Annotated in this window: 87 protein-coding genes, 1 tRNA gene and 2 pseudogenes; 32 read left to right on the forward strand and 58 right to left on the reverse strand. The window is 65.3% G+C overall.

Annotation, left to right across the window (positions count from 1 at the left end; all coding sequences use genetic code 11):
- Positions 1–222: 222 nt before the first annotated feature.
- Positions 223–645, reverse strand: a complete 423-nt coding sequence (arfB, locus tag E3T33_RS03520) for an alternative ribosome rescue aminoacyl-tRNA hydrolase ArfB (protein WP_092324465.1) — start codon at positions 643–645, stop codon at positions 223–225.
- Between the two features lie 232 nt (positions 646–877).
- On the opposite strand from arfB, the pseudogene E3T33_RS15505 reads away from it, so the two are divergent.
- A pseudogene (locus E3T33_RS15505) lies at positions 878–1,303 on the forward strand (alpha/beta family hydrolase); the annotation flags it as partial.
- Between the two features lie 37 nt (positions 1,304–1,340).
- Here E3T33_RS15505 and E3T33_RS03535 read toward each other — a convergent pair.
- The 5 genes from E3T33_RS03535 to E3T33_RS03550 all read right to left on the reverse strand — a co-directional run bounded on the left by E3T33_RS03535 (position 1,341) and on the right by E3T33_RS03550 (position 4,215).
- Positions 1,341–1,685 (reverse strand): low affinity iron permease family protein, encoded by a 345-nt coding sequence (locus E3T33_RS03535; protein WP_166784377.1) that lies wholly within the window; start codon positions 1,683–1,685, stop codon positions 1,341–1,343.
- A gap of 167 nt (positions 1,686–1,852) precedes the next feature.
- The gene (locus E3T33_RS15140) at positions 1,853–2,020 is read right to left on the reverse strand and encodes a hypothetical protein (protein ID WP_166784378.1); all 168 of its coding nucleotides are present in this window, start codon (positions 2,018–2,020) and stop codon (positions 1,853–1,855) included.
- Positions 2,017–3,372 (reverse strand): hypothetical protein, encoded by a 1,356-nt coding sequence (locus E3T33_RS03540; RefSeq protein ID WP_134574761.1) that lies wholly within the window; start codon positions 3,370–3,372, stop codon positions 2,017–2,019. Before E3T33_RS03540 ends, E3T33_RS15140 begins: the two co-directional genes overlap by 4 nt.
- On the reverse strand, positions 3,369–3,866 hold the full coding sequence (locus E3T33_RS03545; RefSeq protein ID WP_092324459.1) for a hypothetical protein: 498 nt from the start codon (positions 3,864–3,866) through the stop codon (positions 3,369–3,371). The genes E3T33_RS03540 and E3T33_RS03545 overlap by 4 nt, the downstream gene beginning before the upstream one ends.
- 121 nt (positions 3,867–3,987) lie before the next feature.
- Positions 3,988–4,215 (reverse strand): hypothetical protein, encoded by a 228-nt coding sequence (locus E3T33_RS03550; protein ID WP_092324457.1) that lies wholly within the window; start codon positions 4,213–4,215, stop codon positions 3,988–3,990.
- A 263-nt stretch (positions 4,216–4,478) separates the two neighbouring features.
- Here E3T33_RS03550 and E3T33_RS15430 point away from each other — a divergent pair, with 263 nt between their 5' ends.
- Positions 4,479–4,979, forward strand: coding sequence for a Mut7-C RNAse domain-containing protein (locus tag E3T33_RS15430; protein ID WP_277870625.1), 501 nt, complete (start codon positions 4,479–4,481; stop codon positions 4,977–4,979).
- Here the strand turns inward: E3T33_RS15430 and E3T33_RS03560 are convergent.
- The 8 genes from E3T33_RS03560 to E3T33_RS03595 all read right to left on the reverse strand — a co-directional run bounded on the left by E3T33_RS03560 (position 4,976) and on the right by E3T33_RS03595 (position 10,467).
- A complete protein-coding gene (locus E3T33_RS03560) occupies positions 4,976–6,685 on the reverse strand; it encodes an AarF/UbiB family protein (protein ID WP_092324456.1) in 1,710 nt (569 codons plus the stop codon). The genes E3T33_RS15430 and E3T33_RS03560 overlap by 4 nt on opposite strands.
- A 37-nt stretch (positions 6,686–6,722) precedes the next feature.
- Positions 6,723–7,292 (reverse strand): PadR family transcriptional regulator, encoded by a 570-nt coding sequence (locus E3T33_RS03565; RefSeq protein ID WP_092324454.1) that lies wholly within the window; start codon positions 7,290–7,292, stop codon positions 6,723–6,725.
- Positions 7,293–7,494: 202 nt separating this feature from the next.
- The gene (locus E3T33_RS03570; RefSeq protein WP_338419105.1) at positions 7,495–8,019 is read right to left on the reverse strand and encodes a family 16 glycosylhydrolase; all 525 of its coding nucleotides are present in this window, start codon (positions 8,017–8,019) and stop codon (positions 7,495–7,497) included.
- A 286-nt stretch (positions 8,020–8,305) separates the two neighbouring features.
- Positions 8,306–8,911, reverse strand: coding sequence for a hypothetical protein (locus E3T33_RS03575; protein WP_092324451.1), 606 nt, complete (start codon positions 8,909–8,911; stop codon positions 8,306–8,308).
- Positions 8,908–9,489: a DUF6286 domain-containing protein gene (locus E3T33_RS03580; RefSeq protein WP_134574762.1), complete on the reverse strand. Its 582-nt coding sequence runs from the start codon at positions 9,487–9,489 to the stop codon at positions 8,908–8,910. The genes E3T33_RS03575 and E3T33_RS03580 overlap by 4 nt, the downstream gene beginning before the upstream one ends.
- The gene (locus tag E3T33_RS03585) at positions 9,486–9,863 is read right to left on the reverse strand and encodes a hypothetical protein (RefSeq protein WP_092324448.1); all 378 of its coding nucleotides are present in this window, start codon (positions 9,861–9,863) and stop codon (positions 9,486–9,488) included. Before E3T33_RS03585 ends, E3T33_RS03580 begins: the two co-directional genes overlap by 4 nt.
- The gene (locus tag E3T33_RS03590; RefSeq protein ID WP_092324447.1) at positions 9,860–10,051 is read right to left on the reverse strand and encodes a hypothetical protein; all 192 of its coding nucleotides are present in this window, start codon (positions 10,049–10,051) and stop codon (positions 9,860–9,862) included. Before E3T33_RS03590 ends, E3T33_RS03585 begins: the two co-directional genes overlap by 4 nt.
- Positions 10,048–10,467, reverse strand: coding sequence for an Asp23/Gls24 family envelope stress response protein (locus tag E3T33_RS03595; protein WP_092324519.1), 420 nt, complete (start codon positions 10,465–10,467; stop codon positions 10,048–10,050). Before E3T33_RS03595 ends, E3T33_RS03590 begins: the two co-directional genes overlap by 4 nt.
- Positions 10,468–10,806: 339 nt before the next feature.
- Between E3T33_RS03595 and E3T33_RS03600 the strand changes: the two genes are divergently transcribed.
- Positions 10,807–11,361 carry a hypothetical protein gene (locus E3T33_RS03600; RefSeq protein ID WP_092324445.1) on the forward strand — a complete coding sequence of 185 codons (555 nt, stop codon included), beginning with the start codon at positions 10,807–10,809 and terminating at the stop codon, positions 11,359–11,361.
- A gap of 394 nt (positions 11,362–11,755) precedes the next feature.
- Here the strand turns inward: E3T33_RS03600 and E3T33_RS03605 are convergent, their stop codons facing one another.
- Together E3T33_RS03605 and E3T33_RS03610 are read right to left on the reverse strand one after the other, a co-directional pair.
- On the reverse strand, positions 11,756–12,769 hold the full coding sequence (locus tag E3T33_RS03605) for an adenosine deaminase (RefSeq protein WP_134574763.1): 1,014 nt from the start codon (positions 12,767–12,769) through the stop codon (positions 11,756–11,758).
- Between the two features lie 47 nt (positions 12,770–12,816).
- Positions 12,817–13,847: pseudogene (locus E3T33_RS03610) on the reverse strand (aldo/keto reductase).
- 248 nt (positions 13,848–14,095) lie between these two features.
- Here E3T33_RS03610 and E3T33_RS03615 point away from each other — a divergent pair.
- Complete coding sequence (locus tag E3T33_RS03615; RefSeq protein WP_134475993.1) at positions 14,096–14,395, forward strand: DUF6457 domain-containing protein; 300 nt, start codon at positions 14,096–14,098, stop codon at positions 14,393–14,395.
- A gap of 72 nt (positions 14,396–14,467) precedes the next feature.
- Here E3T33_RS03615 and E3T33_RS03620 read toward each other — a convergent pair whose 3' ends face one another.
- A complete protein-coding gene (locus E3T33_RS03620) occupies positions 14,468–16,822 on the reverse strand; it encodes an FdhF/YdeP family oxidoreductase (protein WP_134574803.1) in 2,355 nt (784 codons plus the stop codon).
- A 150-nt stretch (positions 16,823–16,972) separates the two neighbouring features.
- A complete protein-coding gene (locus tag E3T33_RS15145; RefSeq protein ID WP_166784379.1) occupies positions 16,973–17,419 on the reverse strand; it encodes a MarR family transcriptional regulator in 447 nt (148 codons plus the stop codon).
- 31 nt (positions 17,420–17,450) lie between these two features.
- Here E3T33_RS15145 and E3T33_RS15150 point away from each other — a divergent pair, with 31 nt between their 5' ends.
- From E3T33_RS15150 to E3T33_RS15435, 3 genes are all read left to right on the forward strand, one after another.
- Positions 17,451–17,834: a hypothetical protein gene (locus E3T33_RS15150; RefSeq protein ID WP_166784380.1), complete on the forward strand. Its 384-nt coding sequence runs from the start codon at positions 17,451–17,453 to the stop codon at positions 17,832–17,834.
- Between the two features lie 76 nt (positions 17,835–17,910).
- Positions 17,911–18,783: a TM2 domain-containing protein gene (locus E3T33_RS03630; protein ID WP_198417238.1), complete on the forward strand. Its 873-nt coding sequence runs from the start codon at positions 17,911–17,913 to the stop codon at positions 18,781–18,783.
- A 54-nt stretch (positions 18,784–18,837) separates the two neighbouring features.
- Positions 18,838–18,981, forward strand: coding sequence for a hypothetical protein (locus E3T33_RS15435; RefSeq protein ID WP_198417239.1), 144 nt, complete (start codon positions 18,838–18,840; stop codon positions 18,979–18,981).
- A gap of 596 nt (positions 18,982–19,577) precedes the next feature.
- Here E3T33_RS15435 and E3T33_RS03635 read toward each other — a convergent pair.
- The 9 genes from E3T33_RS03635 to E3T33_RS03680 all read right to left on the reverse strand — a co-directional run bounded on the left by E3T33_RS03635 (position 19,578) and on the right by E3T33_RS03680 (position 29,074).
- Positions 19,578–21,266, reverse strand: a complete 1,689-nt coding sequence (locus E3T33_RS03635) for an amidohydrolase (protein WP_134574765.1) — start codon at positions 21,264–21,266, stop codon at positions 19,578–19,580.
- A 136-nt stretch (positions 21,267–21,402) separates the two neighbouring features.
- Complete coding sequence (locus E3T33_RS15510) at positions 21,403–22,494, reverse strand: NAD(P)/FAD-dependent oxidoreductase (RefSeq protein WP_277870624.1); 1,092 nt, start codon at positions 22,492–22,494, stop codon at positions 21,403–21,405.
- Between the two features lie 16 nt (positions 22,495–22,510).
- Complete coding sequence (locus E3T33_RS03650) at positions 22,511–22,933, reverse strand: cupin domain-containing protein (RefSeq protein WP_241982811.1); 423 nt, start codon at positions 22,931–22,933, stop codon at positions 22,511–22,513.
- 41 nt (positions 22,934–22,974) lie between these two features.
- Positions 22,975–24,393: an FAD-binding oxidoreductase gene (locus E3T33_RS03655; protein ID WP_092324423.1), complete on the reverse strand. Its 1,419-nt coding sequence runs from the start codon at positions 24,391–24,393 to the stop codon at positions 22,975–22,977.
- Positions 24,394–24,419: 26 nt separating this feature from the next.
- The gene (locus E3T33_RS03660) at positions 24,420–25,571 is read right to left on the reverse strand and encodes an ABC transporter ATP-binding protein (protein WP_092324421.1); all 1,152 of its coding nucleotides are present in this window, start codon (positions 25,569–25,571) and stop codon (positions 24,420–24,422) included.
- Entirely contained in the window at positions 25,561–26,361 is an 801-nt protein-coding gene (locus E3T33_RS03665; protein ID WP_134574767.1) for an ABC transporter permease, read from the reverse strand. The genes E3T33_RS03660 and E3T33_RS03665 overlap by 11 nt, the downstream gene beginning before the upstream one ends.
- Positions 26,361–27,257, reverse strand: coding sequence for an ABC transporter permease (locus E3T33_RS03670; RefSeq protein WP_134574768.1), 897 nt, complete (start codon positions 27,255–27,257; stop codon positions 26,361–26,363). Before E3T33_RS03670 ends, E3T33_RS03665 begins: the two co-directional genes overlap by 1 nt.
- Positions 27,258–27,265: 8 nt before the next feature.
- Positions 27,266–28,402: an ABC transporter substrate-binding protein gene (locus E3T33_RS03675; RefSeq protein WP_092324417.1), complete on the reverse strand. Its 1,137-nt coding sequence runs from the start codon at positions 28,400–28,402 to the stop codon at positions 27,266–27,268.
- A gap of 81 nt (positions 28,403–28,483) precedes the next feature.
- Entirely contained in the window at positions 28,484–29,074 is a 591-nt protein-coding gene (locus E3T33_RS03680; RefSeq protein ID WP_092324415.1) for an XRE family transcriptional regulator, read from the reverse strand.
- 117 nt (positions 29,075–29,191) lie between these two features.
- On the opposite strand from E3T33_RS03680, the gene E3T33_RS03685 reads away from it, so the two are divergent.
- The 5 genes from E3T33_RS03685 to E3T33_RS03705 all read left to right on the forward strand — a co-directional run bounded on the left by E3T33_RS03685 (position 29,192) and on the right by E3T33_RS03705 (position 34,549).
- Positions 29,192–30,781 carry an APC family permease gene (locus tag E3T33_RS03685; RefSeq protein WP_134574769.1) on the forward strand — a complete coding sequence of 530 codons (1,590 nt, stop codon included), beginning with the start codon at positions 29,192–29,194 and terminating at the stop codon, positions 30,779–30,781.
- An 8-nt stretch (positions 30,782–30,789) separates the two neighbouring features.
- Positions 30,790–31,233: a heme-binding protein gene (locus E3T33_RS03690; RefSeq protein ID WP_198417078.1), complete on the forward strand. Its 444-nt coding sequence runs from the start codon at positions 30,790–30,792 to the stop codon at positions 31,231–31,233.
- Positions 31,234–31,462: 229 nt separating this feature from the next.
- The gene (locus E3T33_RS03695; RefSeq protein ID WP_092324411.1) at positions 31,463–32,308 is read left to right on the forward strand and encodes a carbon-nitrogen hydrolase family protein; all 846 of its coding nucleotides are present in this window, start codon (positions 31,463–31,465) and stop codon (positions 32,306–32,308) included.
- Positions 32,305–33,780 (forward strand): APC family permease, encoded by a 1,476-nt coding sequence (locus tag E3T33_RS03700; RefSeq protein WP_134574770.1) that lies wholly within the window; start codon positions 32,305–32,307, stop codon positions 33,778–33,780. Before E3T33_RS03695 ends, E3T33_RS03700 begins: the two co-directional genes overlap by 4 nt.
- A gap of 46 nt (positions 33,781–33,826) precedes the next feature.
- Positions 33,827–34,549 (forward strand): FCD domain-containing protein, encoded by a 723-nt coding sequence (locus E3T33_RS03705; RefSeq protein ID WP_134475915.1) that lies wholly within the window; start codon positions 33,827–33,829, stop codon positions 34,547–34,549.
- 84 nt (positions 34,550–34,633) lie between these two features.
- On the opposite strand, the gene E3T33_RS03710 is transcribed toward E3T33_RS03705, so the two are convergent.
- Positions 34,634–35,533 (reverse strand): proline iminopeptidase-family hydrolase, encoded by a 900-nt coding sequence (locus E3T33_RS03710; protein WP_092324406.1) that lies wholly within the window; start codon positions 35,531–35,533, stop codon positions 34,634–34,636.
- A gap of 253 nt (positions 35,534–35,786) precedes the next feature.
- Between E3T33_RS03710 and E3T33_RS15165 the strand changes: the two genes are divergently transcribed.
- On the forward strand, positions 35,787–35,930 hold the full coding sequence (locus E3T33_RS15165; RefSeq protein WP_166784382.1) for a hypothetical protein: 144 nt from the start codon (positions 35,787–35,789) through the stop codon (positions 35,928–35,930).
- Positions 35,931–36,265: 335 nt separating this feature from the next.
- Positions 36,266–37,075, forward strand: a complete 810-nt coding sequence (locus E3T33_RS03715; RefSeq protein ID WP_134574771.1) for a hypothetical protein — start codon at positions 36,266–36,268, stop codon at positions 37,073–37,075.
- On the opposite strand, the gene E3T33_RS03720 is transcribed toward E3T33_RS03715, so the two are convergent.
- A complete protein-coding gene (locus E3T33_RS03720; protein ID WP_092324402.1) occupies positions 37,072–37,734 on the reverse strand; it encodes a hypothetical protein in 663 nt (220 codons plus the stop codon). The genes E3T33_RS03715 and E3T33_RS03720 overlap by 4 nt on opposite strands.
- Before the next feature lie 744 nt (positions 37,735–38,478).
- On the opposite strand from E3T33_RS03720, the gene E3T33_RS03730 reads away from it, so the two are divergent.
- Together E3T33_RS03730 and E3T33_RS03735 are read left to right on the forward strand one after the other, a co-directional pair.
- Entirely contained in the window at positions 38,479–40,380 is a 1,902-nt protein-coding gene (locus E3T33_RS03730) for an ABC transporter ATP-binding protein (RefSeq protein ID WP_134574772.1), read from the forward strand.
- A gap of 237 nt (positions 40,381–40,617) precedes the next feature.
- The gene (locus E3T33_RS03735; RefSeq protein ID WP_198417240.1) at positions 40,618–42,342 is read left to right on the forward strand and encodes a formate--tetrahydrofolate ligase; all 1,725 of its coding nucleotides are present in this window, start codon (positions 40,618–40,620) and stop codon (positions 42,340–42,342) included.
- Positions 42,343–42,791: 449 nt separating this feature from the next.
- On the opposite strand, the gene E3T33_RS03740 is transcribed toward E3T33_RS03735, so the two are convergent.
- Positions 42,792–43,094: a hypothetical protein gene (locus E3T33_RS03740; protein ID WP_134574773.1), complete on the reverse strand. Its 303-nt coding sequence runs from the start codon at positions 43,092–43,094 to the stop codon at positions 42,792–42,794.
- 34 nt (positions 43,095–43,128) lie between these two features.
- Here E3T33_RS03740 and E3T33_RS03745 point away from each other — a divergent pair, with 34 nt between their 5' ends.
- On the forward strand, positions 43,129–43,581 hold the full coding sequence (locus tag E3T33_RS03745; protein WP_134574774.1) for a hypothetical protein: 453 nt from the start codon (positions 43,129–43,131) through the stop codon (positions 43,579–43,581).
- Between the two features lie 223 nt (positions 43,582–43,804).
- Here E3T33_RS03745 and E3T33_RS03750 read toward each other — a convergent pair whose 3' ends face one another.
- Positions 43,805–45,346 (reverse strand): hypothetical protein, encoded by a 1,542-nt coding sequence (locus tag E3T33_RS03750; protein ID WP_134574775.1) that lies wholly within the window; start codon positions 45,344–45,346, stop codon positions 43,805–43,807.
- 621 nt (positions 45,347–45,967) lie between these two features.
- Between E3T33_RS03750 and E3T33_RS03760 the strand changes: the two genes are divergently transcribed.
- From E3T33_RS03760 to E3T33_RS03770, 3 genes are all read left to right on the forward strand, one after another.
- A complete protein-coding gene (locus E3T33_RS03760) occupies positions 45,968–47,779 on the forward strand; it encodes an alpha/beta hydrolase (RefSeq protein ID WP_134574776.1) in 1,812 nt (603 codons plus the stop codon).
- A 519-nt stretch (positions 47,780–48,298) separates the two neighbouring features.
- Positions 48,299–52,405: a hypothetical protein gene (locus E3T33_RS03765; RefSeq protein ID WP_134574777.1), complete on the forward strand. Its 4,107-nt coding sequence runs from the start codon at positions 48,299–48,301 to the stop codon at positions 52,403–52,405.
- A gap of 237 nt (positions 52,406–52,642) precedes the next feature.
- Positions 52,643–53,362, forward strand: a complete 720-nt coding sequence (locus E3T33_RS03770) for a hypothetical protein (protein ID WP_134574778.1) — start codon at positions 52,643–52,645, stop codon at positions 53,360–53,362.
- 147 nt (positions 53,363–53,509) lie between these two features.
- Here E3T33_RS03770 and E3T33_RS03775 read toward each other — a convergent pair whose 3' ends face one another.
- Positions 53,510–53,881, reverse strand: a complete 372-nt coding sequence (locus E3T33_RS03775; RefSeq protein ID WP_134574779.1) for a hypothetical protein — start codon at positions 53,879–53,881, stop codon at positions 53,510–53,512.
- 278 nt (positions 53,882–54,159) lie between these two features.
- Here E3T33_RS03775 and E3T33_RS03780 point away from each other — a divergent pair, with 278 nt between their 5' ends.
- From E3T33_RS03780 to E3T33_RS15515, 4 genes are all read left to right on the forward strand, one after another.
- Complete coding sequence (locus tag E3T33_RS03780) at positions 54,160–56,262, forward strand: DUF262 and DUF1524 domain-containing protein (protein ID WP_134574780.1); 2,103 nt, start codon at positions 54,160–54,162, stop codon at positions 56,260–56,262.
- Positions 56,263–56,662: 400 nt separating this feature from the next.
- Positions 56,663–56,986, forward strand: a complete 324-nt coding sequence (locus E3T33_RS03785) for a hypothetical protein (protein ID WP_134574781.1) — start codon at positions 56,663–56,665, stop codon at positions 56,984–56,986.
- A gap of 172 nt (positions 56,987–57,158) precedes the next feature.
- On the forward strand, positions 57,159–57,698 hold the full coding sequence (locus E3T33_RS03790) for a hypothetical protein (protein WP_134574782.1): 540 nt from the start codon (positions 57,159–57,161) through the stop codon (positions 57,696–57,698).
- Positions 57,699–58,530: 832 nt separating this feature from the next.
- Positions 58,531–58,800 (forward strand): hypothetical protein, encoded by a 270-nt coding sequence (locus E3T33_RS15515; protein WP_241982812.1) that lies wholly within the window; start codon positions 58,531–58,533, stop codon positions 58,798–58,800.
- A gap of 83 nt (positions 58,801–58,883) precedes the next feature.
- Here the strand turns inward: E3T33_RS15515 and E3T33_RS03800 are convergent, their stop codons facing one another.
- The 5 genes from E3T33_RS03800 to E3T33_RS03820 all read right to left on the reverse strand — a co-directional run bounded on the left by E3T33_RS03800 (position 58,884) and on the right by E3T33_RS03820 (position 67,420).
- Complete coding sequence (locus E3T33_RS03800; RefSeq protein WP_134574784.1) at positions 58,884–59,330, reverse strand: hypothetical protein; 447 nt, start codon at positions 59,328–59,330, stop codon at positions 58,884–58,886.
- Positions 59,331–59,431: 101 nt separating this feature from the next.
- Complete coding sequence (locus E3T33_RS03805; protein ID WP_134574785.1) at positions 59,432–62,620, reverse strand: type I restriction endonuclease subunit R; 3,189 nt, start codon at positions 62,618–62,620, stop codon at positions 59,432–59,434.
- Positions 62,620–63,720: a restriction endonuclease subunit S gene (locus E3T33_RS03810; protein ID WP_134574786.1), complete on the reverse strand. Its 1,101-nt coding sequence runs from the start codon at positions 63,718–63,720 to the stop codon at positions 62,620–62,622. Before E3T33_RS03810 ends, E3T33_RS03805 begins: the two co-directional genes overlap by 1 nt.
- The gene (locus tag E3T33_RS03815) at positions 63,717–65,333 is read right to left on the reverse strand and encodes a class I SAM-dependent DNA methyltransferase (protein WP_134574787.1); all 1,617 of its coding nucleotides are present in this window, start codon (positions 65,331–65,333) and stop codon (positions 63,717–63,719) included. Before E3T33_RS03815 ends, E3T33_RS03810 begins: the two co-directional genes overlap by 4 nt.
- Positions 65,333–67,420, reverse strand: coding sequence for a hypothetical protein (locus tag E3T33_RS03820; RefSeq protein ID WP_134574788.1), 2,088 nt, complete (start codon positions 67,418–67,420; stop codon positions 65,333–65,335). Before E3T33_RS03820 ends, E3T33_RS03815 begins: the two co-directional genes overlap by 1 nt.
- 251 nt (positions 67,421–67,671) lie before the next feature.
- Between E3T33_RS03820 and E3T33_RS03825 the strand changes: the two genes are divergently transcribed.
- From E3T33_RS03825 to E3T33_RS03835, 3 genes are all read left to right on the forward strand, one after another.
- Entirely contained in the window at positions 67,672–68,205 is a 534-nt protein-coding gene (locus tag E3T33_RS03825; RefSeq protein ID WP_134574789.1) for a hypothetical protein, read from the forward strand.
- A 68-nt stretch (positions 68,206–68,273) separates the two neighbouring features.
- Positions 68,274–69,347: a TM2 domain-containing protein gene (locus E3T33_RS03830; protein WP_134574790.1), complete on the forward strand. Its 1,074-nt coding sequence runs from the start codon at positions 68,274–68,276 to the stop codon at positions 69,345–69,347.
- Between the two features lie 104 nt (positions 69,348–69,451).
- A tRNA-Pro gene (locus tag E3T33_RS03835) sits at positions 69,452–69,528 on the forward strand.
- Between the two features lie 312 nt (positions 69,529–69,840).
- On the opposite strand, the gene E3T33_RS15170 is transcribed toward E3T33_RS03835, so the two are convergent.
- From E3T33_RS15170 to E3T33_RS03865, 5 genes are all read right to left on the reverse strand, one after another.
- Complete coding sequence (locus tag E3T33_RS15170) at positions 69,841–70,449, reverse strand: hypothetical protein (protein WP_166784384.1); 609 nt, start codon at positions 70,447–70,449, stop codon at positions 69,841–69,843.
- Positions 70,436–71,005, reverse strand: coding sequence for a sigma-70 family RNA polymerase sigma factor (locus tag E3T33_RS03850; protein WP_134574793.1), 570 nt, complete (start codon positions 71,003–71,005; stop codon positions 70,436–70,438). Before E3T33_RS03850 ends, E3T33_RS15170 begins: the two co-directional genes overlap by 14 nt.
- A gap of 208 nt (positions 71,006–71,213) precedes the next feature.
- Positions 71,214–73,202: an acetate--CoA ligase gene (acs, locus tag E3T33_RS03855; RefSeq protein ID WP_134574806.1), complete on the reverse strand. Its 1,989-nt coding sequence runs from the start codon at positions 73,200–73,202 to the stop codon at positions 71,214–71,216.
- 14 nt (positions 73,203–73,216) lie between these two features.
- Positions 73,217–74,830 carry a cation acetate symporter gene (locus E3T33_RS03860; RefSeq protein WP_134574794.1) on the reverse strand — a complete coding sequence of 538 codons (1,614 nt, stop codon included), beginning with the start codon at positions 74,828–74,830 and terminating at the stop codon, positions 73,217–73,219.
- Positions 74,827–75,198 carry a DUF485 domain-containing protein gene (locus E3T33_RS03865; protein WP_134574795.1) on the reverse strand — a complete coding sequence of 124 codons (372 nt, stop codon included), beginning with the start codon at positions 75,196–75,198 and terminating at the stop codon, positions 74,827–74,829. Before E3T33_RS03865 ends, E3T33_RS03860 begins: the two co-directional genes overlap by 4 nt.
- Positions 75,199–75,375: 177 nt before the next feature.
- Here E3T33_RS03865 and E3T33_RS03870 point away from each other — a divergent pair, with 177 nt between their 5' ends.
- Genes E3T33_RS03870 through E3T33_RS03885 form a run of 4 tightly spaced genes read left to right on the forward strand, consistent with a single transcriptional unit; the run spans position 75,376 to position 79,223 of the window.
- The gene (locus E3T33_RS03870; RefSeq protein WP_134574796.1) at positions 75,376–76,590 is read left to right on the forward strand and encodes a histidine kinase; all 1,215 of its coding nucleotides are present in this window, start codon (positions 75,376–75,378) and stop codon (positions 76,588–76,590) included.
- On the forward strand, positions 76,587–77,309 hold the full coding sequence (locus tag E3T33_RS03875; RefSeq protein WP_134574797.1) for a LytTR family DNA-binding domain-containing protein: 723 nt from the start codon (positions 76,587–76,589) through the stop codon (positions 77,307–77,309). The genes E3T33_RS03870 and E3T33_RS03875 overlap by 4 nt, the downstream gene beginning before the upstream one ends.
- A 37-nt stretch (positions 77,310–77,346) precedes the next feature.
- Positions 77,347–77,742, forward strand: coding sequence for a DUF485 domain-containing protein (locus E3T33_RS03880; protein WP_092324385.1), 396 nt, complete (start codon positions 77,347–77,349; stop codon positions 77,740–77,742).
- On the forward strand, positions 77,739–79,223 hold the full coding sequence (locus E3T33_RS03885) for a cation acetate symporter (protein ID WP_241982813.1): 1,485 nt from the start codon (positions 77,739–77,741) through the stop codon (positions 79,221–79,223). The genes E3T33_RS03880 and E3T33_RS03885 overlap by 4 nt, the downstream gene beginning before the upstream one ends.
- Positions 79,224–79,434: 211 nt before the next feature.
- Here the strand turns inward: E3T33_RS03885 and der are convergent, their stop codons facing one another.
- From der to E3T33_RS03960, 16 genes are all read right to left on the reverse strand, one after another.
- On the reverse strand, positions 79,435–80,946 hold the full coding sequence (der, locus tag E3T33_RS03890) for a ribosome biogenesis GTPase Der (protein ID WP_092324384.1): 1,512 nt from the start codon (positions 80,944–80,946) through the stop codon (positions 79,435–79,437).
- Positions 80,939–81,631 carry a (d)CMP kinase gene (gene cmk, locus E3T33_RS03895; protein WP_134574798.1) on the reverse strand — a complete coding sequence of 231 codons (693 nt, stop codon included), beginning with the start codon at positions 81,629–81,631 and terminating at the stop codon, positions 80,939–80,941. Before cmk ends, der begins: the two co-directional genes overlap by 8 nt.
- Positions 81,632–81,636: 5 nt before the next feature.
- On the reverse strand, positions 81,637–82,719 hold the full coding sequence (locus E3T33_RS03900) for a prephenate dehydrogenase (protein WP_092324381.1): 1,083 nt from the start codon (positions 82,717–82,719) through the stop codon (positions 81,637–81,639).
- A gap of 86 nt (positions 82,720–82,805) precedes the next feature.
- Positions 82,806–83,618 (reverse strand): pseudouridine synthase, encoded by an 813-nt coding sequence (locus tag E3T33_RS03905; RefSeq protein WP_134574799.1) that lies wholly within the window; start codon positions 83,616–83,618, stop codon positions 82,806–82,808.
- On the reverse strand, positions 83,615–84,217 hold the full coding sequence (locus E3T33_RS03910) for an SMC-Scp complex subunit ScpB (RefSeq protein ID WP_092324378.1): 603 nt from the start codon (positions 84,215–84,217) through the stop codon (positions 83,615–83,617). Before E3T33_RS03910 ends, E3T33_RS03905 begins: the two co-directional genes overlap by 4 nt.
- On the reverse strand, positions 84,207–85,031 hold the full coding sequence (locus E3T33_RS03915) for a ScpA family protein (protein ID WP_092324437.1): 825 nt from the start codon (positions 85,029–85,031) through the stop codon (positions 84,207–84,209). Before E3T33_RS03915 ends, E3T33_RS03910 begins: the two co-directional genes overlap by 11 nt.
- A 158-nt stretch (positions 85,032–85,189) precedes the next feature.
- On the reverse strand, positions 85,190–86,077 hold the full coding sequence (locus E3T33_RS03920; RefSeq protein WP_092324377.1) for a ParA family protein: 888 nt from the start codon (positions 86,075–86,077) through the stop codon (positions 85,190–85,192).
- 177 nt (positions 86,078–86,254) lie between these two features.
- Complete coding sequence (gene xerD, locus E3T33_RS03925; protein WP_134574800.1) at positions 86,255–87,160, reverse strand: site-specific tyrosine recombinase XerD; 906 nt, start codon at positions 87,158–87,160, stop codon at positions 86,255–86,257.
- Positions 87,157–87,819 (reverse strand): NUDIX hydrolase, encoded by a 663-nt coding sequence (locus E3T33_RS03930; RefSeq protein WP_092324374.1) that lies wholly within the window; start codon positions 87,817–87,819, stop codon positions 87,157–87,159. The genes xerD and E3T33_RS03930 overlap by 4 nt, the downstream gene beginning before the upstream one ends.
- Positions 87,820–87,825: 6 nt before the next feature.
- Positions 87,826–89,505, reverse strand: a complete 1,680-nt coding sequence (locus E3T33_RS03935; protein WP_134574807.1) for a CTP synthase — start codon at positions 89,503–89,505, stop codon at positions 87,826–87,828.
- A gap of 34 nt (positions 89,506–89,539) precedes the next feature.
- A complete protein-coding gene (gene recN / locus E3T33_RS03940) occupies positions 89,540–91,234 on the reverse strand; it encodes a DNA repair protein RecN (protein ID WP_134574801.1) in 1,695 nt (564 codons plus the stop codon).
- Between the two features lie 9 nt (positions 91,235–91,243).
- Positions 91,244–92,206, reverse strand: coding sequence for an NAD kinase (locus E3T33_RS03945; RefSeq protein ID WP_174775328.1), 963 nt, complete (start codon positions 92,204–92,206; stop codon positions 91,244–91,246).
- Entirely contained in the window at positions 92,170–92,970 is an 801-nt protein-coding gene (locus E3T33_RS03950; protein WP_134476201.1) for a TlyA family RNA methyltransferase, read from the reverse strand. Before E3T33_RS03950 ends, E3T33_RS03945 begins: the two co-directional genes overlap by 37 nt.
- Positions 92,967–93,131, reverse strand: coding sequence for a hypothetical protein (locus E3T33_RS15175; RefSeq protein WP_166784385.1), 165 nt, complete (start codon positions 93,129–93,131; stop codon positions 92,967–92,969). Before E3T33_RS15175 ends, E3T33_RS03950 begins: the two co-directional genes overlap by 4 nt.
- Before the next feature lie 10 nt (positions 93,132–93,141).
- A complete protein-coding gene (locus E3T33_RS03955; RefSeq protein ID WP_092324369.1) occupies positions 93,142–94,173 on the reverse strand; it encodes an HAD-IIA family hydrolase in 1,032 nt (343 codons plus the stop codon).
- Complete coding sequence (locus E3T33_RS03960; protein WP_241982814.1) at positions 94,148–95,029, reverse strand: hypothetical protein; 882 nt, start codon at positions 95,027–95,029, stop codon at positions 94,148–94,150. The genes E3T33_RS03955 and E3T33_RS03960 overlap by 26 nt, the downstream gene beginning before the upstream one ends.
- Here E3T33_RS03960 and E3T33_RS03965 point away from each other — a divergent pair.
- A complete protein-coding gene (locus E3T33_RS03965; protein ID WP_134574802.1) occupies positions 94,976–95,905 on the forward strand; it encodes a hypothetical protein in 930 nt (309 codons plus the stop codon). The two genes, E3T33_RS03960 and E3T33_RS03965, sit on opposite strands and share 54 nt — an antisense overlap.
- Positions 95,906–96,237 lie beyond the last annotated feature (332 nt).

Consider the following 96,237-nt stretch of genomic DNA (forward strand, 5'->3'; position numbering starts at 1 on the left):
TCGCCACTCGCTACGACAAACTCGCCCTCACCTACCGCGGAGGAGTCGTCCTCCGCGCCATCACCATCTGGTTACACGAATTAGGAGACACGCCCTAGTTCCGCGGGGCAACGGCGCTTCTTCGACGCGCTCGACGCGCTTCCACAGCAGGCGTATGACTGTTCGCCGGCCGTCCTCACCTATGCGAGGGACCAAAGGCTGGAGCCTGCAGGCTGGACGGTGCTACTCGGCGGACGGCCGCTGCCGCTGCCGTTTCGTCGCCGAGCGCTGTTGCTTGGCGGCGAGGTGCCGCCGGCCCGAGCCCCGGGTGGGTTTGGTCGGGCGGCGGGGAGCCGCATCGGGGGCAAGGCCCGCGGCCACGAGGTCGGCGAGCTTGGCCAGGGCGATCTCGCGGTTGCGCAGCTGCGAGCGCCGCTCGGAGGCGGCCACGGTGATCACCCCGGCGACGAGGCGACGCCCGAGTCGCGTGAGCAGCAGCATCCGCTGGTCATCGTCGAGTGCCGCCGAGTCGGCGACGTTCCAGAAGAGCTCGACGCGACTGTCGGAGGTGTTGACGTGCTGGCCGCCGGGCCCGGACGAACGCGAGAACCGCCAGCCGAGTTCCGACGCGGGAATCGTGAGCGCGGGCGACACCTCCAGATCCATGCCACCAGCGTTGCACGATGCAGGTGCGATTGAAGCATCAATGCCGCGCGGAAGCTGATGAAGTCGGGCCAGCTCAACCCGCCGATGAACCTGATCACCCAGGCCGAGATCCCCGAGGCGATCGACAAGCTGCGCGCCGGCGGCGTGGTCGGCCGCTTCATCGCCATGTATAAGTAGGCCTGCACCGCGGGAAGCTGCGGGAGGGCATCATGTACGCATGGAGTCCTCAGAGAGGGCGGCCATGGATGTCGCGATCTCCCGTTCCCCAGGCGAACCCGTCTGGGCGGGAGGCAAGTCCTTCGGCGGGCGCATGGCCTCGATGGCGGTGGCCGCCGGCATGGCGGCAGCAGGCCTGGTCCTGCTCGGCTACCCGTTGCATCCGCCCGGCAAGCCGGAGACGATGCGCGACGAGCACCGGTACGGAATCGACCTGCCGACGCTGTTCCTGCAGGGCACGCGCGACCCGTTCGCCACCCGAGACGAGCTCGACCAGGTCGTCGAATGAATCGGCGCAACGGCCACGCTTCAGTGGCTGACCGACGCGAACCATTCGTTCGAGATCAGTGGAACCAAGCGCACCCCAGCCGAGGCGGGGGCATCGCTCGCTCCGGCCGTCGCCGGGTTCATTCGGGGAAACGGTCCGGCCGTCGCCGGATGAACAGTGGGTCGTTGACACGACGGGTTCATGCTCACACTTATTGCTGGGTTTCGGTTTCTGCTTGCTTGCGGTGATCGAGATTGCTGTCCGCCAGGTTCTCTAGTTCCACGTCGGAGGCGGCCTCCTCAACGGCAATGAGCCGATTGTTCGCGGCCGGAAGGGCTCGCACCATCTCGTCGAGTTTGCGCTGTGTCGCGGCCTGCTGTCGGGCCTGGGTGTGCTGGATCACGAACACCATGACGAGCGTGATCGAGGACGTCACGCTGTACAGCACATTGTTCCACCAGGACGGAAAGGCAAAGAAGAAGCCCACCGCCAGCCACAGCGCCGTGAGAGATGCGACCGCCAGCCCCACCGTCGCGAGCGAGGTGGCATCGCCCACCTGATGAAGCAGTCGACTCCTCCACCGGCGCTCCCGCCGCTCTGGACCGCGGTCGCTTTCGTCTGCCGGCGGTCGTGACCGCGAGGCCGACGGTGATCCCGGATCCTGCTCCTCGTTCTGACCAGACATAGGCACCACAGTAACCGCTCTGTTGAGGGCGCGACCGCTCAGCGCCAGTCGATCGAAACGACCGTTGTTGGCACTGAGATGCCCTTCAGTTCGAGTGTGCGACGTCCGGTCTCGCCGAACGAGCGCCGGCTGCCCGCAAGGCTCGTTTCACTGACCAGGATCTCGGACCCGGAGGCTGCTGCCGCGATCCGGGCGGCGATGTTCACGCCCGTGCCCGAATAGTCCGAGGCGAGCCGCGTCGCCTCGGCGGCGTGGATGCCGACCCGGATTGACGGGGCGAAACCCTGGGTGTCACGTTGCTGGGCCAGGCGGCGCTGGAGGGCGATCTCGCCTCGATCGCGCGGTCCGTGTCGTCGAAGGCGAGGAAGAAACCGTCTCCGATCTTCTTGAGTTCCTCCCCGCCGTGCTCCGCTACGGCCGATCGCACCGCCTGATCGTGCCAGCGCATGAGCTTCCCCCAGGCCTCGTCGCCGAGCAGCTCGCCCAGCTTTGTCGAGTCGACGATGTCGGTGAAGACGAACGCCTTCAGCTGCCGGGCGTCGGTGTGCCTCGGTGCGCCGCCTCCCTCGTCGCCGAGGGAGGCGAGGAGCTCTCGGGCCCTCGACAGGTCGATGAGGGCACCGAGGTGCTCGAATGTGTCGGCGGCGGCCCGCAGTTCGACCGCGGCTCGGTCCGCGTTGTCGTTCGCCGCGCACGCCTGGGCCAGCCCCATCCGCGCCCGCGCTGCCTCGTGCGGCGCCTCCAGTCTCGTCCACGCCTCGACGGCGGTGCGGAGGGCGACCTCGGCGACCGGCGCGCCACCCGAGGCCAGCTGGAACATGCCGCGCGCGCTTGCGACGCCGGCCCCGATCGCCTGGCTGCCGAACCGGCCCGCGAGCGCCTCGAGCTCATCGACGGCCGCGCGCGCAGTCGCGAGATCTTTCGCCGCCAGGGCGATCTCGATCTGGGCCCGCAGCAGGGGCATCCGCATCAGCGGCGTGTCCGGCGGCGCGTCCCAGGACGTCGTTCTCGGCGGGTCCTCGAGGGCGCGCCGAATGGACGCCGCTGCAACTTCAGTGCGTCCCTGCGCGAGGCACAGCAGCGAGAACGCCGGCTCGGTCTTCGTCCCGCGGGCGTGCGCCTGCGTCAGGACCTCCTCGGCAGCCTCCAGGTCGCCACGCTGGAGGCGAATCGCACCGATCCGGTAGAGCGCCAGGGCGGCCGCGGCCGAAATGAAGTTCTCGAGTTCGATCGATGCCCGGCGCGCCTCGGCCTCCGCTTCCAGCCACTGGCCGCGCAGCTGCTTGATCTCGGATCGATAGAGGCGACACATGCCCGGGAACCCGTTGATGCCCTCCCGTTTGCACCAGCGATCCTGCGCCTCGGTCCACTCGGCCGCGCGTCGCCACTCACCCAGACTCGCGCACGTGCCGATGGTCGTGCAGCAGATTCCGCCTGCCGTGCCCGGCTCGAGCTCACCGGCGACCGCCGCCACGCTGGACTCGTCGACCAGGGCAAGCCCTTCGTCGACATGACCCCGGTTGACCAGCGCGAACCCGCGTTCCGCCTGGGCCATCACCGCAACATCCCGATCCTCCAATCGCCGCCCGATCTCCTCGGCCAGGGTCGCCGCCGCGAGCGCGGTATCGATATCGCCGACATGGCGGCGCGGAACGAACGCACGATCGCGAGCCAGCCATGCGCGGCGTTTTCAGGCACATTTTCCAGCGATCGCTCGGCGCGGCGGGCCCAGGCGGCCGACATGGAATCGGCAGCCCGGTAGACGTTGTCACGCGCCAGGCTGACCGCCGCCATGACGGCCGCCTCGAGCCGGTTGGCCTTCATCGCAGCGGCATAGCTGCGTTCGCGGACCTCGATGGCCTGGGGCAGCTGACCCGTCCACCACGCCGCTGTCGCCAGGAGCTCGAGGTCGCCCCCATCAAGCTGACCCTGGGCGTCGGCCTTGGTCAGCTGTTCGAATGCCTCCCCCCACGCATGGCGGGCAAGGGCGGCGCGACCCTGCTCAACCGGGGTGGGCGGCGCAGGCGCCGGTAAAGATGAATTCGTCGCCATGCGGTCATTCTGCACCCGATCGGTGCGCCGGTCACTCGCGGGAGCGCACCGTACGACCCCACGCAGCATCCGAAATTCTTCCATGACCGGGCCGCCCGCTCAGAGACGGCCCGGTCAATCGCTATCCGATGTGGAAGCCATCCGTGGCGATGTACATCAGGTCAACGGGCCGCTGCGTGATCTGACGGCGAATCTGCCAGTAGTTGTCGATCCAAATCGGCGTCTCAGGGTCCGGGAGCTCCTCGAGCATCTCGAGGAGCTCCCATTTCGTGAAGGGCTGGTGTCCAGCGGGCAGCTTGTTCTTCAGCGGCCAGGGGTGTTCGACCGTGGTGTGGTCCTTCCGGTACAACTCCCGCCCGGCGGGCAGGGTTGAATCGGGAGCCAGGTCATGAAGCGAGCATAGCGGTCGTACGCCCAACTGGAATCGCGACCGGTGTCTTGCTCCCGGAGTGAGCTGCAGGCACGATGTCGACGTGCCGTTCGTCATTGTCGAGGTCGATCCCTCACTCCGGTCCCTGCTGCCCAGGCGAGACCGGGGAGACCGCGTCGTGCGTGATGCAGCTCCCACAGAAACGGTGGCACACCTCCTTCAGGTCCTGGGCGTGCCGCTGACTGAGGTCGGGGCCGCATCCGTCGACGGCCGGAGGATCGGCCGCGAGGCACTTCGCACGACGCACATCGGACACGCGTCAGCGCACGCTGGCGCGACGGATGCGCCTACTCGGCATCGACGCGGCCTATGAGCCCGATGGCGATGACTCCAGCCTTGCCACCCGTTCCGCGACCGAGCAGCGGGAGTTGCTCACCCGGGACCGCGGACTGCTCTTCCGCAGAAACGTGCACGACGGTGCGCTCATCCGCACAGACGACGTGGACGCGCAACTCGACGACATCCTCAGTCGCTTCGCCCCGCGACTCGCACCGTGGACGCGATGCCTGCGCTGCGGGGCACTCCTCGAAGAGGTGTCCGCCACAGAGGTCGCGGCCCAGCTCGAGCCAGGCACCGCTCGCACCTATCGCTCGTTTTCGCGGTACACCGGTTGTGGTCGGGTGTACTGGCGCGGCGCGCACAGCCGGCGCCTTGAGGCTCTGGTGCGCCGGGCCACCAGCTAGGGCAGAGGGCCGCGCCGCGCCAGGATCCGGGCGAAGAGGGCGTGGAGCAGCGGGAGCGCAGAAACGGCGATGAGCACCGTTCCGATCACGGCATCCTCGGCGCGCAGCAGGATGCCGCCGATCAGCAGGGCGGCGAAGAGGATTGCCGAGACGATCCGCCGTCCCGTTCGCTCGAGGTCGGCCAGGCGACGCTCGAGCCGCGGGGTCTGCACCGAGACCGTACCCTCTTCGATCCGCGTGGTGAGGTTGTCAAGCCGCTGGGGCAGCCGCGCGATGATGCCCGCGGCCGACATCGCTTCCTTTGCCACCGTCTGCACCAGGTTCCCGCCCTCGGCCCGGATCAGTTGGGCGGAATACGGCTCGACGGAATTCCAGATATTGAAGGCGGGGTCGAGCGAACTGCACATCCCCGAGGTCAGCGACATCGCGCGCACGATGAGCAGGAAGTTCTCCGGAAGCTGAAACGGCAGCGAGCGCACCACATCACCGAACTCGAGGGCGAAGGCGCGGAACTCGCGCGGGTCGACATCCTGCAACTCGGCGAAACCCATCCCGCCGAACCGGGCGAACAGCTTCGTCATCGCCCGCTCGAGTTCCGCGGTGTCAGCGGAGGGCAGGAGCACACCCACCTCGCGGATGCCGTCCACCATCCCCTTGCCGTTGCGTGACGCGGCGGCGATGAGCAGCTTCCGAAGACCCTCCCGCAGGGCATCGGGCACGTCGCCCATCATCCCGAAGTCGATGAAGGTGAACTTCCAGCCCCGGCTGCCGCCCGCTCCGGGCACACCGGCGTCGCGAAGGGGCGTGACGAAGATGTTGCCGGGGTGCGGGTCGGCGTGGAAGTAGCCGTGCACGAAAAGCTGGTCGAACATGACGGCCGCGAACTCGGTGGCCACTTCGGCCGGGTCGATGCCGGCCGCCCTCAGCCCGTCCACATCGTTGATCTTGATGGCGGTCACATCCTGCAGGGTCAGCACCCGCCTGGTGGTGCGCTCCCACACCAGGTCGGGAACGCCGACCCGGGCGTCGCCTGCGAAGGACTGAGCGAACCGCTCGGCGTTCGCCGCCTCGTGCAGGTAGTCGATCTCCTCGAGACTCGTGACCGCGAACTCCTCGACGAGGGCGGGCACGTCGACGCGATCCGAGACCAGGCGAATGTGGCTGAGCCAGCGGGCGACACGGCGCAGAGCGCTGAGGTCGACATCGACGATCGTGCGGATGCCCGGCCGTTGAATCTTGACGACCACGTCGAGCAGGCCGGTGTCGGCGGCATCCGTTTCCGAGAGCCGAGCGCGGTGCACCTGACCGAGGGATGCCGCGGCCACCGGCGTTGGATCGATGAACGAGAACGCTCGCTCGAGCGTCACACCCAGCTCGGCTTCCGCGAGGGTTCGGATCTCCGGGAACGGCACCGGCGGAACCTCGTCCTGCAGACCCTCGAGCTCCTTCGTGATCTCCGGCGGCAGCACGTCGAGGCGCGACGACATGAACTGGCCGACCTTGATCATCAGGCCGCCGAGGTCGACAGCGAGCACGTGGAAGCGCTGCGCAATGCGCTGCAGGCGCGCCGACCTGTTTCGCGCTGCGACCCGCGCGAGCCCGACCCGCGGCAGAAACAGTTCGTACCACCACGTCTGCGCCAGATGGCGGGCGGCGAACCACAGGATCCTGCGGGTGCGGGCGCGCATGTTCCCGACGTCGGTCATCTGATCTCCTTGATGCCGACGTGCTGTGAGCACTCGGTCAGTCCTGGGCGAGGATGGAATAGAGCTTACGACGTGCCTCTTCCAGAACGGCAACAGCCTGTTTCACCTGCTCCGGGCTGCCGGAGCGCCCGACCTGTGCGGCTGCCTGGGCCAGGTCGATGCCGGCCTTGGGCAGCGCGCTCGCCCGCCCGCTGTCCCGAGCACTCGGCGCCTCCCACGGCGCAGGCTGATCTGCCGCGGCATCCGCCATCTGTCGCCCCTCGTCGGTGAGCGAGTAGGTCTTGCGACCGTTGGACTCCTCGGCGGCGATGACGCCCTCGTCCGCCAGCAGCTGAAGCGTGGGATACACCGAGCCGGGACTCGGCTTCCACGCACCATTGCTGCGTTCCTCGATCTCCTGGATGATCTGATAGCCGTGCATCGGCTTCTCGGCGAGCAGCGCAAGCACCGCCGCGCGCACGTCGCCGCGGCCCATCCTCGGGCCGGCCTTGCGGTCGAACTGGCCGCGCAGCTGCTCCATCGCGTCCCACACCACGGAACCCGGCCAGCCTTCTCCGCCGCCGCCGCGGCGTCCCCCGAACCCATCCCCCATGAATGAATTGCTCATGATCTTCCTCCTCAGCGCCACAGCCATCCAGGCTCGGCGATACTTAACGATATATCGGTCAACCTCGTGAAGCGAGACTGCATTCCCGTATTCGCAGGGAGTCCGGGCGCCTCGGTGCGGTGCGGCCCCCGAGGGGGAAGGTCGATCCGGTGCGGCGGCGAGCGGCCCGCACATACGGACCGCCCGCCTCGTGCCGAAGAGCCTAAATGCTCTTATATACCGAAACGTAGTCAACGAGCATGGGTATCCCCGACTTTGTCAGCCCACTGGGGCGACCCGGCCAGCTGCCGCCAATGGCCACATTGAGGATGATGAAGAAGCCGTGGCCGGTGGCATTGGCCCACGTCGTGGCGTCTACATCGCCCTGATTGACGATGTGGTAGACGACGCCGTCCACGGACCAACGGAGCTGTTCGCTCGCGCCCCTGCGGTCCCACTCAATTCGGTAGACATGGAACGCCGACTGGCACGGGGCACCTGGGCACGTCGTGCTGCCGCCGAGACCCGTGGGCACGTTGCACGGACCGCCGGGGCTCGTGCCGCAGTGCAACGTCGCCCAGACCGTGTTCACGCCGTTGACGTTTTCCATGATGTCCATCTCGCCCACCGACGGCCAGTTCGTGTAGTTACCGCGGAATGGAGCGCCGAGCATCCAGAACGCCGGCCAGTAGCCCTGCGCCGCTGTGCCGGTGACGTTCGGCATCTGGATGCGGGCCTCGACTGCCATCTTCTTGCCAGGGTCGGGCTGGAAGTCTGTGCGCTGGGTTTCGATACGACCTGAGGTCCAGTTCTTCTGGGTGTCGCGGATGGGTTTGATGTTGAGGTTGCCCTTGCCGCGCCAACAGCCGCGCGGCGGTTAACCCAGAGACGCCCGCACCGATGACAACGGTGTCAAAGTTCTTCATTGGGTCAGAGTAACAACCCGCCCCGGATGCGACAAAGCCCTGATGAGAGGCCCCGACGACACGCGGCGTTCTCCCCTCCCCCGCACTCGGTCCCGGCCGCGCCTCGATCTATTGCAGCCGGGTGGATTTGGTCATGCGAGCGCGGAACCCGCCGCTGATCTGCACGAACGTGGACAGGTGCTGGCCCAGGAGGTGATCCAGTGATGCGAGGGAGGAATCGATAACGTCCCCGACGTCTTTGGGAGAAACTCCCCGCCGGCATGTGACGACGACTTTCAGTACGGGTGTGTTCCGAACCTGGTAGGTCGAGACATGGGAGGCGACCAGCTCGGACTTGGTGTCGAGAAAGTTCTGCAGCGACTGCTCGGCGAACGCGGCGTCGATGGCGACCCCGCCGTGCTCGCCGGGTTCGCTGCGGAGCAGGTGCCTGGTGCGCCCGTTGCCTTGTCGCAGGATGAATACGATCAGCAGCACGACCAACACGATCAGCACAGCCACGCCCGCCACCGAGAGCCAGCTGCTCGAGGTTCCGGGAATCGTCGCGGCCGCGAACGTGTCCGCGATCTGCTGAGACACATCCGGGGCAGCGCGTCGCCACCCGGATCGCACCGGGCCGGCGATCCCGAGGAGAATGCTCCCGGCACCGACGGCCAGGGTGATCATGCCGATGACGAGGATGAGGATCCGGTTCGTGGCACGGTTGGTGTCGTTCACGCGCCAACCTTCGCTTCGTTCTGCACCGACACCCGTGCGTGCAACGCCGGGGCGGTCTGATAGCGCTCCAGCATCTCAGTGACCGCGTGTTCGATTGCATCTTTGTCCACGGACTGCCCCGAGGTGGGCCGGATGCGCACCGACGCCGACCGTCGGGAAACACGGACCTCGACATCATCCGGATCAATATTGCCGGCGTAGGAAGCCTGCCGTGCCAGCGCTGAAGCGATGACCTCGTCATCGACGACGATCGCGCTGCGCTGCGACGGAAGCACATGGCGGGCACGCCGACCGGCCGAGACAGACACGACCACCAAAATCAACCCGATGATTGCCACGATCACACCGGCGATGATGACGGGCACGGTCGGATACCGACCGATCGCGACGACCCCGCGGCCCATGTCGACAGGGGCAACCAGCAGGGCAGGCCGCCCCAGCAGGGCGAGCACGATTTCGGTGCCCAGCCACGCGCAGACCAGGATGAGGATGACCGCGAGGACGATGGCCAATCCCGACCGGGGCGAATGCGTTTCACGACGAATCACCCGGGCGTAGGTAGCTTGCTCGGATGTCATTTCACTCTCCTCTGCGGGGTGACGTCCGCACCGGTGATCTCCACCATCACCCGTGCCACCGCGGATCCGGTGATCCTTTGAACGTGCTCTCGGATGTTCTCCTGCGCCCGATTCGCCCGCTCCAAGACCGGGCCGCCACCGTCTGCGACTCGGGCTGGATCTTCGCGGATCTCCTCCAATGACGGGACCGGCAACGGTGTCTTGACCCACAGACTCAGCTCGCCGCGCGCATCCTCAATCTGCAGCGACACCCGCTTCTGCTCAACACCGAACGCATCCGCAGCGACCGCAGACACAATCTTCTCCAGAGCACGCGCGGTGATCCTCGTGCGCCCCCGCTGGACGGCACGGGACGAGAACTCTGCATCGCTCATGACGAGGAGCGCCTACCTCGGACGGCATCCACAACACCCGGGAGGTCGAGCTTGCCGTCAACGATTCGGCCGACGATCCCGCCCACGATCATCCCCACCAGGACGAGCACGAACGCGCCAAAGCCCAACGTGATCCACACGATCACGAGTATGGCCCCGATCAGGATCCCGGCCGTGGTGGCGTTCACTGGACACGCTTCTCGGTGTCGTCGTCATCATCGGCGGGAATGTGCACGTCGTTGATGGTCACGTTCACCTCGGTGACCTCCATGCCCACGATTGTCTCAATCGCGCGGATCACCGACTGTCGGACACGCTCGGCCAGATCCTGCAATGGCAGCGGGTACTCGGCAACCATGGTCACATCCACTGCGACCTGCGTCTCGCCAACTTCAACGCTGATGCCCTGCGACTGCGATTCCGCACCGGCCAGCCCGCGGATGGCACCGACCACCCGCTGCGCCCCGCCACCGAGCGCATAAACGCCTGCGACGTCTTTCGCGGCGATCCCGGCGACCTTCGCGACCACGCTATTTTCAATCGTCGTCTTACCGGTGCCGCTGTCCTGAGTGTGGGACGCGCTTGATGTTGTTGTGTCAGACATGTCAAGCTCCTTCGTCTTATCGAACGCGAACTGCGCCCGAGCATGTGTTTTCACCAGTAGCGCGCGACCAACCAGACATGTCAAGCCCCCGGATTCTGTTGCCCTACATCTCCCACAACTCCGGCCTCCGCGCGAACCGTGCGCACAACCAACGCCGACTCGCGTGACACCCCACAACTCCACGTACACGATCACGAGGCACACCGTTTCGCGAGCGATGATTCATCACCCGGATCCTGTCTTGCCAGCCGTGATCGTGGTACTGTCCACCCTGAAAAATCGATCTACGTATGACTGTGAGCGAAGTGTCGTTTTCATTTCACAACGAAGGAGGCCCCCATGAGTGGTCGCAACACATTCGTCAGAAGCTTGCACGATCTCGGACTAGCCGCATGGTTTGGCGGTTCCCTGATGGGTGCCGTCGGCCTGAACGGTGCGACAGCCGAGGCATCGTCACCCCGCGAGCGGCTCCGGCTTTCGTCGCTCGGCTGGGCCAAATGGGCGCCGGTACAGATAGCTGCGCTCCTCGCCCACGGTATCGGCGGCATCGGGCTCATCAGAGCCAACAAGACCCGCCTCTCCGCGCAGGAGGAAAGCCGAACCAACACGACCTGGAAGATCATCGTGACCGTCCTCGCCGGTGCGACCACCGCATACTCCGGAATTCTCGGCCGGACCATCAACGACCACCAAGGCGAACCGACCGAGGGCGTCACCGAACCCGCGCACGGTAGCTCCGACCGCCTCGCGTCGGCGCAGCGTCAGCAGCGCATCCTGCAATGGGCCACCCCCGCACTCACACTCGTCATCATCGTGCTTGCCGCACAGCAGGGAGAGCAGCAGAGACCGATCGCAGGACTCTTGCAGACCACCATCAAGAACTTCCGGAAATAAGGCGTCGGCTGAACCCCTCTCCGGCAGCAGCGTCACGCCCGCCTCCCCTCGGGCGAGCCTACCGACGCCGAATCACCAGCTCTCTTCGCCGGCCCCGCCCACCGGCGGGGCCGGCGTCCACCCCCAAACCGGAAGGACACCGTGTTCCGCTTCCTTCGCTACCTCCCCGCAATCCTGCCGATCGTGTTGCGCGTCCTCCGCAACCGGAAAGCCCGAGAAAACACCCCAGCGACCGCGCACACAACCCGACCGAAACCACGACCCTGACCGTCACCATCACACTCGGCAACAGCTACAGATCACGAACTGCACACAAAAGCCTCATCGACCGGCTGGATCCGCTCGCGCGCCTCGGCCTCGTGGGCCAGGCCCCTGCGGCCACACAGCGGCGGGTTCAGAGCTGGGCGGAGAGCCACTCGTTGATCTCCATCAACAGGGGGGCCTGGGCATCCGCTGTCAGGAAGGATGCCCGCACCGCGTTGCGGGCGAGGGTTGCGACCTCCTCGGCACCGAAACTGAGGGTGTCGGTGAGGGCCGTGAAGTTGTCGTCGAGGTAACCGCCGAAGTACGCCGGGTCATCGGAGTTAACGGTGACGGCCAGTCCGCGGGCCAGCATCGCCGGCAGCGGGTGGTCGGCGAGCGTGTCGACCACGCGCAGCCGCACGTTCGAGAATGGGCACACGGTGAGCGGGATCTGGTGCTTGACCAGGTGTTCCACGAGCACGTCATCTTCGAGGCTGCGGATGCCGTGGTCGATACGCGACACCTGCAACAGCTCGAGCGCCTGCCACACATACGCCGGCGGGCCCTCCTCACCGGCGTGCGCCACACACTGCAGACCGTGCTCGCGGGCAAGCGCGAAGACCTCGACAAAGTCGATCGGCGGATGCCCGACCTCGGCCGAGTCCAGCCCGATGCCCACGATCGGCGCCCGCATCTCGATGAGGTCGTGCATCATCGTGAGGGCCTCGGCGGCCTCACGGTCGCGCAAAAAGGTCACGATCAGGGCCGAAGACACTCCGAATTCGGCTTCGCTCTCGGCAATCGCCGACGCCACCCCGTTCACGCAGGTTGCGAGGTCCACCCCGCGCACGGTGTGCGCCTGCGGGTCCATAAAGATCTCGGCGTGCCGCACGCCGGCCGCCTGCGCGCGCCGCAGATAGGCGCGGGTCAGATCGGCGAAGTCGGCCTCGGTCTGCAGCACCGCCATGTTGGCGTAGTACAGGTTCAAGAACGACTGGAGGTCGGTGAATTCGTACTGCCGGCGCAGCTCCTCAATGTCGGCCCAGGGCAAGCGGATGCCGTTGCGCTCTGCGAGCTGCATAATCAGCTCCGGCTCCAGCGTCCCTTCTATATGCAGGTGCAGTTCGACCTTGGGCAGGTCGTGAATCTGGGCGGGAGTCAGCATGTGAGGGGCCTTCCGGTGGCGGGCATCCGTTGTGGCAACGGCCGGGGTCAGCGGCCGCCGGGCAGCCGGCGGCCGCGCTGTTCGAGCGCCGCGGTCCCGTAGGGGTAGTCCGAGACGACGGGGGCGCTGACCTTGCTCAACCGCTCGAGCTGCGTCGGGCTCAGCGCCACGGATGCCGCGTCCAGGTTCTCGCTCAGTTGAGCCACCGTGCGCGCCCCCAGGATCACCGCGGTGACGCCCGGTTGCGCTTCGAGCCACGCCAGGGAGACCTGCCCGCTCGTCGCACCGATCTCTGCGGCCACCGCGGCGACGGTGTCGACGATCCTCCAGGTGCGGTCGAGTTCATTGCGCGGCAGCCACGCTTCCATGCCGCGCTGCGGGTCCTCGCCGAGGCGGGTGGCGCCGGTCGGGTCCACGTCGCGCTGGTATTTGCCGGTGAGCCAGCCGCCGCCGAGGGGCGACCAGGGCAGCAGCCCGAGGCCGGCGTCGAGGGCGGCTGGCACGATTTCGCTCTCGATTTCGCGGACCAGCAGGCTGTATTGCGGCTGGAGGGTGACCGGCGGGGTGAAGCCGAGCGCCTGTGCCCGGTGCGCGGCCTTGGTGAGCTGCCATCCGGTGAAGTTGGAGACGCCCCAGTAGCCGATCTTGCCCCCGCGGATGGCGTCGTCGAGGAAGCGCAGGGTTTCCTCGAGCGGGGTGACCGGGTCCCAGGCGTGCAGTTGGTAGAGGTCGATGTGTTCGGTGCCGAGGCGGCGCAGGGAGTCATCGAGGGCGCGAATCAGGTGGCGGCGGCTGGTGCCGAGGTCGTTGGGCCACTACCCATGGGAAAACGGCCCTTGGTGGTGAGCACGATCTGCTCGCGTTCCACCGGGTGCGCCGCGAGCCAGGTGCCGATGATCTGTTCTGAGACGCCGGCGCTGTAGACATCCGCGGTGTCGACGAGAGTGCCGCCGGCGGCCACAAAGGTGTCGAGCAGCGCGTGGGAGGTGTTGGAGTCGGCCTCCGCGCCGAAGGTCATCGTACCGAGGGCGTAGGTCGAGACGACCGCCCCGCTGTTTCCGAGAGTGCGATAGCGCATGTATGCGTCCTGTCCGTCGGTGAATGGGCGTGCCCCCCTAGTCTGCCCCGTGGCAGCCAGGCGGTCTCACTCATGCCGAGACGCGGCTTCAGACCACCGACTATTCAGTACGTCGCCGCGAACACGCTCACGCTCTCGGTGTGGCTTTCGGATTCATGGGCTCGGCGCGCGCACTGGGTATCGAAGAAACACGATCGGTGATAAGCCTGAGAGGATACCTGCGCCTACTGCCGAATCAAGGAGCCACGATGACGGACCATGACGCCCGCGAACCTGAACTGCGTGACTGGAGCCGCCAGCTCACCCAGGCCCTGCAGATTCTCGACCTTCAGGTTGATCGCAATCTGCTGCTTGACCTCGCGGCGGAATCGAGCGTTGTCAGCCCGTCAGCGGGTCCCATCAGCACCTTCGTTGTCGGCTACGCGGCCGGACTAGCGGCGGCTACGGGCGAGAAAAACGCGACAGCGGCCGTGGAATCAGCCGCCGCCGTGGCACGGCAGGTCCTCGCAGAGCCCACCGCAACCGGCTGGGCTGACACGGCTCAGTAACCCTGGCGACCTGGGTGGTCCGGGTGGTCCGGGTGGTCCGGGGCCGCGCGGCCGAGAGCCGTGCCCCGGCGGTCAGCTCGGCAGGGCCGCCCCCGACCGGTTACGAGCCGCGTTAGGCGCTTTGTCCGCATCCGCTTCCACCGGATCGAGCCGCACGATCACCGCCTTCGACACGGGGGTATTGCTGCCCTCGGCGAGGTGAGAAAGCGGAACCAGAACATTCGCCTCGGGATAGTAGGCCGCGGCACATCCGCGAGCGGTGGGGTAGGACACCAAGCGGAATTTCCGCAGGACCCGCGGGATCTTGTCGCTGAACACCCCGTGCACATCCACGAACTGGCCATCGATAAGGCCCAGCTCGGCGAGGTCATCGGGGTTCACGAAGACCACGTGGCGGCCATTTTTGATGCCGCGATACCGGTCGTTGTGCCCGTAGATCGTGGTGTTGAACTGGTCGTGCGAGCGCAGCGTCTGCAAAATGAGGGTGCCCGGCGGGCGATCGACGGGCTCGAGATCGTTGACGGTGAGTATTGCCTTGCCGATGGGCGTGGGAAAGGTGCGCGAGTCCCGCGGGCCGTTGGGAAGCATGAATCCGCCTTCCTGACGGATCTTCTGGTTGTAGTTTTCGCATCCGTCGACCACGTGGGAGATGTGGTCGCGAATGAGGTCGTAGTTCTGCTCGAAACCGTCCCAGTCGACCTTCACTTTGTCATCGAGAACGGCCCGCGCCAGCCTGGAGATGATCGCCACCTCCGAAAGGAGGCCGGGTGCCACCGGATCGATTTTTCCCCACGACGGATGCACGGCGCTGACGGTGTCCTCGACCGACACGAACTGCGGCCCTGAGGTCTGCATGTCGATCTCGGTGCGGCCCATCGTGGGCAGGATGAGTGCCTCGGCGCCGGTGACCACATGGGACCGGTTGAGTTTCGTGGACACCTGCACGGTCATCTCGGCGCCCCGCATGGCGGCCTCGGCCGCGTTCGTATCGCTGATTGCCGCGACCAGGTTTCCACCGAGCGCCATGAACACCTTGATGTCACCGTCGCGCAGCCCTGTGATTGTCTCGACGGCGTCCGCACCGTGTTCCCGGGGCGGTTCAAACCCGAACTCCCGCTCGAGGGCGTTCAGGAATGCCGGCGGCATTTGTTCCCAGATGCCCATGGTGCGGTCACCCTGCACATTGCTGTGACCGCGAATCGGGGAGGCGCCTGCGCCGGGTTTGCCGATGTTTCCGCGCAACAAGAGCAGATTGATGATCTCTTTGATGGTCGCGACAGCCTTCTTCTGCTGCGTCAGGCCCATGGCCCAGGTCACGATCACGCGATCGGCCTTGAGATAGCGTGCGGCCAATTCGTCGATCTCGTGTTCCTCAAGTCCCGTGGCCTCGAGCACGGTCTGCTCGTCGAGCAGGTTCAGGTGCCGGTTGAGATCTTCCAGGCCAAAGCAGTACTTCGCCAGGAACTCGTGGTCCAGCACAGTTCCGGGATTCTGCGCCTCGGCGGCCAGCACCTTTTTGGAGACCGCCTGCAGCAGCGCCATGTCGCCGCCCAGCCGGATCTGCACGTGCTGGTCGGCGATGGGGGTGCCGCGTCCGATGATTCCCTTGACCCGCTGCGGGTTTTTGTACCGTTGCAGGCCGGCCTCCGGCAGGGGATTGACGGCGACGATCTCCGCGCCGGAGTCCTTCGCCTCTTCCAGGGCCGTCAGCATCCGCGGATGGTTCGTTCCCGGATTCTGACCCATAATGATGATGAGATCGGCCTGGGCAAAGTCGTCGTAGCTGATCGTGGCCTTGCCGATGCCCAGCGTCTGGCCCATGGCCCATCCGGTTGACTCATGGCACATGTTGGAACAGTCAGGCAGGTTGTTCGTGCCGAAAGCGCGCACGAAGAGTTGGTAGGCGAACGCGGCCTCATTCGAGGCGCGCCCGCTCGTGTAGAAGGCGGCCTCGTCCGGGGATTTGAGACCGTTGAGCTTCGTGGCCAACACGGAGAACGCGTCGGCCCAGCTGATCGGTCGGTAGTGGTTCTCGCCTGCGGGCTTATAGACCGGCTCGGTGAGGCGCCCCTGCATTCCGAGCCAATATTCCGACTTCTCCAGCAGGTCGTCAATGGAATGCTGGGCCCAGAAGTCCGATTCGATGATGACCGGAGTGGCCTCCCAGGTGACGGCTTTCGCGCCGTTCTCGCAGAATTCGAAGGCCTTGCGGTGATTCGGGTCGGGCCAGGCGCAACTGGGGCAGTCGAAGCCGTCTTTCTGGTTGAGGGCGAGCATCGTCTTGCCGGTGCGGATGACGCCCAGTTTTTCCAGCGCCGGTTTCATGGAGTGGTACACGCCGGGCACGCCCGCGGCCCAGTCTTTCGGTTTTGTGACCTCGAGGTCGGTGTCGTCTGGCTCTGACACTGAGGGATGCTCGCGAGTCATGGTCCCTACCCTTCCGACAGCCCCACTTAAGCTGTGTCCTTCAGCAGTAACAGCCTTGGCCAGGTGTTGCAAGACCTCAGCCGGGATTGGAGGCGAAGAGCCTGCTCGCTCTGGAGTGAAAAACGAAAGGTTCTCACCCCCCAAGGATCGCTAGAGGTGGGTTGTCGAGCCCGTACTGCCGGGGCGGAGCTCTTCGCGGGGCTCGGACGTGTCGGCACGAGCGGAGTGGCGCACCATCGATCGAGCCACCGACTGGAGTGTCGCGGAGAATGTGTCGAGTTCGGTGCGATCCAGGTCGCTCGTGGCCGCCTCAAGGAGCGCGACGAAGTCGCGATGGACATCGCGCATCATCTGGTGCGCGAGAGGCGTGAGTTCGAGGTAGAGGCTCCGACGATCGTTCGGATTGTTGAGCCGGTGGAGCAGCCCTGAATCGACGAGTCGGCGCGAGATGAAGGTGACCGCTGCGGTGGTCATATTCAGGTAGCCGGCGAGTTTCTTGGGCGTGACGCTCACTTCGGCAGCGACCCGGAACAGTGCGCGAAGCTCGCTGGCGGTGAGCCCAGCTGCATCCGCGCCGGCTGGTCCACCTGCGTTCACCCCTCGTGAGCTCCGGCTCGGCGCGACCGGCATGGGACTCGGCCTCGTCGTCGGAATTGTCGGCTCGCTTCTCGTCGCATCCGTTGCCGGCGGTATCGGATCGCTCGTGACGTCCAGCCCGATGGCGGCCGCAGCCACGGAATGCGACGTTGAAACAAACTCCTGGATCAACGTCGGCGACGAAGGCCGAAGCATCTCGATGAACAGCGAGGGCGAGGAGGCGGAGGGCGCCGACATTTCCGATATCGCCTGCATCTTCGGCGAACTCGACACCCCCGACAGCGTCATCAACCGTCTGGAGGGCACCCGCGCCCTCGACGGACGCCAGACGGCGACCTGGGATGACTTCTCCGCTTCGTGGGGGTACCACCCCGACAACGGCCTCGACATCGTGATCGAGGTCGTGGAGAAATGACCGGCGACGCCCGCCGAACGGCTGGCGCATCCGCGCCAAGCACCTCAATCGCAGCCAACACAAGGAGATCAACACCATGAGCGACAACCAGCACTCGACCCCAGCCGGCATCCCGAACGATCAGCGGGAACAGCCGATCCCCCCGACCTACCCAGCAGCGCAGGAGAACGCCCCCGTGGGCGCCGTCAACGCGATCGCATCGGACAAGTCCTTCGTGGTCACCTGGCTGTTCGCCTGGCTGCTCGGGTTCTTCGCCGTGGACCGTTTCTACCTGGGCAAGGTCGGCACGGCCCTGCTCAAACTGTTCACCCTCTCCGGGTTCGGCATCTGGTGGCTCGTCGACCTGATCCTCGTGCTCGCCGGCGCCCAGCGGGACAAGCAGGGCCGGAAGCTCGCCGGGTACGACGCCAACAAGAAGATCGCCTGGATCATCACGGCCGTCGGGATCGTGCTGTGCATGATCATCTCGGGTGTCACCAACGCGGCGAGCCCGGGCGACAGCCCGGCGGCCGTCGCTCCCCTGGAGAACGAGGATGCGTCGGCGCCCGTCGAGGAGGCACCACTAGAAGAGCCGCCCGCGGAGGTCGCGACCGTTCAGTCCTGGGCGGACGACAGCTTCGGCACCTTCGCGCCCGTCACGCAGACCGGCACCGGCGACAACCTCGTCACCCTGCCGGCCGGCGCCACGGCCGGAATCGTCACCGCCACCCACGACGGCGGCAGTAACTTCGCGATCTCGGTGTTGGATGCGTCCAACGCCTCCACCGGTCAGCTTCTGGTGAACACCATCGGCAGGTACACGGGGACGAGCGCCTTCGGCTTTAACTCCCTCGGCGATGGCGTGACTCTTGAGATCTCGGCAGACGGAAAATGGAGCGTGACCATCGCTCCGGTCTCCGCGGCACCAGCGCTCCTCGCCTCGGGCGCCGGAGACCGAGTGTTCCTCTAACAAGGGTCCGCCGGGAAGCTCACGGCCACGCATGCGGGTTCCAGCAACTTCGCGGTGACCGAGCAGACTGGGGAGGACTTCAGCTTCGGTTTGCTCATCAACGAGATCGGCGCCTATTCGGGCACGGTCCCGCTCAGCTCCGGACCTTCGGTGATCGTAGTCAACGCCGACGGCCCGTGGACGCTCAAGGCTGAATAGCGTCCACGCGTTAACGAGAAATCGCTCCTGAGGATCCTCAGGAGCGATTTCTTTTGGTTCTGTTCTGTGGGCTGTTCGCGAAACTCGTGATGGTACGGATCGCGAGGCGCCAGAAACCGCATTTTCCTCCGCGTCCCTCGTGATTCTCCTTCACAGTTGACGGACGGTGAGTTGCTGATGCGGCGGCGGATCCCCTCGTCGATCACGCATGCGACTCAAGATGGGCGGAACGGCAGCGAGGATGCCGCAAGACGGTGGTCCTTTGTGAAACCCGAAGGAGCCAGGCAAACCTGCAGCCGTCCCGCCAAGGGTTCCATGTGGAACTCGCTGCAACTCCGCAATTTGATCACCTTCCATCATGGTTGGTGGCCCTATTTTCAGTAGGCGTTTATAGCCCTGTTTTCAGTCGGCGTCAACACAGGCCACCGCCTGAAGAACTGCGGGTCGTTGGCTCGGGCGCCGGAGGCGGGAACCCCTCCGGGAATGTCTGAATGCCGTGCGTTTGGTCGCCCAGGAACTTCGGTACGCCGGCCCTTCTAGTCAGTTCCGGCCATTGTCAGGTTCAAGTAGATCGTCATCTGACCCGTGCTGGGCAGCTACTGGTGGCCGGTAAAAACGTCGGGCGACTCGTCCCCGCGGCGGTACACCAGCGAACCCGCGGAGTAGGTGCGCAGGACGCTAGTCAGGTGGATGTCTTCGGCCGGCAGGTCGAAAAAGTTGCGGTCGAGTACGGCGAGATCGGCGAGATACCCGACGGCGATTTTGCCGGTTTCGTGTTCTTGCCTATTCACAACGGCACTGCCCCAGGTGTACGCAGTGACGGCCGCGGCTAACGAGAGTTGCTGCTGCTCACCTAACGGCCGCTCAACGCTGCCCTCGCTAATTCGGTTGACGCCAACGTGGATGGCGGCGATCGGATCGGGGCTCGACACCGGCCAGTCGCTTCCGGCACAAAGTTGGGCTCGCGCGCGGGCGAGGTCGCCAAAGGGGTAGTAGCGTTCAACGAGTTCCGGTGCCAGAAATGGCACGTTTAACTCATCCAGCTGTCGGGCGTGCGCAGCCCAAAGCATCTGCATGTTTGCGATTGTGCCGAGCTCAGCGAAACGCGGTATGTCCCTCATCCCAACCACCTGCAGGTGAGCAAGGTGATGCCTGTTACCCAGATCACCGTTCGCTTCCCTGGCGGCCTCAATCGCGTCGAGCGACTCGCTTACGGCCCGATCACCGAGGGCGTGGAAATGGACTTGGAACCCCGCTGCATCCAGTGCCGTCACACATACCTTGAGATCCTCGGGATCGATGAATGAAAGGCCGAGATTCTCCGTCACGTCGCCGTGAGCATCCCGGTAGGGCTGGCTCATGGCGGCCGTGAAGTTCTCCGGCACGCCATCCACCATGATCTTGACGGCCGACGCGCGGAAGTGCCCGGATGGATCAGCGTCGCGGATTCGTGCTCGTCGATCGATGATTTCGGGAAGTTGCTCCAGCCCTCGACCTCGCTCCCACCAGATCGCAGCGACGGTGCGCATGGTCAGCTCGCCCCGGGCGACCGCATCGAGGTAAGTCATGGTGGAGTCTTCCATTCCGAGGCCGCTCCCCAACAGCGCATCCTGCCAGGATGTAACGCCGAAGCTGTGCAGATACTCCTGCGCCCGCAAGAGTCCGCGGTCGGCGAGGTCGCCCGTTGCAGACGGTGCGAAGCGGCCGACCAGATCCATCGCACCTTCATGGAGCGTGCCGCTTGGCTCGCCTCCCTGGGTGCGCTCAATGCGTCCGTCGATGGGATCCGGGGTTTCCGCGGTGACACCGGCGAGACCAAGTGCGCGGGAATTGACCCACATGCCGTGGTGATCCCGGTTCATGAGGGCGACAGGCCTGCCCGGGATGACAGCGTCAAGCAGGTCTCGGGTCGGCGTCCCGCCTGCAAAGAACTCCATCGACCAACCTGCGCCCATGATCCACTCTGCGTGTGGGTGCGCACGGGCGTAGTCAGCGATCAACCGGAGGCAGTCTTCTGCATCTTTCGCGCCGGTGAGATCGCACTGCAACAGTTCGATTCCCCCGGCGACGGGATGGATGTGAGCATCCTGAAATCCTGGCAACAACAGGCGGCCTGTGAGCGGAACGACATCCGTGTTTTCTCCCACGAGCGCCGCGATGTCCTCTGCGGCCCCCACCGCCATGATTCGACTGTCCGCTACCGCGACATCGGCGCGGACCGGGGCGTCCTGAGGCGCAGAGAAAATCCAGCCGTCAACGAATACGATGTCCGCCACGCCAGCCATCAGCGTCTCCCTGGCCTACGGTCACCGAGAATCTCTGCTGCGGCCTCGCGTCCGCTTCGTAGGGCACCCTCCATCAACCCTGCGAAATCTCCTCCGAGGTACTCCCCCGCGAAATGCAGGGCCCCGATGGATCGTCTCAGGTAGTCCAGGTCATCTTTTGTGACCTCAGTTCCGCGCGCAGAATAGGCCCCCTCGCCCACGGGTCGTTGGACCACGTGGTGAGAAGGGCGCCTTCGCTGACCAAAGGCATGTCGGGCTGGGTTTCCTTCACACGTGCAACCCAAGCGTCCGGTCCGTCTCGAACGTCGAGCCGATCCAAGGCCGTGGCTGAGCCAGCAAAGCAATTCAGCACTGCTGGTACACGCCCGGTGCCATCCATAGCGGTCCAGGACCAATATCGGTCGGGAACACTCATGACGGCGCTCGTGTGGACCGAGCGCGCCAAAGGGATATGGAGCTTCGCAGCGTCACCGTAGGCGCTCCGAGCCAACGCGTCCAGCTTCCACCTCGGAAGTGCGGGTGAGATGGATAACTCGCTCACCAACGGCAGCGGAATGGCGAGCACGACGTGGTCGGCACGGTATGTGTCCAGGTCGGTTAGGACCTCGAAGGTGCCGCCCTCAGCCACTATCGCTCTGACCGGGGTGTTGAGATGCACGCGATCACCGAGTCGCCCGGCGAGGGCCTGCGCCAGACCCTGGTTTCCTCCTGCGATGCGATGGCTGGGCAGAGGAGACAGGGATGCCACATGTCCCAGGACACTGCTGTCGAGGAATTCCGCCTCAAGAGCGCAGGAAATCTCGACCCGGCATCGTATGGCCTCGGCGAGATCCGTAGACACCGTGAGGTTAGACAGCACGTCGCTGATCGACAAGCGTTCGTCCCCGCCAATGGCGTCGGTCAGCCTTGACCCGGCCGCGACCATCGCGGCGGAATCGACTTCCCCGGCGCCGCGGGGTTCGCGAAGGTAATAGCTCATTCCCGTGTCGACCAGGCTCAGACCCAATTCGGCGACATAGCTGCGAAGAAGGTCGTATCCGCGAAGAATGATTTCCGCGCCGCGCTCGACAATAACGCTCTGCCCGTCGGGCAGGGGCAGCGATTCCGACCAGACCCGCCCTCCGACCCGGTCGCGCGCCTCAAAGACCTGGACGTCGTGCCCGGCATCCATCAACTCGCTCGCCGCAGCCAATCCGGCCAATCCCGCCCCGACGATAGCTACCCGCACGACGGCTCCACGAGGCTCAGTGCGGTTCGGCAATGGGCTCGGGCTCGGTCGCGGCCCCCACGAGGACATAGGTCTTGCGGATCGTCTCGTGAATGACCCAAGTACCGCGCCACCCAATCGGGAGCACAAGAAGTGAGCCGGCTGCAAGGTGAACGCTCGTCCCGTCGTCACCATGCACCGTGGCGGTTCCGCTCAGGATTTGGCAAACCTCGGTGCAGGTGTCGCGCACAGCGGTGAACTCGCCCGGCTCGCATTCCCAAACCCCGGTTGAGGTGTGGGGGCCGGCCTCCCACAGGCTGAGCGTCGATTCCATCTGACCTGTTCGGCTTGTGGGTTTGGACTGTGGTTGCGGGAGGGCCACAGTATTTGCCATCACGTGACGCAGACTGACGGTCTCGGAGCCGGTCTTCGCGCTGGCCAGGGCTTCGTTTTCGCTCACGATATTTCCTTTTCTGATCGGCGTTGCTCTTGATGGGCAGTTCAGCGGCCCGTGATCTTATTGGCGAAGCGTGCGATCTTGCTGGTGCCCGGCAGGTCCCGTTCGTATTCACGACGGTCAGCTTCGCGATAGAGCGTGTACATGGCTTGCACACCCAGCCAACGCAAAGGTTCAGGCTCCCACGGGCGAACGCGACGCCCGACCCACGGGAGTCGGGTGAGTTCGGTGTCACGGCGGAGCACGAGGTCGGCGAGGGTCCGACCGGCAAGGTTGGTGGTCGTCAACCCACTGCCCACGTAGCCCCCCGCGGTGCCGAGACCAGTTTCCTGGTCGAGTTCAATCGTCGCGCACCAGTCACGGGGTACACCCAGGACACCGCTCCAGGCTTGAGCGATTGGAACGTCACTTGCTGCGGGAAACATGCCGTGGAGCAAGTCAGTCAGAGCGCGGATCGTCCAGCCCTGGGTCTCACCATTGTCATCGGTGCGGGACCCATACCGATACGGGATGCCACGTCCACCGAGGGCGATTCGATTATCCGCGGTGCGCTGGGCATACATGTACGCGTGAGCTGCGTCTCCGAGCAGCTCTCCACTTGCCCACCCGATCTGGGACATCACCGATTCCGGTAGAGGGTCGGTGATGATCATCGAGGAATTCATCGGCAACCACGTGCGCCGTTCACCTTCGATGCTTGGAGTGAATCCCTCCAGGCAGCGAAGAACGATCGGCGCTCGGACTATCCCCCGGTCCGAGTGGACAGTCTGAGGCTTGATCTCTCGCACCGTCGTCTGTTCATAGATGGAGACTCCAAGCCGCTCCACTGCGGCGGCGAGACCCCGCACGAGCTTGGCCGGTTGGACGCGGGCGCAGTGAGGGCTGTAAGTGGCACCTCGGGAACCTTCAACGACGATTCGGGCGTCCAGTTCAGCGCGACTCAGGAGAACAAAGTCGTCCGCGCCCGCGCCCCAAAGTTTTTCATACTCGAGGCTCTCCTGCAGCCGGCCAAGCTGCGCACTGTTGCGGGCGACATGAAGAAGTCCGTCCTTGACAATGTCGGCGTCGATGTTCTCGGCCCGTGCGACTTCGATCACCTCATCCACCGCGCCTCGCATGGCGCGCAGCAAGTCGACAACGCCCTGATGCCCGTGGGTCGACGCGTAGGCAGAGCGTGATCCTGCGAGCTCTGAAGAAAGCCAGCCGCCGTTTCTGCCAGACGCACCGAATCCTGCGAATTCCTTCTCAAGGATGACGATTCGCAGATCGGGCTGCTCGCGTTTCAGGTAGTACGCGGTCCACAGCCCGGTGAACCCAGCCCCGACGATGCAGATGTCGGCTTCCAGGTCGCCAGGAAGCGGAGCACGGTACGCGGGGATTTCGGTGCTGGAGTACCAGAAAGAAACGCCGCCGTTTGGGATCGCACGCTCGGCCTGCCGAGAGTCATGCTTGATGCTGGTCATTGATGCACTCCTGTTTCTGTGGACGGCTAGTGCGATGCGAAGACGGGAACGTGGTCGTCGGCGGCCTGTGGCCTATCGGGGCTCTCATTACTTGTGAGGACAACGGCGTCTTCGGCGCGGAAAGTGAGCCACACGAGGTCCCCGGGGCGATTCGCCGTGACATCACCCGCGGATTCGCGGACGAGGACTTTACTTCCGTCGCCCAGTTCAACCTCAAGCTTGCGTGAGTTGCCAAGGTAGATTTCCTGAAGGATGCGCCCCCGAACCGCGTTGCCGCTCGGTGCCGTCCCGTCGATTGACTGCACTCGAATCCGCTCGGGACGCACGACCAGAGCGGCGGGCGCGCCGGTTCGCGCGTCACCCCGGTGCGCATGCAAAGTCCTGTCTGAACTCAACACCCCCTTCCCCGCTCCATGGTCGACAGCCAGACCGTGGAACAAGGACGATTCACCGACGAACTGTGCGACAAAAATCGTGCTCGGACGCTCGTAGAGGTCTTGGGCGCTGCCCACCTGCTCGATCTTTCCCTGGTTGAACACCGCAATGCGGTCTGAAAGAACGAGGGCTTCGTCCTGGTCATGTGTGACGTATACAAAGGTGGTCCCGAGCTCCGCATGGATCCGCTTGATCTCCAGCTGCAGGGAGTCACGAAGCTTCTTGTCCAATGCCCCGAGTGGTTCATCCATCAGCAGCACTCGCGGGCTGTAAACGATCGCGCGCGCGAGGGCGACGCGCTGCTGCTGCCCGCCGGACAACTGCCGCGGCATGCGGTGGGAGAGATTGGCAAGGCCGACCTTGTTCAATGCATCCGCGACAAGGCGCCCTCGCTCGGATTTGGGCAGTCTGCGCTGGCGAAGCGGATACGCAACGTTGTCGCCCACCGACATGTGAGGAAACAGCGCGTAGTGCTGGAACACCATTCCCATGTTCCGTTTGTGGGGCGGAAGGGCGTAGACGGGCTTGCCATCGACGAGGATTTCACCTTCGGTGACGTCCACGAACCCGGCGATCATGTTGAGTGTGGTCGTCTTGCCCGAACCGCTGGGCCCCAGCAGGGTGAGAAACTCGCCAGGCTCTGCGTTGAGGTCAATCGCGTCTACGGCCGTTGCATCACCGTAACGCTTGGTCAGCTTATTGAGGGTGATGGCAGCACCCTGCGAGATCGAACTATCGGACACGATTCCTCCGAGCAATGTAGAGAGTTGTGGTCAGCGTGAGAACGGTCGTCAATCCCAGGATGAGGGTGGCGGCCGCCGCTATTGTCGGGTCGGTGTCCCGCGTGACGGAGGCGTACATCTTCACGGGGAGGGTTTGAAGATACGGACTCTGAATGAATAGGGACAAGACGACTTCGTCGAAGCTGGTGACGAAGGCAAACAGGGCACCCGAGATAACACCGGGCGCAACGAGCGGCAACGTGACCTGACGGAACGTGGTCCAGCGATTCGCTCCGCAGATAGCCGCGGCGCTCTCGAGGCGACGGTCGAAGCCGTTCAGGCTCGCCGTAACGGGGATGATGACGAACGGCAGAGCGAGAACACTGTGCGCAATGACAAAGCCAAGAGTTGTTCCCAGCAGGTTTGTGCGGAGGAACAGCGCGTACAGCCCGACTGCGACGACGATCACCGGCGCAATCATGGGCGCGAGAAGTATCGTCTTCACGGTCTGTTGGCCACGGAATGCCGATCGGGTCAGAGCTGCAGCAGCAGCGGTGCCGGCAATGGTCGCGACGACCGCGACAAGCGCCCCCACCTGCAAACTGGACGCGAGGGCTCCAACCCAGCTTGGGTCCTGGAAGAAGTTCGTGTACCAGCGCGTCGACCAGCCGGTCGGCGGAAAGGAGAAGGATGGCTTGTCGGTCAGGCTGAGCGGGATGACGATCAACGAAGGAGCGGCCAGCCACAGCGCCACCAGCGCGCAGAACAGCCACAAGGCGCCCTTCCACATCCGTGCCGCGGGCTTTCTCATCAGCGCACCCCCTTGATCGTGCTGGTTGAACGCCCAATGACGAGCGCCAGGATTGCGAGGATCGCGAGCGTGATGACAATTAGCACGACCCCCATGGTCCCGGCGCGACCCCATTGCAGCAGCCCGTTCACCTGAGTGAATATCTGTTGGCTGATCAGCGAATTCCCTGGAGACCCCAGCAGCGCCGGGGTCACGTAAAAGCCCAGGCTGCTAATGAACACGATCAGCGAACCGGCGCCCACCCCAGGTAAGGACAATGGCAGCCAAATCCGAAAGAAGGACGTAATCGGGCCGGCGCCAAGGCTCGAAGAAGCCAGAATCAAGCGGCGATCGATATTTGTCATTACCGCGTACAGCGGCAAGACGAAGAATGGCAGCAGGACCTGACTCATGCCGATAACGACGCCCAGGTTGGTCCTGATGAGCGGGATCTGACCCAGACCGACGGTTGCGAGGAGGGACTGAATCGGCCCGTGATCCTGGAGCAATATCACCCAGGCGAACGTGCGAACCATCAAGCTGGTCCAGAAGGGCACGAGGACCAGCAAGGTCAGCACAGCTCGCAGCTTCGGCCCTGCTGCAACCATGGCGTAGGCGTATGGATATCCCAGCAGCAGGCAGATGACTGTCACGTTGACAGCAGTCGTGAACGTGCGCAGCAGTATCCGCTGCTGCACCGCGTCTCCCAGGTACCACGCGAAGTTGCCAAACCCAACCGAGGGGTCCGTGAACGCGTACCACAGCATGATGACCAGCGGGACGATGAACCCGATGATCAGCAATAGCCCTGCCGGGACGAGCAAGCCCAGGCGGCCCCACCTCTTCGATGGGGCCGCCTGGTCGATGACCGTGTCAGCGGTAATAGGTCCTGCCACGAGTGCTTCCGCGGTAGCCATCGAGATGCCTAGCCGGCCAGCCAGTTCGTGTAGGCCGTAACCATTTCGTCATGGTTCTCTGCCCACCAGGCGTTGTCCAGCTTGAAGGCATCCTTGACTCTTTCAGGCGTGGTCGTCACGAAGGATTGAGCCAGCTCGTCCAACTTCGGCTTGGAATCCGTGTTTACGGGACTGTATGAGGTCAGTTCGGTGAGCTTGGCCTGTTGCTCGCTCCCGAGGTAGTAGTTGATCATTGCCATTGATGCTTTCGGGTTTTTAGCGCCGATAGGGACAGCGAGGGCGTCAGCCTCGGGCATCCACTGGTCCCACATCGGCGCGTACGCCGCGCCGTTCTTCACCGCAGAGTACGCGCGACCACTCCAGACCAGCGCCATGTCAACCTGACCCGATTCGAGCAGCTGCTGGGACTGGGCGCCGGTCGACCAGAACACGATGTCCTTCCGGATCGACGCCATCTTCTTCATGGCGCGCTTCTCATCGATCGGGTACATGGCGTCGGCGGAAACACCATCGGCGAGCAAGGCACCTTCAAAGACACCCGGGTCGAGGTCGCCAGTTCCGCCCTCGATCCCTCGCTTGCCAGGGAACTTCTTGGTGTCGTAGAAATCGGCCCACCTGGTCGGAGGGTTGGCTCCATACTTCTTGGTGTTGTACATGACGATCATGCCGTAGCTCATCGCCGGCACCGAGCACTTGTCTGTAAGCAGGCCGGCCGGGATCTTGCTCGTGTCCACGATGCTGGTGTCGAGCGGCATGAACAATTTGCCGCACTGCTGGGCTGCGAAGACGTTCGTGGTGTCGACAACGTCCCATGTCACATTTCCTGAGGTGACCTGCGCCTTCAGCTTGGCATTGTCCGTGGGCCCGTCCTGAAGGATTTTCGCGCCTGAAGCAGCACCAAACGGAGAGATGGCTGCGGCGACTTGGCCATCCTGGTAAATACCCCCGTAGGAAACGAAGGTCAGGGTCTGGCCCGTCAAGGCATTTGCCTTGACAGACCCAGAGACCGCCGCTCCGCTCCCGAGATCGACTGGTTTAGCCGGTCCGCCGCCACCTGTGGTACAGGCGGCTAGAAAGAGTGAGCCTGCGGCGACGGTGGCGATGGCACCGACCCGGACACTCCAGGTTGATTTCGCGATTTTCATTTTTTCTCCTTGTGAGCTTCGTTGCGTTTCAGGATGAGGACTCGGCGGTTCCCGTGTTGACCAGAATCAGTCGCTGGAGGCTTAAGGGGCTCCGAGGGTTGGTGGGCTGATGATCCACATGACCTCTGCCGGTTCCGCGCTGGTGTTGCGGACCGAGTGGAGCGTCGACGTGCGGTACTCGGCGCTGTCGCCACGGTTCAGTTGGTACTCAGCGCCAGCCAGTTCCAATGTCACGCTGCCGGAAATGACAACAAGCATTTCCTGAACATCGCCGTGAGTGTACGCATCGCCCGAGTTTCCGCCGGGAAGGAAGTCAGCGACATACACCTCCAGATTGCGCAGTGGCTTCTGAGACAACAGGTACTTCGAGGTCAGGTTGCTGGTGTGAATCTCCGGACGGTGTTCGCGCCGCAATACTTTGGGTCTCGTGACGTCATCGTCCGTGAAGAGGTCAGGCAGAGTGATTCCCAGTCCATCCGCCAGCTTGCGAAGGGTCCCTACGCTGGCGTTGGCCTGGCCTCGCTCAAGTTGGCTCAGGAAGCCCGGTGAGGTATGAGCGAGCAGGGCAAGCGCGCGCAAGCTGATGCGGCGAGCGAGTCGAAACTCGCGGATACGCGCACCCAGCGATTCCTCCGGCGTCACCTCGCCCGCGTCTGCTAGGCCATCGATCATGCGAACATCCGATCGGCTCAAAGAAACAATGTGTTACTTCCTAGCGAACGAAATGTTCGTTGGACTGAATTTAGGCGCGCCGATGGTCGGGTGTCAAGGAACTTTTCGTTTCCTTGAGTGGAGGTCGCGGATCCCGCGTCCAGATCCCGGGTGAGAGACTCTGCCGGACCCTTGGCCAACGATTTGACACGTTCCATCTGCGGCATGTACCGTCAGCCCGTTCTCATCAACTTGATCGACGAAGGAGTCGCTTTGGCAGAAACGCATGCTTTGCGCAGGAACGCGCTAGGCCTGGGCGGGGCGGTCATCATGTCCGCTGCGCTCATGGGACCCGCGGTGTCCGTGTACTTCAATCCGCAGGTGGTGGCGGCCAACGCCGGGGCTGCGACGCCGCTCGTGTTCGTCCTGGCGCTTGTGGTCATGCTCGTCCTGGCGAGCAGCATCATGGAGATGGCACGTACTTTTCCTGGTGCTGGATCCTTCTACACCTACGTATCGCGCGGGATCGGCGCCCGCAGCGGTTTCGTCACGGGTGGCCTCATGTTCATTGCCTATGGCCTGCTCGTGCCCGCGGAACTCGCGCTGATCGGCACCTATGCCGAGGGCATCCTGGCCGGCTACGGCGTGCACATCTCCTGGATGGTCATCTCCGCTGCCTTCCTCGTGCTCATGGTTTTCTTGTCGTTTCGCGGCATCACCGGTTCCCTGAAGACCGCAGCGATCCTCTTCGTCGTTGAAGTTGCGGTGATCGTGCTCCTCAGCGCAATTGTGCTGGCCCAGGGCGGCGCGAACGGCCTGACGCTGGAGCCGTTGTCCCCTGCTTCGTCGCCAAACGGTCTTTCCGGATTGGCACTCGGCATGGTGTTCGGCATCCTGTCCTTCGTGGGTTTCGAGGCCGCCACCACCCTCGGCGAGGAAGTGCGCAATCCGCACCGGAACATCCCGCGCGGCATGTTCCTGTCGCTGCTGCTCGTCGGGGCGATCTACCTGTTCACGACCTACAGCGAGATGATCGGCTTCGGTACCGATGGCGTCGGCAAGCTCGTCAAGGACGCCGCACCGTTCAACACCCTCGCGGCAACGTACGCACCGTGGCTGGAGCTGCTGATCGGCCTGGCCGGCGTCTCGAGTATTTTCGCCGTAACCATGAACGCCAACAATGGCGTCGTTCGCATTCTCTTCGCGATGGGCAGAGAGGGCATGCTGCCGCCCGTGCTCGGACGCATCCATCCCGTCCACCGCACACCGGCGAACGCGATCTGGTTGCAGGCGGCCGTCGCTGTCGTGTTCACCTTTGGTGTCGGGCTCCTGGCCGGGCCGTTCAATGCCTATATCTACCTCGGATCGATCCTGACCCTCGCGATTATTCCCGTCTACATCCTCACCAACATTGCGTGCATGCGTCATTTCAGTGGCCCCGGCCGGGCCGAACGGACCCTCTGGCGGCACGTCGTGCTCCCCGTCCTCGGCATCCTGCTCCTCGGGATACCGATCTACGGGCAGGTCTACCCGGTGCCGCCGGCTCCGCTGAACACGTTCCCCTACATCGTGTTGACACTCATCGCCGTCATGGCAGGCATCGCATTCGTCCTCGGTCGAAAGCGTCCTGAACTGCTCAAGCGGGCAGGCGCAGTCCTCGCCACCGGAGGCGTAGACGACGCAGTGCCGGAAGAGGACTCGGCACCGGTAGGCTCCGGAGCCCGATGAGTCGGTCGTTGACACTCGGCACCGCCGAAAGGATGGTGGCCGTCGCCCGGGAGCGCGCCGAGGAACTGGGCGTGCTCGTGAGCATCGCCGTCGTCGATCGAGGTGGCCACCTGGTTGCCTTCGCACGCATGAACGGCGCGGAGATCGCCGGTCCGACGCTGGCAGTCGACAAGGCATTCACGTCCGTGGCGCATAGCGCGCCCACCGCTGAGCTGGCCCTCCTGGCGGCCCCCGGTGGGCCGCTCTTCGGCCTGCAGGCGAATGGTGGCGGGCGCTACGTCATTTTCCCGGGCGGCGTCCCTTTCCGGGAGAAGGACCTGATCGTCGGCGGGATCGGCGTCAGCGGCGCAACTGCGCCAGAGGATGCTTCCTGCGCTGAGGCAGCCGCGGAATGGTTCCGCGTGATGACCGGGGATTCCCGACAGGCTCGGCCACCGGAAGCCGACCGGTAATACAGAAGGGCCCCCGATTTCTCGGGGGCCCTTCTTGTTCACCTGGCGAAACGCTGGATGCGGTAGATCGAGGGGACCGCGGGGACCGCGGGGACCGCGTCGCACGTGACGCACCTGTCGCCCGTCAACTCACGGACTGCGCAAGACAGCGTGGCACTCGGCGTGGTTCCGCGGTGCCACTTATACTGCTCAAATTGATCAATTCATCGCCTAGTGAATCGGACGACATGTGAAGATCCAGATTGCAGTGCTGCAGACGGCCGGCGTGCCCGGCGACGTCGAGAAGAATCTCGCCGAGTTGAGGGCGACGGCGCGCGCGGCGGTAGCGGATGGCGCCGACCTGCTCATCACCCCGGAGCTGTTCCTCACGGGCTACAATATCGGCCCGCTCGTCCACGAACTGGGGCGCACCGATCTGACGGCCGCCGCTGCGGAGGTCGCTCGCGAGGAGCGGATCGCCCTCATCGTCGGCCTGCCGCTGTTCGAAGACGGGCACCACTACAACGTCGCCGTGTTCATCGACGAAACCGGCGAGGTCAAGAACACTTATCGGAAGACCCACCTGTTCGGCGAACTCGACCACACCTATTTCACCGCGGGAAACGATCTCGTCTCGATGGTGGAGTTCCGCGGAGTGCGCATCGCGACTCTCATTTGTTACGACGTCGAGTTCCCTGAACCCGTGCGCGCCGCCGCCGCCGCCGGCGCCCACCTGATCGCGGTACCAACGGCGCAGATGGCACCATTCGAGTTCATCGCCGAGCAGGTCGTGCGCGCTCGCGCCTGGGAGAACCAGGTCTACGTCGCCTACGCCAACCATGACGGGCACGAGCTCACCCTCTCCTATGTGGGACGTAGCCGCATCGTCGATCCGTTCGCGCAGGTGCTCGACTCGGTTGAGCACGGCACACGCACGCTCACCGCGACGATCGACACCGAGGTCGTGGATGAAGCGCGACGCGCCAACCCCTACCTCGACGACCGTCGTTCAGACCTCTACGAGACGCCCCAAGTTTCCCCAGCACCGGCATCCGCCGTCGATCGTGACTCCACCCAACAGATAAGGACAGCATGACTACTCACGTTCCCACCAAGGCCCGAGCGACTCCGACGGGCCAACTCTCCGGCAGGTTGGGTACCGGCGGAATCGTCTTCATGGTGATAGCCGCCGCGGCACCGCTCACCGTGCTCGCCGGCAACGTGCCTCTCGCGGTCGGCATCGGCCCTGGCGTCGGCGCTCCCGTGGGGTTCCTGATCGCCTCCCTCGTCCTGCTCCTCTTCGCCGTCGGATTCGTCACGATGACTCCCCACGTGAAGGAAGCCGGGGCGTTCTTCGCCTATGTGACTCTCGGCCTCGGCAAACGGGCCGGGATGGGGATCGCCCTCGTGGCGCTCGTTGCCTACACGGCCATTCAGGTCGGCGTCTACGGCTTCCTCGGCTGGGCGGCGAACGACCTCGTGACCTTCTACGGAGGACCAGAGCTGCCGTGGTGGCTGTACGCGCTTGTCACAATCGCGATCGTCGCGGCGCTCGGCTATCGGCACATCGAACTGAGCGCGACGGTGCTCGGAATCGCACTCGTGCTCGAGATCGCGGTCGTCGTCGTGACGGACGCCGCGATCTTCATCAGCGGAGGAGCGGAGGGCATCTCCCTGACCTCGTTCACCCCCGAGGCTGTGTTCTCCGGGCCGCTCGGTGTCGCCGTGCTGTTCGCTCTCACCGGGTTCATCGGGTTCGAGGCGACCGCGGTCTTCCGTGACGAAGCTCGTGACCCGGAGCGCACCATTCCCCGAGCCACCTACCTCGCGGTGCTCATCATCGGCATCTTCTACACAATCTCCGCTTGGGCAATGATCCTGGCCGACGGGCCGAGCAACGCGGTCGACGTAGCAAAGCGCACGCTCGCCGGCGAAGGCAACATGCTGCTCGACACGGCCCAGCTGTACATCGGCGGGACCCTGCGCGACATCATGCAGGTGCTGCTCATCACGAGCCTGTTCGCCTGCGTGCTGTCGTTCCACAACGTCATCGCGCGCTACCAGTTCGTGCTCGCCCGGAAGAGCCTCCTGCCGGCGGGCCTCGGGCGGGTGCACCCCAAGCAGCACTCTCCGGCGGTCTCGTCGATCACGCAGTCGATCACGGCTCTCGTGCTCGTCACGGTGTTCGCCATCGTCGGACTTGACCCCCTCGTCGGCGTCTTCGGTTCGATGGCAGGCGTCGCGACGGTCGGCATGGTCATCCTCATGCTGACCACCTCGATCGCGGTCGTCGTGTTCTTCGCGCGCCACCGCGACCTGGCTCCTGGCCGGCTGTGGACGACGCGCATCATTCCGGTGGTCGCTGTTCTTGCGCTCACAGTCAGCATGTGGCTCGTCCTCTCGAACTTCACCCTCGTGACGGGCTCCAGCGTGGCGGTCAGCGTGATCCTCGGGCTCATCCCTGTCGCGGCGCTGGTTGCCGGCGCCATCATCGGCCAGCGACGGGGAAGGAACGACGCCGAAGTCGATTCGGAGGCCACCTCGACCATCGCTACCAAGGGGATCTGAGCCTTGATACGCTGAGGGCGTGAGCGCAGCCAAAGGAGTACCTTCTATGCTGCCTCCCGCCCTCAGCGCCGGTGCCGTCGGGACGATCCGGCGAACGAGCGCCGTCGACACGGTCCGTGCCCGCATCTCGCTCGCCGCGGACCTCGGCCTCCTCTCTCCGGGTGAGCGCCTTCCCACCGCCGCCGACATGGCGGCGGGACTCGAGGTGAGCGAGATCACGGTGCGCCGGGCCCTCACCGAGCTGCAGCGCGCGGGAGTCGTCGAGCGCAGTCGAGGGCGGGGCGGGGGAACCTACCTCGCGAAGAACCCGCCGCGAGACGCGGTGCCGCAAACCGCCGCCTACCGCGCCGACGCCGATCGGGTGCGGCAGCTCATTGACGAGAGGCGCGTGCTCGAGGCCGGTTTCGCGCACCTTGCGTGCGAGCACCGCACCGAGGCCGACCTCGCCGCGATGGATGCCGCCATCGGCGAGATGGCGGCGACGGAGTCCTGGGCCAGCTTTCGCCGCGGCGACGAGGCCTTCCACCTTCGCGTGGCGTCCGCAGCCGGCTTGTCGAACGTACTTCCGCTTTATCGGCGCACACTCGCGGACCTCCACTCCTACTTCCTGCCTTATCCGATCGCCTACCTGCACGAGAGCAACGAGGATCACCGGGTCATGCGCGATGCGATCGCCGCCCGAGACAGGGTCGCGGCCGCGGATGCCGTGATGATGCACGTGGCCGACCTGCATCACAGCATGTACATCGGGCTTAACAGACCCGAGTAGTGGGGCCTGCGCCCACTGGCTCGAACACTGTCATCGGCGCTGCTCGCCGGGGGCGAGCTCATCGGTGTCTCTCTGTTTGAGTCGCTACGACAAATCGTGGCGCGCGAGGAACTCGGCAATAATCGGGATGGTCAACTCGGGCTTTTCGAGATGTGGAGTGTGGCTTGTGCCCGGAATCTTTCGGTACTCGACATCGGGGATGAGTTCACGACTGGCGCGCACCACTTCATCAGTTGCCTCATCGAATTCACCATGCAGGACCAAGGTCGGCACCGAGATTCTGAACAGCTGGTCATCCATGTCCCACGAACTGAGCGAACCGGTCACATTGAACTCACTGGCACCGATCATCGTGCCGTACACCGTCGGAAACTGCACGGCCAGATCGTAGGTTCTCTGCATGCCCTCTGGCCAGGGATCGAGCCGGCAAAGGTGCCGACGGTAGAAGGCCAGCGTGGCTTCAGCGTATTCCGGAGTGTCGGTGGCTCCCGCTGCCTCACATGCGTCAAGAACCTGTCGGATGTCGTCTGGTAGGCCATCGCGCAGCTTGCCGAGCTCGGCCGCCCAGGTGGACATCGACGAAGGCGAATCGGCAAGGATGAGCGACGCGAGTTCTTTGGGACGCCGCACGGCGTACTCGATTCCGAGCATCCCGCCCCACGATTGGCCGAGGAAGTGCATTCCTGCGTCAAGATTCAGGTGCTTGATCACTTCATCGAGCTCGGCAAGGAAGAGAGTTGGCGTCCAGAATCCAGTGTCGCCCCCATACTCGGGGAGGTGAGTCGAGTTGCCATTGCCCAGCTGGTCATAGAAAACCACCTGACGGCCGCTTGAGGCGAGCGCCTGGAGGGGAAGCAGATAGTCGTGCGTCATCCCCGGCCCACCGTGGGCAACAAGCAAAGGAAGCCGGCCAGCGACGCTCTCTCCAAAAGAGGCGAACCAGGTCTTGTACCCGGCCCACTCGACGAAACCCTGACGAATCATAAACTCACTCCGCGCGAAGCCGGGATGAAGTCCCCGTTTGCTGCCGTCCCGGAAATTTTTTCCAGCGTCTGCTCTACGTGGCGTCCCATTAGAGCAGCGCACCTTGCGCCATCGCGTGCGGAGAGAGCAAAGCACATTTCTTCATACTAACGAGCGAGTTGCCCGGGTAACGACGACGGACGAGGAAACAATCCTCTATGACGGGGCAGCTGGGAAGCTCGCTGCCACGCACGCGGGTTCAGGCAACTTCGCGGTGATCGAGGAGACCGGGGAGGACTTCAACTTCGGTCTGCTCATCAACGAGATCGGCGACCATTCGGGCACGGTCCCCCTCAGCGCCTGCCCTTCGGTGATCGTGGTCAACGCCGACGGCGAGTGGACGCTCAAGGCCGAATAGCGACCCAGCGTTGACAAGAAATCGCTCGTGAGTATCCTCAAGAGCAATTTCTTGCTCATCTATCTGTCGGCTGTTTACGAAACCCAGCACGGCGACGTCTCGTGCTCAACGCTCAGCGGATCCCCGACCGTACTTGCGAGTTTCTAAGATTGCCCGGATGAAGCAGCGACACTGGCACGGGTCTCTGGCCGATCTGAGCGGGTTATGAAAGCAGGATCGAAACCCGACAGGCCGCGTCGGCGCCAGCAGCATTCCGACGCAGCGCCTCTACAGACAGGCCAGTCCCCAGCGGCGCGATAGTCTCGCCATCCAACGAATAAGTAGGGAAGAGCCGCGTGGAGTTCATCATCAATGGGGAGAAGCGCGATCTGACACGAGCCGACGTCAGTGAACGGCTGCGGGGGCATGAACCGGATCGCGTATTCGAGTACTCGGTCGTTATCGACGGACGTGAGTGGCCAGTCAAACAAGCATTCGGCATCGCGGCAGGCCTGCCGCACGCTGCCTTCACTTCCCAAACGGCGCGACGCCAACTGCGGAAGCTCGGATTCCCGGTCGATATGGATCAACCGCCCGTTCCTGCAGCGCCGTCACCGTCGACGCGTAGCTCACGAGGTTTCGACCCCACTCGGCTGACTGAAATCGACACAGTCTCCGCAACAACGAGCTTCACTTGGTTACACGCTGGCGGCATCACGCTTGACAGCGACGGCTGGCCGTCCTTTCCACCGCTCCCACGCGCGCCTGGACTTTACCGGTTCTCGTTCCGAGCCCTCGAGCCCGGTGGCAGGGGCACCGTCTACGTCGGTGAGTCCGTCGACCTCGCTCGGCGCGGTAGCAACTACCGCAACGCTAAGACGGATCGTTCCAGCCAACGGACCAGCCGACGCATCCACAAGGAATTGGTCCGGCACCTACGGATAGGGGGCGAAGTTGCTTTTTCGATTGCGACTGACGTCGTTCTCGGGGTCGACGGTGATCCGGTCGACTTGCGATGGAAATCGGCGAGGCGACTCGCGGAGAATGCGGCTGTGCTGCTGGCCCAGCTTGATGGCGAGCATGAGGTGTTGAATATCGATGCTGATCTTGGCGCTGCGGAACCCGTGGGCGACGAGGAACAACCGACCAGGATCATCGCAGGCTAGTAGACAACGCAGCCCAGCAGTCCCCTTCTTGATTTTGGGCCGGCGCTCCAAGGAGCGTAGTCGTCGATCCTGCTTTCTGGTCCCCCAGTTTCCGAGGGCTCGACGAGTTCCAGATTAACGCGTGGGTCGTTGAGTTCCTCGATCGCGTGTATGAGAGCGGGGCCATCACCGTAGTCGGGATCAACCTGCAGGATGACGCGGTTGGCTTGGGGCAAATAGCCACCGCCGATTCCTGTCGCTCCCGCCCATTCGAGCTGATTTCCCAGGAGATAGTCGGCAAGTTCGTTCAGTTCCCGCTCCGAGTACTGAACGTGCACGAAGTCGGTGGTGAGAAAGGTTCCGGAGTCTGCGATGATTTCCCGCACCTGATCGAGGGCCGCCTCGGACGTCATCTGAATCGTCAGTATCTCGTTTTCGAAGTCCCAGATATAGCTGCCATTGGAGTCTAGGAGAGGAGAAAGGAGCGCATACAGCCGATCACGCTCCTCCGAGAAGGAAGCATCACCGGTGACGTCCAACGGCAAAGAGGACGGGGTCACCTTATTCGAATCCGGTGCCGGATCGCCAGCCTCGGACCCATAAGCGGACGCCACGGCTCCAGCCGTCAAGAACGCAGCAACCAATGCAGCGACGGCAAACCGTCTGACCCTGATCGTCATATCGCGAACCGTACACCCGATCAAACTCAATGGTCTTCGATTGATCGGCCTAGGCGGAGAGCGACGCGCTAGTCGGCGCGAGGCCGAGGCCGCGGTCACGAACGGACGCGGAAGCCGCAGAAAACAGAAATCGCTCCTGAGAATCCTCAGGAGCGATTTCTTTTTGTTTCGACCGGACCGTTTCGTGAAGAGTTTCGCGACCGGCCCATCTGTGGGCTCTTTGCTAAACATAGGAGGGCGCGATCCGGGACGATGATGGAATGGCTTTTTCCTCCGCGGCCCATCAGATTTTCCTCCACTTTCCCGCGGCCCCGAGGTGCGTGTGTTGTCAGCCCTTCACCCACACGCGCCCCAGGGCCGCGCTATGAATCGAATCCGATACCCAACGCATCCATCGATTGCAACCAGAGATCACGCTTACCTTGCTGGCGGTCTGCCTTCGCCATAGGGCGCCTTGTCAGATTGACGCCGACTGACCGCATCCACCGACCACGACGACAACCGTCTTGGCTTCTACCTCGGAGCCGGCGCACGGTTATGGAATGACCGCGGACCCGACGCGATCCATGACGCTGACCGGCGCACCGCGCGTCACCTCGGCAGCCGCGTCGCAAATACCGCCCACACGTTCGTTGCCGGCCGAGCCGTTTCCTCAAACACCCTCGGCTCGCCGCCGCTGGGGAGAACCCCGAGCTCGGGCAAGTCGCCATCTAAGCTGGTCGTTTGCCCACGGAAGGAACCTTAATGAGCATGGAAGGCGCGGCCTGGAGCTCGCTGTACAAGATCTCTACCGCCAGGGACGGTAAGCACGGCTTCTCCCGTGAGTCCGTTCGGCGGATCATGACGTTCGCGATGCCCTACCGGTCCAAGCTGCTGATCTTCATCACCCTCTCCACCGTGGGAGCTTTCCTCGCGGTCGCGACGCCGGTACTCGCCGGCCAGGTGGTCGACGTCATCGTCGCCCGGGGCGAGGTCACCACAATCGTTTGGCTCGCCGTCGTCATCGCCCTCGTGGCCGTGGCCGACGCCGCGGTGTCACTCGTGACGCGCTGGTACTCGGCGCGGATCGGCGAAGGCGTGATCCTGGACCTCCGCACCGCCGTCTTCAACCACGTGCAGAAAATGCCGATCGCGTTCTTCACCCGCACGCGGACGGGCGCCCTCGTGAGCCGCCTCAACAACGATGTGATCGGCGCTCAGCAGGCCTTTAGCGGCACGCTGTCCGGCGTGGTCACGAACCTCGTGGCGCTGATCCTCACCCTGATCGTCATGCTCAGCACGTCCTGGCTAGTGACGGTTCTCGCCGTGATCATGCTCCCCATCTTCCTGGTACCCGCGCGCCGCATGGGCAGCCGCCTCGCCGCGCTGCGCCGCGAGGCCGCCGATCACAATTCCGCCATGAGCACGCAGATGACCGAGCGCTTCTCGGCGCCCGGCGCCACCCTCGTCAAGCTGTTCGGCCGGCCCGACGAGGAGGCCGAGGAGTTCCGCGTCCGCGCCGCCCGCGTCCGCGACATCGGGGTCCGGACCGCGATGCTGCAGTTCGTCTTCTTCACCGCACTGATGCTCGTCTCCGCTCTCGCCCTCGCGCTCGTGTATGGGCTCGGCGGCTCCCTCGCACTCGCCGGCCAGCTGAATACCGGTGACGTGGTCACCCTGGCGCTCCTCCTCACCCGCCTCTACGCGCCGCTCACCAGCCTCGCAAACGCACGGGTGGAGATCATGAGCGCGGTGGTCAGCTTCGAGCGCGTCTTCGAGGTGCTGGACCTCGACCCGCTCATCAAGGAGAAGCCCGACGCCGTCGCCGTCCCCGAAGGCCAGGTGGCCGTCGAGTTCGACAACGTCCGCTTCGCCTACCCGTCCGCGGACAAAGTGTCCCTCGCCTCTCTCGAGGAGGTTTCCACGCTAGACACCCGCGGCGGCGAGGAGGTGCTGCACGGCGTGTCCTTCAGGATCGAGCCGGGGCAGACCGTTGCCCTCGTTGGTACCTCCGGTGCCGGCAAGTCCACAATTGCGCAGCTCCTCTCGCGCCTGTATGACGTCGACAGCGGCGCCGTGCGCCTCGCGGGGACGGATGTCCGCGATGTCACTTTCGTCTCCATGCGGCACACCCTGGGCATGGTGACGCAGGACGGCCACCTGTTCCACGAGACCATCCTCTCCAATCTGCGCCTCGCGAGGCCGGAGGCGTCCGACGACGAGGTGTGGGACGCCGTCCGCCGCGCGCGGCTCGAGCCGCTCATCCGGTCCCTGCCAGACCAGCTGAACACCATGGTGGGAGAGCGTGGCTACCGGCTGTCCGGGGGCGAGCGCCAGCGGATGACCATCGCGAGGCTCCTGCTCGCCCAGCCGCGCGTCGTCATCCTCGACGAGGCGACGGCGGCACTGGACTCGACGTCTGAGGCCGCCGTGCAGGCGGCGCTCAGCGAGGCGCTCAAGGGACGGACGGCGATGGTGATCGCACACCGCCTCTCCACCATCCGCAGCGCAGACCTGATCCTCGTGGTTGAGGACGGCTCGATCGTGGAGCGCGGTACGCACGAGGAACTGCTGGCTGCGGGTGGGCGGTACGAGGAATTGCACCGGACCCAGTTCGCCGTGCAGAAGAATGTTGCGGCCGATGAGGAAGCGCTGAGCCGGACCTAGTCGCTGAGCTCGGTACCCGTGCCCCGAGCGTCTCGGAAAGTCGTCTCATCACGTTTCGTTTAATGGGGACTGATGACGACTTGATTGACTCTGACCAGCTCCAACGAGTCAACTGGACCCGGGGCAGTACCGCACGCCCCATTCGAACTGCTCCACGCCACGCCGGCACGCGCCCGTGGCCTGACAGTACGCTTGGGTCACCAGGCCCCAGAGGCGCTGAGGCGCTGAGGAGGCACCATGTTCAAGCCATCTCGACCAATTACCACGGCCATGCCGTCGGATCTCGCTATCTCGCGCGCTGCGGCCCGTCGCCCGCTTGAAGAGGTTGCAGCCGACATGGGCATCGGTCCACACCTGCTGGAACCGTACGGAAGTGCGGCGTCGAAGATCTCCCTCGATGCGATCGATGAGCTCCGTGACCGTCCACGGGCCAAGTATGTCGTCGTCACCGCAATCACGCCGACTCCACTCGGGTCGGGCAAGACGACCACTGCGGTCGGGCTCGGTCAGGGCTTCCGGCACATCGACAAGCTCGGGATCGTCGCGATACGGCAGCCGTCGATGGGGCCGACGTTCGGCATCAAGGGCGGAGCCGCTGGTGGCGGCTACGCTCAGGTGGTCCCGATGGAGGCACTGAACCTGCACCTGACCGGCGACACGCACGCCGTTACCGCGGCCCACAATCTATTGTCGGCGATGATCGGCAACCACATCCACAAGGGAAACCGTCTCGGGTTCGACCCCCATGAGATCACCTGGCGACGTGTCCTCGACGTCAACGATCGCGAACTGCGCACCATCATCACCGGGCTCGGCGGTCCTGACGACGGCAATCCGTTCCAATCCGGTTTCGACATCTCCGCAGCCAGCGAGGTGATGGCGTTGTTGTCGCTGTGCACGTCGTTGCGGGATCTCCGTGAACGGATGGGAAGAATCGTCGTCGGCTACAACCGCGGCGGCGAACCGGTGACCGCCGAGATGCTCAAGGCGGCCGGCGCCATGACCGCGATACTGAAGGACGCCATCAAGCCGAACCTGATGCAGACCGTGGAGCAGACGCCAGTGCTCGTCCACAGCGGTCCGTTCGGGAACATCGCCACCGGTAACTCCTCGGTCATCGCCGATCTGATCGGCATCCATGCCGGCGACTACCTCATCACCGAGGCGGGGTTCGGTGCAGACATCGGCGCGGAAAAGTTCTTCAATATCAAGTGCCGTGCCTCCGGGCTGGCGCCGGATGCCGCCGTCATCGTCGCGACCGTGCGTGACCTGAAAACTCACTCAAACAAGTACCGGGTCGTCGCCGGCCGACCGCTGCCACCGGAGATGCTCGCCGAGAATCCCGACGACGTCATCGCCGGGGCAGCGAACCTGCGCCGGCAGATCGCCAACATCCGACGGCACGGAGTGACGCCGGTCATTGCGGTGAACGCATTTCCCACCGACTACGACAGTGAGCATCAGGCGATCATGGACGTCGCGGCAGAGGAAGGTGTGCGCGCGGCGATCAGCTACCACTTCACCGAAGGCGGCAGGGGTGCGGTCGAGCTGGCCGAGGCTGTTGCGGAAGCCTGCGCTGAACCGTCGAGCTTCCACCGGCTCTATCCCGACGAACTTCCCTTGGTCGACAAGATCGATGTGATCGCGCGCGAGATGTACGGCGCCGACGGCTTGGACCTCTCGCCTCTGGCAGCTCGGCAACTCGACAAGTACGAGCGGGCAGGCTTCGGCAGCCTGCCGGTGTGCATCGCCAAGACACACCTGTCCCTGTCGGCCGACCCCAAAATCAAGGGAGCACCCACCGGGTGGCGACTGCCGGTGCGTGAGGTGCGTGCGTCGATCGGGGCCGGGTTCATCTATCCCATCTGCGGCGACATGCGCACCATGCCTGGTCTCTCGTCCGCACCGGCAGCCGAACGCATCGACATCGACGACAACGGCGAGATCGTCGGGTTGTCCTGATCGGCGGACCCGGCCGGGCTGCCGGTGACTACCTCGATCGTCCCCAGCGTGAGCTGCTCATGCGCCCTACCCCAATCTGACGCGCCCGAAACCGTGCGGACCCGGCCAAATCGCGGCGGCACCTCGAGAATCGTTCCCGCGAACACACCCAACAACATCAGAAACCAGAAATCGCTCCTGAGAATCCTCAGGAGCGATTTCTTTTTGTTTCGACCGGACCGTTTCGTGAAGAGTTTCGCGAACGGCCCTTTGGTGGGTTGTTCACGAAAGCCAGCAGGGCGCGGATCGCCGGTGAAGGAAGAACTCCATTTCCTCCGCAGCGCTCATGTTTTTCCTCCATCGCTGCCGGGGCCTGACCCTGACTCGGATCGAACCCAGCGCGAGGAGCGAATTCATTTACTGCTCAGCGGTCGCGATGTCCAGTGCAGCCCTTCGAGAACGTATGCCCCTCAGAAGCCGCTGTCATCAGACCCGAGCACTTCGGATGCAAATTCGGTCACTTTTCCATTTTCGTCGATAGTGATCGTCAGATCCATCTGGTAGGTAGGACAGGAAACTCGGAAAGAAGCCGATACTGCATCATCCTCCGTCGCCTGGCCAATCTTGCAAATCATGTCCAATTGCGACATATCACTGGACAGCCCTGCGACGTCGAAATCGGCTTCGTTTTGAAGCATCTTGGATGCGCGCGATTCGTCACCAGACTTCAGCTCAGATCTCGGGAATTTCTTCCTCACGAGCGACGCCGCCATCCGGACCTTTCGGAGTGTGCGCCGGGCTGCATCGGTGATTGAGCAGATTCCCGAGGGCGAACGAGAAGCCTTCAGCCGCCAGGGTTACACGATTGGGGGGATGATGCTGTTCCCGGGCAACCAGATCGAGGGTATGCAGACGATCAATCAGCGTCGAGGGACTCACCCGAAAATCTCAGACCGCCTTGATCTAACTCTCGAGTGCATACGACGCCACTATCTCGGCGATCCCAGCCCGCTCGGTGAAACGCTCTCCCGCTACGGCGACTTCTTTGCGTTGTTCGGGGACTTCCCAGGTTATGTGGACTATTTCCTGCTTCACGACCTCGTCACCGACGACTTTCAGAACGTTCGATTCTTCACCGCCTTCGCCGACTTCACCACACCGGCGATACCCCAGACGCTCGAGGAATACCAGTCATATCGGCGGCAGAGTCTGGAATTTGTCGCGGCACGCAATGGCCGGATTGCCGCCCAGACCTATTGAGCAATTCCTGAGTCCTAAACTTCAGCGAGCTCATGTCTGAAGCAGGCAGCGTACGATCGGGCCACCGGATCGAGCGAGCTAGGTGCGAACGTCGGTTCGCCGTCGTTGGTCGACCAAACCGGTCGAGCGACCATTGCCGGTTGTCGAGAAACTCTGGCAAGGTACTCGGCCGCGCGGCCCGCGTCATCGCAGCGAAGTCGGTGAGGCAGGCATCGAGCGCCTCCTAAGCGGGGACATGGATCGTGTACGGGATACCGAGCTCGTCAAGGAGATCGAGCACCGGCTCGCTCGGTCCCATCGTGTTCGAGACCGAACTGGCGAAGAAGTCCCAGTGAGCACCTTTGATATCGCCCTTCTGTACCAGGTAAGCATCTGACCTGATCTGGCGCTCGATCGACGGGCTCAGATTGACACGACCCAATTTGGACTCGTGAGCCACTTTTTTAGCCACGACATCGAACCGCCGAACAACGGCATTGCAGACCTCAATGCAGTCTTTCGTGGAATGCCCGACCTGCGTGTACTTACCGCCATCCTTCACTCCATGCGTGCTGGCCAGGTATGCTTCTGCCTCCTTAGGCGTGGCGAAGAACCGAGCGCGGCCACCGGCTTTGACGTGACCGGGGCGCTTCATGGCCTCAGCGAGACTCTCGGGGCTGACCCTGCCCCCCTGAAGCCGGAGAAGCGACTTATCGCTGAAGCCGGAGGCCTGGAGGTCCGGCCAGCTCTTCGTGGTCTGCGCGAGGGTCGCCACCTTGACATGGTCCGGAACCCACTTGAGGGCCACGATGGCAGCACCGACAGCGGGGGCAAGCTCGGGGTGACGGAGGACGAACTTCGAGACCTTGGCGGGGATAGCGACCGCGTCGCCAGCGACCGGTACCAAGCCGACGACGCTAAAACCCGCGCCGACCCAGTCGGCGCGGATGCTCGACCCGACGGCATCGCGTAGGTCGGCAACCCCGCCGACCACCGTGCCGACTCCGGGAATGACGCTGGCGCTTCCGGAGGCAAGGTTGCCGGCAAACCAAGCGAGAGAATCACCCGGCCTTATCTCGCCGTATACCGCCCCCTGAGCGAAGTCCCGCGCATAGGTCGATGGCTCGACCGGTTCATCGAACCATAAAGGGTCGAGTCCCTGGTTCTCGACCTCGTACCCGTCATCGAAACCGTCGCCGTCGGTGTCAGCGACATCCGGAGCGGTGCCGAAATGCTCGACCTCGCGGCCGTCCTCGAGCTCATCGCCGTCGCTGTCGCGATCGAACGCGTCGAGGGAGAGATCGGCCTCAGCGGCGTCGGACAGGCCGTCCCCGTCAGTATCGGGTATCAGCGGGCTCGAGAAAGCCCCAAATTCGACGCCCTTGCCGGGGTCATAGTTCGCCTGGCCCGCTTCGTCCCCGTCAGTGAGTCCATCGTCGTCAGTGTCGGGATCCATGGGATCGGTTCGGTAGACCGCGCCCCTCGTGCTCAGCCAGCCGCTCGTCTCATGCTTGTCGTGGAGATCATCGTCGTCGGAGTCGACCTTGGTGGGGTTGGAAATTCCCGCGTAGATCGTGCTCTCGTCGGGGTCTGAGACCACCTGACCGGCCTCGTCTCCGTCTGTGAGTCCGTCGCCGTCCGTATCGGCCGCAAGAGGATTCGTGGTGAACGTGCTGCCACCGAGCGTGCCCCAGCCGAACACCTCGACGCGATTCGTCAACCCGTCGTGGTCGGAGTCCGCCTGGCCGGTGACGTAGCCAAGGCCGATGACAATGAGGACCACCACCGATGCGCCAGCGAGTGCCCCCAGGGACCAGCGGCGGCTCCTTGCAGCTTTGGTTACGGGCTCCCGCGATGCGACGTCCCTCTGGGCCGGCACGTCAGGTTTACTCACGCTTGGATTCCGGTCTGCGTGTGACCGTCGACCGAACCAGTCTCGGCTAGCTCGCCGAAGGAGTGCGCGCGGACAGTCCGGTCGCGATCAGCTCGTCGATCGCTTTCAGGAACCGTGGAGAAGTCCGTCCATTGGTCGCCGAGCACACCACCGATAGCGTCAGAAGCCGCTCTCATCAGTCCCATCAGAACAGCCCCCGGTCTGTATAGCCAGCAGCCAGCAGCGTGCCGCTGTCATTCAGGGTAGTGGCCCGAGGAGAGAAAACCGCACGGGGGTCCCTGCAGCCGCCGAACGGTGCAGCCAAGCCCCGGCGATCAGCCCGGTCAAGGCCTCGCGCACGGGGCGTCCCGGCGGGCGCTTGTACGCCCAGATCGCAGTCACGAGTACTCCCCTGTGTCCTTGGGGAGGAGATTTCAGGGCCGCAAGGAGTTCCGAGTGGACTCGCTAGTCTTGACTTGAAGTCCTGGGTATTCAGCTCTGAATGCCGAAGGGCGGCGCGGACTGGGGGCTCCTTTGTCGAACGAACCGATTCTGCTGTTCTTACATGGGGTTGGGGACGGCGATCAGGACGACAAGTGGAAGATCGCTGTGGCAGAGGCACTGACCCGTCTGGGATACCCCGATCTGAACACAGTGCGAGTGATCGCGCCGAAGTATGCGCACGCACTGAAGGGCTGGGACGACAAAGTCCCGCTGCCGGGTGTGACGATCAAGCAGCCTCCCCGTGAGGCTGCCAAGACGAACCGCCGAGACTTCGAGCGCCGTATGGGAGCAGTCGAGTTCAGACTCGGCCGTCATGATCGCGGCAATGGCCAGCTGGGTATTGACGCCGCTATCGGTGTCGCCTTCGGACTTCCTTTCTTCAAGCAGGCGCAGAACTACCTCAAGAATCCTGAGATTCGCGCGCAAGTCCTGCACCGTATCCTCACGAAGCTGCCCGAGTCAGGGAGGCTTGTGATCGTGGGCCATAGCCTGGGTTCCGTGATCGCCGCCGACCTCGTTCGCCGCTTGCCGGTTGGGCTCGAGGTTGCCGGCATGGTGACCATTGGGAGCCCTTTGGCGAATGGAAGCTTCGATTTTGACAAGCTGCGGGAGACGCTCAAAGAACCGCCGACGAACCTGGCATGGTGGGTGAACTTCTGGAACGCCCCCGATCTCGTGGCCGCCCATCGTGGTGTGTCATCCGTCTTCCCTTGGATGGTCGATTTTCGGATTGACACGAAGAAGGTGGGGGCCCAGGCCCACGCAGCGGCGGGGTACCTCTCCAACGAGGCGGTGGCGACCGCCATTGGCTTCGCGCTGTTCGGGTCCAGGTCAAAGGAGCTTGCGGCCATCGACAAGGGTCTGGACATCCCCGTGGACGACATAGAAAACATGGCCCTTGTGGCGCTGCGGTACGCGCACCTCATGAAGATGAGACTAGAAGGCGACCAACAGGATCGCTTCGCCGGTGCACTTCGACACGTGCAAGCGGCCGTCGTCGACGGCGCTAGGAGACGAAACGACAGCGAGGACAGAAAGCACAGAGGAATGCCGTCCGCGGTTGCACGCCTCGCCTTCGACCTGTCCGATCCGCAGGCCACTGTGCCCGAGCCACTCCCGAGCAGCCATATCGCAAAGGACCGGGCTGTCGTCCTGTTGACGATCCTCGCGGCAGAGAACGTCATCCGACCTTTCGAGATCTCGATCTCGAAAGACAAGTGGCAGGATGCCATGCAGGATCTCACCGCCGAGATGGGATTGGGAGCCCAGTACGGCGCCGACGTATTCGCGGCCGCCAAACTTGCGCAGGAGGCATTGAGCGGTGGCCGCGTGAACTGGCTGAAGTGGGGTGCACTCGGTGTCGGCGCCGCCCTGATTGTCGTGGTGACCGGTGGCCTTGCGCTTGCGGCTGGTGCCGGTCTTGCCGGAGCGGCAGTGATCACCAGCGCGCTGGCGGCATTTGGGCCTGGCGGCATGATGGGGGGCCTTTTGACGGCTGGCACCCTCCTTACTGCGGGTGGCAGCGGCCTCGCCCTCGGCCTGGCCAGCCCCGGAACCACCGCGGCAACTCTCGAAGCGGTTGTTGAACGCCAGCTGGCGGCGGCAATTCTGCGGCATAGTCAACACCTCGAGCAGGACCCATCCGCCTGGAGAGTTCTGGCCGAAACCGAGATCGAGGTCCGGCGTGAATTTGAGCGGCTCGACGAGTTCTCGGACGAATCGGCGCCGGCGCTCAAAGAACTGAAGCGGAAGATCGAGACCATCGAGCGCGCGATGAAGTATCTGAAAGATAACGGCCTCGAGCCAGACGTTTTCCGCAACATTCCCGACCAGACGGATTGAAGCGGCGAGCAGCAGGCGCAGTGCTGAGCGAACCAGCCTCGGGCGGGACGGCCTGCCGACCGCGCGAGACGCTGCCGAGCCGGCCGATCGCTCGCATCGATGCTCACCCGTGAGCACGGCTGGTACTTGCAGGCCGATAAGAGCGGTTATGACAGCAGGTCCGAAACCCGCCAATCCCGGCCCCTAGGCGACTCTGCGCCGAGCCCGGGAAGAAGTGAATTCGCCGCGGGCGCTTCCTCCTCACGATCTCGATGGATCACCACAATCCTGGCGCCATCGTGTTCCTTCAGCGAGGCGAGCCACCCACCAAGATAGCGGCACGAAATCCGGGACGGTTCAATCTGTTCCAACTCGTAAACCGCGCACCCTCCGACCTCCGGTCCTAGCCGACTCCGGCGTGAAGAACTCCGCCGGAGCGCCAGAGGGTTGAGCCGGCGGCGACCGGGTCAGAGCGACCCCGCCGAAATCAGGCCGACAGTGCGACGCTGACTGGCGTCGATACGGCCGTACTCTTTCAATGTGAGCCCGCATCCATCAAACCCAACTCGCTTGGTCGAGCGCTTCTTCGTTCCATTCGGCGGCAGTTTCACTTATGACGCCGGAGGTTGGTTGACTAATCCCGATTCCACCACGGCCTTCTTCTCGCTCCAGAACGCCGACGTCATGCGGTCAACCGATTTTGACCCGGCAGAGTCGGTTGTAATTCTGGGTGAACCCGGTATGGGTAAGTCTGCCGCTCTCGCTTCACTTCAGCACGATCGAAGTGAGATTGACATGGATCGGAGCGTGCTCCGGGTCGACCTCGCCAACTACACTGCGGAGGGACGACTAGTAGCCGACGTGCTCGAGGGCACTGTCGTGTCTTCTTGGTTGGAGGGCGAAGGATCGCTATCGCTGTACTTGGACAGCCTTGACGAGGCCCACGCAAACATCCCCGGCTTGACAAGGCTCATCGCCACCTACATCGAGCGTTGGCCACGCGAACGGTTGTGGGTCGGGCTCAGTTGCCGGACCGCAGACTGGCCCACATCACTAGGCGTTCGACTGAGCCAACAGTTGGGCGGCCTCAGCGTACTCGAGCTACTTCCATTGAGAAGGGTAGATGCCCTCCGCCTGGCGCCCCAGGGCTCCGACCCCGAAGCCTTCATCCAAACCATTGAAGCTGCCAACGCCGTCGCTCTCGCTTCACGCCCCCTGACTCTCAACCTTCTTGGGCGCACATACGCGCATCACGGCGGGCTTCCATCGAGCGGCGCTGAATTGTACGAGCTCGGCCTGTCGGTGCTGTGTGACGAAAACGATCAAGAACGAAGAGACACATCCGGCCGACCACGAGTATCGGAACTGATGTCCGCGGCGTCCTGGCTGGCAGCCCTATCCCAGCTGGGCACTAGAGCTAGTTTCTGGCGAGGACCGCTCGCCGAAGCTGAGACCTCAGACCTGACGGAGAACGATTGGCTTCAGCCAGGTCTCCTTGTTACTGCAGATCAAGTCGATCGAGCACTGCGAACCGGCCTCTTCAGCGGGCGTGGCGCACTCCGACTTGGATGGGCCCACGCCACGTTTGCTGAGTACCTGACCGCACGATGGATTCACACAACTTCGCTGACCGATGAGCAGGTATCTTCACTCCTGGTCGCCGAAGACGGATCGATTTTCCCTCAGGCGCAACAGATTGCCGCTTGGCTCGTGGCCCGCGATCCGCCACGCTTCGGGTGGCTCGTTCGACGAGATCCGTCTTCCTTTCTTCTGAACGTGGACATTCCGGACCCGTCACTACGCGCGGAAGCCGTTCGAAGTCTGCTCGATCTTGCGCGGACGGGCAACCTGATACACGACTGGTCGCAGGACTTTAGGGGCCTGTCCCACAACGGGCTGGTGGGGCAACTTGAGTCTGTACTCACCGACCCAACAGACCAGGCCCAACAAATAGCGATCGACATCGCACGTGGAGCCCGCGCGATAGGGCTCATTCCAGCCCTCGCACGTGTTGTGAACGACGAATCACGCGAGTTTCAGATCCGAGTGTCGGCGGCGATGGCGGTCTACTCATTCCGAGACGTGGCGACCACTGAGCTTCTAGCAGACATCGCCCGGTCACGCAGTGGCGCGGGAGACGACAGCGAGTTGCGCGGGGCCGCGCTGCTTACCTCGTGGCCACACGCGGTTCGTACGGCCGAAGTCTTTCAGCTCATCGAGGTTCACTTCCCTCGCAACTATCACGGCATCTACTCGATGTTCCTCGACGCCTTCAGCGCGGGTCTGAACGAAGCGGACCTAGCTGCTGGCCGCGCTTGGCTCGACACCCTCGGCAGCGGCGTGAGTGATTCACGTCTGTCACCGGTAGTGCGATCGCTTTTCGAGCTAGCAGTGCAACATCTCGAGCGGCCAGAAGTGGTAGAGACAATCGCCAATATCGTGCGGCGGACTATGCGCGATGGCGAGTCGCCGCTTGCGGTCTTTGGGGAATCGATAAGCCTTTCAGACAATCAACGTCGGGCGATAGCCATGGAGCTGTTCAAGACAGCCGGTGACGACGAGGTCTTACGAATCGCAACCCTCTTCGGCCGAGGTCTCATCGACTGGCGTGATTTTGATTGGCTACTGGAGCAGCACGAGACAGCGGACTCGGAACTCAAGCCGAACCTGATTCGCGCTCTTGAGAACGTCTTTTCGCCTGACAATCCGACTCACGCCAACTCGCTGCTCTCGCTTCCACCAGAGCATCCGATCTCAGAACGATTCTCATATTGGCGCACATCAGTGAACCTTGATTCCGAGATCGCGACTACTGCTCGCCAGAGAATCGCGGACCTCAGAGAGCTGCGCGAGATGCGTGCTCCGGCGATTGACAACATCAACGAGCGGATCGCGGAGCACATCCTGCTTGCTCGAGCTGGAGACCTCTTTTCGTTCTGGCAGGCGTGCACGCTGATGACCATCACACCTGGCACGACCTTGTCGAATGAGTTCGTGCCGGACCTCACGTCGCTGCCGCGCTGGGCGACTCTCGAGCAAGCAACGAAGGACGGGTTCGTCGCTGCAGCCGAGACCTACTTGCGAGACGGTTCCTGTGAGCCGGACCAGTGGCTGGGTCAGGGACTGTATTGGAGGAAAGCGCAGGCCGGTTATCGGGCCATGTTGCTTCTGAACGAATACCTTCCTGCTCGATTGGATCTTCTTCCGCCTCAGGTTTGGAGGGAGTGGGCACCGATCATTGTGGAATGGCCAATGGCCATTGGCGGCACCACCACTGAGGACAAGGAACGGCTGCTCAACCTGGCCCTACCCCACGCTCGCGAGGCGATGACCGAGGTCCTGGTCGTGTTGTTGCGAACCGCCTCTGAAGCTGGCCAGCATCCTGGGCGACGCGAGGAGATGCGGCTTCTCTGGTCACCGATGTTATCGGCACGACTGCGGGAATTGCTTCCGGATGTGGAACCGCTTGTCGAAGAAGAAATCCTGGATGCTTTTGCGAGATTCGAACCAGACGCGCTTGCTGAGTTGTTGATGGGGCGGCTATCAAACGACGCTATCGCCGCGTCACGCGAAAGAGCGGTTCACGCCCTCGCACGTCTCTTGCAGTTCCGAGCTCAAAGTGCGTGGTCCCGCGTGTCCGAACTCCTCGTAGAAGACGCCGAGCTGGTGAAGGACGCATGCCTCAAGAGATGCTCCGTGCACGAAGAGAGCCCTCCCGACCTTTCTGCCGAGGGCTTAGCGACTATGTACCTGTGGCTAGAACAACACTTTCCGAGCGACACCGATCCCACCTTTGATGATGTACATCCTGTGGGCGCTCGCGAGACGCTCGGCGAGTGGCGCGATTCGATCGTAAGAGCCCTAGTCAGCCGAGGTTCAGCTAGCTCGGTCCGTCAAGTCGAACGAATCGCTGAGGCGCTTCCCAATCACGGATGGCTTCGCCGATCTGTCATTGCTGCACGAGCCAATCGACGACTGGAACAGTGGGAATCGTTGACGCCTAAACAGCTCTTGGAGCTTGCCGAGTCGACCCACAATCACCTTGTGCGGTCAGCACGCGACCTGATGGATCTCAGCCTGTCCGTTTTGGGACTTGTACAGGCGCGAATCCAAGGCGACACTCCGGATTCGCCCCTTCTTTGGGATACCGCGTCGCAACAGCCAAAGTCAGAAGATGAAGTTTCCGACTATCTGAGAAACCGAATGAACGACTTCTTCGCCTCACGTGGGGCAGTTGTCAACCGCGAGGTCCAAGCTCGAAGGATTCGCCCATCAGGTATTGGCGAAAGGGTTGATCTCAGAATCGACGCATTCTCAGAGGGAGCGACGAGCGCCGAAAGACCAGTCCTAACTCTGGTGGGTGAAGTCAAGGGCTGCTGGAATACCGACCTTGAAACCTCCATAGAGTCGCAGTTAGCGGATCGGTACATGGCGGATCACGGCTCCTCCCTCGGGCTTTACATCGTGATCTGGTTCAGTACTGAAGAGTGGAACACATCGGACTCACGTAGAGCCGTTGCCGCCAGACGAACACGTGCCGAAGTGTCGGCGGCATTGAACGAGCGAGCTGACGCGCTCCGTCTACGCGGCAGGGACATCAGAATTGTGCATTTGGACGCGTCCATTCGAAGACCAGAACCCGACTAGCCGTCGAATCGCGGGCAGCACTGTGAACCGTCCCTGGTTTCCTGCCGCTGTCTTTCTGGTGAAAGGATTCGGTTACTCCCAAGAAACACCCAACAGAGGTTCGCTGGCGAGCGGTTCGTATGACCCTGGATCGTGCCGATCCCGAGTGGAAAACGCAGTCACCGCGGCCACACGGGCAAAACACCCGGCATCAGAAGAGACATGACGGTCCGGATTCGTTCAACTAGGGTTTCCAGCATGAATCAGCTGCCGGTGATCGATACTGCTTTCGATGTCCGCTCGGATGCTGGCGGCCGGGACCCCGACCAACACAGTCCGACATTGCGGCGCTATCATCAGCTCCTGTGGAGCAAACCGCTGCCCAGCGGCGCACTCCTCACCTTGGACGCGTCCAGACCGGGAGAGTACCTGCATCATCGCTCCGATCTCGGGGAATTCTTCCTGGCCAGCGACACGATCATCCACACGTTCGCGTCTTGGATTCGGATGGCCGACATCATCGCTCAGGTGGACGCCGAGGACCGAGCGGCGTTCCATCGCATCGGTCGCACGATCGGCGGGACGATTGTCTTCCCGGGCAATCGGATCGATGGGAAGCCGACGATCAATGGTGCGCGCGGCATGCATCCGCGGATTCGCGATCGATTCGACCTGACACTCGAATGCATCCGCCGCCACTACGAAGGCGCACCCAGCCCGCTCGCCGAAACGCTGCTCCGGTACGCGGACTTCTTTCGCCTGTTCGAGGACTTCCGGGGGTACGTGGACTTTTTCTTCCTGCAGGACCTGGTCAGCGACGACTATTCGGCCGTCGAGTTCTTCACCCCGTTCGACAACTTCACCACACCGGCTCTGCCAGGAATCCTCGCAGCCTACGAGCACTACCGGGCGCAGACCGTCGGGTTCGTCCAGGCGAGAAACGGCCGGATCGCGGACAGCCTCGAATTACCCTCTTGAGGCGAACGCGGGGCTCCCAGCTGATTTGCGCCGTTATGTCCGCAGGTCCGAAACCCGCCAGGGAGGGCGTCGCTCGCTCGCAGGGCGCGAAGAAAGGAATGATCGGTAGTCCTCTGGCCATGCTCCGTCGGTTGAGATCGACTGGGATCAGTAGCAGTAATCACATGGCCCACTGATCGGCAGGACGATGCCACATTCCGGGCACGGATCGCCCTCGGTATTGCCGATCTGTACGGAGTCGCCTTCACGGATCCGGTTGACCGGCAATTCTTTCCAGTAGCGCTTGCCGAGCTCGTTCTGCAGGCCTGCCATGTACCCGTAGTGAATCGACACAATCGGTCCGCCATCCTCTCGAACGAGCCCGATGTAGCCGCTTCGGGGAGGCGTATATATCCGGGCAATCTCGATTTCGGCGACGATCTGCCGAATCACGTCCAAATTCGCCGTCGGCCACCAAGGAAACTGGCGCAACGCGTCCTCAAGGCTGGCGTATTCTCGGCGCTTCAGGCTGTCTGACATTGCGCTCCCGTCACGGTCGCAGCTTTGACGACCACATCGAATCTACCGGTGCGCTAACTCACCGTCGTTCTGCACTGGGGGCACGTTTCCGCCCGATCACGCGGTACGTAGGCACGATGGCTCGGCACCGGGGACACCACGGCTCCGTCAGGAGAGACCACGCTGGCGCCCTGCTCCTGGCTTCATACCAGAGCGATGCTCAGAAGTGCAGGTCCTCACCAGATTGTCGATAGTTTGGTCCTAATGGACTTGGCGCTGGCGCCGTGAACGGAGTGCACTTGAAGGCCGTCGATACTCATCTTCTGACATTGCTCAAGAAGAGCAATCAGTTCGAGGTACCCATCTACCAGCGCGCGTACGCCTGGACAGATGCGGAGTGCGAACAACTGTGGCGCGACATAATTCGGGCTGGCAGTAGCGACAAACTCGGTGCGCATTTCACCGGGTCCGTCGTGCATGTGGAGAAAGCGACGGGACCGCTGACTGAGGCGGAACCGAACCTGATTATCGACGGGCAGCAGCGCGTCACCACAGTGACCTTGATTCTGACGGCGCTCGCCCATGCGCTGGCCCAACTTCCGCCCGAAGCGCAACAACCACTCGACGGCTTCTCACCGAAGAAGATACGCGGCCGCTACCTACTGAATGACGACGAGGATGGAGAACGGCGCTTCAAGCTGCTGCTTTCACAGGGCGACAAAGAAACGCTGAAGGCGATCGTTCAGGGCTTTGAGCCCCCTGCTGGCAGCACCAGTCGGGTGGCGGAGAATTTCAGGTTCTTTCAACAGAAATTCACCAACTCAAAGTTGGACCTGGCGACAGTGTGCATCGGGCTCTCCAAGCTGACTGTTGTCGACATACGGCTAGAACTGAACATGGACCATCCACAATTGGTCTTCGAAGCCATGAACTCAACAGGGAAACGACTCTCCCAGGCGGACCTGATCAGGAACTTCGTCCTGATGGACTTGCCGCCCCGCGAGCAGGAACGCCTCTACGAGCAGTACTGGCGCCCCATGGAGTTGGACTTCGGACAGTCCGCGTACGAGTCGCAGTTTGACCAGTTCGTTCGCCACTTCCTCACCGTCGTGACAGGAAACATCCCTCGCCTCGACGACATCTACGACTCTTTCAAGGACTACGCCGCGATCCTGGCCAAGGACGGGGACTCGATAGAAACCCGCGTCATTGAGCTTCGCGCCTACTCCAAGCGATACTGCGCGATTGCGCTTGGCAAGGAACCCCAGAAGGCGCTCAGACGAGCGTTCAAAAACCTTGATCAAATCAAGGCTGACGTCGTGTTCCCCTTCTTGCTTGAGCTGTACAGCGACTACGAGCTCGGATCCGTTACGGAAGCTGAAGTTCTCGAGATCGTCGACCTCGTCACGTCCTACATCTTCCGGCGTGCCGTTGTGCGCGTTCCTACGAACTCGCTCAACACGACGTTTGCGACCTTCGGAAAGTCACTACGTAAAGACAAGTACGTCGAAAGCGTGAAAGCTCACTTCCTCGGGATGGCAGGCTACCGGCGGTTCCCGACAGACAGGGAGTTCTCCGATGAACTCAGAATCTCGGACCTGTACAACTTCAAGAGGCGATCGTATTTCCTCAGGATGATGGAGAACTTCGGCCGCAAAGAGCTCGTATCCGTGGAGGATTACACGATTGAACACATCCTGCCGCAGAACGAAAATCTGCGCGCGCAGTGGCGACATGATCTTGGGGACGGCTGGCAGGACATCCAAGCCAAGTACCTGCACACCCTCGGCAACTTGACCCTGACCGGCTACAACTCTGAATACTCCGATCGTGCATTCCTCGACAAACGCGATATGGACGGGGGCTTCCGCGATAGTCCTTTGCGTCTCAATAACGGCCTCGGCCTGTTGGTCGTCTGGAATGCCGAAGCAATCGAAACGCGTGCAGCGGTACTCGCCGCTGAAGCAGTCCAAATCTGGAGACGACCTGTCCTCTCACCCGGAACTATCGCCGGCTACCAGGAGCCGAGACCCGACACTGGATTCACAATCAAAGATCACCCGAAGCTCTTGCCCGGTATTCGTCGTAACCTCTTCGAGCAGTTGAGCTCGGAAGTACTCGCACTTGATCCAGCGGTGACTCGGCACTTTCTCAAGCTTTACGTAGCGTTCAAAACCGAAACCAACTTCCTGGACGTCGTCCCGCAGGTCGCGCGCCTGCGATTGAGCCTGGCCATTCCGCTCGAATCCCTCAGCGATGATCGCGGCCTCGCCTACGACGTCAGGGGCAAAGGCCATTGGGGCAATGGACCGTCTGAGGTGACGTTGAATGAAGAGTCGGACTTCGCCTATGTCATGGGTCTCGTTCGGCAGGCGTACGAGTATCAGATGGGAGGAGACTGACTGGTGTGCCGCGGTCGGCAAGGCCTTCTGTAGCCGACGTCACATGAGAGCAACTGTCTCCGGTTTGGTTATTTAGCGCGCACAACAAATCCGCCAGAGGCAGGCCCGAAGGACGCTTATGACAGCACGGCCGAAACCCGCCAAGCCCGGACGGCGACCTCTGGGTGCCCCAACGGAGCCCGAAACAGTTAAAATGTGCCTCGCGCTTGCAGATGGACCACCACAGACGGGTGCGCTGATAGGAGGCATGCGCCCTTCGATTCCCATCATGCTGACGAGCTTGGGGTGCCCGCTCAGGCCCGTCTTCAGCACCATGCCCTTGTCTCGAAACGGTGGCCGCCGGTAGAGTGGGGTCTTCGCCGTAGGGGCGAAATTCACGCAATAGCCTGTAGGAGGCAACATGAAGAGTCTGAGCACCATCGCACAGCGACTCGCGGACGAGATCCGCACTCAAGACTGGGCCGACGCGCACAGTCGCGCGGACGGCGCCCGTCACAATCGCGCTGTCGACCGCAAGGGCGGCGAACAACTCAGTCCGGACGAGACGGAAGTCGTGCGGATGAACGTCATCTGGGTGGTCGCCCAAGCTCTGGCAGAGGACGACCCCAACTTCAGCATCCGCGCGTTCGCCAAAGCCGCCGGCGCCACCGATAAGTGGCTCTACAACAAGGACGGCCGACCGAACCGCGGTATCGAAGCGGGCCTGCGCGCGACCGCCGAGTAGACCGTACGCGTCCCGCACCGCCAGAGTGACGGCGCTCAGCGAAATACCCCAGAACTGGGGAGTTTCAGTGAGCGCCGTCACTTCGCAATCCCAGCAGTTCCGCAGATATTGAGCGAACGCATCAAGGCTCTGCCGATCACTTGATGTCGCCTCGCGTCGATACGCTATCGACATGTCTGAAATCACTGGAGCCGCCATCGGTGCACTCGCCGTAATCTGCATCCCGCTCATTGCTTGGTTCAGCCGTCGCGCAACTCCAGAAGGGCGCCTGACCCTTCGCGTTGAGAGACTGGGCAACGTCTACGCGCTGATGCCTGAGTCCCAGGAAAAGGAGACGTTTAGACAGCACCTCACGGGTGCGATAAGCAATTTAAATACTTGGCTCGATCCCGATGCGCGAAAACGTCGAAGGGTCATCCAAGGGGCCGCGGTTTCTGTCTATCTGGTCGGCGTTGTCTTGGCCATGTGGGTCATCAATTCAGTTGACGAAAATGTGAAACCTTGGGTCAGCCCGATTCTCGGAGCGGCTCTCGGCGTAGCGATCTCGGGAGTTGCCATCGTGATGGCTCTCCTTCTAGAACGAAGCGCGCGAAGAAAGGCGGGTAAATCGACGAAGGCAGCGGAGGAAGCCGCCACCGCTTTGCGAATTGAAGCTTTGAAAATGGGCGTGCCAGTTCGTGGCCAGTCAATCGACGTTGGGCAACGAGCATGACGAACACCAACCAGCACATCCGGGACTGCTGGCGGTTCACTGATTCCTGCGGCCATGTTCCGAAAGCCGGCCGATAAGGGTGCTTATGTCCGGTTGGCTGTTGCCTTCAGCGTGACCCTACCGTGGAGATGTTCGTTCAACTTCCGTGCTCGGCGATTCGCCCAAGCACACGTTCGGCGTGTGCCGTAGCCTCCAGCGAGGTCCCGAACGTGATGGAGTCTGCACCCACGTTGCGCCAGCTTCGTGCAGGCAAGCATTTGTCCAGGGAGAAACGGTGGGCCCCGCGCGGCGCCGGTTCGACTGACGCGCGCCATCCAGTGCCGTCCCCAAGGGAGGTGCCCGTCCAATGAGCAGGGCTGGCACCGGGAATCGCAGGAGCCCATGACACCGCCGGTCGCACCTTTTCCAAGGCATGACGAAATTCGGCCGCACTTTGATACCGCGCTCCCGGCTTGACGCTTAGTGCTTTGCGGATGACTTTTCTCAGCGGCGCGTGCACATGGCGGAGCCACAGGTTTCGGTCCGGGAATGTACCGGCGACGATTGCGGCTTGGATCTCGCTTGGGGCAATGCCTGACTGCTTGAGGACGGAGTCACCGTTCAAGAGCCTGTACGCAGTAATCCCCAACCCATAGACATCGCCAACAGGTGTGTCAATTCCTGCGACGGTTCCCACCGCGTCGGGAGGCAAGTGCATTACGTAGCTCCACGGCGGGATGCCCGACGTCGCACCTCTCCGGCAGGCCAGCCCAAAGTCGCTCACTTTGACCGCTCCGCTTCCGTCCAGCATGAGATTGGCCGGCTTGAGATCTCGGTGTAGTAGACCGCGAGCGTGCAGGTGTTCCACTCCTCGGCACGATTCCTCCATCAGTCGAACAACGTCACCGACGGCTACAGCCGCTCCCTGGTATCGATCTTCTACGCTGCCCTCCGGCAAGTACTCCATACGAATGACTGGTACTCCCGCGACTTCGTCCGCCGAATACACCTCGACTACATTGGGATGCTTGGCTGCCACCATCGCCTGAGCCTCCGCGTGGACATCGGCGCCCGGGGTGAGCCGGAGTGGATTCAAATACTTGGAGGCGCACTCACGTCCTAGTGCGTCATCGGACTCCAACCACACCTCACCGAAGTAGCCCGACCCCAAGCGCCTGATTCGTGAGTACGACACGACTCGGACGCCTAGACTGCGAACTGCGCTACGGCGACTACGAGCTGATCGCGTCGAGTCTTGGCCGAAGCGGAGACACATGGAACCAGTTCGATGGCAGCCTCCGCGACTGCTTTACTCTTCCCGAAAGAGCTTCGAACTGTAGCGCTCTTGAAACTCTTTACCGGCACGTTGAGTTCAGCCAACGTGGCTTGAGCAACACCGTCCATTTCCGCTCTGCCGAAATTTGGCGCACCCGACGGTCCGGACTCAGCCAACCGCAACGATGCACGATCAACGCCCTGCCGTGCCAGAACCTCGATTAGCTCTCGCCGCAACCAGGCGAGTTGTCCTGCCCGATCACCTAAAGGCGCAGAAAGTTCCTTGAAGTCCAGCACAGCGGCGTCAGCCCGTGCATTCCCTTCGACGATCACCCAGCCAAAGGTATCCTTGCCGTTCTTGATGCCGATCACCTTCACAGCCCTGCGCTCCTTTCAAGAACAGTTGACATGAGGTACGTGGATGCAGACCTCAACAGCGATTCTGTGCGAGACGATCTCGGCAGCTCCATGCTGGCCATCTATGCTGCTCGCTCTTCGCTGTACCGCGGCGCCATCGACTCCATCTGCTCCATCACGAGCTTGATGGCCACAGGCTGGCGATCGGGTGGATAGCCGTACTTGACGAGCAGGCGTTTGATCGAGGAGCGCAGCTTGGCTCGCACGTCGTCGCGCACGGTCCAGTCGGTGCGCACATCGCGGCGCATGACGGCCACCAGCTCGCGGGCGATCTCGGCCAGCACGCCCTCGCCCTGCACCTCGACGGCTGACTCGTTCTGTGCCACCGCGTCATAGAACGCCAGCTCGTCGTGGTTCAGCGGCGGTGCGAAGCCGGCGCCCCGGTTCGCCTCCGCGGCGACCTCGCGGGCCAGGGCCACGAGTTCGGCGATCACTTCTGCAGAGGTCAACTGCTGGTTCGTGTACTTGGTCATCAGCTCGGTGATCCGGTCCGAAAAGGCGCGCTGGCGCACGAGGTTGTTGCGCGTTGAGCGCGCAGACTCCTCAGTCAGCAGCTTGCGCAGCGCCTCGATTGCAAGCTGCGGGTTGCGGGCTTGCTGCGTCTTGGCGATGAACGCCGGGCTGAGGTCGTCGAGCGTCGGCTTCGGCATGCCGGCCGCCTCGTAGATGTCGAGCACCCCGCCCGTTGACGTGGCGGATGCGATCAGCTCGCCGAGAAGGCGCTGCACGTCTTCCGGCACCGGCTCTCCCCTGGCCTGCCGGTCGGCGGCGTCGAACTTGGCCATCCAGACGCGCACTTCTTCGTACAGCTGGATCTCGGGCCGACGCTCCTCAAGTTCCTGCGACCCGGCACCCGAACACAGCGCCCACGCCCGGGACAGCTGCCCCGAATAGCGCCGATACGCGGCCGCCAGGGTCTCCCCGCCTTCCTCAACCTGGTTGCCCGGCGTCGCAGCATCCCGCAGGTAGTTGACCGAACCGGTCACCGCGTTCAGGTAGCGCTTCGGCCCGCCCGTGGCGAGCTGCGCCTTCCAGTCGTACCCGGCGAGCATCCCGCGCAACGTGTCGACGAGTTCCAGCGTGAGCACGATGGCGTCGTCGACGGAACGCCCGATCGGCTTCCTGTCCTGGTCAGTCTTCGTGTATTCGCTCAGCGCCTTGGCCAGGTTGTCGGCGAGCGGCGCGTACGCGACGAGCAGCCCGTCCTCCTTGCCGCGGAACGTGCGGTTCACCCGCGCGAGCGTCTGCATCAGCAGCGCGCCCTTCAGCGGCCGGTCGAGGTAGAGCGTGTGCAGCGGCGGCGAGTCGTACCCGGTGAGCATCATGTCCTTGACGATCACCAGCTGCAGCTCGTCGTCGACGTCTTTCAGTCGACCCTTGATCACGGCGTTGGCCGAATCGCGGCGCACGTGGTCGGAGACCGGCGGCTGGTCCGCAGCGGTTCCCGAGTAGACGACCTTGATCACTCCCTTGTCGAGCTCGTCGGAGTGCCAGTCCGGCCGCAGCGCCACGAGCGCCGAGTACAGGTTCGCGCAGATCTCGCGTGTTCCGCCGACGATCATCGCCTTCCCGGGCGCCTCGATGAACTTGGTCATCTGGCCGCTCCGGTTCTCCCAGTGCGCCACGATGTCCTCGGCGAGCGCGGCGATGCGCTCCGGTGCGCCGTACACGGCGTTCACGACGGCGACGGATGCCTCGATCCGCGCCCGTTCGGTGTCGTCGAGCCCCACGGTGGCCTCATCCGCGGCCTCGTCGAGTGTCTCCTCCGTGACATCCGTCGCCAGGTTCACCTTGATCAGGCGCGGCTCGAAGTACACCGGCACCGTGGCGCCGTCGTCGACGGCGCGGGAGAGGTCGTAGATGTCGATGTACTCGCCGAACACCTCGCGGGTGTTGCGGTCGTCGAAGGAGATGGGCGTACCGGTGAAGGCGATCAGGGTGGCGTGCGGGAGGGCGTCGCGCAGGTGGCGGGCGTAGCCGTCGAGGTCATCGTAGTGGCTGCGGTGCGCCTCGTCGACGACCACGATGATGTTGCGCCGGTCGGAGAGCAGCGGATGCTCCGCGCCGGCCTGCTTCTCGGCCTCGCTGCGGCCGAACTTCTGCAGCGTCGTGAAGTAGATGCCGCCGGTGGTGCGGTTGCTGAGCTCGTCGCGCAGCTCGCTCCGCCGCCGGACCTGCCGGGGCTTCTCCGGCAGCAGCAGGCTCGCCGAGAACGTCTCGTAGAGCTGCCCGTCGAGCTCGTTGCGGTCGGTGATCACAACGACCGTGGGGTTCTTCAGTTTCGGATGCCGCGACACCAGGTTGGTGTAGAGCTCCATCTCCATCGACTTGCCAGAGCCCTGGGTGTGCCAGACGACGCCGGCCTTGCCGTTACTCTCCACCGCCTGCACCGTGCTGCCCACGGCCTTGGTGACGGCGAAGTACTGGTGCGGCTTGGCGATGCGCTTGGCAAGGCCGTCGGACCCGCCGTCGAACGCGGTGAAGGAGCGCAGCAGCTGCAGGAACCGTTCCTGGTTGTACAGGCCGAGCAGCGCGATCTCCATGCCCGTGGTCGCGTCCCAGTCGTTCGTGTCGCCGGGCTTCACCGGGGCGCCGTCGTCGTCGACGTTCCACGGCGAGAAGTGGTTGAGCGGCGTGAACGGGGTGCCGTACTTGGCGAGGATCCCGTCGCTGGCCAGCGTGAACACGCAGAACCGGAACGCCATCGGGAACTCGCGCAGGTACGTTTGCAGCTGCGCGTGCGCCGCGGCGACATCCGCCGCCTCGTTCCCGGCCTTCTTCAGCTCCACGATGCTCACCGGCATGCCGTTGCAATACAGCACGAGGTCGAAGCGCCGCTTGTAGTCGCCGCGGATTAGCGTGACCTGGTTCACCGCAAGCCAGTCATTCTCCGACGGCTCGGCGCTAACCAGACGGATGGTCGGATTCACCTCGGTGCCGTCGTCGCCGATGTAGCTCAGCCGGAACCCGTCGATCAGGTAGTCGTGGATGCGCTGGTTCTCGGTGATCGCGTCCTGCGACTTGGGCGACGCGATCTCGGCGAGGGCCTGCAGCAGGTACTCCCCCGGAACCGTCGGGTTCAGCCGCCGCAGCGCAACCAGCAACCGCGGGCGGATGAGCAACTCATCCCAACTGTCCCGCTCCCCGCTGCCTGGCGCAATCTGCTCGCCCGCCGTCGGCTGCCAGCCCAGCGGTTCGCTGAGTAGCTCGAGCGCCACCTGCTCCCACTCCGCTTCCGAAAATCCCGCCATCAGAGCACCCCCTCCAATACCTTTTCTGCGTCCTTCACCCGAAGCTTGCCAGACATGAGCTGCGGTAGGAGTGCGTCGCGGGTTGCGGCGAGGGTGCGATTTTCCCGCAAATGACTCTGAACCGCATCTCGAACCGCCGAAACTTCCGCGCTAAATCTTCTCGCCGCAGTTAGCCCGGGCCAAGGCACTTCGACCGACCCAAGGTCCTTCCAACTCGTTCTCGGCATTCGGGTTCCTTCGCTTGCAGATGTAACGTCGCGCACGACCGCATCGCTTGAAACCGCCGCCAGCGCGAAGCCGTCCAGCTCTCGATGTATAGGAGACAGTACGAGGACGTCCGTCGAACAGACTCCCCCGTGCGGGGCCGCCACCACCTTGTGAAAATAGGGACGAAGCTTTCCGAAGAGCAGATCGCCGTGCTCGAATCGGTTCTTCGGGCTCGTGACATCACCAGCGCTCCCCACCTCCGCTAGCCACATGCTTCGGCGCGGGACATGCTCGAGTCCCACATAGAGAGTCTCTGCGGCCAAAAGGCCGGGGCTCACTTGATCCCGCCTATTCGACACAACCTCGGCAATGGGCTTTCGCTCCGCCGCCCCGAACAACAGGGCATCGAGACTGGTACGCACCCATTCGTCCGCTACCTGGGCGAGGTCGGTGTTGGCAGCAATCTTGTCGTCAAGTGTCCCCAACACCTCCGCAATCGCCAGCCGCTGATCCGCGTTCGGTGGCGTGAAGAGAATCGACCCCAGTACCTTCTGATTCAGAAGTGGCTGCCCAGATCCCGAACTGCGTCCATTGAGGTCGAGGGTGCCTAGGGCGAAATACCAGTAGCGCGCGTCACGACCAGCTTTCGGCGTGCACACGATGGCGTTATCAGTCACCCATGCGCTCCCCTGTGAATAGGAGAGACTGCCACAGTAAGAACCCACTCGTCCGATGACAACCATCGGGCCCTCGGCATTGGTCTCAAAGCTACGGCCGATACGCCCGTTTGACCCAAATACCGGGTAGTCACCGGAGTCGTCACGTTCCGGTGACGTCTTTCCATTGCGAAAGTTCAAGTAACAGTCAAGTGTCGACGCTTGAGGCAGGGTCATGAAACCCTTCCAAGCTGCTCGCGAACGACCTCCGCAAGCTTTTCCGATTCATCGAACAGTGCGAACAGCTCCTCACTCAGCCGCGCGATCTTGTCGTTGACCGGCTCGCCGTCATCCTCCACGTCAGCGACGCCGACGTAACGGCCGGGGCTGAGCGCGTAGTCCGCGGCATTGATCTCGGTCAGAGCCGCGGAGTAGGCGAACCCGGGTTCGTCTAAGTAGGTGAGAGCGGCATCCGTTGCCGATTTGGTGCCGCGCCACGCGTGATAGGTGCCGGCGATCTTGGCGATGTCCTTGTCGGAGAGCGCCCGCTCGGCCCGGTCGACCATGTGGCCGAGGTTGCGGGCGTCGATGAAGAGCACTTGGCCGGTGCGGTCGATGCTGCCGTACTCGCCGGCGGTCTTGTCCTTGGCGAAGAACCAGGTGCAGACCGGGATTGCTGTGCTGCGGAAGAGTTGGGTGGGCAGCGCGATCATGCAAGAGACGAGGTCGGCCTCGACCAGCTGGGCGCGGATCTCGCCCTCGCCGCCGGAGTTCGACGACATTGAGCCGTTGGCCATCACCACGCCGGCGCTGCCGCCGGGGGCGAGCTTGGAGATGATGTGCTGGATCCACGCGTAGTTGGCGTTGCCGGCTGGGGGCACGCCGTACTTCCACCGCGGGTCGCTCTCGCTGCGAGCCCAGTCCTTAATGTTGAAGGGCGGGTTGGCCATGATGAAGTCGGCCTGCAGGTCGGGGTGCTGGTCGCGGGCGAAGGTGTCGCCCCAGCGGCTGGCGAGGTTGCCGTTCAGTCCGTGTATGGCGAGGTTCATCTTGGCCATCCGCCAGGTGCGTTCGTTGAGCTCCTGCCCGTAGACGGAGATGTTTGAGCCTTCCTGTTGGTGCGCCTCGAGGAACTTCTCGGTCTGCACGAACATGCCGCCCGAGCCGCAGCACGGGTCGTACACGCGGCCGTGTGAGGGTTCGAGCACTTCGACGAGCACGCGGACGACGCCGGCGGGCGTGTAGAACTCGCCGCCGCGCTTGCCCTCGGCGTGCGCGAACTTCTCCAGGAAGTATTCGTACACCTCGCCGAGGATGTCGCGCGCCTTCGTGGCGCCGTGGCCGGTGAAGCGGGCCGAGTTGAGCAGATCGAGCAGCTCACCGATTCGGCGCTGATCGACGTTGTCGCGGTTGTAGATGCGCGGCAGTGAACCGGCGAGGGCGGAGTTGTCGGCGGAGATGAGGTCCATTGCCTCGTCGATGAGCAGGCCGATCGACTTTGGCGCCTCCCCTGGGGCGGCCGGCAGGCCCTTCGCGTTCTCGGCGAGGTAGCTCCAGCGGGCGCGGGCGGCCACCCAGAACACGCCCCGGCCGGTGTACTCGTCGACGTCGTCGATGAGCTGACCGATCTGGTCTTCGTTGAGGCCGTCGGCCTCGAGCTCGGTGCGGATCTGCTCCCGCCGCTCGTCGAAGGCGTCGGACACGTACTTGAGGAAGACGAGCCCCAGGATGACGTCCTTGTACTGCGAGGCATCCATCGAGCCGCGCAGTTTGTCGGCGGCCTTCCAGAGGGTGTCCTTCAGCTCTTTCATCGTCGACGGCAGCGCGGCGACCTTTGTCTTCGGGGGCACTAGGAGGTTCCTTCCAATGGAGCGAGTGATTCTGAGTCGAGAGTGAGTGTGAGGGTCCCTGCGGCAACTCCGGCCATGACCAAGGTGTTGAGTTCGTCGAGCTGGGCGAGGCGATCGCGCGTCTGCTCGTGCTCCAACCGTATCGAGGCCATGACCCCGGCGAGCGCGGCGCGCTGCCGGTGGTGCACCCGGCGCAGCTGCCACCGCCGCCACCGCCGGTGGCCCGCGGGCAGCGCCGTGATGTCGGCGGCAAGCATCTCGCTGACGAGCCCGTTGGGGTCGTCTCGGTTGATCCGCAGGATCCGCGCCGGGAAGGCGACCACGGAGGTCCCCTCCGCGTCGACGATCGCGGCGACGCGGGGTGCGGTGCAGAAGACGACGTCGCCGGGCTCGGTCACCCGGCCCGCGGAATAGCCGGCCGCAAAGCGGAGCCGGTCAATGCGGCGTCGCCCGAGCGGGTGCTCGCCGAGAACCTCGGCGGGGGCGATGATGCGGATGCCCGCGGCCTGGGCCTGGTCCTCGACGATGTCGCTCGCCTCGAGGCGGTTGCCGGCGATGTACCGGAGGTGTCCGGCCGCCATGAGCTGTTCGACGGTTCCAGTGGCGGCTGTGCCGGCTCGGCTGGTCGGTTCGATGGCGATCCGGGCCAGGCTCGGGGCATCCGTCACAGGGCCCGCGTAGGCCAAAGCCCCCAGGAGCTCCTCGACGCGCACGGCGAGCGCGGCGCCCTGCGGTGCTGACGCATGAGTAACGGTCCTCGCCCCCGCCACGAGAGAGTCTCGAGTCGCAAGAAGTGTGCGCGTCGGCACGACCTGCGCGAAGCGGAAGGAGTGCGCACGCACCGTGGCGCGATCACCGAGCGCGGCGACGAGGTCGCTCACGAGGTCGGCGATCACCGCGGGCCCCAGGCTGATCGTGGTGAGGTCCGCGACCATGGCCCAGCGCTCGGCCAGTTCCACGTGGGCGTAAGCGGGCCCCAGCACCCACAGTGCCTGGTGCTGCTGGGGCTTGTGCGAGAGCAAGCCGGCCGGCAGGCGCACGATCGCTCGCACGCGACCCGACCGCAGAATCGTGGAACGCAGCTCGTCGGCGTCACGGGTAAGGCCCGCGTCAGTCAGCACGGATGCCGGCGCCATGATCACCCCCAGCTGTGCGTTGTCCATCTGCAGAACGATCTGGTCGATCGCCGCGAGGATCTCGGCGGGGGTCATGGCGGCGTTGTGCGCCGGGGGGAACTGGGTGGCGTGCACGGCATGACCCGCGACCGCGAAGCCCCCGGAATCTTGGACCTCGAGGCCCGCGCGCGTGATGCGGTGAACGAGCAGTCGTCGCCGCAGCAGCCGCGCGACGTCGCTGTCGCCGTTGGCGGTGAGTACAGCCAACTCCCCGGATGTTCCTTCGGCTGCGGCGCCAGCGATGGCCAGGACGATGTCACTCGCGCTGCCCGTCGGATCGACGAAGACGGGGTCGCCGGTCTGGGTAGCGGCGAGCGCCGCCGCAGTCCAGGCCATGAGAGCAAGACCGGGGCCGTTGAGTGCCGTATCGCCGAGGTCGCGCAGGTCGAGCCTGAACCGGTCGGCCAGGAGCCGCTCGAACGCTCCGGCCTCGCTGTAGGCGGCTTCTACGAGGACGTCGACGTAGGCCGCAAGTCGAGGCAGCGCGTCGCCGGCGCCTTCCACCTCTCGGTAGAGCATGTCGTCGTCGGGGTCGTGCTCGTCGGCGGTGTCGAGGAGATCGTCGGCGGAGAGGCTGCCGAGCGGAACGCCCGCGACGCTCCGCAGCGCGAGAAGAGCCGTGACGGCGCGAAACGTCGCTTCCGTGGCTTGGGCCGCACCGTCGAGAGCGCCGTGGGCCGCGGCATCCGCCGATGCCTCGGGGTTGTTGCCGCGATGGGTTGCGGTGAGCCAGTCCGCCACCTGACCGGCGGCGAACAGGTCCTGCCCTTGTCGACGAGTCACCGGGGCAGGAAACGGCGAATCGGTCCTGGCCGCACGGGTGCGCCACACCGAGACGACCGGGCGCTGCACTCGGGCGAGGGCCGCGATGTCGGACATCGTCATGAGGAGGGCGGGATCGATCATGCTCATTCGCGTCCCCCTTCTCGTCGTGTGAGTTCAGGCTAGGGCACGGCGCCTACGCTTCGGACACCATTTGCTGATAACCCCTGTTATCACGCCTCTTCCCGGTGAGGCCACTCGGTGCACCCTAGCTTGATGTTGCGCCTGGTTCTCCGGAAGGTCCGGGCGCTGGCAGGCGGCGAATGGTCGCCGGGGGGATCCGACCGCTCGTCGCCTGCCCCCACCACTCCCCCGCAAGCAAACGACCAGGAATGACGCACATGACAGAAAATGAGAACGGCGTTGCGACGGATGAAGCGACGGTTGCCCCGCCACCCGAGTCGGCAGCTGCACCTGCACCTGCACCTGCATCCGCGGCGGAGGGGCCGCCGGCGTTCACCCGCCGGGAGCTCCGGCTCGGCGCGACGGGAATGGGGCTCGGTCTCGTCGTCGGCATCGTCGGCTCGCTCCTCGTCGCATCCGTTGCCGGCGGCGTCGGATCGCTCGTGGCGCCCAGCCCGATGGCGGACGCCGCCACGGCGTGCGACGTCGAAACCAACTCCTGGATCGACGTCGGCGATGAAGGCCGAAGCATCTCGATGAAGAGCGAGGGCGAAGAGACGGAGGGCGCCGAGCTTTCCGACATCGTGTGCATCTTCGGGGAGCTCGACACCCCCGACAGTGTCATCAACCGCATGGACAGCACCCGCGCCCTCGACGGACGCCAGACCGCGACGTGGGATCAGTTCTCCGCGTCGTGGGGGTATCACCCGGACGACGGCCTCGACATCGTGATCGAGGTTGTGGACAAATGACCGGCACGGCCCCGCCGAACGACCAACACCGTAACCCCACGCACAGCCAACACAAGGAGAACAGCACAATGAGTGAGAACAACCAGCTTTCGACCCCGGCCGGCATCCCGAACGATCAGCGTGAGCAGCAGATCCCGCCGACTTACACCGCACCGCAGGGTTATTCGCCAGAGGGCCTCGGCAATGCGGTCGTGTCGGACAAGTCCTTCGTGGTCACCTGGCTGTTCGCGTGGCTGCTCGGGTTCTTCGCCGTGGACCGTTTCTACCTCGGCAAGGTCGGCACGGGCCTGCTCAAACTGTTCACTCTCTCCGGGTTCGGCATCTGGTGGCTCGTCGACCTGATCCTCGTTCTCGCAGGCGCCCAGCGGGACAAGCAGGGCCGGAAGCTCGCCGGGTACGACACCAACAAGAAGATCGCCTGGATCATCACGGCCGTCGGGATCGTGCTGTCCATGATCATCTCGGGTGTCACCAACGCGGCGAGCCCGAGCGACAGCCCGGCGGCCGTCGCCCCCCTGGAGAACGAGGATGCCCCGGCCCCCGCCGAGGAGGAACCCGCTGAAGAGGCGCCCGCGGAGGCAGCAACGGTCCAGTCCTGGGCGGACGACAGCTTCGGCACCTTCGCCCCGGTCACTCAGACGGGAACCGGCGACAACCTCGTCACCATCCCGGCCGGTGCAACGGCCGGAATCGTGACCGCCACGCACGACGGCGGCAGCAACTTCGCGATCTCGGTGCTCGACGCGTCGAATGCCTCCACCGGCCAGCTGCTGGTGAACACCATCGGCAGGTACACGGGGACGAGCGCCTTCGGCTTCAACTCCCTGGGAGACGGCACGACTCTTGAGATCTCGGCAGACGGAAAATGGAGCGTGACCATCGCTCCGATCTCCGCAGCACCAACGCTCCTCGCCTCGGGTGCCGGAGACCGAGTGTTCCTCTATGAAGGGCCCGCCGGGAAGCTCGCCGCCACACATGCGGGTTCCAGCAACTTCGCGGTGACCGAGCAGACTGGGGAGGACTTCAGCTTCGGTTTGCTCATCAACGAGATCGGCGCCTATTCGGGCACGGTCCCGCTCAGCTCCGGACCCTCGGTGATCGTGGTCAACGCCGGCGGCCAGTGGACGCTGAAGGCCGAATAACGACTGGGCACCCCAGAAGAGGTCTGCGGCACCCCCATGATGGCGGTAAGCTAGTCCAGTTGTCTCCCGCGTGTTTCTTCGTGAAACTGCAGTCGCTGGGACGGCGGGCTGTAGCGCAGCTTGGTAGCGCACCTGACTGGGGGTCAGGGGGTCGCAGGTTCAAATCCTGTCAGCCCGACCAAACAGAACAGAAACAGAAACAAGAAGAAATCGCTCCTGAGAATTCTCAGGAGCGATTTCTGTTTTCTGCGGCTTCCGCGTCCGTTCGTGACCTCGAATTGTTGCTGCGTGATGGTTGGGGCATACCCCGGGCCACGGCGACTCACGTTCGGTGTCCAGCACGTGATGCGAACTTCTCGCAAGTCAGACAAGCCTCACTTGCCGACGAGGATATGGGGAACGCCACCGCGGTCGCACAGACCGCCGTGGCCTTCCCCGACCAGATGGGACGATTCCACGCACTGTTCCCGTCAGCCGCTCTCGCGGGCGTGGATCAGCCAGGGAACGCTGCGTCATAGACCGCGCGGAGTTCGGCGCTGTCGGCCCCGGTGACGCCGCAACCGGTGATCGTTCCATTGACCGCGCCGACGAGGTAGCTCTGGCCGACCTCGAAGGGCACGCCCGAGAAGTCGGAGGTTATCGCGTCGACCTGCGTCACCTCCACACGGTCGGCAACGTCACCGGCGAAGCGCTCCGTGACCTCCAGCAGAACGGTGTCGCCCTGGATCTGCAGCACCGTCGCGGCGAACGCCTGCTCCTGCGCCGCGACGGTCGCCGGCTCGAGCACGAGGCAGCTGCCGCTCGCGAGGCCTCCGTCCATGGGAGGCTGCAGCGCCTCGACGGTGGGTTCCGGGCCGCGGAGGACGAGGGGCGCGACGATTGCGGCGGCGATGGCGAGGCCGGCGGCGACGCCGACCACCGGCATCCACCGCCGGAAGGCGGGTCGCGGCGCCTCGGGCGTGGCGGTCGTGGTGGGTGAGGATTGGTCGGTCATGATCTCCTCCATTCTGTGGTCGAGCCACGTCGGTGAGGCAGGGGGCAGCGCGCGGGCCGGATCGGCGGCGCGAAGCTGATCGCGCAGCGCACGGTCATCGTCGTGCATCTTCGCTCCCTTCGTCGTAAGGTACATGTCCGGTCGGGTTGCCGGATTTCAGTAGCTCCTGCTTGAGGCGCGCCTTCGCGCGGTGCAGCCGGATGGCCGCTGCGTTCGCGCTGATGCCGAGCACGACGGCAATCTGCGGGCTCGTCAACTCGTCCCACGCCCACAGCCGCAGGATCTCGGCATCGTCTCGACGCAGGCCGGCGAGGGCTGCGGTCACGCGGGCCGCATCGGCGGTGCCTTCATCGACGGTGGATGCTGCGGGGTTCTCGTCCGCAGCGGCCGGCGGCGGGTCGATGGCGATGATGCGGCCGATGAGACGGGCGCGGCGACGCTCGGCGCGTCGGGCGTTGCTGAGGCACTGTCGAGCGACGACGATCGCCCAGGGGAGGGCGTCGTCGGGCACCTCGTCGAGGCGGCGCCAGCACACCAGCAGGGTGTCGCCGATCACGTCGTCGGCCGTCGCGGCGTCGGTGCGGCGATACAGGTAGCGGCGCACGGGGTCGACGACGAGCGCGACGAGGTTGCGCATGCGCTTCTCGCGCTCGGTGTCGGTCACAACTCTCATACTGAGGCATGTCCGGCAAGGGCGCGGGGATTTCATGCGAGGTGCTCTCGCACCGTTCTCGACCATCGGGGGCTCGAGCAACGGTGCTGCGCGGGGCGGTGGAGCAGGCGCGGGCGCTGGGGGCGCGACCACCGGGGGCTCGATCACCGGGGGTGGCGACGGACGCAATGCGCCCGCCGCCACTCTCTCAGCGAACGACCTAGGCGGTCGGCGTGCCGGCCATGCTCGTCGCGATGGTGCGCATCGCGGAGGTGTCGGCCAGGGTTGCGACATCGCCGATGTCGCGGCCCTCGGCCACATCCCGCAGCAGCCGGCGCATGATCTTTCCCGACCGGGTCTTCGGCAGCTCCGGCACGACGAGGATCCGCTTCGGCCGGGCGATCGGCCCGATCTCCGCGACGACGTGGGCGCTCAGGCTCGCGATGATGGCGTCCCGGTCGACGATGTCGCCCTCGTTCCGGTCACGCAGGATCACGAACGCCACGATCGACTGGCCGGTCGTCGGGTCCGAGGCCCCCACCACGGCGGACTCGGCCACGGCGGGGTGGGAGACGAGAGCCGACTCCACCTCCACCGTCGAGATCCGGTGGCCCGAGATGTTCATCACATCGTCGACCCGGCCGAGCAGCCAGATGTCACCGTGCTCGTCGTACTTCGCCCCGTCCCCGGCGAAGTAGTAGCCCTGCGCCTTGAACCGGTCCCAGTAAACCTCCTGGGCGCGTTCCGGTTCGCCCCAGATGCCGCGCGACATGGCCGGCCAGGGCTTGTCGATGACGAGGTAACCGCCCTCGCCCGCCTCGACCTGCGCACCGTGGTCGTCGACGATCTGCACCGAGATCCCGGGCAGGGCCACCTGCGCCGAGCCCGGCTTCGTGGCGGTGACGCCGGGCAGCGGCGTGATCATGATCGCACCGGTTTCCGTCTGCCACCACGTGTCGACGATCGGTGTCGTGCCCCGGCCGATGTGCGTGTGGTACCACATCCACGCCTCCGGGTTGATCGGCTCCCCCACACTGCCGAGCAGGCGCACCGACTCGAGGTTGTACCCCTGGGGAATGTGCTCGCCCCACTTCATGAAGGTGCGGATCAGCGTCGGCGCGATGTAGTAGATGGTCACGCCGTACTTCTCGATGATCTCGAAGTGCCGCCCCTCGTGGGGCGTGTTCGGCGTTCCCTCGTACATCACCTGGGTGGCGCGGTTGGCCAGCGGCCCGTACACGATGTAGCTGTGCCCGGTGATCCAGCCGATGTCGGCGCCGCACCAGTAGACATCCGTGTCGGGCTTGAGGTCGAAGACCACGCGATGCGTGTACGCGACCTGGGTGAGGTATCCGCCCGAGGTGTGCAGAATCCCCTTGGGCTTACCGGTCGTGCCCGACGTGTACAAGATGAACAGCGGATGCTCCGAGTCGAACGACTCCGGCTCGTGCTCGGGCGACTGGGAGGCGACGAACTCGTCCCACCAGAGGTCCCGCCCCTCCTGCATCGCGACCGGCTCCCCCACACGCCGCACCACGATGACTTTCTCCACCGTTTCGGCGCCCACCAGCGCCTCGTCGACATTCGCCTTCATCGGTGCGCCGGCCCCTCGCCGGTATTGCCCGTCTGAGGTGATGACGACTCTCGCCTCGGCGTCGTCGACCCTGGCGCGCAGCGCCGCCGGCGAGAATCCGCCGAAGACGACGCTGTGCACGAGGCCCAGACGAGCACAGGCGAGCATGGAGACGACCGCCTCCGGGATCATCGGCAGCTGGATGACGACCCGGTCCCCCGCGACCAGGCCGAGCGAGCTGAGCGCGTTGGCCGCCCGGCTGACCTCGTCCTTGAGCTGCGCGTAGGTGATGTCGCGGGTGTCACCGGGCTCCCCCACCCAGTGCAGCGCCACCTGCTCGCCGTGCCCCGACTCGACGTGACGGTCGACGCAGTTGTAGGCGACGTTGAGCTTGCCGCCGTGGAACCAGCGGGCGTTCGGCGGGTTCGACCAGTCGAGCACCTCGTCCCATGGCTGCGTCCAGACGAGGTTCTCGGCCTGCGTGGCCCAGAAGTGCTCGCTGTCGCGGTCGGCGTGCTCGTAGTGCGAGGCGTCGGCGTTGGCCTGGGCCTGGAAGTGCTCGGTCGGCGCGAAGGTGCGCGCGACATCCGGCCCGTCCCGGGTGATCGATTCCCTGGTGATCGATTCGCTGGTCATCGATTCCCTGGACATCAGTGGTCCACCGCCTCCTTCTCGGCGCCAACACCGGTGAGCGAACGAACTTCCATTTCAGCCTGCTTGGCGATGTCGCGCGGGACCTTGTCCAGCACGGTGCCGAGCCAGCCCAGGATGAAGGCCAGCGGGATGGAGACGAGTCCCGGGTTGCTCAGCGGGAAGATCGCGAAGTCCGCTCCGGGGATCATCGACGTTTCCGTGCCGGAGACGACCGGAGAGAACGCGATCAGCAGGATGGCCGAGGCCAGTCCGCCGTACATGCTCCACACGGCGCCCTGGGTGCTGAACTTCTTCCAGAACAGCGAGTACAGGATCGTCGGCAGGTTGGCCGAGGCCGCGACGGCGAAGGCCAGGGCGACGAGGAAGGCCACGTTCTGGCCGTTGGCGCCGATGCCGCCGATGATCGCGACGACGCCGATGATGATCACCGTGCGACGGGCCACCTTGACCTCGTCCTCCGGACGGGCGTTGCCCTTCTTGACCACGCTGGCGTAGATGTCGTGGGCGAAGGATGCCGCGGCCGTGATGGTGAGGCCGGCCACAACGGCCAGGATCGTCGCGAACGCAACCGCGGAGATCAGGCCGAGCAGCAGCGGACCGCCGAGCTCAAAGGCCAGCAGCGGAGCGGCGGAGTTGACGCCACCCGGGGAGGCGAGGATCCGGTCGGCACCGATGAGGGCTGCCGCGCCATAGCCGAGCACGAGGGTGAAGATGTAGAACCCACCGATGAGCCAGATCGCCCAGACCACCGAGCGGCGGGCTTCCTTGGCCGTCGGCACCGTGTAAAACCGCATCAGCACGTGCGGCAGCGCCGCGGTGCCGAGCACGAGGGCCAGGGCCAGGGAGATGAAGTCGAGCTTGGTGATGTCATTCAGGCCGTACTTCAGCCCCGGGTTCAGGATCTCCGGGTTGTTGGCCGTGGACACGGCGGCGTCGAGCAGGGTGGAGAAGTTGAAGCCGTGCAGGGCGAGCACCCAGACGGTCATCACGGCGGCGCCGGCGATGAGCAGCACGGCCTTGATGATCTGCACCCAGGTCGTGCCCTTCATTCCGCCGATGAGCACGTAGACGATCATCAGGGCGCCGACGACGACGATGACCACGGACTGGCCGAGCTTGTCGTTGATGCCGAGCAGCAGCGCGACGAGTCCGCCGGCACCGGCCATCTGGGCCAGCAGGTAGAAGAAGCAGACCACCAGGGTGGTGATCGCGGCCGCAATCCGAACCGGGCGCTGCTTCAGACGGAAGGAGAGGACATCCGCCATCGTGTACTTGCCCGTGTTGCGGAGCAGTTCCGCGACGAGCAGGAGCGCGACGAGCCAGGCCACCAGGAAGCCGATGGAGTACATGAAGCCGTCGTAGCCGGTGATGGCGATGGCTCCGACAATGCCGAGGAACGAGGCGGCGGAGAGGTAGTCGCCGGCGATGGCGGTGCCGTTCTGGCCTCCGGTGAAGGAGCGGCCGGCCGCGTAGTAGTCGGCGGCCGTCTTGTTGTTGCGGCTGGCGCGCACAACGATGATCAGCGTGATGGCGACGAAGGCGCCGAAGATGCTGATGTTCAGGATCGGGTTACCCGGGGATGTCGCCGCGGCTGCGAGGTGGATATTCACTTGGACTCCTTCGTGGCAGCGGCGAGCGGGCCCTCGATCTCGTGGCGGATTTTCGAGGCGATCGGGTCGAGCCGGCGACCGGCGTAGCTGACGTACCAGGTCGTGATCGCGAACGTGCTGACGATCTGCAGCAGGCCGAGCAGCAGGCCGACGTTGACGCTGCCGAAGACCTTGATCGACATGAAGTCGTGGGCGTAGCCCGCGAGCAGCACGTAGGCGAAGTACCAGAGCAGGAAGGCGATGGCCAGGGGGAAGACGAAGCTGCGATGACGTTTGCGCAGCTCCTGGAACTCTTCCGATTCCTGCACTTGGTGGAAGGTTTCCGCCGAAACGACGACTTCTTCCTCTTTCAGGGCGACATTGCCCATGATGTTCTCCTCAACATTGATAGAGCGTGCACGCAGACCGCTGGTTCTTATGCGGTGCCGATCACTCTCCCCTACCCGGGCACCCGCGAGGCCGTCCCGGCCGGGGCGGATCGACGAACGGCGGTCAGCCTGCGCCGAACGGTGAGTTCTGCGGCGGCGCCGGTTAGGGTTGGCAGCATGCCCGAGTCGCAGTTGCTCGCCGTGGCCGTCATCGGCGTCCTCGTCATCACCCTCACAATCGCGCTCGTCGGCGCCATCGGATTCAAACTGCTCCGCTCGTGGCGGGAGCTCGGCACGGACGCCGAACGGGCCACCTACACGACGCTCCACTCCGCCTCACTGGCCGGCCAACACCTGCGCAACGGACTCGAGCCCGTCGGCGCGGCGAAGGCCAGCAAGCACCTGCGCAGCCTGCTCGGCTGCGAGGCCGTGGCCATCACGGATGTCGCCGGCGTACTCGCCTGGGACGGCATCGGGGAAGCGCACCGGGAGGGCGCCCTCGGCCTGGCCGCCAAGGTTCTGGCCACCGGCCGCACCCAGGTGTTCCGTGAGGCCGTGGTTCACCAGGCCGAACTCAAGGAAGCCGTCGTGGCCCCGATCCGGGCCGGATCGCGCATCGTGGGAGCACTGGTCGCCTACGCGCCGCGGGCGAAGCCGGGCCTGGTGCGCGCCACCAGTGAGGTGGCGGACTGGGTGGCTGCGCAGGTCGAACTGGCCGAACTGGAGTCCTCCCGCACGCTCCTGATGGAGGCCGAGGTGCGCGCTCTGCGGGCGCAGATCAGCCCGCACTTCATCTACAACTCGCTCAACGCCATCGCATCCTTCATCACCACCGACCCGGCCAAGGCCCGTGACCTGGTGCTGGAATTCGCCGACTTCACCCGGTACTCGTTCCGCCGCCACGGCGACTTCACCACCGTCGCCGAGGAGCTGCGCTGCATCGAGCACTACCTGAAGCTCGAACGCGCCCGCTTCGGCGACCGGCTGCTGGTCACCCTGACCATCGCGCCGGAGGTGCTGAGCACGGTGATCCCCTTCCTCAGCCTGCAGCCGCTGGTGGAGAACGCCGTGCGCCACGGGCTGGAGGACAAGGAAGGCATCGGCCACATCGCGATCACCGCCCAGGCTGCCGGGGCCTTCGTGGAGGTCACGATCGAGGACGACGGCGTCGGGATCGAACCGGAGCACCTGCGTGCGGTGCTCGCCGGCCACAGCGACAGCGATCACGTGGGGCTTCGGAATGTCGACGCGCGGCTGCGCCAGGTCTACGGCGACGACCACGGGCTGGTGGTCGACACGGCCCCCGGCGCCGGAACGCTGATCACCATGCGCGTGCCCAAGTCCCAGCCCCGGCCGGACCTCGGTTCCCTGACTGACAGACTGTCGGCATGATCACTGTGCTCATCGCCGATGATGAACCGCCCGCCCTCGACGAGCTGGCCTTCCTGCTCGGCAAGGACGAGAGGATCGGCACCATCCTCCGGGCTTCGTCCGGCTCGGAGGCCCTGCGCATCCTCGACCACGAACGCGTGGACGCGCTGTTCCTGGACATCCACATGCCCGGGCTGTCGGGCCTCGACATCGCGCGCGCGGTGTCCCGCGCCGGCAACTCCCCCGCCGTCGTCTTCGTCACCGCAGACGAGGACCACGCGGTGAAGGCGTTCGACCTGGCCGCCGTCGACTACCTGCTCAAGCCCGTTCGCGCCGAACGGCTGGCCACCTCGGTCGGCCGGGTGATGGAAACGCTGGCGATCGCGGAGACCGTCCCCGCGTCGGTGATCACCGTGGATCTCGGCGGCATGAAGAAGATGATCCGCCGCGACGACGTGCGCTATGTGCAGGCCCAGGGCGACTATGCCCGGCTGCACACCGAGGAATCGAGCTACCTGATCCGGGTGCCGCTGGCCGAGCTGGAGAAGCAGTGGGCCGAGGCCGGGTTCCTCCGCATCCACCGGTCCTATTTGGTGTCGATGACGCACGTCACCCAGGCGAAACTCGGCGCCGCCCAGCCGACGATCACCGCCAACGGCGCCGAACTGCCGGTCAGCCGCCGGCACCTGCCGGCCCTCCGGGAGAAGCTCGAGGCCACGCGCATCCGGCCCTCGACATGAGCCGCGCCAATGAGCCTGGCCAGATGAGCCGCGCCAGATGAGCCGGGAGGATGCCCCCGGGCAGCCGCCGAAGCGGGTGCGGGTCACCGCGCCCAGATCCCAGGCCAGCCGGGCGCCGTCCGGCTACCCGGTCGCCCGTGAAGTCGCGGAGCAGTCCGAGGTGGGCCAGGTGTTCGTGCGCTCCCTCATCCGCTCGCAGCTCAGGCTCGCTGTGGTCGTCGCCGTCGGCTTCCTGCTGGTGCTGCTGGCCTTTCCCCTGCTCCTGGCCTGGGTTCCCGGCCTCAACCGGGCGGAGTTCCTCGGGGTGCCCTTCGTCTGGCTGCTGCTCGGAGTCGGCGTCTATCCGCTCATCGGGCTGAGCGCCTGGCTGTACGTGCGCACCGCCTCCCGCAACGAGGCCCGCTACCTCGACCTGGTCGAGGAGGACGAGTGAACGCCGGTGTGGGGTACGCGGCCATCATCGGGGTGTTCGCCGTGACCGCGTTGATCGGCTTCTACGGGCTGCGGATCTCGCGGACCACCGAGGACTTCTATGTCGCCTCGCGCACGGTTCGGCCCTGGTGGAACGCCTCAGCAATCGGCGGCGAATATCTCTCCGCCGCCAGTTTCCTCGGCGTCGCCGGGCTGATCCTGATCTCCGGGGCGGATGCGCTCTGGTTCCCGATCGGTTACACGGCCGGCTACCTGATGCTGCTCCTCTTCGTGGCCGCACCGCTTCGGCGCTCGGGGGCGTACACGATTCCCGACTTCACCGAGGCGCGCCTGGAGTCCCCGGCGGCACGGCGGATCACCAGCCTGCTCGTCGTGCTCGTCGGCTGGCTGTACATCGTGCCGCAGCTCCAGGGCGCCGCCCTGACCATCCGTATCGCCACCGGGCTGCCGCCGTGGGTCGGCTCCGTGGCCGTGGCCGTCGTGGTGTGCATCACCGTCGTGACCGGCGGGATGCGCTCGATCACGTTCGTGCAGGCGTTCCAGTTCTGGCTCAAGCTCACGGCGATCGCCGTGCCGATCGTCTTCGTGCTGATCGTCATGGCCAATTCGGGGCTGACGGTTCCCGCCGTCGCCGAGCCGTTCGCAGCCGAACCGGTCGGCTCCCCCACCGCCGGTGCGTACCGGAACATCTCGCTCGTGATCGCCCTGCTGTTCGGCACGCTCGGCCTGCCGCACGTGCTGGTGCGCTTCTACACGAACCCGGACGGCCCGTCGGCCCGGCGCACGACGCTGATCGTGCTCGGGCTGCTGTCGGTCTTCTACCTCTTCCCCACCCTCTACGGGGTGGTGGGGCGCGCCTTCATGCCCGACCTCGCGACCAGCGGCTCACCGGATGCCCTGGTCCTGCTGCTGCCCGGTCGGCTGATCCCCGGGCTGGCCGGCGACGCCCTCACGGCGCTCGTCATCGCCGGGGCTTTCGCCGCGTTCCTCTCGACCACGTCGGGGCTCGTGGTCTCCGTCGCGGGCGTGATCAGCCAGGACATGCTCGGCGGACGTGTGCGCGGCTTCCGGCTGGCCGCGGTGTTCTCCTCCCTGGTGCCGCTCGGCGTCGCCCTGCTGACCGACACGACGCAACTGGCCGGAAGCGTGGGCCTGGTCTTCGCCTTCACCGCGTCGACGATCTGCCCGCTGCTGCTGCTCGGCATCTGGTGGCGCGGCCTGACCGACGCCGGCGCGATCGCCGGGATGCTGGCCGGCGCCATCCTGTGCGGCGGCTCGATCATGCTCAGCCGCGCGCTGGGAGCCGAGGCCGGGCCGATGGGAGACCTGCTGGCGCAGCCCGCGGCCTGGAGCGTGCCGGCGGCCTTCGCCGTGATGATCGGCGTCTCGCTGATGACAAAAAACCGGCGCCCGGCCGGCATCACGACGATCATGACCCGTCTGCACGCGCCGGAGCGTCCGGTGCCCGCCCCGAACCGCTGATCGCGCCCTCCCCGGGCCGCCGCTGACAGTCGAGTTGCTGACAGTTGAGTTGCGGAAAAAGTACCTTAGATTGCCCAACGAAGGTACTTTCTCCGCAAGTCAGCTGGGAATGGGCGACATCCACCCAGCTCTCGAGAGGCTCGACCCGCGGGGCGAGGTACGCGAAACGCGCGCGACCCGAAGGGCGCGCGCGTTTCTGTCGAGCGACTGCTTAGCGCTTGCGCTTCTCGCGCACGCGCATGCTGAGGTTGATCGGGCTTCCCTCGAAGCCCCAGATCTCGCGCAGGCGACGCTGGATGTAGCGGCGGTAGCCCGGGTCGAGGAACGCGGTGGTGAACACCACGAAGGTCGGCGGGCGGCTGGAGGCCTGGGTGCCGAACAGGATGCGCGGCTGCTTGCCGCCGCGCACGGGGTGCGGGTGCGCCGCTGCGAGCTCGGCGAGGAACGCGTTGAACTTGCCGGTGGGGATGCGGGTGTCCCACGACTCGAGCGCGAGCTCGAGGGCCGGGACGAGCTTCTCCATGTGGCGGCCGGTCTTGGCGGAGATGTTCACGCGGGGGGCCCAGGCCACGTGGGCCAGGTCCTGTTCGATCTCACGCTCGAGGTAGCGGCGACGGTCGTCGTCGAGCTGGTCCCATTTGTTGAAGGCGAGCACGAGGGCGCGGCCCGATTCGAGCACCAGGTCGATCACGCGAATGTCCTGCTCGCTGATCACCTCGGTGACGTCGATCAGCACGATGGCGACCTCGGCCTTTTCCAGCGCGGCGCTGGTGCGCAGCGAGGCGTAGAAGTCGGCGCCCTGCGAGAGGTGCACGCGACGACGGATGCCGGCGGTGTCGACGAAGCGCCACACCTTGCCCCCGAGTTCGACCTGCTCGTCGACCGGGTCGCGGGTGGTGCCGGCGATGTCGTTGACGACGACGCGCTCCTCACCGACGACCTTGTTCAGCAGGCTCGACTTGCCCACGTTCGGGCGGCCGAGGATCGCGACGCGACGAGGTCCGCCGACCTCCTGCTTGGCGACGCTGGAGATCTCGGGGAGTTCCTTGAGGATCGCGTCGAGCAGGTCGGCGACGCCGCGACCGTGCAGGGCGGACACCGGCCACGGCTGGCCGAGGCCGAGGGCCCACAGGCTGGCCGCCTCTGGCTCCTGGCGAATGTCGTCGACCTTGTTGGCGACGAGGAAGACCGGCTTGCCGGACTTGCGCAGCATCCGCACGACGGCCTCATCGGTCGAGGTGGGGCCGACGTTGGCGTCGACGACGAACATGACCAGGTCGCAGAGGTCGATCGCGACCTCGGCCTGGGCGGCGACGGATGCGTCGATCCCGCGGGCGTCGGGTTCCCAGCCGCCGGTGTCGACGAGGCTGAACTTGCGTTCGTTCCAATCCCCCTTGTACGTGACGCGGTCACGCGTCACGCCGGGGGTGTCCTCGACGACGGCCTCGCGGCGGCCGAGGATGCGGTTGACCAGAGCCGACTTGCCCACGTTCGGGCGGCCGACGATGGCGATGACCGGCAGGGCCGGGAGGTATGTGATCGCGTTCGGGTCATCCGTGACGGTCTCGAGGACGTCGAAGTCTTCCTCGTCGAGCTCGTAGTCGTCCAGGCCGCTGCGGAGCGCGGAGGCGCGCTGCGACGCAAGGTCTTCGTCGAGGTTGGACAGTCGGGATGCGAGTTCGCTGTCGAGCTCGGGGATCGCGTCGTCGATATTGTTAGTCATGCGAGTTCCTCGCGGTACGTGTGTTGATGACCTCGATGACCGCGTCTACGGTCTGCTCGAAGTCGAGATGGGTGGAATCGACGGTCGTCACACCGTCTGCGGCGCTCATAAAATCGACAACCTGCGAGTCAGCGCGATCCCTCGATCGCAACGCCTCCGCCACGGTATCGGCCGATTCGGTCGGTAATTCCGCAGAGCGCCTACCCATTCTAGCCTCCTCGGATGCCGTGAGCAGGATTCGTACCTCTGCCTCCGGCGCGACGATGGTCGTGATGTCCCGTCCCTCGACCACGATCCCGGGCCGGTCCACGTCCCGGGCGATGCTCCGGAACAGCTCGGTCAGGTGTGTGCGCACCTCGGGGATGCGGGCGACGGCGCTCACCGCGGCCGACACGGCGGGCTCGCGGATGGCCTCGGTCACGTCCGACTCGCCGACCGTGACGGCGGAGGCATCCGGGTCGGTGCCGATCGAGTAGTCGAAGTCGGCCAGCTCCGCGATCACCGCGTCGACGTCGCTGGTGTCGACCTTGCGGTGCTGCATCGCCCAGGCCAGCGCCCGGTAGGCGGCGCCGGTGTCGAGGTAGGCGAAGCCGAGTTTGCGGGCGACGGCGCGGCTCACGCTGGACTTGCCGCTTCCGGCGGGCCCGTCGATGGCGACAAGGGTGGGGAAGGCGTGACGGCCCATGTACGTTAACCAGCAATCCGCCAGCCGCGGGCGGCCAGCTCTTCGGTGAGGCGGGAGACCGCCTCGGGGACAACGGAAATTTCGGCCAGGCCCAGCTGAGCGCCGGGCGAGTGTTCGAGGCGGAGGTCCTCCAGGTTCACACCCAGGTCGCCGATGTCGTTGAGCAGGCGCGCGATCTGGCCGGGCCGGTCGTCGACCATCACGATCATCGACGCGAAGCGGCGGTCCTGGCCGTGCTTGCCGGGCAGCCGGGCAACGCCGGCGTTGCCGCCGGCGAGCTCCTCGGCCAGCTTGCGGCGGGCGCCGGGCGCTGCCGGGTCGGCGAGGGCGTCGATGAAGCGGTCGAGGTCGTCGCGGTAGGCGAGCAGGATGTCGCGCACCGGCTTCGCGTTCGCGCCGAGGATCTGCACCCACAGCTCCGGGTCGCTCGCCGCGACCCGGGTCACATCGCGCAGGCCCTGGCCGGCGAGGTTGAGCGAGGAGGCCGCGGCATCCGTCAGCCGGCGGGCCATCAGCGTGGAGACGACCTGGGGCACGTGGGAGACCAGGGCGACGCTGCGGTCGTGGTCCTCCGCGGTCATCTCGACGATGGTCGCGCCGAGGTCGAGGATGAGGTCGTCGATCGCGGTGGCCTGCTGGTAGGTGATCGCGTCGTGGCCGGCGACCACCCAGGGCCGCCCGATGAACAGGTCGGCCCGGCCGGCCAGCGGTCCCCCGCGTTCGCGGCCGGCGAGCGGGTGGGTGCCGATGTAGCGGGACACGTCGGCGCCGCTCGCGCGGAGGTCGTCGAGCACGGCGAGCTTGACGCTGGCGACATCCGTGACGATGGCGCCGGGGAAGGATGCCAGTTCGCGGGCGACGATCTCGGCCGTGACGTCCGGCGGCACGCAGACGACGACCAGCTGCGGTGCGTCGCCCGCGGCGGCGGCCCGGCCGGCGCCGTAGTCGACGGCGATGCTGAGGTTGGTCGGCGACGCGTCGGCGAGGATGACCTCGATCCCCCGGTTACGGAGGCCCAGGCCGATGCTGGTTCCGAGCAGTCCGACGCCGACGATGCGCACGGGCCCGACAAGGCGACTCTCGGCCACGTGCCGTCTCCTGACTTCGCGAGGTGTGACGTCGCGATTTGCTGGGGCCGGGCCGCTCTGGCCGGCGACCCTGGTTACGAGGTGAGTTACTTCGTGCCGGCTACGTCCCGGCCGCCGGCCCGCGACACGGTGAGCAGCTCGCCGAGTTCAACTTTAGTGAGTTCGCGCACGTCGCCGGCGCGGAGCGTGCCGAGGTGCAGCGGCCCGAACTGCCGGCGCACCAGGTCGACGACCGGGTGGCCGACGGCCTCCAGCATGCGCCGAACGATGCGGTTGCGGCCGGAGTGCAGGGTGAGTTCGACCAGGCTGAAGCCGTCGCCGGGAGGGCTCGCGAGGATCCGGGCCTTGTCGGCGGCGATCGGGCCGTCGTCGAGCTCGATTCCGGTCTGCAGCTTGCCGATGGTCTGCGCCGAGACGCGGCCCTCGACCTTGGCGATATAGGTCTTCGAGACGCCGAACGACGGATGCGCCAGCACATGCGCCAGGTCGCCATCGTTGGTGAGGATGAGCAGGCCGGAGGTCTGCGCGTCGAGGCGGCCCACGTTGAAGAGGCGCTCCTCGAACTGCTCGGTGAACTCGCGCAGGTCGGGGCGGCCGCTCTCGTCCTGCATCGAGGAGACGACGCCGACGGGCTTGTTCAGCATGATGTAGCGGCGGCTGGTGTCCAGCTGCACGGCAACATTGTCGACGGCGACCTGGTCGGTCTCCGGGTGGATGCGACGGCCGAGCTCGGTGACGACCTTTCCGTTGACGCGCACCCGGCCGGAGATGATCAGGTCTTCGGAGACGCGCCGGGAGGCGACGCCGGCGGAGGCCATGACCTTCTGCAGGCGCACTCCGTCGGCTGCGGCATCCGGGTTGCCCGCGAAATCAGGGGTTCCCTCGTGGTCGGTTGTCATTTCAAGTCCTCGAATCCTTCTGCGCCGTCGGCGAGCAACGGCGAAATGTGCGGCAACTCGTCGAGCGAGTTGATTCCAAGCTGGGTGAGCAGCAGGTCGGTGGTGCCGTAGTTGATGGCTCCGGTCTCACTGTCGGTGAAGGCCTCGGTGATCAGGCCGCGGCCCAGGAGGGTGCGCACGACGGAGTCCACGTTAACTGCCCTGATTGAGGCTACCGCGCCGCGGCTGATCGGTTGCTTATAGGCGATCACAGCCAGGGTTTCGAGCGCGGCCTGGGAGAGGCGGCTGGGGTTCTGGATCAGCACGAAGTCGGCGACGACGGCGTCGTATTCGGCGCGCACGTAGATGCGCCAGCCCCCGGCGACCTCGCGCAGCTCGAAGCCGCGGCGAATCGTGCCGCCCGTGACTGTGCCCGTGCCGTCGAAGTCGGCGACGAGGCGGGCGACGGCCGCGCTCACCTCTTTCAGCGGGCGGTCGACGGCCGTGGCCAGGTGGATCAGGCCGAGCGGTTCGTCGGCGACCATGAGGATCGCCTCGAGCTGCCGGTCGATCGCGGTGTCGGCCTGCGCGGTGTCGGTTGTCACGGTGTCAGTTGTCATAGTCGGCTCCGAGGTTGGCGAGGGTTTCTTCCGACCAGGACTCCGCGCTCCAGCGCAGGTTCAGCTCGCCGAGCGGCTCCAGCTGGTCGAACGAGATGGCGCCGCGCCGGTACAACTCGAGCACGGCGAGGAAGCGGGCGATCACGACGCCCTTCTGCCCGGCGCCCACGATCAGCTGCCGGAACGAGACCGTCTCCCCCGCCCGCAGGATCGCCACGACGTAGGCGGCCTGTTCCCGGATGCTTACCAGCGGAGCGTGCAGGTGGTCGAGACCCACGGTGGGCAGTTCGCGTGGGGTGAGGGCCAGCGCCGCGAGGGCGCCGAAGTCGGCGGCGGAGAGCGTCCAGACCAGTTCGGGCGTCTGCTTGCGGTACTTCTCCTCGAGCCGCACCGAGCGCACGTGCCGGGAGGACTCCACGTCGATCCGGCCCTGGAACCAGGCCGACGCGGTCTTGAACGCGCGGTACTGCAGCAGCCGGGCGAAGAGAAGGTCGCGGGCCTCGAGCAGGGCGACGTCCTCGGCGTCGACGAGTTCGCCCTGGGGCAGGAGCCCGGCGACCTTGAGGTCGAGAAGGGTGGCCGCCACGACGAGGAACTCGGTGGCCTGGTCGAGCTCCTCCGTGGCATCCAGCCCGCGCAGGTAGGAGATGAACTCGTCGGTGACCCGGCTGAGCGAGATGTCGGTGATGTCCAGCTCGTGCTTGCCGATCAGCGAGAGCAGGAGGTCGAACGGGCCCTCGAAGTTGCCGAGGGCAACCGAGAATGCGGGCGCTGCAGCCGGGTTAGGCGGGACGGCCGTTGTCGCCGGGACAATTCGCGACCGCGGAGATTTTTCGTCCACGAGGTCAAACCGGCCCGTTTGGATCGATGCGCGGGTCGTGCGCCGCTTCGCGGGAGATGTGCCACGCGCGGAACGGCGTACCACCCGCGCAGCTCGAAATCTCCAGCTCGCCGGCCTGTGAAAGAGCCGGGTTAGGCGACGGCGCCACGGTCGATCAGTTCCCGCGCCACCTGCATGTAGGCCTTCGCGGCCGGGTGCTCCGGCGCGAAATCGGTGATCGGCACGCCGGCGACGCTGGCATCCGGGAACTTCACGGTACGGCCGATGACCGTCTCGAGCACGCGGTCGCCGAACGCGTCGACGACCCGCTCGAGCACCTCGCGCGAGTGCAGGGTGCGGGAGTCGAACATGGTGGCGAGGATGCCGTCGAGCTCGATCGCCGGGTTGAGGCGGTCGCGAACCTTGTCGATGGTCTCGATCAGCAGCGCGACGCCGCGCAGGGCGAAGAACTCGCATTCGAGCGGGATGAGCACGCCGTGGCTCGCGGTGAGCGCGTTCACGGTGAGGATGCCGAGCGAGGGCTGGCAGTCGATCAGGATCACGTCGTAGTCGGCGGACACCTTGCGGAGCACCCGGGCGAGGATCTGCTCGCGGGCGACCTCGTTGACGAGGTGCACCTCGGCGGCGGAGAGGTCGATGTTGGCCGGGATGATGTCCAGACCCTCGACCGCGGTCTTCTGGATCGCGATGGACGGGTCCTTCGACCCGCTGAGCAGCAGGTCGTAGATGGTGGGGACGTCGTGCGTGGGCACGCCGAGGCCGGCCGAGAGGGCGCCCTGCGGGTCGAAGTCGACGGCGAGCACGCGGCGGCCGTAGCCGGCGAGGGCCGCGCCCAGGTTGATGGTCGTCGTCGTCTTGCCGACGCCGCCCTTCTGGTTGCAGAGCGAGATGATCCGAGCCGGGCCATGGCTCTTCAGGGGTTGCGGTTGCTCGAATTCCTGCTTCGGCCGCCCGGTGGGGCCGAGCGGTACCTCGTCAAAACCGGGGAGTCGTGTCCGGTCAGTCTGCGTACTCGCCACTGAAATGTCCTCGATCCGTCCTGCGCCACTCGCTTGTTCGATTGTAGCGAGCGAATGCCGCTCATCCGGGCAGGATCGCCGCTCCCCCGCACCTTCTTCCCCCGCGAAACCGCAGTTGTGCGCGTTATTCGGCACGAATAACATGCACAACTGCGGTTTCACGGGGGGTAAGCGGGGTTAGCGGGCCCGGGGGTGGGCGGTCGTGTACATGTCGCGCAGCGTGTCGGCGGTGACGAGCGTGTAAATCTGGGTTGTTGCCACGGAGGAATGGCCGAGAAGTTCCTGCACGACGCGCACGTCGGCGCCGCCGGCGAGCAGGTGCGTGGCGAAGGAGTGCCGGAGGGTGTGCGGCGACACCTCGATCTCGAGGCCGGCGCGCACGGCGGCGGCCCGGATGATCAGCCACGCGTTCTGGCGGCTCACCCGCTGCCCGCGGATGCCGAGGAACAGGGCCGGCGTGGACTTCCCGCGCACCGAGAGCAGCGGCCGGGCCCGCACCAGGTAGGCGTCCATGGCCGCGCGGGCGTAGCTGCCCACCGGCACGATGCGCTGCTTGTCGCCCTTGCCGGTCAGCCGCACGACCTCCTCGTCCAGCACGTCGTCGACGTTGAGGTTGATGACCTCCGACACCCGGGCGCCGGTGGCGTAGAGCAGCTCGAGCAGGGCCTTGTCGCGCAGCTGCTGCACCTCGTCGCCGTCGGTCGCGGCGAGGAGGGCTGCGACCTGGTCGATCGAGATGGCCTTCGGCAGCCTGGACCCGAGTTTCGGCGGTTTCGTGTCGTGGGCGACATCGATTTCGACCACCGACTCGCCCAGCAGGAACCGGTGCAGACTCCGCACCGTCGACAGCATCCGCGCGATCGACGAGGCCGTGAGCGGCGACTCCTCGCGCTGCCCCAGGTACCGCACGAATTCGGAGACGTGCCCGCTCGTCACCTCCCGCAGATCGGTCAGCTCGTGCTCGGCCAGCCACGCCGTGTAGACGGCCAGGTCGCGGCGGTAGGCGGAGACCGTGTTGGCGGCGAGCCCGCGCTCGACCGAGACGTGCCGCAGGAACGAGTCCACAGCCGTCTCGACGCTCACGAGCCGGCGATCCCGTTCGACGGATGCCGCGGCCAGGGTGTGTCCGCCGGGGCGAGGCTGGCCCAGCCCCGCGAGCGCGAGGCCTGTGCCGCGAGCACCCCGAGGGCCAGTGACGGGTTCTGCACCCGGCGGGCGAGCACCGCGTCGACGCAGTCGTCGAGCGGCACCCAGCGGATTTCCATGTCGGCTTCCTCGTCGGTGCGGGCGAAGGCGTCGTCGATGGCCGAGAGCCCGCGGGCCAGGTAGATCCGGATGGCCTCGGTGCTGCCGCCGGGCGAGGTGTAGAACTCGGCGAGCACGCTCCAGTCCGTCGCCGCGACGTCGGTTTCCTCGGCCAGTTCGCGCCGTGCCGCGACGGCCGGGTCTTCGCCCGGCTCGTCGAGCAGGCCGGCCGGAAGCTCCCACTCTCGCACGCGCACCGGGTGCCGGTACTGCTTGATCAGCAGCACCCGGTCGTGGTCGTCGAGCGCCAGGACCGCCACGGCCCCGGGGTGGTCGACGTACTCGCGGATGATCGCCGAGCCGTTGTAACCGAACCGGTCGCGGCGCACGCCCCAGACCCTGCCGTCGAAGACGAGTTCGCTGCCGGAGACGTCCGCGTCGACCGGTTCATCCTCCAGCGGAGGGTGACCGGCCGGCTCGCCTGAGTCGCGAGGCATCAATCGTTAGGCATCTTCGAACAGGCGGCTGGCCTGCTGGCGGTCGAGGGCCGCGCCGATGAGCCCGCGGAACAGCGGATGCGCGTTGCTCGGCCTCGAGCGCAGTTCGGGGTGCGCCTGGGTGCCCACGTAGAACGGGTGCTCCTCGCGCTTGAGTTCGACGTACTCGACCAGGTGGCGGTCGGGCGAGGTTCCGGAGAACCAGAGGCCGGCCTCCGCGATCTGGCTGCGGTAGGCGTTGTTGACTTCGTAGCGGTGGCGGTGGCGCTCCGAGGCCTCGGGGGCGCCGTACATCTCCTCGACCAGGGAGCCCGGGGCCAGCTTGGCCGGGTAGAGGCCGAGGCGCATGGTGCCGCCCAGGTCGCCGCCGGCGATGATCTCGACCTGCTCTTCCATGGTCGCGATCACGGGGAACTCGGTGTCGACGTCGAACTCCGAAGAGGATGCCCCGGCGAGGCCGGCCTTGTTGCGCGCGTATTCGATCACCATGCACTGCAGGCCGAGGCAGAGGCCCAGGGTGGGGATGCCGTTTTCGCGGGCGAAACGCAGGGCGCCCAGCTTGCCCTCGATGCCGCGAACGCCGAAGCCGCCGGGCACGAGGATGCCGTCGAGTTCGCCGAGCATGCGCGACGCGCCCTCCTCGGTCTCGCACTCGTCGGAGGGGATCCAGTTGATCTTGACCTTGGTCTGGTGCGCGAAACCGCCGGCGCGCAGCGCCTCGGTCACCGACAGGTAGGCGTCGGGCAGGTCGATGTACTTGCCGACCAGGCCGATGGTGACCTCGTGCCTTGGTTCGCGCACGGCGTCGAGCACCTTCTGCCAGGCCGACCAGTCCACATCCGCCGCGGGGAGGCCGAGCTTGTCGATGATGTATTTGTCGAGGCCCTGGTCGTGCAGCATGGTCGGGATCTCGTAGATGCTCGGCACGTCGATGGCATTGACGACGGCATCCTCGTCGACGTCGCACATGAGCGCGATCTTGCGCTTGTTCGACTCGGAGACGGGGCGGTCGCTGCGCAGCACGAGGGCATCGGGCTGGATTCCGATCGAGCGGAGAGCCGCGACGGAGTGCTGGGTGGGCTTGGTCTTCTGCTCGCCGGAGGCGGCCATGAACGGCACGAGCGACACGTGCACGAAGAAGACGTTCTTGCGGCCGAGTTCGTGGCGCACCTGGCGGGCGGCCTCGATGAACGGCTGGGATTCGATGTCGCCGACCGTTCCGCCGATCTCGGTGATGATCACGTCGGGGCGCGGCTCGTCGCCGGCCTGGAGGCGCATCCGGCGCTTGATCTCGTCGGTGATGTGCGGAATGACCTGCACGGTGTCACCGAGGTACTCGCCGCGGCGTTCCTTCGCGATGACCTGGGAGTACACCTGGCCGGTCGTGACGTTCGCGGCCTGGTTGAGATTGATGTCGAGGAATCGCTCGTAGTGGCCGATGTCGAGGTCGGTTTCCGCGCCGTCGTCGGTGACGAAGACTTCACCGTGCTGGAACGGGTTCATCGTGCCGGGGTCGACGTTGAGGTACGGGTCCAGTTTCTGCATGACGACCCGCAGTCCGCGAGCCGTGAGGAGATTGCCGAGGCTTGCCGCCGTCAGGCCTTTCCCCAAAGAAGAAACGACACCACCGGTCACAAAAATGTGCTTGGTCGTGCCGTGTGAATCGTCCGCGTTTATTTTTTCCACCACGGGCTTTGATCCTATCAGTTGGAGATGACGTTCAGCGGGACCGGGCGAGGGAGATGAGTTCCCGGGCGTGTTCGAGCCCGCTCGCGGAGTCGGGAAGGCCGGAGAGCAGCCGGGCCATTTCCGCGGCCCGCTCGTCGCCGTGCAGCTGCCGAACGCTGCTGGCGGTGACCGCGCCGTCGCTGCCCTTGACCACGCTGAGGTGGTTGTCGGCGAACGCGGCCACCTGCGCGAGGTGCGTGACGACGATCACCTGTGAGGTCTCCGCGAGCCGGGCGAGTCGCCGCCCGATCTCGATGGCCGCGGCCCCGCCCACTCCCGCGTCGACCTCGTCGAAGACGAACGTCGGCACCGGGTCGGCCTGGTTGATGACCACTTCGATTGCGAGCATCACCCGGGACAGTTCGCCGCCGGATGCTCCACGGGCCAGGGCCCGAGGCTCGGCCCCGGCGTGCGGCTGCAGCAGGATCTTCACCAGATCGCGCCCGGTGGCGGTGAAATCGTCGCGGCTGTCGATCTCCACGACCAGGACCGCGTCGGGCATGGCGAGGGCGCCGAGTTCGATCGTGACGGCGGCGCCGAGCGCGGCGGCGGCGACCCGGCGGATGGCGCTGACCCGGTCGGCGAGCTCCTCGACCAGGCGAGCGTCGGCTTCCGCGTCGTTGCCGAGCAGTTCGATCCGGTCGGAGTCGCTGTCGAGTTCGACGAGCCGGGCGCTCCCGGTGTCCAGGAACTCGATCGCCTCGTCGAGGCCTCCGGCGTACTTGCGGGCGAGGCCGATCAGCTCGGCCCGGCGTTCCTGCACGATCTCGAGTTCTCGGGCGCCGTCGGCGTCGAGGCCGGCGAGGTAGCTGGAGAGCCGGCCGGCAATGTCGGCGACGAGGAACCCGGCGTCGGCCAGCGCCTCGACCAGCGGCGGCAGCGCGGGGTCGTGCTCGGCGGCCTTGTCGAGCCGGCGGCGGGCGTATTCGAGCAGGGCGACCCCGTCGGGCGCCCCGTCGGTGCTCTCCTCGGCGGAGAGGTGCTCCCGGGCCTCGGCCGCGGCCAGGCGCAGGTCTTCGAGGTTGCCGAGGCGTTCGGCGCGGGCGCCGAGCTCGGCGTCTTCGCCCGGCTGCGGGGCGATGGCTTCGATTTCGGCAATCGCCTCGCGCAGCTGCTCGGCCTCGCGGGCGCGCAGCTCCTGCTCGGCCACCAGGCGGTCGAGCTCGTCCCGGTTGGCTTGCCAGCGGTGGAAGGCCTGCTGGTAGGTGCCCAGCGCCTCGGCGAGCTCGGCGCCGGCGTAGCGGTCGAGGGCGCCGCGCTGGGCGACGGATGATCGCAGGCGCACCTGGTCGGACTGTCCGTGCACGACGACGAGGTCGCCGCCGAGGTCGCCGAGAACCGCGGCCGGGGCGCTGCGGCCGCCGACGACGGCCCGGCTGCGGCCCTCGGCGGACACCGAACGGCCCAGGATGAGCTCGGGCCCGTCGAGGTCTCCCCCGGCGTCGCGCACGCGGTCGGCCACGGCGCCGTCGGGCGCGACGAGCCAGCGGCCCTCGACCCAGCTCTGGGCCTGCCCCTGGCGAACGGTGCCGGCATCCGCCCGGTCACCGAGCAGGAGGCCGAGCGCGGTGACGACCATGGTCTTGCCGGCGCCGGTCTCGCCGGTCACGGCGGTGAAGCCGGGGCCGAGCGGCAGGGTTGCCTCGGCAATCACGCCGAGATCCCGGATGAAGAGTTCCTCGATCATGCCGGGGGCCTATTCACGGCCGACCGGGCCCCGCCAGCCCGAGACGGGCAGGTTGAACTTGTTCACGAGGCGGTCGGTGAACGGGCCGCTGTGCAGCCGGGCCAGGCGAACCGGCACCGGGGAGCGCCGCACGACCACCCGGGCGCCGGGCGGCAGGTCGTAGGTGCGGCGTCCGTCGGCGTAGAGCACGGCGGATCCGGGCGTGCGGGCGAGGATCTCCACGGCGAGGGACGAGTCCGGTCCGACCACGAGCGGCCGGGCGAAGAGGGCGTGGGCGCTGAGCGGCACCAGCAGCAGGGCGTCGAGGCTCGGCCAGACGACGGGACCGCCGGCCGAGAACGAGTAGGCCGTCGACCCGGTCGGCGTCGACATGACCACCCCGTCGCAGCCGAACGAGGAGAGCGGGCGGCCGTCGACCTCGATGACGACCTCGAGCATCCGTTCGCGGCTGGCCTTCTCCACGGTCGCTTCGTTGAGCGCCCAGGTTTCATAGACCACGGTGTCGTCGACCTTGACCCGCACGGCCAGCGTCATGCGCTCTTCGACGAGGTAGTCGCGGGAGAGCGCCCGGCGCACGGCTTCGCCGAGGTCGTCGCGTTCGCTTTCGGCCAGGAAACCGACATGGCCGAGGTTGATCCCGAGCAGGGGCGCCGAGCATTCGCGGGCGACTTCCGCGGCGCGCAGGATGGTGCCGTCGCCGCCCAGGACGATGACGAGTTCGAGGTCGGTGAGCTCGACGGTGTCTCCGAGGATGGCGACATGGCCGTCCAGGGAGGGCGAGGCGGCGAGCAGGTCCGCCTGCTCGTCGCGGGCCAGCACGGGCACGGCGCCGGCGGCGAGCAGCTGTTCGCAGACCGTGACCGCGGCGGCGAGGGTGTCCTGCCGGCCGGTGTGGGCGACGACGAGGATGTTGCGTGGCGGTGCTGTCACAATGCTCACGCTCCCACCAGGGCTGGTATCCGGTCCATCCATTCTGTCGGATTGCTGCCCGACTTCGTGGTCATCCAGCAGAGATACTCGTGATTGCCGGCGGTTCCGGCGATCGGCGAGGCGATCAGGCCGTTGGTGTGGAGGCCCAGGTCCCAGCCGGCCCAGAGCACGCCGGAGACGGCATCCGCCCGGAGCCCGGGGTTGTGCACGATGCCCTCGCGGATGCCGCCGCGGCCGACCTCGAACTGCGGCTTGATCAGCAGCACGAAATCGGCGCCGGGCTCGGCCGTCGCCACGAGCGCGGGCAGCACATGGGTGAGGGAGATGAAGGACAGATCGGCGACGACCAGGCTGGGCCGCTCGGCCACGCCGGAGGCCGCGGCAACGTTCTCGGCGGTGGCGTTCTTCACGTTGAAGCCCTCGACGAGCGCGAGCCGGGGCTCGAGCGCCAGTTGCGGGGCCAGCTGGCCGTGCCCGACGTCGACGGCGATCACCTGTGCGGCGCCGCGTTCGAGCAGCACCTGGCTGAACCCGCCGGTCGACGCGCCGGCGTCGAGCACGGTGCGGCCGGTGACGTCAAGGCCGAACGCGTCGAGGGCGGCGATGAGTTTGTGGGCGCCGCGGCTGACGTAGTGGTCGGTCGCCGCGACTTCGATCACCTGGTTGTCCCGCACCTTCGCGGATGCCTTGACGGCCGGCTTGCCGTCCACCGTGACCAGGCCGTCGGCGATGACCCGCGCGGCGACCGTGCGCGACCGCACCAGCCCGCGTTCGGCGAGGGCGGCGTCCAGCCGCAGCTCGGTCATCCGGCCACCTGGGCGGGAACGTCCCCGCCCTCGAGGCGTTCGCGCAGGTGCTCGTGCAACTGCACGTAGGCCGCGGCGCGCGCTTCCAGCGGTTGCGCCTCGATCACGGCGAGGGTGGAGACGAGAGCGTCGTCCAGCGGTGTCTGGTCCTCGGTGTTCACGTTCCCTAGGTTACCGGCCCTGATACAGTCGCTCCGGAACGTTGAGCCCGTAGATCGGGCGGCCGGACTTCCAGATCACGGCGCAGGCGGCGCGCAACAGGTTGATCGCTCCGTCGCCCTCGGCCACGATCTCCACCTCGGCGCCGCGGATGCGCACCGTCGCCCCGTTGACGCTCGCCGAGGATCCGTCGCGGGAGAACTCGGTCTCCGGGTACGGTTCGTGCAGCTGGCGGAGGTCGTCGAGGATGAACGTCGGCCGCGATTTCGCGTCGGCCGCGAGCACCTGCTTGGCCCTGTCGATGCCGGTGAGCACGAGCGCGGACGGGATCTCGGCCCGGTTCGCGCCGAGGATGTCGGTGTCGAGGCGGTCGCCGATGAACAGCGCCTGCTTCGCCCGGAACCGGTCGACGGCTTCGACGAAGATGGCCACCTCGGGCTTGCCGGCCACGATGGGCAGGCGGCCGACCGCGGTGTGCACGGCGGAGACGAGCGTGCCGTTGCCGGGCGCGATCCCCCGGGCCACCGGGATGGTCCAGTCGGTGTTCGTGGCGATCCAGGGGATAGCGGAGCCGTCGGCGGCGGGGTGCAGCGCGAAGGATGCCTCGGCCAGCTGCGTCCAGCCCACCTCGGGGGCGAAGCCCTGCACGACCGCGGCCGGGGAGTCGTCCGCCGACCGGGTGACGACGAAACCGGCCTTCTCCACCTCGGAGACGAGCCCTTCCCCGCCGACGACGAGGATGCGGGACCCCGCGGGCGCCTGGCCGGCGAGGAGCCGGACCGCCGCCTGGGGCGAGGTGACGACATCCGTTGCCGCCACGTCGAGGCCGAGTTCGGTCAGGTGGTCGGCCACGGACCGGTCTGTGCGCGCGGCGTTGTTGGTGATGTATCCCACGCGCAGGGTTTCGGCCGCCCGGTTGAGGCTCTCGACGGCGTACGGGATCGCCTTCTGGCCGGCGTAGACGACGCCATCGAGATCGGCGAGAACGACGTCGACGCCGGTGAGCGGCGTCGCCGTACTAATCCTTCGCCGCTTCGTCAGCATCGGTGGTCGAGCCCTCGGTGGTCGAGCCTGCAGTGGTCGTGCCCCCAGCGGTCGAGCCCTCAGTGGTCGAGCCTGTCGGGACCTCGCCGATCTCCGCGTAGTCCTCGTCCTCGTCCTCGTCCTCGTCCTCGTCGATCTCGATGATCTCCATCGTCTCGTCCGGCTGGTCGCCGGCCGTGCCGAGGGCGGCATCCGCGCGGGCCGCGCGCTCGTGCCAGGTCTCGGCTTCCTCTTCGCGGCCGAGTTCCTCGAGCACCTCGGCATAGGCGGAGAAGAGCTCCGGGCTGTAGGAGAAGGCCTTCTTCGGGTCGAGCTGCGGGATCTCGAGCTCGCTCAGCGCTGCCTCGGCCTCACCGAGATCGAGGCGCGCGCCCGACATTGCGATGGCCAGGGCAACCTGCACGGATGCCGGCAGCGTGCTGCGATCGACCGAACGGCCGAGCTCGAGCGCGCGGTCCGGGCGACCCACGCCACGTTCACTGTCCACCATCAGGGGCAGCTGGTCGTTGGAGCCGGAGATGCGGCGGTAGGTGCGCAGTTCGCGCAGCGCCAGAGCGAAGTCGCCGGTGGCGTATGCCGTGATGGCGAGGCTTTCGCGCACGACAGCGATCCGGCCGGCTCGGCGGGCTGCCGACAGCACGTGCCGGTGCGCGAGCTCGGGGTCTTCGTCGATGACGCGGGCGGCCATGGCCAGGTGACGGCCGACTGCCTCGGCGTTGTCCTTGGTCAGGGTCTTGAGTTCGTTGCGGGCGATCCGGTCGAGGTCCTGCGACGTCACGTCGTCGGGCAACTCGGGGTCGTCGTGGCGAGGCCGAACGGCGCGGAGCTCCCGCTGCATCCGCTGTTCTTCGGTCATCTCCTCTTCGACGGCGCGCGCGTCGCGGTCACCGCGGGCGGGGGCGCCTTCGCGGGTCCAGAGCTTTTTTCCGGCGTCACGGGGGGCGCCGGCACGGGTCGGCGAACCGCCGCGTGCGCCCCACTCCTTGCGTTCCCCGTCACGGGGAGCAGAGTCACGGCGCGGGCGCTCGGACGAGGCACCATCCCTGGCCCAGGGCTTGCGCTCGCCGTCACGCGACTGGGCGGGACGGTCCGAGTTTCCCCGGTACGCGGGACGCTCGCCACCCTGCTGCGGACGATCGGAATTTCCCCGGTACGCGGGACGCTCGCCACCCTGCTGCGGACGATCGGAGTTGCCACGATACGCGGGACGCTCGCCATCCCTGGCCCAGGGCTTGCGCTCACCATCACGCTGCGGACGCTCTCCACGCGAGGCATCGGGGCGATAGGCCGGACGGTCAGAGTTGCGCTGCGGAGCCCGCTCGCCATCCTTCGCCCACGGCTTGCGCTCACCATCACGCGACGGCGCGGGACGGTCCGAGTTGCCCCGGTAGGCGGGGCGGTCGCCGCCCTGCTGCGGACGGTCGGAGTTTCCGCGGTAAGCCGGGCGGTCGCCATCCTTCGCCCACGGCTTGCGCTCACCGGACTGGGCGGGACGGTCGGAGTTGCCACGGTAAGGAGGACGCTCGCCATCACGCTGCGGACGATCGGAGTTTCCGCGGTAAGCCGGACGCTCCCCATCCTTCGCCCAAGGCTTGCGTTCACCGTCGCGCGACTGCGCGGGCCGGTCGGCGTTGCCGCGATAAGGAGGACGCTCGCCATCACGCTGTGGACGGTCGGAGTTCCCGCGATAAGCCGGACGCTCACCATCACGCGACTGGGCGGGACGGTCTGAGTTGCCGCGGTACGGAGCACGCTCGCCTCCCTGTTGGGGGCGATCGGAATTGGCACGGTAGGGAGGACGTGCGCCGTCCTGGCGCGGCCGGTCCGACCGACCCTGGTGGCCCCCGCTGGAGCGACGCTCGTCGCGTCCGCCGTCGCGTGATTCGTTGCCGTGCGATCCTGAAGGGCTCACTGTGTCTCCTGTGTAATTGTGCCTGGTCATTTCGACCGACTGTTCAAGCGTAACTTAACGCAAAATGGCCACCCTGTGAGGTGGCCATTTTGTTTGTTTCTAAGTTAAGTCCGGCGGTGTCCTACTCTCCCACAGGGTCCCCCCTGCAGTAC

The sequence above is a fragment of the Cryobacterium sp. TMT1-2-1 genome (assembly GCF_004403955.1).
In the GTDB taxonomy this organism is placed as follows: Bacteria; Actinomycetota; Actinomycetes; order Actinomycetales; family Microbacteriaceae; genus Cryobacterium; species Cryobacterium psychrotolerans.

What these genes read in the sequence shown, in the direction of transcription:
- E3T33_RS03630 (WP_198417238.1), top strand. Translation starts at nt 17,911, where the DNA reads ATGAGCGACAACCAGCACTCGACCCCAGCCGGCATCCCGAACGATCAG.
- E3T33_RS03905 (WP_134574799.1), bottom strand. Translation starts at nt 83,618, where the DNA reads ATGACAACCGACCACGAGGGAACCCCTGATTTCGCGGGCAACCCGGAT.
- E3T33_RS03735 (WP_198417240.1), top strand. Translation starts at nt 40,618, where the DNA reads ATGTTCAAGCCATCTCGACCAATTACCACGGCCATGCCGTCGGATCTC.
- E3T33_RS03805 (WP_134574785.1), bottom strand. Translation starts at nt 62,620, where the DNA reads ATGGCGGGATTTTCGGAAGCGGAGTGGGAGCAGGTGGCGCTCGAGCTA.
- E3T33_RS03870 (WP_134574796.1), top strand. Translation starts at nt 75,376, where the DNA reads ATGCCCGAGTCGCAGTTGCTCGCCGTGGCCGTCATCGGCGTCCTCGTC.
- E3T33_RS03680 (WP_092324415.1), bottom strand. Translation starts at nt 29,074, where the DNA reads ATGATCGATGGCCTAGCAGACGCGGGCGAGGTGACGCCGGAGGAATCG.
- E3T33_RS03620 (WP_134574803.1), bottom strand. Translation starts at nt 16,822, where the DNA reads ATGACTCGCGAGCATCCCTCAGTGTCAGAGCCAGACGACACCGACCTC.
- E3T33_RS03675 (WP_092324417.1), bottom strand. Translation starts at nt 28,402, where the DNA reads ATGAAAATCGCGAAATCAACCTGGAGTGTCCGGGTCGGTGCCATCGCC.
- E3T33_RS03580 (WP_134574762.1), bottom strand. Translation starts at nt 9,489, where the DNA reads ATGACATCCGAGCAAGCTACCTACGCCCGGGTGATTCGTCGTGAAACG.
- E3T33_RS03730 (WP_134574772.1), top strand. Translation starts at nt 38,479, where the DNA reads ATGAGCATGGAAGGCGCGGCCTGGAGCTCGCTGTACAAGATCTCTACC.
- cmk (WP_134574798.1), bottom strand. Translation starts at nt 81,631, where the DNA reads ATGGGCCGTCACGCCTTCCCCACCCTTGTCGCCATCGACGGGCCCGCC.
- E3T33_RS03545 (WP_092324459.1), bottom strand. Translation starts at nt 3,866, where the DNA reads ATGGCGACGAATTCATCTTTACCGGCGCCTGCGCCGCCCACCCCGGTT.
- E3T33_RS03820 (WP_134574788.1), bottom strand. Translation starts at nt 67,420, where the DNA reads ATGAGCATGATCGATCCCGCCCTCCTCATGACGATGTCCGACATCGCG.
- recN (WP_134574801.1), bottom strand. Translation starts at nt 91,234, where the DNA reads ATGATCGAGGAACTCTTCATCCGGGATCTCGGCGTGATTGCCGAGGCA.
- E3T33_RS03600 (WP_092324445.1), top strand. Translation starts at nt 10,807, where the DNA reads ATGAGTGGTCGCAACACATTCGTCAGAAGCTTGCACGATCTCGGACTA.
- E3T33_RS03700 (WP_134574770.1), top strand. Translation starts at nt 32,305, where the DNA reads ATGACTACTCACGTTCCCACCAAGGCCCGAGCGACTCCGACGGGCCAA.
- E3T33_RS03950 (WP_134476201.1), bottom strand. Translation starts at nt 92,970, where the DNA reads ATGACCGAGCTGCGGCTGGACGCCGCCCTCGCCGAACGCGGGCTGGTG.
- E3T33_RS03880 (WP_092324385.1), top strand. Translation starts at nt 77,347, where the DNA reads ATGAGCCGGGAGGATGCCCCCGGGCAGCCGCCGAAGCGGGTGCGGGTC.
- E3T33_RS03775 (WP_134574779.1), bottom strand. Translation starts at nt 53,881, where the DNA reads ATGTCAGACAGCCTGAAGCGCCGAGAATACGCCAGCCTTGAGGACGCG.
- E3T33_RS03945 (WP_174775328.1), bottom strand. Translation starts at nt 92,206, where the DNA reads ATGGATGGACCGGATACCAGCCCTGGTGGGAGCGTGAGCATTGTGACA.
- E3T33_RS03705 (WP_134475915.1), top strand. Translation starts at nt 33,827, where the DNA reads ATGCTGCCTCCCGCCCTCAGCGCCGGTGCCGTCGGGACGATCCGGCGA.
- E3T33_RS15150 (WP_166784380.1), top strand. Translation starts at nt 17,451, where the DNA reads ATGGGACTCGGCCTCGTCGTCGGAATTGTCGGCTCGCTTCTCGTCGCA.
- E3T33_RS03710 (WP_092324406.1), bottom strand. Translation starts at nt 35,533, where the DNA reads ATGATTCGTCAGGGTTTCGTCGAGTGGGCCGGGTACAAGACCTGGTTC.
- E3T33_RS03865 (WP_134574795.1), bottom strand. Translation starts at nt 75,198, where the DNA reads ATGGGCAATGTCGCCCTGAAAGAGGAAGAAGTCGTCGTTTCGGCGGAA.
- E3T33_RS03565 (WP_092324454.1), bottom strand. Translation starts at nt 7,292, where the DNA reads ATGAGCAATTCATTCATGGGGGATGGGTTCGGGGGACGCCGCGGCGGC.
- E3T33_RS03570 (WP_338419105.1), bottom strand. Translation starts at nt 8,019, where the DNA reads ATGGCAGTCGAGGCCCGCATCCAGATGCCGAACGTCACCGGCACAGCG.
- E3T33_RS03790 (WP_134574782.1), top strand. Translation starts at nt 57,159, where the DNA reads ATGTCTGAAATCACTGGAGCCGCCATCGGTGCACTCGCCGTAATCTGC.
- E3T33_RS03830 (WP_134574790.1), top strand. Translation starts at nt 68,274, where the DNA reads ATGAGTGAGAACAACCAGCTTTCGACCCCGGCCGGCATCCCGAACGAT.
- E3T33_RS03910 (WP_092324378.1), bottom strand. Translation starts at nt 84,217, where the DNA reads ATGACAACTGACACCGTGACAACCGACACCGCGCAGGCCGACACCGCG.
- E3T33_RS03960 (WP_241982814.1), bottom strand. Translation starts at nt 95,029, where the DNA reads ATGACCGAAGAACAGCGGATGCAGCGGGAGCTCCGCGCCGTTCGGCCT.
- acs (WP_134574806.1), bottom strand. Translation starts at nt 73,202, where the DNA reads ATGACCAGCGAATCGATCACCAGGGAATCGATCACCCGGGACGGGCCG.
- E3T33_RS03740 (WP_134574773.1), bottom strand. Translation starts at nt 43,094, where the DNA reads ATGGCGGCGTCGCTCGTGAGGAAGAAATTCCCGAGATCTGAGCTGAAG.
- E3T33_RS03615 (WP_134475993.1), top strand. Translation starts at nt 14,096, where the DNA reads ATGACGGACCATGACGCCCGCGAACCTGAACTGCGTGACTGGAGCCGC.
- E3T33_RS03665 (WP_134574767.1), bottom strand. Translation starts at nt 26,361, where the DNA reads ATGAGAAAGCCCGCGGCACGGATGTGGAAGGGCGCCTTGTGGCTGTTC.
- E3T33_RS03875 (WP_134574797.1), top strand. Translation starts at nt 76,587, where the DNA reads ATGATCACTGTGCTCATCGCCGATGATGAACCGCCCGCCCTCGACGAG.
- der (WP_092324384.1), bottom strand. Translation starts at nt 80,946, where the DNA reads ATGACTAACAATATCGACGACGCGATCCCCGAGCTCGACAGCGAACTC.
- E3T33_RS03595 (WP_092324519.1), bottom strand. Translation starts at nt 10,467, where the DNA reads ATGTCTGACACAACAACATCAAGCGCGTCCCACACTCAGGACAGCGGC.
- arfB (WP_092324465.1), bottom strand. Translation starts at nt 645, where the DNA reads ATGGATCTGGAGGTGTCGCCCGCGCTCACGATTCCCGCGTCGGAACTC.
- E3T33_RS03720 (WP_092324402.1), bottom strand. Translation starts at nt 37,734, where the DNA reads ATGACGATCAGGGTCAGACGGTTTGCCGTCGCTGCATTGGTTGCTGCG.
- E3T33_RS03605 (WP_134574763.1), bottom strand. Translation starts at nt 12,769, where the DNA reads ATGCTGACTCCCGCCCAGATTCACGACCTGCCCAAGGTCGAACTGCAC.
- E3T33_RS03585 (WP_092324448.1), bottom strand. Translation starts at nt 9,863, where the DNA reads ATGAGCGATGCAGAGTTCTCGTCCCGTGCCGTCCAGCGGGGGCGCACG.
- E3T33_RS15170 (WP_166784384.1), bottom strand. Translation starts at nt 70,449, where the DNA reads ATGCACGACGATGACCGTGCGCTGCGCGATCAGCTTCGCGCCGCCGAT.
- E3T33_RS03810 (WP_134574786.1), bottom strand. Translation starts at nt 63,720, where the DNA reads ATGACCCTGCCTCAAGCGTCGACACTTGACTGTTACTTGAACTTTCGC.
- E3T33_RS03785 (WP_134574781.1), top strand. Translation starts at nt 56,663, where the DNA reads ATGAAGAGTCTGAGCACCATCGCACAGCGACTCGCGGACGAGATCCGC.
- E3T33_RS03930 (WP_092324374.1), bottom strand. Translation starts at nt 87,819, where the DNA reads ATGCCTCGCGACTCAGGCGAGCCGGCCGGTCACCCTCCGCTGGAGGAT.
- E3T33_RS03655 (WP_092324423.1), bottom strand. Translation starts at nt 24,393, where the DNA reads ATGACCAGCATCAAGCATGACTCTCGGCAGGCCGAGCGTGCGATCCCA.
- E3T33_RS03635 (WP_134574765.1), bottom strand. Translation starts at nt 21,266, where the DNA reads ATGGCTGGCGTGGCGGACATCGTATTCGTTGACGGCTGGATTTTCTCT.
- E3T33_RS03670 (WP_134574768.1), bottom strand. Translation starts at nt 27,257, where the DNA reads ATGGCTACCGCGGAAGCACTCGTGGCAGGACCTATTACCGCTGACACG.
- E3T33_RS03825 (WP_134574789.1), top strand. Translation starts at nt 67,672, where the DNA reads ATGACAGAAAATGAGAACGGCGTTGCGACGGATGAAGCGACGGTTGCC.
- E3T33_RS03560 (WP_092324456.1), bottom strand. Translation starts at nt 6,685, where the DNA reads ATGACCGACGTCGGGAACATGCGCGCCCGCACCCGCAGGATCCTGTGG.
- E3T33_RS03955 (WP_092324369.1), bottom strand. Translation starts at nt 94,173, where the DNA reads ATGCTGACGAAGCGGCGAAGGATTAGTACGGCGACGCCGCTCACCGGC.
- E3T33_RS03770 (WP_134574778.1), top strand. Translation starts at nt 52,643, where the DNA reads ATGAATCAGCTGCCGGTGATCGATACTGCTTTCGATGTCCGCTCGGAT.